Genomic DNA, 112968 nt, shown 5'->3' with positions numbered 1-112968 from the left:
CGATCACCAAGCTGCGCGAGAACGTCGGTCACCTGCACTACTTCTTCAAGGAGACCGCGCTCGCGACCCTGGCGGATTGCGGCTACAAGATCATCGACCACGCCTATACGGCGAGCCGGCTGGAGCTGCCGAACCAGACGCTGAGCAGCCGATTGATGCGCTTGCCGCGCCGATTCTGCTTCTCGCTCAACCCCGATCTGACGGTACGCGTGCTCGGCGGCTATTCGTTGCTGGTATTGGCCGAATGAGCATGGCTGGCGGGCACGACCGGAGCGGAGTTAGGCGGTCGTCACCGCAGCGAAAGGCGCGGGCGCCATGAGCATCGAGCCGATCGGGGCGCTGACCCTCCTCATCGGGCTGATCTGCCTGATGCTGGGCACGGGCGCGCTCGTCTACGGGCTGGCGATCATGGCAGTCCTTGGGGCGGCCGCAGCCATGCTCATCGGCGCTGCCAACATCCAGCCGGGGCATGTGATGCTGGTGTTCCTTGCCTTCGGCGCCCTCAGTCACCGCCGCGAGGCCGCCGCCGCCATCCGTGCGCTGCACCCGAACGAACCCGGCTTCTGGTTCACCTGCCTCGTCGCCTATGGCGTTGCCAGCGCCTTCCTGATGCCGCGCGTCCTCGCCGGCCTGACCGAGATCATCCCGCTCGGCACCACTGCCTTCGACGACACGGGCTCGACCGTGCCGCTGGCGCCGGTTTCCAGCAATGTCACGCAGAGCCTCTACCTCTCCACCACCTTGCTTTGCCTGGTCACGCTGACGGCCGTCGCCGCGACACGCGAGGGCTTCTCGGCCGTCTTCAACGCGCTTCTCGCCTGCTGCGTCGCCAACACCGCCTTCGCCATCCTCGATGTCGCGACCTACGCCACCGGAACGCAAGACCTGCTCGGCTTCATCCGCAATGCCCGCTACACGCTGCACACCGACTCCGAAATCGCCGGCATGAAGCGGATCGTCGGCTCGTATACCGAGGCCTCGGTCTTCGCGCGCTCGACGCTCGGCGTGCTCGGCTTCACCGGAACCTTGTGGCTCTGCGGCGTGCGCCCGCGGCTCACCGGCACGATCGCCGCGTTGTCGTTCGTCTTGATCGTCCTCTCGACCTCCTCGACCGGACTTGCCGGCGCGCCGGTGATGCTGCTCCTGCTCTACGGCTTCGCCTTCGCCCGGCTCGTCCAGGGCAATGCCAGGCGCCAAGCCGCGATGTTCGCCCTCGGGGCGCCGGTCATCGGGCTGGCGGTGGTGCTGCTGCTCCTGCTCGATCCGGAAGCAACGGCGAAAGTCTACGGCTATGTCGATCTCGTCGTGCTGAACAAGGCGAGTTCTGATTCCGGCATTGAGCGCAGCTCCTGGAACGTCATTTCCTTCCAGAACTTCCTCGACAGCTGGGGGCTCGGCGTCGGGCTGGGGACCGCGCGTGCCTCGAGCTTTGCCGTCGCGCTGCTCGCGAGCGTCGGGATTCCCGGCGCGCTCTTCTACGCGGTCTTCGTCTTCGAATGCTTCCTGCGCCCACGTGGCCAACCGGGCAGCCTGGAGGCCGACATCGCGGTTGCCGCGCGCAACGGCTACGCCGGCCTGCTGATTGGCGACCTCCTCGTCGGCCCGATCATCGATCAGGGCTTCTTCTTCTGCATGCTGGCCGCGGTGGCCGCGGCAATCAGGCCGCGAGCCTCGGACGTCCCAAGACCTCTCCCTTTGGTCATCGGAGCAAGGCTATGACGGAGAGCTTCGCGGTGAACGGCCGCTTCCTGTCGCAGGATATGACCGGCGTCCAGCGCTACGCGCGCAACGTCGTGGCAGCGCTCGACGCGAGCCTCGAGACCACCGGGCAGAAGGCGACCCTGATTGCGCCGCGGGGCGCCGACGCCATGGCGCTGCAGGCGATCGACACGATCCAGGGCGGGCGAATGGCGGGACATGCGTGGGAGCAGCTCGAACTGCCGCGGCTCTGGGGAGGGCGGCTCCTCAACCTCTGCAATACGGCACCGATGATGAAGGGCGACCAGATCGTCTGCATCCACGACGCCAACGTCTTCACCGCGCCTGAGAGCTATGGCCGCGGCTTTCGCACAGCATACCGGGCGTTGCAGCCACTGCTGGCGCGCCGCAGCGCCCGGATCGCCACCGTCTCGCAGGCCTCGGCCCGGCAGTTGGCGCGGCATCTGCCGCTTCGCGCCGCCGATATCGCCGTGCTCCCGAACGGCTATGAGCATGCGCTCGCCTGGGACCCGGCCAAGGCGGAGCGGGCTCCGGCGCTGCTGGTGGCGCGACCCGATGCGGAGCGGCCGTTCATCCTCGCTCTGGGCTCGCAGGCGCGCCACAAGAACCTCGCCCTTCTCGTCGCGATCGCGCCGCGGCTGGCAGAACTCGGCATCGACGTCGTCATCGCCGGGGGCGGTAACGGCATCTTCGCACAGGAGCAGCTCGTGCAAGCCGCCAATGTCAGCCTGCTGGGGCGGGTCAGTGACGACGATCTCGCCTTTCTGCTCGAACGCGCGCTCTGCCTCGCCTTCCCGTCCTGGACCGAAGGCTTCGGCCTGCCGATCCTCGAGGCGATGGCGCGGGGCTGCCCGGTCGTCTCTTCCGATCGCGCCAGCATGCCGGAGGTCTGCGGCGACGCCGCGCTGCTCGCATCACCCGCGGACCCGGCCGCGTGGGTCGGGCATGTTCGGACGCTGGCGGAGTCGGCTGCCCTGCGGCAGGAATTGAGCGAGCGCGGCCGCGGGCGCCTGCCACTGTTCTCCTGGCGCAGCACCGCCGAGGGTTATCTGGAGCTGGCGCGGTCGCCCAAAGCACGCCGCGCCCTGCAGACGGCGCCCGCAGTTCAGGTCCCGCGCATCGCGGCTGTCATCGCCACCCGCGGCCGGCCGGAGGTGGTGACGGAGACGGTATTGCACCTCCTCAAGCATCAGACATTGAAGCCCGACAGTGTCATCGTCTCCTGCATCGATCCTGCCGATGCCGGCGGCCTGCAGGGCCGCAACGATGTCGTGGTGCTGACCGGGCCTGCCGGGCTCGCGGCCCAGCGTAATACGGCCCTCGCGCATCTGCCGCCCGGCACCGAGATCGTCGCCTTCTTCGACGACGACTTCGTCGCCCATGAGGACTGGCTGGCCACGGCGGCCCGGACCTTTCGCGATGAATCGAGCATCGTCGCCTTCACCGGCCGGGTCCTGGCCGATGGCGTGACCGGTCCCGGCATCGAGCTTGCAGAGGCGATGAAGCTGGTTGCCGCCCCGCCGCCGAGCGACTGGTCCTGGATCGAACCCTACAGCCCATACGGGTGCAACATGGCCTTTCGCCTCGCCAGCATCGGCGACCTGCGCTTCGACGAGCGGCTGGTACTCTATGGCTGGCTCGAGGACCGCGATTTCGCGGCGGCCCTGGCGCGGAGCGGTGGGCGCCTGGTCAAGTCCGCCGATGCGATCGGCGTCCACATGGGCGTCAAGGGCGGTCGGATGGCCGGTGAACGCTTCGGTTACTCGCAGATCGTCAATCCGCTCTACATGCTGCGCAAGGGCACGATGACGCTCGGCCAGGTCGCCGACCATCTCTTCCGGAACATGTCGAGCAATCTCGGCCGCTCGCTGCGCCCCGAGCCGTTCATCGATCGTCGCGGCCGGCTCAGGGGCAACCTGCTCGGGATTGTCGACATCCTGCGCGGCCGCATGCAGCCCGAGCGCGCCGCTGCCTTGCAGCCGAGGGGGAAATTCAGATGATGCTGGGAAAGCCGGGCGCATCCGGCGCGCCATTCCGGATCCTGCCCCTGCCGGATACCCACCCGCCCCAGATCAGCGACGGCCCGGTTGCCCTGCTTCGCACGATTGGGGCCGCTGGCCTGCGCCATAAGGGCAGGCTGGCGATCTGGGTTGCGCTCTGTCTTGCGGCGGCAGTCGCCTATGTTCGGACAACGCCACCGACCTACACGGCGGCTGCGACCGTACTGCTCGAACCGCGGCGGCAGATTCCAAGTGCGGCGCGCGAGATTGCCGCACCGAGTTCGCTCGACCTGAACGCTGCCGACAGCGAGTTGCAAGTGATCCGCTCGGAGCGCCTGTTGAGCACGGTCTTCGACGCGCTGGCGTTGAGCGACCATCCGGAGCTGGGTCCGCAGCCCCCGGGGCCGCTGCAGATGCTGACCGACCGCGCCCGCGCTGCCCTTCGCAGTGTCTGGACCGTATCGACCGGCGCGGCGGCTCAGCCCGGCGCCGAAGCCTCGCTTCGTGTCGATCCGCGGCGCAACGCTTTCGAGAATTTCGCGCGACACTTCTCGGCGCGGCGCGTCGGCCAGTCCTATGTGCTCGAGATCGCTTACTCCTCGGCCGATCCGGAATTGCCGGCGCGCATCGCCAACGCCGCTGCCTCCGCCTATCTGCTGCAATCGGTCGCCTTCAAGGCCGATGCTGCGCGCAGCGGCGCCGAATTCCTGCAAGGCAGGCTGGATGCGCTCGACTCCCAGGTCCAGGCGGCCAATGCGGCCGTCCGCAGCGGGGCGCTGCCGGCGCGGCCGATCCCGGACGCCGATGCGCGGATCATCGGCGCGGCTCAGGCGCCGCTCGGCCCTTCCGCCCCGCGCGGCAGCCTGATCATGGCGTTCGCCGGCGTTTTCGGATTGCTCGGCGGCGTGTTCGTCGCGGCACTCGCCGCGGTCTTCGATCGCCGCGTCCGCCGTCCCCGTGATCTCGTGCGAGAAACCGGCCTGCCCTGTCTCGCCGTCATCCCCGAGATCAGTGGCTGGCGTGGGCAGGCGCGCGCCTCTGCCTCGGACAGCGCGATGCTGGTGGCGCGCGAGCATGCCGGCTCCTTCGCGGCAGCGATCCGCGATTTGGGAACGGCGATCGAGATCGCCTGGGCCACGAGTCGTTCCGAAGGCAGCCCAGTCGTGGCGATCGGCTCCTGGCGCCCAGGCGCCGGCGCTACGCTGCTGACGATGAACCTGGCGCAACTGCTCAATCATCGCGGCCGGCAGGTCAGCGTCCTCAGCGCCGATGCGTCCTTGGCGCGTGGCGACGACGGTAGCCCCGCCGGCCCATCGCTGACTGACGTAATCGCCACCGGCAGCACGGCGCAGGCGGCCTTCGCCAATGCCGATGGCGTCCGCCTGCTTCCAATCCGCTCGGCGACGCCACAGCTCAATCGCTTCGTCGATTTCCGCGATCCGCGCGCAGGGCTGGTCATTGCGCAGGCAAGACAGCGCGGCGAGGTGCTGATCGACTTGCCGCCGCTCTGCGAATCCTCCGATGCGGTTGCGCTCGCGACCCATGCCGACATCGTCGTCCTCGTCGCCGCCGAGGGCGCGACGACCTATGACGAATTGAACGATGCGCTCGGTGTCCTCCAGCGTGCCGGCATCACCGTCATCGGCGCCGTGATCAATCGCGGCAGGTTGTGATTGTGGCTGCAGGCGGCTGCAGCGCATCACCGTGGTTCTTCGGCCCAGCCTGAGACCGACCTGTCGTGGCGAAGCTCTTCTCAGCCGGCTGCGCCACGGACATCGCGGCGCCCGGTCCTGAATTCCCTCAGCCGTCCACGCAATTGGCTGAGCAAGCCGAGAAACGGTCGCTCGAGCCAGCGCTCGGCGGCATGGGCCACGGCGAACATCAGGAGGAGGCTCCCTGCCAGCAGGCAGGCAAGCGCGAGGACATGCTGGCTCGCGCGCAGATAGCCCTCCGCCACGATCGTGTAGATGAACGGCACGTGGATCAGGTAGAGCGGAAACGAGATCGCGCCGAGATATCGCCCGATCCGGCCCGAGAGAGCCGCGACCAGCCAGCGTGAGCGGAGGCAACCGTAGACGATGAGCATCGCGGCGATCGGATAGAGTAGCCCGCCCTTCCTCTCGGGCTTCAAGGCCTCCGGCAGCCAGTCCAGGCCGAACAGGCGTGCCGCATCGCCGCTCTGCGAGCCGATGACAAGGCCGAGCAGTACGGCGGATACCGGCAGGGCCGATGGTAATCGTCCGGAAGCCCAGGCCTCGCGCAGGATGATGCCGAGCGGAAAGCAGACATAGTCGTAGCGCCGCAGCGCGATGAAGATCAGGGCGCAGCCCAGCGCGATCGCGAGCCGGAACCGTGGTCTGGCAAAAGCGCAGGCGGCGAAGCACAGGATCGAGCCCAGCAGTTCGGGCCGCATCGTCCACAGGACATTGTTGAAGAACGAGCCGCCGCTCATGAAGATCCCGGCCATGCCGTTGTAGATCGCCGCGGCCGGATCGGGGATCGATCCCTGATAGGTCCAACCAAGCCAGCGGCTGCCGGTGAACATGGCCAGTTGCGTAGCGGAGGTCGGGAAAACGCTCAGCAAGAGCCAGGCCGCGAGCGTGCTGGCCGTCGCCGGAATCGCGAGCCGCAGATAGCGGATGGTGACGTCGATCCAGATCGGGTCGGATTTGCGCAGGGTCGCGTTGGTCACGACGAAGCCGCTCAGGACGAAGAACACCGAGACCGCGAAAGTGCCATTCCAGGCAACGGCAAGGGGCGTATAGGCGAGCCAGTGCGCGCCAGGCTGCTGTTCCGGCACCAACCACGGGGTCAGGGCCGACATCAGATGGAAGATTACGACCGCGACTGCCGCAACCCCGCGCAACCCGTCTAGATGGTCAAGCCTCTGGGTCACGAGCTTCTCCAGGCTTGTCGCCCCCAATCCGTGAGCGCCACCAACGGTCAGAGAGCTCCAGGCGCCCGGCGCCGATCGCGAGCCGCATGCCACAGGCGAGCAAGGTCAGCCCGTAGAGCAGAGCGCCGAGGGCCGAGACCAATGCGAGTTCGGCTGGGGCCGGCAAATGCCAGGGGGTGAGGAAGCCGCGCAGGCCGAGCACGCCAGCCGTCATGACGGCCGCCGCAACGGCAATCTTCCAGAGATTGAGGAGCTGCTCGGCGATACCGATAGAGAGCAGGCTGCGGAGCCAGCGCAGAAAGAAGACCGCCATGATCACAGCCGCGGCCAGCCGAGCGGCCGCCATGCCGACGGCGCCCCATTGCAGAAAGCCGATGACGACGGCAGGCGAGCGAATGGCGAGATCGTAGAGATTGAGCCGGAAGATCACCTCAGGACGGCCCAGCGCCAGGCTCAGCGAATACAGCGTCTGGAAATAGGGCGTCGCCATCACCGAGAGCGACAGCAGGCTCAGCAGCCAATCGGCGCCATGCCATTTCGGACCGAGCAGGACCTCGATGATCAGATCCGATGTCAGTGCGATTCCCAGGCTGCAAGGCGCTGAAGCGAGCATGCTGAAGCGAGCTGCCTTGAGGAAGGCGAGCCGCAGGCGCTGATCTTCAGCCTTGATCCGGGAGAAGGCGGCCATGATCGGTTGCAGTGCCGGCCCGATCAGACTCTGGGTCGGCATGACCGAGAGATCCGCCGCGACCGCATAGCGGCCGAGCGTCTCCTTGGCGCCGCCGAGCCCGAGCAGGATGCGATCGAACTGCCAGTTCACCGCTGAGACGAACTGGGCGCAGGTGAACCAGCCAACGAAACTGGCAAAATCCGCCAGTCGGGACAGCGAAAGAGCCGGCCGATAGGGTGCGAGCAGGTAGGAGATTGCGCAGCCGAAGACGGGTGCGGCGACGAAATTGACGACCAGGGCCCAATAGCCGCCGCCGAGCACGAGCGTTGCGATGGCGAGACAGAAGGCTGCGAGCTTGCCGCCTGTCTCAAGGAGGAAATTGCGCAGGAAGCCGAGCTCGCGGATGAACATGACGAGGCCGGGGCTGGCGAGACCGCGCGCGATCGGTGCGAAGGCGAGCGCGAGAATGACCGGGACGAGCTGCTGATCGCCGTTGAGCCATGCAAACGGCCAGGCGACGGCGAGTAGCACCAGGGAAATTGCGAGGCCGCGCAGGGCGCCGAGCGTGAAGCCGGTGTCGAGATGCGCCTTGTCGACATGCGGCAGGCGGACCAGGGCCTGCGTCACCGGAACCTCGAGCACCATATCGACGATCGCGACGCAGGACATGGCGAGCGCCGTCAGGCCAAAATCCGCCGGCGTCAGCATCCGCGCCATGATCAATAGCGTGAAGAAGTCGATGAACCGGCCGAGGAAGCGTGACGCGACCAGCCAGCCAGCGCCCTGGAGCGCCTTCATCGCCAGCATGGCGATCCGTCCTCGAAGCCGCGCGGCACGCGTCGGCACAAATTTCGGCCTGCGGCGACCGCTCTGAAAGTCGCCTTGATCACACGGCCTCCCATCAGCGGTGGTAGCCGGTGGAGAGTCCGCGCAGCGCATGAAAGGCTTCTACTGCCGTCAGCAGCGGCAGGCGCGAGCGTGGAAAGGCTCGCACGATCGCGCCTTCGCGCCAAAGCTGAGTGCGGATCGATGCCAGGCGGGACAGTGCGCTGCCCGGCGGCGCGACGCCATCTCCGACAGCGCCGGCCCGGCCGAAATCGACGGAGCGCTCGCCGATAGCCAGCGCCGCGAGATCGGCCTCGACCGGCCGAGTGACGGCCTGCTTAAGCCGCGGCCAGGCGCGGGCCGCATCGGCCATGATCGCCGCTCCGCCGCCGACGTCGTCGATATAGGCGAGGGCGCCTGACAGAAGAGGATTGCCGGCGGCAGGATCGACGGCCCCGAACGCAATGTCACCAGCGTTGCAGATGATCGCGCCGTCCGCGCCTTCGGCGAAGGATCGTACCGACGGAATCGCCGGCTCGAACAGGCTCTCGATCAACTGCCAATAGCGCAGCACCGTCGAGCGAACGGCGAGGGGGCTGTAGCGGTTGCGCTCGACGGCAAGCCCGACAACGCGCGGGAAATGCTCCTCGCCGAGGCCCTTGTAGTTGCAGCGCGCGAGCTGGATGGTCTCGAAGCTCAAATCCGGCACGCCGGCTGCGAGCAGGCGCTGGGTACTGCCGTAAAGCCCCGTGTCGCACAGGATGATCCGCTTTGCGCCGCAGCTGGCTGCGGAAAGATGGCATCGGAAGAGTGTGTTCTGCCTATCGATGTCGGCGATGACGGCTATACCGGCCGGCCTGTCGAGCATGGCGAAAAAGCGCTCTGGCGCGAATGGTTCGTTCCATGACTCGAACAGCTCATAGCGACCGCCACCCAGCGCGGTGGCGACGTCGGCGAAGCTGCTGCCGCGGAATTCGCGGCCGAGTTCGTCGAGTGCCGCTTGGCTGCGGGTCATGATGGCCGCTCTGGCCGCTACCAGGCGCGAAACCATCAGGTTCTCGCGCGGCATCGCGAGGGGCAGGCTCAGCCGCTCGGCGACGCGCTCGAACGCCGCCCTGATGCCGAGCCCGCCGCGCGCGCAGAACAGCAGGGCCGCGTCGCCGCGCTTGCGGGCCTCGTCGGCGTAGAGCCAGATCGCCAGGCAGAACTCAGCCACGATCGGGCCGAGTGCCTCGCGCCCGAACGCATGGGGATCGCCAGTATATTGCGCCGGAGTGCCGGCATGGGCCCGTCGCCTTCGGAGGATGCGGCCGAGCTCGCTTGCCCCGCCATGAAGCCGCGACAGATGACGCTTCAGCTTCGGGCGCGGGAGGTGGAGCGTGCGCAGGCCAAGTGAAGACGGTACCGCGTGGTCGGCGAGCCAATCGTCGCCGACATGCAAGGTCCGGCTGGCATCGATCCCTTCTGCGGCAAGGACGGCATGGAAGAGCTCGCCGCGCCGCTTGGTCAGGCCGAGATCGGCGCTGGAATAAATCCGATCGAGCAGTTCTGGGCCATGGAGGTGGCTGACCAATGCGCCGAGCACCGATACCGGCAGCCCGATGTCGCTGATCGCGATGACGCGCCGGCCTTCTCCGCGACAGCGGCGCAGCAGTGCCGCGAGTTGCAGGTTTGGCCGTAGCGATGCCTTTTCAATATCAAGCTCGATCGCGAGCCGCGTCTCGCACAGCGCCTCCATTCGCGCCTTGGGCAAGCCGAGAATGGCGAGCTGGCGCCGGATGACGTCGCACAGCATGACCTCACCGTCCTGCTCCGCCATGTCGAGCGCGCGATAGGCCAGCCGCTGCGCCTCCAGGCGGGCTTCGACCAGCCAGCTCTCCGAAACCGGCAGGCCCTGTTCGGCCAGTATGCGAGCGAAGATGCGCTCGCCGCCGACGATACGAGCGCGCTCCGAGCGAAGCGTGCGCAACAGCAAGGTGTCGAACAGGTCGGTCGAGACCAGCTCGATCCCCTCCAACAGCTCCGCCTCGTTCGGATGTGGCCAGCCCGGCATCATACGCTCCGTGCTCAGACGCAATGGTCGACACCGTCGTGACGAAGCGACGGCTGCATGCGAAAACGCACGCCTTACGCAGATGAAGCAGGGACCGTGCCAGTTCAGGATGGTAGCCTTGGCACATCACAAGCGCGGTTGCTCATTCACATCGCATTCGCCGCACGATTGAGCAGGAAAAGGCGCGATGTGCCGGCGAGTTTTGCTTTCGGCTGATCTTGCGGGGGACTAGCCTCTTTTCATGTCCGATCAATGAGGTTCGGCGATGGAAGAGGTGATCCAGCAGATCGACGATGCCGATAGCACGGCCGCCGAGCGCTGCGACGTCATCGTTCTGGGCGCGGGTGTCTCCGGCTTGGTCTCGGCCTCAGTGCTCGCCCAGCAGGGCTGCAGGCGGATCATCGTCGTCGACGAATACCCGCACATCGGCGGCAACCACATCGACTGGTCGTCGGGCGATTACACCTTTGACATCGGTAGCTTGATCTTCCAGGATGACTCGCCGCTACTGCAGCACTTCCCGGAATTGCTGCCGCTTTACGTGCCGATCCGGCCGCGCTGGGCAAGGCTAAATCCGCAACGACTCATCACCGCATATCCGATCTCGGTAAAGGACGATATCCTGCGCGCCGGGTCGCTCGAGGTTGCTCGCATCCTGGCATCGGCGGCCTATGCCCGCCTTTTCAAACGGCGGATGCGCAACGCCCGCGAGTTTGCCCGTCATTGGATTGGGGCCAGGCTGCTGCACCGCTCGGGTCTCGACGCCTACATGACCCGATTCTACGGCATTGCGTCCGATCAGATCGGCATCGAACTGGCGCGCAAGCGCATGCAATGGATCAGCGAGCACGCTTCGCTGCGCGCCATGCTCGGTCGCCTGCGCCGGACGAAGCCGTCGGCGCCGACCAATTGCCAGCTAGCGCGCCCGCGCGAAGGCTTCGCGGCTCTCTACGCCCATGCGGCCGCGACGCTGTCCGCGCGTGGCGTCAGCTTCCTGATGGGGACAAAGCTCGACCGGATCGAGAAACTCGGCAATCGTTTCGTCCTGTTCCGCGAGGGCAGGGCGATCGTCGCCGATCGCGTCGTTTCGACGATTCCGATCCCGCAACTGCAGGCACTCTGCAACCTGCCGGTCTCGCAGGAACTCGAGACGATCACGCTGCTGGCACTCTACTTCAGCTTCGACGGCGCGCGTGGCTTCGATGAGGAAATCATCTACAATTTCTCCTATGACGGTGCCTGGAAGCGCCTGACGATGTATTCCGACTTCTACGGTCGTGCGCACGGGCGCCAGTATTTCGGCGTCGAGGTGATCGCCAACCATATCGGCAAGTCGGTCGCCCAGGCCGAGGCGGATTTCCGCACGCATGTCGCGGTGAACGGGCTCTTTCTTGGCGATCTCAGGCTCGAAGGCAGCCAGTTCCTCGACAACGCCTATCCGGTCTATCGCAATGGAGCGGATGAGAGCGCTGCCGAGGCGGTCAAGGCCCTGAAGGCCTTTGGGATCGAATCCCTCGGCCGCCAGGGCGGTTTCAATTATCAGCCGACAGCACGAGTCTCGACGATAGAGGCCGAGGCGGCTCTGCGAAGCGCACACGCGGTCCCGGCACGGTAAATGCAGGGCCTTCGCGCCCAGCGGCGCGGAGGCGCGAGCGCAGGCGAGTTCGCGGTCCGAGCATCGTGAAGGGCCCATGCGTATCCTCCATTTGCTGAATCACACGACGCAGTCGAACGGTCATGTCCACGCTGCGGTCGACCTTGCCTGCGAGCAGAGCCGGCTCGGCCATATCGTCGCCGTGGCCAGCGGCGGTGGCGATTTCGATGCGCTGCTCGCCCGCAATGGCGTCAAGGTTTTCACGATCGACCATCGGCGCAAGGCGGCGACGCTATTGCGGTCCGCCTGGGCGCTGCGGCGACTGGTCGGCACTTTCAGCGCCGACATCGTCCATGCCCATATGATGACGAGCGCCGTGCTTGCCTGGCCGATCTGCAAGCTCGCCGGTATCCCGCTGGTCGCGACGGTTCACAATGAATTCGAGAAGAGCGCGGTTCTCATGGGGCTCGGGACCCGTGTCATCGCGGTCAGCGCCGCGGTCGGCACATCGATGCGCCGGCGCGGCATCCCGGCCGCCAAGCTGCGCGTCATTCTCAATGGCACCATCGGCTCGGCCCGCCTGGCAAACCGCGAGACCGCGCCGATCGCGCTCGCCTCACCAAGCCTCCTCTTCGTCGGCGGGCTGCACCCGCGCAAGGGCTTGGCCGATCTCTTTGCCGCCTTCGATCTGGTCCATCGCCGACATCCGGAGGCGCGCCTGCACATCGTCGGCGATGGGCCCTTCGCGCAGACCTACCGCGACATGGTCGCCGGTTTGTCCTGCCGCGAGGCCGTGCGCTTCGAAGGCGGCAAGGTCGATCCTTTCCCCTGGATGCGCGGCGCCGATATCTTCGTGTTGCCGTCTCATGCTGATCCCGCGCCGCTTGTCCTGCCGGAGGCGAGGGAGGCGGGCTGCGCCATCGTGGCGACGCATGTCGATGGCATTCCCGAATTGCTGGAGGGTGGCGAGGCGGGCGTGCTGGTTCCGGCCCGCGATCCCGATGCGCTTGCCGCTGCCCTGTCCGAGCTGATCGCAACCCCTGATGCGATCAGTCATTGGCGCGAGCGAAGCCAGTACCGGATCGACCATCTGAGGATCGCCCGCGTCGCCCGCGAGACGCTCGACCTCTACGACGAGGCGATCCTGCAACTCGGCCGGAGGGCCGGCTCGGCGCTGCCCCATACGAATTGAGGACGCTGGAGCTGCTTGCGGCAGTCCAGCCAGCCACACGGAGATGAGCCATGCCGATCATGCCATCCCGCCGGATGTTCCTGCGTGCAGGCGCCGCTTTCGCGGCAGTGGCAGGCGCCCGTCCCATTTCGTCGGACGCGCAGCAGGACGCGCCGGATCCGACGCTCGGCCGCACGCTCGTCTTCGATGAATCCTTCGCCAGCCTTGATCCGGACATCTGGCAGGCCGGCCCCAAGGCGACCACCCATGAGCCTGGATTCTATGGTCGCTCGGCCTTCAGCCGTCGCGGCGGCGAGGAGGGCTTCGACCCCTATGCGATCGTCGCCGATCCGCTGGCCTCCGGAGGTCACGCGCTCGCGATTTCGGCCCGCTATCTCGGGCGGCCGATGAACGTGCCGGCTTATTACGGCAACGCGCTGCCGGAGTTCCAGTGGATCTCCGGCAATCTCCAGACGGCACGCCGGGACGGCACCATCTTGAGAGGCTGGCGCAACGGCTATTTCGAGGCGCGGATGCGGTTCCCGGCGCATCCGCTGAGCTTCCCGGCCTTCTGGCTGATGAACGGCCGCAGCATCCTCTTCCCCAAGACCAGCGTCGAAATCGATATCGTCGAGCACAAGGGCTGGGAGCACAGGCTCTATGGCGCTTATCTGCACGAATGGGGTCAGCCGGGCGAGCGGCACGAGGGGGTCGGCGTCCCCACGGAGGTCGATCTGACCAGCGGCTATTTCCGTTATGGCGGATTGATCGACGGTGATCGTTGCGTGCTCTATTTCGAGCGCAAGCCGATCCGCGATCCGAAGACCGGCGGCGCGCTCGAGTGGCGGATCGGGCGTGCGAGCGAGATCGATGCACAGGGCGATGTCTTCTGGCCCCTGATCACACTGGCATTGCGATCCGACGTCCCGTTTCCTCAGCCACTCAGACCCGAGGACCGAGAAGCGCAGTTGAGAGTCGACTACGTCCGTGTGTACGGCAGCTAGCCGGAGGACTCGGATGATCCGCCGCGCTCCGATGAAGCTTGCCAAATCGGTTGGCAAGCCGGGGCCAGGCTGCTTGGCGCGGCTCGCGTTCAGCCAACGGGCGAAGGCTGCCGATCGCAAAACGGCATACTAGTCTGGATGTCATCCCCGGCATCCCTCACCAGCCGGAACGCGCGGCCTGCCATGTCCGAGATCGCTTCTTCGCGCCGCGCCATCGGCTTGATCGTCCCGTCTTCCAACCGGGTCGTCGAGCGCGTGGCGGGTCAGTTGCTGGCGGGGTATCCGGACATCGATTGTTGCATTGCGCGCGTTCCTTATGGCGGAATCGTCGGGGCCGGCTCGATACCCGCCTACAGACTCGAACCGTTCGACACCGCCGCCACGCTGCTGGCCGATGCCGGCGTCGATGCCATCTGCTGGAACGCGACGCGGGGCGCGGCGCTGGGCTTCGACGCCGATCGCGACCTGTGCCGGCGGATCGAGGACCGTACGGGAATCCCGGCGGTCACGACCTCGCTCGCGGCGGTCGAACTTTTGATTGCGGAACCGTCGAGAAGGATCGGCTTCGTCACGCAGGGCGACGAAGCCGAATCGCTCGATATCCTCCGGCGGTTCCGCTCGCAGGGCATTGATATCGTCGATCACAGCTGGCTCGGTATCGTCAACAATCTCGATGCCGCTCGCGTCGGCTGCCGCACGCTGCTCGCGGAGGTTCAGGATCTGGCCGCCCGGTCGTCGCTCGACACGGTGGTGATCTGGAGCACCAACCTGTCGGGCTATGCCGCCCGCCTGAGCGAACACGACGCCGCTTTCACCATTCTCGATTCAGCAGAGATCGGCATCATTGCCGCGCTAAGCAGCGCAGCCGAACGCACACGATAATATCGCCTATTTCATAGGCATTTTTACGTCATTGCATACAACATGGGATGAAGCGCTCGCCGAAGCGCGCTTTTCCCGAGAGATTTCAATTCACTACCGGCTGGCACGCTACGTGCTTCGGAAGCGCCATGTGCGCCGACGCTGAACCGCATTCACGCCCAAGCCCTGTCCGAGTCGCCATGCGCCGCGACTGCACTCTCGCGGCAGCCGAAAGCGCGGTCTGCGGGCCCGCCTCCGAAGATCCGGCGCGTCACGACATCCGATTGGCAAAACCAGGGGTTTTCGACTGATGATCACACGCCGCGCCGCCATCGCCGCAGGTCTTGCCGCGCCCTTCGTCGCGCGAAGCCAGGCGCAAGCCCAGGCAGTGGGCCGGGCCGAAACCCTGTTGCTGGTTCAGGAGTACGGGCCCAACAGCCTCGACATGCAGGGCATCGGCTCCTCGCAGCCCGTCAATGGCGTCGCATTGAACTGCTATGACCGCCTGCTGCGCTTCAAGCCGGTTCCGATCCCCGGCGGCGGCGGCAACACCATTTCGATGGGCGAACTCGAGGGCGAGCTGGCCGAGAGCTGGCAGATCGCGTCGGACGGCATGAGCTGCACCTTCAAGCTGCGCGATGCCACCTTCCATTCCGGCCGCAAGGTCACTGCGACCGACGTGAAATGGTCGCTCGACCGTGCCTGCACGATCGGCGGCTTCGCCACGACGCAGATGAATGCCGGCTCGCTGGAGAAGCCCGAGCAATTCGTCGTCGTCGACGAGAAGACATTGCGCGTCGATTTCATCCGCAAGGACAAGATGACGCTGCCGAACCTGGCGGTCACGATCCCCTTCGTGTTCGACTCCGAGCTCGCGATCAAGAATGGCGGTGGCGACCCCCATGCCAAGGAATGGCTGAAGAACAACATCGCCGGCTCCGGCGCCTACAAGGTCGAAAGCTGGAAGCCCGGAGTCGAGACGATCTATGTCCGCAATGACGACTGGAAATGCGGAAAGCTGCCGCAGCTGCGCCGGATCATCGCCCGCGACATCGCCTCGCCCTCGACCCGCCGGGCCCTGATGGAGCGCGGCGACGCGGACGTCTCATACGGTTTGCCGCCGAAGGACTTCAAGGACCTGCTCGATGCCGGCAAGGTTAACGTCGTCGGCGTGCCGATCCCCAACGGCGTCTGGGGCTGCTATCTCAACACGCAGGTCGGCCCGTTCAAGGATGTGCGCCTGCGCCAGGCCGTGGCCTGGGTGATGCCCTATGAGAAGATCCTGCAGGCCTCGCTGTTCGGCCGCGGCGTCTCGATGGCCGGCGGCAAGGATCCTAAGGTCGCCTGGCCGCAGCCCTTCCCCTACACCGCCGACGTCGCCAAGGCGAAGGCCCTGGTCGATGCCGCTGGCGGCCCGTTTTCGACGACGCTGTATTTCGACGCCGGCAACGGGACCGTCGCCGAGCCGATGGCGGTGCTGATCAAGGAGGCGCTCGCCGCGATCGGGATTACCGTCGAGATCAACAAGGTGCCTGGCGCCAACTTCCGCACCGAGATCGCCAAGAAGACCAACCCAATGGTGCTGAACCGCTTTGCCGGCTGGCTCGACTATCCCGATTACTACCTGTTCTGGACGATGCACGGCAACAACTCGATCTTCAACATCGCCGCCTACCAGAATCCGGCGCTGGACAAGCTCGTCGATGCCGCCCGCTTCGCGCCGGACAAGGCCTCCTACGACGCCAATGTCATCGACTTCATCAAGCTGGTGAACAACGAAGTGCCGATGGTGCCGATCAACCAGCCGACCCATGACGTCGCGCTGCAGAAGGCGATCGGCGGCTACCAGTTCCAGCCCTGTCGCGAGCCGGACTTCCGCTACCTGACCAAGGGGTAGGGCACAGATGATCGCTCACCGTCATTGCGAGGCGGCGCAGCCGACGAAGCAATCCAGGAGCGGCCGCGCTCGACGTCCCTCTGGATTGCTTCGCTACGCTCGCAATGACGGCTCGCCCAGCACGCGGAGAGGAACACCATGCTGCGCATGATCGGCCAGCGTCTGATGACGACGATTCCGTCGGTCATCGGCGTGATCATCGTCACCTTCCTGCTGACGCGGGTACTGCCGGGCGATACCGCGGCCTATTTCGCCGGCCCGGCCGCCTCGCCCCAGGCGATCATCGAAATCCGCTCCAAGCTTGGGCTCGACCAGCCGCTGCCGGTGCAGTTCGTCTCCTATGTCACGGCGCTGGTGAAGGGCGATCTCGGAACCTCGCTGACGACCGGCCAGGCGGTGACGAAGGATCTCGCCGCGCGCCTGCCTGCCTCTGCGGAGCTGACGCTGGCAGGGCTGATCCTGGCCATGGCGGTGGCTCTGCCTTTGGGTGTGCTGGCGGCGGTGAAGCAGGGCTCCTGGATCGACCATCTCTGCCGCATCGTGGCGACCGCGGGCGTCTCGCTGCCGGTGTTCTTCACCGGGCTCCTGCTGGTCTATGTGTTCTATTTCATCCTCGGCTGGTCGCCGGCGCCGCTCGGCCGGCTCGACGTCTTCGCCTCCGAACCGCCGCGCATCACCGGCCTGTTCCTGGTCGACACCTTGCTGGCACGGGATTTCGAGACCTTCCGGGGGGCTTTCGCCCAACTGATCCTGCCGGCGGTGACGCTCGCCATCTTCTCGCTGGCACCGATTACCCGCATGACCCGTGCCTCGATGCTGGCGGTGCTCGGCGCCGATTTCGTGCGCACCGCACGCGCCAGCGGCCTGACCAACAGCAAGGTCATCGGCACCTATGCCTTCCGCAACGCGATGCTGCCGGTGGTCACGACGCTCGGCATGGTGTTCTCCTTCCTGCTCGGCGCCAATGTGCTGGTCGAGAAGGTCTTCGCCTGGCCCGGCGTCGGTTCCTACGCAGTCGAGGCGCTGATCGCGTCGGACTATGCACCGATCCAGGGCTTCGTCCTGACCATGGCGATCCTCTACGTCGCCCTGAACCTGATGATCGACGTGCTCTACGGCGTCATTGATCCTCGCGTCAGGCTGGAGGGTTGAAGACCGTGAACGACATGGCCAAGGTCGAGCCGGCACCTGCCCAGACAATCTCTGCCGAACCTGTCCCGGCGCTGCGCTTCGAGGCGCCACCGTCCACCAGCCTGTGGGCGCATGCACGTCATATCGTCTCCGAGAATCCGGTGACGGGGCTCGCCTTCGGGCTGTTTGCGCTGATCCTGCTGGCGGCGATCCTCGGCCCCTCGATCGTCCCCTATGACCCGCTCGCAAGCAACACCGACGCCGCCCTGCAGGCGCCGAGCCGGGCGCACTGGTTCGGCACGGACCAGCTCGGCCGCGACATCTTCAGCCGCGTGGTGGCTGCGACGCGGCTCGACTTCTCGATCGCGATCTTCTCGGTGGCGCTGGTCTTCCTGATGGGCGGGCTTGCCGGCGTCATGGCCGGGTTCTACGGCGGCTGGGTCGATAAGGTCGTCGGCCGCGTCGCCGACACGATCATGGCCTTTCCGCTTTTCGTGCTGGCGATGGGCATCGTGGCGGCGCTGGGCAACTCGGTCGGCAACATCGTGCTGGCGACCGCGATCATCAATTTCCCGCTCTATGCCCGCGTCGCGCGCGCCGAGGCGAATGTGCGCCGCGACTCCGGCTTCGTGCAGGCGGCGCGGCTTTCAGGCAATTCCGACTGGCGGCTGCTCCTCACCCAGATCGTGCCCAACATCATGCCGATCATGGCGGTGCAGATGTCGCTGACCATGGGCTACGCGATCCTGAATGCGGCAGGCCTCTCCTTCATCGGGCTTGGCGTGCGCCCACCGACCCCGGAATGGGGGATCATGGTGGCCGAGGGCGCAAGCTTCATCGTCTCCGGCGAGTGGTGGATCGCCTTCTTCCCCGGCCTCGCCCTGATGATCGCCGTGTTCTGCTTCAACCTGCTCGGCGACGGCGTGCGCGATCTCGTCGATCCCCAGCGGAGGAACTGACATGACGGCAGTACCTCTGCTCGAGATCAGGAACCTCACCGTCGAATTCGCCACCCGCCGCGGCACGGTGCAGGCGGTCAAGTCGATCGATATCAGCGTCGCCAAGGGCGAGACGGTCGCGATCGTCGGCGAGTCCGGTTCGGGCAAGTCGGTGACGTCCTATGCCGTGGTGCGCATCCTAGATCGCGCCGGCCGCGTCGCCGAAGGCTCGATCTCGTTCTCGGGCATCGATCTCGTCGCGGCCGACGAGGCCCAGATGCGCGATCTGCGCGGGCGCGAGATCTCGATGATCTTCCAGAACCCGCGTGCGGCGCTCAACCCGATCCGCAAGGTTGGCAAGCAGATCGAGGACGTGCTGCTGCAGCATGTCCAGGCGACGCGTGCGACTGCCAAAGACAAGGCAATCGAGGCGCTGAGCAAGGTCAAGATCGCGCGGCCAGAGGAGCGCTACGACGCCTATCCGTTCGAGCTGTCGGGCGGCATGTGCCAGCGCGTCGTGATCGCGCTTGCGCTGGCTTGCCAGCCGCAATTGCTGATCGCCGATGAGCCGACGACGGGCCTCGACGTCACCACGCAGAAGGCGGTGATGGACCTCATCGTCGAGCTGACCCGCGAGCGCGGCATGTCGACGATCCTGATCACGCATGATCTCGGCCTCGCCGCCGCCTATTGCGACAAGGTCGTCGTGATGGAAAAGGGCAAGGTCGTCGAGACTGCGCTGGCCAGTGAGATCTTCCGCAACCCGCGGCATCCCTACACCCGCAGGCTGATGCAGGCGACGCCGCGACTGGGCACGAGCCTCGCAGATTTGCTGCCCGATGCGCCGCAAACCGTGTCCGCCGAAGCGAGGACGGCCGTGGCTGAGCCGAAACCGGTGGCTAAAGCCGGCCCCCTGATGCAGGTCGAGAATCTGGTCAAGGAATATCCGCGGGCGGCAAGCGGCAGCATCTTCGCCAAACTGCTGGGCAAGGGCCCGACGGAGCGGCCGGCGCCATTCCGCGCCGTCGATGGCATCAGCTTCAGTATCGCCAGGGGCGAGACGCTGGGGCTCGTTGGCGAATCCGGCTGCGGCAAATCGACGACCTCGATGATGGTCACACGGCTGATCGACGTGAGCGGCGGCAAGATCATCTTCGACGGCACCGATATCGGTGCGATTCCCGCCAAGCAGTTCGCCGCGTCGCCGCATCGCCGGCGCATCCAGATGGTGTTCCAGGACCCGACCGACAGCCTCAATCCGCGCTTCACCGCCGAGCGCGCCATCGCCGACCCGATCATGCGGATGGGCGCAGTCAAGGGACGCGATGCCCTGCGGGCCCGCTGCGAGGACCTGGCGCGGCTCGTCGGCCTGCCGGTCGAGCTGATCGACCGCTTTCCTCACCAGCTTTCCGGCGGGCAGAAGGCGCGCGTCGGCATTGCGCGGGCGATCGCGCTCGACCCCGATCTGGTCATTCTCGACGAGCCCACGGCGGCGCTCGACGTTTCCGTCCAGGCGGTGGTGCTGAACCTGCTCGAAGAGCTCAAGGGACGGCTCGGCATGAGCTATCTCTTCGTCTCGCATGATCTCAACGTCGTGCGTCTGCTCTGCGACCGGGTGATCGTGATGAAGACGGGCTCGATTGTCGAAGAAGGCACGGCGGAGGAGGTGCTCGGCGATCCCAAGGCGGAGTATACGAGGGAATTGCTGACTGCGATTCCGCATCCGCCGTTATGAGCGAGTGCTGCCTCGACGGTCATTGGGGGATAGTCCTTGGAGATGCCTGCAGATGAAGATCAACGATCCTGTCGTGCTTGCCGAGGTGGAAGCGGCCTTCGCGGCCTATGAGGCCGCGCTGACCGGCAATGACGTCGCAACGCTGGATGCGATCTTCCGCAAGGCGCCCGAGACCTTGCGCTACGGCGTCGCCGAAAACCTCTACGGCCATGACGAGATCGCCGCCTTCCGCTCGGCGCGCTCGCCGGTCGGGCTCAAACGGATGCTGGAACGCACCGTCATCACAACTTATGGCGACACGACGGCGACCGCGAACACGATGTTCCGGCGCGACAGCATGGTCGGCAAGGTGGGTCGGCAGAGCCAAACCTGGGTCAAGTTTGCGGAAGGCTGGCGCGTCGTCAGCGCCCATGTCAGCATCATTCCCGAATGAGCGGCAGGCGGTCGCGCATTCTTCATGACGCCGTGACCAATATCGCTCTGCCTGCTATGCAGGCATCGGCGATTTCGCCCGCCTTCCGATCCTGATCATGCCTCCACGCCCCGCCACTCACTTGGCGATATCCAAACCCGCAGCGCCACCGCGAACGCGGACGGAAGCCCTTCGCCTGCAGATCGCTGACGAGATCGTATCGGGCGTGCTCGAACCGGGAACGCCCCTCGATGAGCAGGAGCTGGCGGCTCGGTTCGGTGTCTCGCGCACTCCGGTGCGCGAGGCGATCCGCCAGCTCTCGGCCTCGGGGCTCGTCAGCGTCCGGCCGCATCGCGGCGCGGTCGTGGCCCTGCCCACCCCGACACAGCTCGATGACATGTTCGAGGCGATGGCCGAGCTTGAGGCGCTCTGTGCGGGGCTTGCCGCCCGCAACATGACCGTGCCCGAACGGCGCGGCCTGGAGGGGCTGCATCAGGCGCTGCGCGCGCTAGTCCATGAAGGCGATCCCTTGCGCTATCATGAGACCAACGAGGCTTTTCACGCCGCGATCTATGCAGGCTCGCACAATGGCTACCTCGCCGAATTGACCCTGATGACGCGCGCCCGGGTCGCGCCGTTTCGCAGGGCGCAGTTCCGTGCGGCGGGGCGCCTGGGAGGCTCCTATCAGGAGCACGACCTGATCGTTCAGGCGATCCTGCGGGGCGATCAGTCCGGCGCTGCAGAGGCGATGCGCGCCCATATCGGCATCGTGCGCGATGCTTTCAGGAACTATGCGGGAGCGTCCTGAGGCTTGGCCTGAGCCGCGACGAAGGCCCGCCAGCCGCCGAATTCGGTCACGTCGCGTGCATCCTCGGTCGCGATCTGTTCGCAGAGGAAGCCCTTGACCCGCGTGCCGTCGGCCAGCGCGAGCGTGCCGATGCCCAGCGGCGAGGGGATTCCTGCGATGAAGCGGCCAAAGCCGTCGGCAGGCAGCGCCCAGACCTCGAGCGCGATGGCTGCCCCGCCCTCGCGGACGCGGATCAGGCCCGGCCGTGCGGGCGGGCCGCCGGGCAAGGCGAAGAGCCGGTAGTCCGCGGTCGTGGTGGTTGCTCGCAGGAACGTCGCGCCCAGCGCGATCAGCTCGCCGTTGAGCGGCATGCCCGACAGATGCGCTCCGACGACCGCAATCTCGATCGTACCCTGCGGAGCGGCAATTTGAAGATCCGCAAGCGGCGGCATCAATGCGTCCAGTGCCCCGAGCGTCAAGGCGGAGGCGTGGTGAAAGGCGCGGCCGAGAGTGGCCAGCGCTGCGTCACGGCCGGACGGCGCGATGAAGGTGACGCCCGCCGCCGTGTCATCCTTCGCCAAGCTCACCGGCACGGCGAGCGCGCACATGTCGAGCAGGTTGACGAAATTAGTGTAGCGGCCGAGCAGCGAATTCTTGCCGACCGGGTCGGCGGCCATCTCCGCGAGAGTCACCGGTCTCGGCGCCGTCGGCACCATCATCGCATCGATGCCCTTCAGCGCGGCCCTGGCGGCGAGCGCGAGCTCGGCCAGCCGGTATTGCGCCGCGAAGGTATCGGCCGCATCGGGCAATGGCTTGCCGGCGATGACCTGCCTGATGACGGGCAGGATCGCTCCGGGATCACGCATCAGCAGCTCGCGGATCGCAAGGAAGCGCTCGGCCACCCAGGGGCCGTCGTAAAGCAGACGGGCTGTCTCGTAGAATGGCGTCATATCGAGGGGGACGATCGTCGCGCCCAGCGCCTGCGCACGCTCGACCGCCAGCGCAAAGCTCGCGGCTGCAGCCGGATCGCTGTCGAAATCGAGATCGGCGGGTCGCGGGACGGCGATTCTCTGATGCGGCGGCGGCGCGCCGGTCCGCCCGAGCGTCACGGCCCGGGAGAACGGGTCGGCGGCATCGACACCCGAGATCACCTCCAGCACCGCCATCGCGTCGTCGACCGTCAGTGCAAACACCGAAACGCAGTCAAGCGTGCGGCACGCCGGCACGACGCCCGCCGTCGGAATCAGGCCGAGACTCGGCTTGAGCCCGACAAGGTTCTGCAGGCCGGCGGGCACGCGCCCGGAGCCGGCGGTGTCGGTGCCCAGCGCAACCGGAACGATGCCGGAAGCGACCGCGCTGGCGGAGCCGGAGCTGGAGCCGCCGGGCACCAGATCGGCCCGCAGCGCGTTGCGCGGCGTGCCATAGGGCGAGCGCGTGCCGTTCAGCCCGGTGGCGAACTGGTCGAGATTAGTCTTGCCGATCACGATGGCGCCGGCGGCCCTTAGGCGGGCGACCGCGGCGGCATCCTGAGCAGGTGCGTAGGCGAAGGCCGGGCAGGCCGCGGTGGTCGGCAGGCCGGCGACGTCGATATTGTCCTTGACGGCGACCGGCACGCCCCAGAGCGCGCGGCCGCGCTGCCCTTCCGCCTGCAGCCGCTTCGCCTCGGCGAGCGCCTCGGCCTCGGGCCTGAGCGCGATGAACATCGCCGGATCGTCCAGCGTGCGCAGCCGGGCATAGCTCGCGGCAACGGTCTCCGCGAGGCTGCGGCTCCCGTCGAGATGGGCGGAGAGGATATCGCTCAGGGTCTGCACGGGCAGGCTTTCCATTTCGATCGCGTGGGCTGTCTGGCTATTAATTGATCAGTTTTCGCATTGTTGCATGCAAAGATTATGCAATGCGCCTCCGTCTGGTGATCTCTCCGGAAAGGCCGGGGCTGTCTACCGCAGGTCCTGCGGGCGGCAATGATCTTCGGGATCGCGAGTTTCCTTTCCAGATCAGCATCGTGAAGCGGTCCGCCCGTCGCCGTTGCTCCTTCCGATGGCGGCCGCGCATTGCGTGTCGGCGCAGGCACGGCCCTTGCAAAGCCCGTTCCGTTCTCTTTGCGGAAGGAGCGCCTGATGCCAGCCGTCGAGATCGCCGCGAAGCCGACCGCTCTGTCTGTCGACTTCGCTCGCACGGCCCTGGTCATCATCGACATGCAGCGCGACTTCCTGGAGCCGGGCGGCTTCGGCGCGGCGCTGGGCAACGACGTCTCGTTGCTCGTCAAGGCAGTCGCGCCCTGCCGCCGAATCCTGGAGGGCGCGCGTGCCGCCGGCATGCTGGTGATTCATACCCGCGAGGGGCACAGGCCCGATCTCTCGGACGCGCCGCCGGCCAAGGTGCAGCGTGGGCCGGTGGAGAAGCGTATCGGTGCCGACGGGCCGATGGGACGCATCCTGATCCGCGGTGAAGCCGGGCACGATATCGTGCCGGAACTGGCGCCGCTGCCGGGCGAACCCGTGCTCGACAAACCGGGCAAGGGCGCCTTCTACCAGACCGATCTCGATCTGATGCTGCGCAACCGCGGCATCGAGACGCTGCTGGTCTGCGGCGTCACGACCGAGGTCTGCGTCCATACGACCGTGCGCGAGGCGAACGACCGAGGCTATCGCTGCCTCGTGCTGGGCGATGCCTGCGCCTCGTATTTCCCGGAGTTCCACGAGGTGGGCCTGCGCATGATCGCAGCCCAGGGCGGCATCTTCGGCTGGGTCTCGACGACCGGCGAGGTGCTGGCGGCGCTCGCCCGGACGGAAAAGGCGGCGTGAACCGCTGAAACAGGACAGGAGGGTGCGATGGCGGCGACGACTGCGACGACAGGCTCTTCACCGAAGCTCTGGACGCCGGGCGATTGGAACGCCCTGTTCGGCTTCGGCACCAATATCCTCGTCAACCTGCTGGTGCTGACCGGGCTGCTGCAATTCGTCCTGAAGATGCCGTCGGAGATCGTGTTCGGGCGCATCCTGCCGGCGCTCGGGCTGATGATGCTGCTCTCGACCGGTTACTACGCCTATCTCGCCTGGCAGCTGGCTAAGAAGACGGGGCGCGACGATGTCTGCGCACTGCCCTCGGGCATCAGCGTGCCGCATATGTTCGTCGTCACCTTCGTGATCATGCTGCCGATCGCGACGATGACGGGCGATCCGGTCAAGGGTTGGGAGGCGGGTCTCGTCTGGGTCTTCTTCCAGAGCTTCATCCTGATGATCGGCGGCTTCATCGCGCCCTATATCCGCAGGATCACGCCGCGGGCGGCGCTGCTCGGCACGCTGGCCGGCGTCTCGATCGCCTTCATCTCGATGCGCCCGGCGCTGGAGATATTCCTGACGCCCGCGATCGGACTGGTATGTCTCGCGATCATCCTGGTGAGCTGGTTCGGCGGCCTGCGCTATCCGCGCGGCATTCCGGCGGGGCTGGTCGCGATCGCCTTCGGCATGATCATCGCCTGGGGCAGCGCCGCGCTGGGGCTCGATGTCGGCGGCCTGAGCCTGACCAAGCTCGGCGCGGCCTTCGGCAATTTCGGCTTCTCGCTGCCCGTGCCGGCCTTCGACCACGTCTTCTCGGGCTTCCAGTTCCTTGGCATCATCCTGGTGACGGCGATCCCCTTCGGCATCTACGACCTCGTCGAGGCGATGGACAATGTCGAGAGCGCGGAGGCCGCCGGCGACCACTATCCGACGACACGGGTGCTGACGGCCGACGGCGTCGTCTCGCTGATCGGCTGCCTGATGGGCAACCCCTTCATCAACGCGGTCTATATCGGCCATCCCGGCTGGAAGGCGATGGGTGGGCGCATCGGCTATTCGGCCGCGACTGGGCTCATGGTGATCGTGCTGTGCTGGTTCGGCATCGTCGCACTGCTGCTGGCGCTGATCCCGATCGTCGCGATCTCGCCGATCCTGCTCTATATCGGCATGCTGATCGGAGCCCAGGCCTTCCAGACGACGCCGGCGAGCCATGCCCCGGCTATTGTGCTCGCGGTGACGCCGCATCTGGCCGCCTGGGCGAAGGTGCAGATCGACGGCGCGCTCGGCGCAGCCGGCACCAGCGCGGCGGCGGTCGGCATCGACAAAATGGCCAATATGGGCGTGCTCTATCACGGGCTCGAGTTGATGGGCGGCGGCGCCATCCTCTCCGGCCTCGTCCTCGGCGCGATCGCGGTCTTCGTGATCGAGAAGCAGTTCCTGAACGCGGCCGGCTTCGCCGCCGCCGGCGCGGTGCTGACCTATTTCGGCCTGATGCATGGCGAGGCCATCGGCATCGGCAAGGGGCTGGGCGTCACGCCCTCGATCAGCCTGGCTTATGCGATGGTCGCCGGCCTCCTGTATTTCTGCGCGCGTTCGCTGGCCAGCGCGAGCGAGCCCAAGACGATGACCACCGAGCCGCGTGGCAAGCTGGAGCCCGCCGAATGAGCGACGCCAAGCCCGCCTTCGACGCGGCGCGCCATTGCGATGCGATGGCGCCCACGCTCGGTCTGACGGTCACCGAGGATCAGCGCCCGGCGGTGCTGCAATTCCTGGCGATCGCCGAGACCATGGCCGCCATCGTCTTCCTCGCTCCGCTCGACGAGGCGGCCTTCGAGCCAGCCGGCGTGTTCCGTGCGGGAAGTCCCGGCGGCGGAGGACCCGCGTGAGTTTCGACGCCTTCGCACCGGCCCACCGTATCGCCGCCGATATCCTAGAGGGCGCGATCAGCGCGAAGGAGGTCGTCGGCGGCTTTCTCCAGCGCATCCACGAGATCAACCCGGCTATCAACGCCTTCACCGACGTCACCACCGAGCGCGCGCTCGCGCAGGCTTCAGCCATCGACGCCCGCCGCGCTGCGGGCAAGACACTCGGGCCGCTCGCTGGCGTGCCTTTCGCCGCCAAGAACCTGTTCGACATCACAGGCCTGCCGACCCGGGCCGGCTCGAAGATCAACCGCGCACGGTTGCCGTCCGAACGCGATGCGGTGCTGATCGAGCGCCTGACCCAGGCCGACGCGGTGCTGCTCGGCGGTCTCAACATGGGCGAGTATGCCTATGATTTCACCGGCGAGAACGTCCATGACGGTCCCTGCCGCAACCCGCACGACCTCGCCCGCATGGCGGGGGGCTCCTCGTCAGGCTCGGGCGCCGCGACGGCCGCGGGATTGGCGCCCATCTCGCTCGGCTCCGACACCAATGGCTCGATCCGTGTGCCGAGCTCGTTCTGCGGCGTCTTCGGATTGAAGCCAACCTATGGCCGGTTGCCGCGCACACGCAGCTTTCCATTCTGCGACTCGCTCGACCATCTCGGCCCCTTCGCCCGCGACGTGATCGACCTCGCGATGGCCTATGACCTGATGCAAGGCCACGACGCGCATGATCCGGCCTGCGCGGTCCGAGCAATCGAGCCAACGCTGCCCACGCTGAAGAACGGGGTCTCCGGCTTGCGCATCGCGATCGCCGGCGGCTATTTCGCGACGGATGCGATGCCGGAAGCGCAGGCCGCCGTCACCGCGGTCGCTCGGGCGCTCGGCGCAACCCGAGTGATCGATATCGCCGGAGCGGGCATCGCGCGTGCGGCCGCTTTCCTGATCACGAATGGCGAGAGTTCGGCCTTCCATCTCCAGCGGCTGCAGCAGCGCGCCGATGATTTCGACCCAGAGACGCGAGACCGCTTCCTCGCCGGCGCCATGCAGCCGACGGCCTGGTACCTTCAGGCGCAACGGGCGCGGCGCTGGTTCCATGACGAGATGATGCGGCTGTTCGAGACCGTCGACCTGATCATCGCGCCAGCGACCCCTTGCGCCGCGCCGGAACTCGGCCAGAAGACCATGGTGCTGCGGGGCGAGACCGTGCCGCTCAGGCCCAATATCGGATTGTTCACGCAGCCGATCTCCTGCGTCGGGCTGCCGGTGGCGGCCGTGCCGGTCTTCGGGGACGTATTGCCGATCGGCGTTCAGCTCATCGCCGCACCCTGGCGCGAGGATCTTTGCCTGCGCGCAGCCTATGCCGTCGCCCACGCCCAGGTCGCTTGCGCCAAACCTCCACGGCTGGACCATAACTGAATCGCCTGCCGGGGTGATCTGACGGCAAGCGGACTTTCGCAGCGTCCGCAATTCGGCAGCAGACGTTCTTCCTCGATGCTCTCGGTGGTTTCTGGCCCCGCAACCAAGTCTCCGAACGCCGATCCTCGGCATCCGGAACCGTCCTCTCAGGGGCGTTTTTTTTGTTTGTGTTGCCTACCGCGGCATCGACCATGTTCGTGATCTCGCCGACCAGCTCGATCTCGTAGCCGTGCTCGATCGGATGGATAACGACAGCCTCGATCAGCGTTCGAAGCATGCTCAGCGCTTCTATGTGTGTCACCCATGCGCTTCTGAGCCTTCAGCCATGGCCGCCACCGCGACGTCACAGCCGTCCTCAGTGAAACGTGCAGAACCACTCTCCCGCGCGCTGCCTACCGACCGGCACTTTTCGTCTCATCGACGGCTGCTTGAAACCCGGCCCTGATGCCCACTGGAAAGGAACTGTATGAAAGCCGGCGGGATCTCAATGAAGCCGACAGCTTCCTGGCGGATATCGAAGTCCGCAATAGCCTCGGTCAGCATCTCGAATTCCCGCTCACCGTCAGAGCCCCTCGAGGATGAGATTAGCTGTGCAGCTCGCAGTACAGCAGCCTTCCGCTGTTCATAAGACGAGATCACCACGGCGTCGGCGTTGGGCATGACACCACCTCATCGCTACGCAACTCACACCCGCTACGCTAGCGCCCCAACCGCTGGAATACGAGTCGCTGATACAAGATTGCTCGATATCCGGCCTCAGACGCCTAAAATGGAGTTAGCTGACGGCCCGCGTTTGGAGACATGCGCCGTCTGCGCGGCGCAGGAGCGGAACCTGGAGTATTGCCCGCAAGCTGACGTTGGTGGGGCAGCCCTCAGCTTTAATCGGATATCCATTTGCTCCGGGGCTGGTTGAGAGGTTCAGCACGCCATCCTGCCAGTGCACGGCGACAGGTTTGGGAGAGCCCGTAAACGCCGCGCTCGGCGCGTTCGAACCAGCCACAGGGCCGAAGGAAGCTTGAGATGCTGCTTCCTCCTCCGGCCCGTATCGGCCTGTCAGAAAATCGAACCCGTCGGCAGGCCTAGCGCCATTGCACCCGCATAGCGCGCCTGGGGGCCGGCTTGGAGCGGGTGAAAACGTGCGCCTTGGATGTCACGGAAGCGCCGCTCCAATCCCGTCGCCCGGTAGAACGACGCGCCGCCTGCCAGCTCCATCGCCAGATCGACGGCTGCAATTGCGTGACGGGCAACCAGAGTACGCCCGATCATGACCTCGTTGACCGTCTCGGTGCACGGCGCGTTACGCGCCACGGTATCTAGCATCCAACGGTGTGCGAGCTGCGCGGCCCGCAATTCGGTGTCCATGCGTCCGGCCAGCGATGGGTCGGATGCCTGTTTCTTCTTCGCGATCTCGATGGCGATGTCGCGGGCGCTCTCGGCAACTCCGAGATAGACAGCATAGATCAGCGGAAAAGCGATGGTCGCAATTGTCTCGAAAACAGGGTGCCACTCGCCGGCCTTGCGCGAAAACGCGACATTCGCGGCAGGGATAAAGAGATTCTCGATCACGACGTCGTTCGACGCGGTGCCACGCATGCCCAGCGTATGCCAGGTGTCCTCGATGCGGACCGCCGAGGACTTCATCGGCGCACCGAAATGAATGACCGACCGGTTCCCGTCTTCTCCTTCATGGATCGCTCCGGTCATCAGGATATCTCCGGCTTCGGCGCCGGAGGAGAACACCTTCCGCGCGGTGATACGATAGCCGTCGCCGTCCTTCTCGGCTTTTCCCGACCCGCCGATCCAGTCCGAGCCGCCGGACGACAACAAAATGATTCTCTCCGCAGCGATCCGTTTCAGCAGGGGTTCCACAGCCACGACCTTCTGGTGTCGCCAACGCCAAGCGGGGATGGCGACCTGATGGGTGTGCATGGAAAAAGCCAGTGCCGTGGAACCGCATGCCCTTGCTAGCACGCGCAGCATCTCGGCGAGCTCGGATATTTCGGCGCCGCCGCCGCCGAGTTCCCGCGGGACGCCTGCCTCGACGAGGCCCGCCTCCTTCAGCAAGGAATAGTTCTCGCTGACGAAACGGTCATTCTGGTCGATTTCCGCGGCAGCCGCGGCGAGTTTCGGCGCAAGATGACGCGCCGTTTCCACGACGTTGGCGGGAGAGGCGGTGCCTCCGACGAATGACGGGGCCGAGGCTTTCGAAGCAGTGATCGTCGACATGGTGTCCTCCATTCCTGCGAAGCAGAAGGATCGCCGCTGAGGTTCCGAGCTTCTAGTTCAGTAACTGAACTGCCGTCGTTTTCCGTGTGACCCCGATCTGATACCATTCGCCAAAAGAAAAACGGGGTTCGTCATGAACAATCGCGGTGGCTATGGCCAGTTTTGCCCGGTGTCGATGGCCTCGGAGATATTGTGCAGTCGATGGACGACGCTGGTGGTGCGAGAACTGCTCTGCGGCAGCACCCGATTCAATGATTTGCGGCGCGGCCTACCGAAGATGTCGCCTGCCTTGCTCTCGAAACGGCTCAAGGAATTGCAGCAGGCCGGGGTCATCACCGTATCGCGCAAGACGAAGGGCTCGGCTGAATATCACCTTTCCGAGGCGGGCGAGGAACTGAGATCGTTGATCATGGGCCTCGGCAACTGGGCGCAGCGCTGGATGGAATCGCGGCTTTCGCTCAAGAATCTCGACCCTTCGCTGCTGATGTGGGACATGCGCCGGAGTCTCAACGTCAAGCTCTTGCCGGCGCATCGCTGCACGATACAGTTTCTGTACCCCGAACTTCCGGGGTCACAAAAGCGGTGGTGGCTGGTGGCTGCCGACGGTGCCGTCGACCTCTGCAATTTCGATCCCGGCCACCAGCTCGACCTGCTGGTCACGAGTTCCCTGCGCACGATGACGGCGATCTGGATGGGACTGACGACGATCAAGAAGGAGTCGGACACCGGTCAATTCGAGATCGACGGCGATCAAGCCCTGGCTTGCTCCATGCAACAATGGCTGGGGCTCAGCGCCTTCGCTTTCGAACCGCGTCGGGTGCAGTGACGGACGCGACGGTCATGCGCGAGGTTTGGTAAAAGGAAGGCTTGGTCCGCGCCAGGAGCGGACTCTGGTGAGTTGCCCGGAAGCCGACATTGCCAATGATCTCACCGCACCGCGACCATCTGCGCCGCGCGCGCTCGGCCGCGCTGCTTGCCAGCCGGTATTTGCGGACCCGCCTGGCGTCGCAAGTCAACGATCTCGTGCTGGCGCTCTCCCGAATCCATGTCGATCGCGGCCTGCGGTTCGAGATCGCGATACGCCCGGATATCGAGGGCGCTGCGATGTGTACGACGTCAACAAGATGTGTGACCGGCCAATCTGTTCTAAAGGCGCATCGTATCTGCCAGCATCCAGTTGCAGGAGACGACATTCAGGATCTGAACACTGCTGGGCAGTTCGAGAAGATATTCGGGATCCTTTTCAAGGTGCCTGATCCGGGTCGGGTCGGCTCCAGCCCAACGGGTCATCGCTTCCATGCTGTCCCAGAACGAAGTGACCATGAAGAAGCTGGAATCCGCCTGATCCTCGCGGAACATCTGGACGCCGCGCGCCCCAAGCGACTCGAGCTTTTTCACCCCGTGCTCGTAGAGATACTGGGTGTACTCGTTCGCCAGGGCGCTATTGGTCCGACCTCGCCAGATGCGGGCGACGCCGCCAGGGACCGTGCTCGACTGATTCATCGCAATTTTCCTGTTTGGGCTTGGAGTCATCTGATCAGCGCCAGCGTGAACCATGGCCAGATGCTGAGCACGACCAGGACCACGCAGGTTGCCAGGCAGAAGGGGAGGGACATGGCGAAGACGTCGCTCGGCTTGGTATTCGTCAACGATGCGCCGACGAACAGCGCAGCCCCGACCGGCGGCGACACCAGCCCGAGAGTCAGATTGATCGAGACCACCACCCCGAAATGGATCGGATCAATGCCATAGAGGCCGGTCGCGATCGGATAGAGGATCGGCACGATCAGGATCAGCCCCGCGACGCCGTCGATCACCGTGCCGATGACCAGAAGGATGAGGTTGAGCCAGAGCATGAAGCTGACCGGTCCGCTCGCCACCGAGGTCATCCAGTTGGCGACGACCTGCGGCACCTGGCCGTGGATCAGGACCCAGGTGAAGACGTTGGCGGCGGCAACCAGATAAAGAACGATCGCCGTATTGAGCCCGGTCCGCAGGAACATCCGCGGCAGTTCGCGCAGATCGATCTCACGATAGCCCAGGCCGAGACCCAGCGCTGCGACGCAGGCCAGCGCGGCCGATTCCGTCGGGCTCGCCAATCCAGTCATGATGCTGACCAGGATGACGATCGGGATCAGCATGGTCGGCAGACCGCGCATGAAACGGCCGACGCGCTCGCGGACCGAAGCATGGGGCTCGACGGGATAGGCGAGCCAAAAGCCCATCAGCCAGATCACCAGGCAGAAGGCCGCCATGATCAGCAGGCCGGGAATGATCCCCGCGACGAACATGTCGCCGATCGGCGCCTGCACCATCACGCCATAGATCACGAAGATCAGCGAGGGCGGGATGATGGGCCCGAGCAATCCAGCCGAGACGGTGGTCGCGACGGCAAAGTTCTTGTCGTAGCCCTTGCGCACCATTTCCGGCACGAGCGTCTGCGCCATGATTGCGATCTGGGTCGTCGACGATCCCAAGATCGACGAGATCAGCCCGTTGGCGAAGACGTTGACATAGGCGAGGCTGCCGCGGATCCGGCCGGTGATGGCCATGGTCATCCCGAGCAGCCGCGTGGTGATCCCGCCTGCGTTCATGAACTCGCCGACCAGGATGAACAGCGGCAGGGCGAGCAGGCCGTAGGAATCGATGCCGCCGAAGAGCTGGATCAGGTAAGAATCGAAGAGCTGCCAGCTTCGTGTCGCCACGACATAGGACAATGTCGCAAGGCAGAGCACGAGCCCGATCGGCAAGCCGGCCAGCAGGAAGGCGGCGAAGGCTGCACCAGTGGTCATATCAGCCGGCCTCCAGCGTCGCGGCCACGTCGGTGGCGATCCGTTCGCGCTCCGCCCAGCCCAGGTCTTCGACCAGATTAGCGAGGCAGTGAATGCTGACCCCAACGGCGTAGAGCGGCAGCACGAGCAGGACGACCCATTTCGGAATCCCCAGCGTCTGGGTCGGATCGGTGTAGAGGAAGTTCAGCGACGCCGCGGTGTAGGCCGCGATATCGAAGCCCGACCATGCCAGCTGCACCGGGTCGAAGAGCCGCCAGCACAGCACGATCAGGAAAAGCCCATAGGCGAGACCAATCACGGTCAGCGTCGCGTCGACGACCTTGCGCTTGGCTTGTCCGAGCGTGTCGATGACGAGCGTCACGGCGAAGTCGAGCCGCTGGCGCACCGTCAGCGAGGTGCCGACGAAACAGGTCGCGACCATCAGATAGATCGCGAGCTCGTCGACCCAGATCAGCGGCCGGCCGGCAGCCCGGGTTGCGATGTTCAGCAGGATCAGCGCGAAGATCGCGGCGACGAAGGCGGTCACCAGCACCTTTTCACCAGCGGCGACGCCACGGCTGACGGCCTGCATCACCTCCGCGGTAGTCCTGCGACGGCAGCGCAGGACTACCGCGTCTCGCGCGATGAGATCCATTGGGCTTCTCCTGTTGGTGCGGCCGGCCGGCGTCACCGGGTGAAGGCGCGTAGCGCCTGCAGATCGGGCGCCTTGGATGCCCAGCGCGCATCCCAGGCTTTGACGATCTCCGTGAAAGCCTCGCGCGCGATCGGCCGCATCTCGAAACCCGCTTCCGACAGGCGCTTGCGGAAGGCTTCCTCATTGGCGACGAACTCGTTGCGGATGAGCTTCATCTGCTTGGAGACGAGATCGCGGATCAGCTTCTGATCAGCCTCGTTCAGGTCGCGCCAGACCCGTGCCGAGAAGGCCGCCGCCATCGGCGCCATGACGTGATTGGTCACCAGCATGGTTTTGGCGAGCTGGTTGTACTTGTTGTAGAACGTCGCCTCGAAATCCATGTCGATACCATCGACCTGACCATTGGCGAGCGCGTCATAGACACCGGCGAACGCCACCGGCGTCGGCGCCGCACCGAGCAGTTCGTAGAAGTCACGCGCCGGCGCCGACGGTATGACGCGGATCTTCTTGCCCTTGATGTCGGCGATCCCCGTCGATTTGTCGCGGGTCAGGATCTGGCGCAGGCCGGTCATGCCATATCCAAGGCCGATGGCCCCGATGCTGGCCGGGAAGCGCTCGAGAATCTTCTCGGCGAACGGGCTCTCCAGGACGGCCCGGGCCTGATCCATGTCCTTGACGAGAAACGGAGCGTGCAATGCGGCCAGTTCCGGCACGCGGTTCGACAGTTCGGCGGTGGTCAGCCAGCCCATGTCGAGTGCCCCGGTCTGGATCTGCTGGATCATCTGGGCTTCCGAGCCGAGCTGGCTCGACGGAAAGACCACCACCGAAAGCCGTCCATTGGTCGCAGCCTTGAGCTCCTCGCCGAAAGCCTGCGCGCTCAGGGTCCATTGCTGGTTCGGCGGCACGACGAGGCCGATGCGGATCGTGCGTGCGTCCTGGGCCACAGCCGCCGAAGCGGTGAAAAGGCTTGCGAGCAGCAACGCTTTCGACGTCAGTTTCGACAGCATGTTCGGTTCCCCTCCGGGTTTTCCAGGCTCGCCCTCACGATGCCTGATGAAAACAATTGTTTTAATCATCTGTTTGTAAAAAACTGTTGTCAAGCGGCTTCCGCTCGCGATCTGGCCCCGCTAGCGATAGAGCGACAACCCGTCCGCGCAGGCGCCCGGACTCATGGAAGGACGATTCGATGAAGCGAGCAGCGCCGGCGGCGAGCGAACCTGACACGAGGGAGCGGATTCTGGCCGCGGCGCTCACCGTCTTTGCCGAGCGCGGCTTCGAAGCCGGCACCGTGCGCGACATCACCGAGGCGGCCCGCGTCAACACGGCCGCGATCAACTATTATTTTCGCTCCAAGGACGAGCTGATCCGCCAGGTTTTCGAGGCTGGGCTGAAGCCGATCATCCGGGCAAGGAGCGGCGCGCTTGAGGCCTGCATCCGGCAGTCGGCGCCAGCGCTGCCGAAGATAGCGGCCGTCGCTGAAGCCCTTGTCAGGCCCCTCGTGGAGCTCGGAGCCGGCGAATACCGAGACGTCATGACGATTCTGATGCAGGTCCGCACCGGGCAGTTGCCGCTGACAAAACGCATCGTCGAAGAGCAGTTCGGCCCCGTCCACGAACGTTTCGTCGACCTGTTGCAGAAGCTGCTGCCCGACCTGTCACGCACCGAGATCGCGCTGCGCTACGACTGCGCGCGCGGCGCCGTCCTGCAGACGCTCGTGCATCTTGCGCCTGCCGCGGCGCTCGCGGTCGCCGAGACCGACCGTGAACGGACCGATCACGAGAAGACCGTCCGCCGCCTCGTCCGCTTCGTCTCTGCCGGCCTCGAGGCGCCGCCCGGATAAGCCTCGGCGAGGGCTCTTGCCAGCACGGTCGATTCAAATATATGTTTCAAACATGTGTTTTGAAAACGGCGGCACTCGATGACCTATTCCCGTCCTTCGCTCTGGATCGGCGGCGCGGCCTGCCAAGGCACAGGCCCGACCGTCGCCGTGCTCGACCCGGCCACCGGGGGCGCTCTGACCGAGTTCGCCGGAGCTTCTGCCGACGAGATCGCGCAGGCTGAGGCGGCTGCTGCGCACGGCTACCGGATATGGCGCGCGACGCCGGCATCGGAGCGCGAGCGCGTGCTGCGCATGACGGCGCAGGCGATGCGTGCCGACCGTAGCCCGATGGCCGCCCTGATCGTGCATGAAAACGGCAAGCCGATGCGGGAGGCGCTCGCCGAGATCGACGCCGCGGCCGACACCTTCGATTTCTATGCCGCCGAAGCCCGGCGCAGTTATGGGCGGACGATTCCGGCCCGCAACCCCGGCGCCCGCATGGCGACGTCACGCGAGCCCGTCGGTGTCGTCGCGGCGTTCTCGCCCTGGAATTTCCCGGCCATCAACCTGGTGCGCAAGCTGGCGCCGGCTCTTGCCGCCGGCTGCGCGGTCATTGCCAAGCCGGCTGAGGAGACGCCGGCGACCGCGCTCGCAATCGCCAATCATCTCGGGCAGGCCGGACTGCCGCCGGGCGCGCTGAACCTGCTCTTCGGCGATCCGGCCCAGATCTCCTCCGCCCTGATCGCCTCGCCCGTCGTCCGCAAGGTCAGCTTCACGGGTTCGACCGCGGTCGGCCGCCAGCTCGCCCAACAGGCGGGGGCGGCGCTGAAGCGCTGCACGATGGAGCTCGGCGGGCATGCCCCGACGATCATCTGCGCCGACGCCGATCCCGAAGCTGCCGCCGACCTGGTCGCCGCCGCCAAGTTCCGGAATGCCGGACAGAGCTGCAATGTCGCCAGCCGCTTCTATGTCCATCGCTCAGGGTACGATCGCTTCGTGGCTCGGCTGGCCGAGCGGGCGCGCGCCATCGTCGTCGGGCCGGGCTACGACGATGCCACCGGGATGGGACCTCTATCGAACGCTCGTCGCCTCGATGCGATGTCGGTCCTGGTTGCGGATGCCGTCGGAGCGAATGCCAGGGTCGTTGCCGGCGGGCGCCCGCTCGAGCGCCCCGGCTTCTATTTTTCACCGACGGTGCTGGCCGAGGTGCCTGCCTCGGCCGCGGTCATGCGCACCGAACCGTTCGGCCCGATTGCTCCCGTCGCGGTCTTCGACGATCTCGACGAAGCCCTCGCGCTCGCCAATGACAGCGCCTTTGCCCTGGCAGGCTATGTGATGACCGATCATGCCCCGACGGCCCGGCGACTGGCGCAAGGCCTGAATGCCGGCGCGATCGGCGTCAACACCTTCACGGTCGCGTTGCCGGAGGTGCCGTTCGGAGGGTCCGGTGCCAGCGGCTGGGGCCATGAGGGCGGGCCGGAAGGGCTTGAGCCCTACCTCCTGACCCGCTTTGTGCACGAAGCCTGACGGTGGCGGCGATGCAGAAACTGGAAGCCGATTTCATCATCGTCGGCGGCGGTTCCGCCGGCTGCGTCCTGGCGAACCGCCTCTCCGCTTCGGGCCGGCATCGGGTCGTCCTGATCGAGGCCGGCCGCGATCAGCCTCCCGATCGGGAGGAGCCCGCGATCCTCGACAGCTACCCGCGTGTCGCCTACTTCAATCCGGCGAACATCTGGGCGGACCTCAAGGTCTTCCTCGAGCCGGTCTCGCACAATGATCCGGCGGCCCAGCCGAAGGCAAAGCGCTATGAGCAGGCGCGAATCATGGGCGGCGGCTCCAGCCTCAACGACATGCAAGCCAATCGCGGCCTGCCGAGCGACTATGACGACTGGGCCGCGAACGGCGCCGAAGGGTGGGACTGGCAGGGCGTCCTGCCGTTCTTTCGCAAGCTCGAGCGCGACATGGACTTCGCCGGCCCGCTCCACGGTGACACCGGGCCGATCCCGATCCGGCGCATCCAGCCCGAGGTGTGGCCCGGCTTCTCGCGCGCCGCGGCCGCCGCCATGGTCGAGGCGGGCTTCTCCCCGATGCAGGATCAGAACGCCGAGTTCGGCGACGGCTGCTTTCCAATCGCCATCTCCAACGCCTACGACCGGCGTGTCTCGACGGCGATCGCCTATCTCGACAATTCCGCCAGGCGCCGCCGCAACCTGACGATCATCGCCGATTGCCGGGTCGAGGCGTTGACGGTCTCGAACGGGCGGGTCACCGGCGTTTCGGCCCGCGGACCGGACGGCCCCCTCGGCATCTCCGGCACGGAGACGATCATCTCTGCCGGCGCCCTCCATTCGCCGGCCATGCTGCTGCGCAACGGCATCGGTCCGGCGGCGGAGCTGAGAGCGCTCGGCATTCCCGTCCTCGCCGACCGGCGTGGCGTCGGGCGCAATCTGCATGAGCATCCGGCGCTCTCGGTCTCGGCCTATGTTCGCCCCGAGGCCCGGCTCCAGCCTGCGCTCCGCCGCCACACCCATCTCGGCTTGCGCTACTCCTCCGGCCAGGCCGGGGCGCCGCAGGGCGACATGTACATGGTCGCCCTGAGCAAGACCGGGTGGCACCCCGTGGGCTTGCAGCTCGGGTCGCTGGTCACCTGGGTGAACCGGCCGTTCTCGCGGGGCAAGGTTGTCCTGACCTCCGCCTCGGCGGCCGAGGAGCCTCGCGTTGAGTTCGCCCTGTTGTCCGACCGGCGGGATCTCGAGCGCCTGATGTCGGGGCTGCGGCTGGCCGCCGGCATCTTCAGCCAGCCGGCGCTCCGCGCCGTGACGCATGATCCATTCCCGACGAGCTACAGCGAGCGCGTCCGCGACCTCGGCATCGTCTCGACCAAGAACCTGATCCTGACCTCGATCCTCGCCTTCGGTCTGGACGGTCCAGCCTGGCTCAGGCGCAAGCTCCTGCGCCATGTCGTCACCGAAGGTGCCCCGCTGGAGAGGATGCTCGCCGACGACGAGGTCCTGGAGCATTTCGTCCGCAGCTCGGTCCATGGAGTCTGGCACGCCGCCGGCTCCTGCCGCATGGGTGCGCCGGGCGATCCCGATGCCGTGGTGACTTGCGATGGCCGCGTCATCGGCGTCGCCGGCCTGCGCATCGCCGATGCCTCGGTGATGCCGTCCGTGCCGAGCGCCAACACCAACATCCCGACCATCATGATCGCCGAGAAGATCAGCGCGGCAATCCTGTCGGAGCAGCCAGGACCGGCGGCGGCTACGGTTGTTTCGGCGGATGCGAGCTAGGCCATGCCGGTGATCGCCGTTCACACCGCGCAAGACTGGTGCGCTGCGCCGGACGCCGCACTCGAAGGGCTGCGTGACGCCGCGATGGCGGCATGGTCGCTCGGGCCGGCGGCGCTGACCCTGCTCTGGCGGCCTTATGCCGCCGGGCGGATGATCGCCCCGGCAAACCGGGGCGCGCGCTATTGCCTGATCGAGATCGCCATGCTCGCAGGACGTTCCCCGGAGCTGAAGGAACGCCTCGCGCTGGCCTGCATCACGGCCCTGGCGCGCTTCGGCGCGCCGGCGGCAGACATCGACATCTGCTTCAGCGAGAGCCGGCCGGACGACTGGTTCGTCGCGGGACGTCCGCTGCCATGACGCGTGCCAACAGGGAAGACGACAACGACCGCAGGATCATGGCGGTGCTGGCCGCGAATGCGCGCCAGCCGACGGTGGCGATCGCAAAAAAGCTCGGCTTGCCGCGAACGACCGTGCACGAGCGGATCGAGAGGCTGGAGCGCAACGGTACCATCACGGGCTATCGCGCCGTATTCGCCAGCCCTGCAGTCGGACAGCAACTGGAAGCAACGCTTCTGCTCTCGATCAGGCAGCGTCGGCAGTCGGAGGTCGTGCGGCGGCTCGAAAGCCTGCCGGAAGTCCGCAGCTGCGCCTCGGTCAGCGGCGAGTTTGATCTGATGCTGGTCGTGGAAGCTCCTCTCAGCGAGGACCTGGATGCCGTCATAGACGAGATTACAAGCTTGGAAGCGGTCGAACGTTGCATGACGCTGATCGTCTTGGCGAAGAAGTTCACGCGCGGAGATTGAGTTCCGACATTTCGCCAGTCGCCGAGCAATGGCTCCGACACTATGCCGATGCTGTCGACGGTGCCGTGCCATAGGGTGGCGTTTCATTAGGAATCTGTGACATGCGCGGCGCCGACCTTCTCGTTCACATGCTGACAGCCTATGGGGTCGACGTCATCTTCGGCGTGCCCGGCGATACAAACGTCCCGCTATATGACGCCCTGCGCGAGGCGCAGGGACGTTTGCGCCATGTCATGGCCCGTGACGAGCGTTCGGCCGGCTATATGGCGGACGCCTATGCGCGCCTGACCAACCGTCCGGGGGTGGTCGAGGTCCCGAGCGGCGCCGGGGCGACCTATGTCTTGCCCTGTGTCGCCGAGGCCAATGGCTCTTCGGTTCCGCTGATCGTGATCACCAGCGACACGCCGGTCGCCAGTGAGGGGCGCGGCGTCATCACCGAACTTGACTGCGCCCGTCTGTTCGAGCCGGTGGCGAAGGCGTCTTGGCTGGTCAAATCCGCCCAAAGGCTGCCCGATACGGTGCGCCGGGCCTTCCGCGTCGCGACGGGTGGCAAGCCAGGCGTCGTCCATCTCGCCGTCCCCGAGGACGTGCTTCACGAAGAGGTCGAGCTGGCGGCCGTCTCGCTGCATGTCGAGACGCATCACCGCAGTTTCCCGGCCTATCGGCCGTCAGCGACGTCGGCCGAACTCGACAGCCTGATTGCCCTGATCGGCCAGGCGCGGCGCCCGCTTTTCATCTTCGGCGGCGGTGCGAAGCGGTCGCAAGCCGGCGCGGCGCTGCTCGCTCTGGCCGAACGCCTGGGCATGCCGATCGTCAACACGATCACGGGGCAGAGTTCGTTGCCCGACGGTCATCGGCTCGCCATCGGCGTGACCGGCGACAACGGCTTTCATCCGCATGCCAACCGCGCCGTCGCAGAAGCCGACCTCCTCATCTACTGGGGTTGCCGTCTCGGCTCGGTCGTGTCCGTCGGCTGGACATTCCCGCCACCCGATCATGAGCGGCGCATCGTCCAGATCGATATCGATCCCGAGATCATCGGCAACAACTCGGCCAATGCGCTCAGCATAAACGGTGATGTACGCGCGGTCGCCGAGGGCCTGGCTGCGGCCCTGCCGGATATACTCGCGGTGGACCCGCAATGGCTCGAAAGATTGAATGGCTGGAGGGCGCAGTTCTGGCGGGAGGTGCAGGACGAGCTTCTCGACGACAGCTTGCCGCTGAAGCCCCAGCGCGTGGTCCAGGCGCTGAATGAGCGGTTGGACGGCGCCTTCAGCATCCTCTCGGATCCGGGCACGCCGACGCCGCATATGACGCGTCTGCTGCGGCTCGACGATCCCGATACGGACTTCATCATTCCACGCGCCTACGGCGGCCTCGGCTACGCGTTGCCGGCGGCGGTCGGTGCCTGGCTGGCACGCCCGGAGGCGCGCCCCCTTGCGCTGTTCGGGGACGGCTCGTTTGGAATGAACTGCGGCGAGCTCGAGACGCTGGTCCGGCTCGGTGTGCCGGCCGTGCTCATCCATTTCAACAATGGCTGCTTCGGCTGGATCAAGGCGCTGCAGCGACTTCACGGCCACAACGCAACCTACTCGGTCGATTTCCTCTCGCTGGACGCTGCGCGCATCGCCGAAGCGTTCGGCCTGAGGGCTTGGCGGGTGACGGATGCCGCCGAGCTGACGGCGGCACTGGACGAAGCCCTGGCGTTCGACGGCCCGGTTTTCATCGATGTCGTCGTTGAATCGATTGCCGACGTGGCTCCGCCGGTTTTTTCCTGGTTGCGCCGGCTTGGCGAAGACCCCTTGGCGCAACCTCACGCTAGGAATGTGGAGTTGGCGAGGTCGTCGTCCAAATCCGCCCCTTAGGTGCAGTCGCCGTTTTCGAATGGAGGCCGACCGTCGTTTGCATGCCAGTGTTCTCGCATAGGACGAACTGAAACCTTGCGCGAACTGCGGACTCTCGTTTCTTTCCTGGAAGCGGACTCAGCGCCTAGCTGTGCGAATGGTGTGTGGACGCAAGCTTTGCCTAGGCCTCGCGCATCAGCGCGGTGCGTAGCTTGAGCAGTTCATCGCAGATTGATTCCAGCTCCTGGACCGCAAAACCCATGCGAAGGCTGGGAACGTGTTCGCCGAGCCTGGTGCCCAGGATGCCTGTGAACTTGATCCAGCCATCGGGGGAGACGATCAGCCCATTCTGCTCCTCGAAGGAGGCATTCCAGGCAACCGCTTCAGCCTGCGTCAATCCGACGGGCAGCTCGAGCTCGAGCGCGCTTCCGACCAGCTTGACTGGGTAGCCGCCAGGCAGCCCGTTCGGACCGGGCACATGGCCACACCATGACCGGCCGGCCGCCATGGCGAGCAGCATGGGGACACCGCTCGCCCCCGATATCTCGATGACCGGCTCGGGCGTGAGCTGGATATCGGCAAAATGCCCGTAGACATCCTCGACCTCGATGCCGTCCAGCCAGACGCGGGGTGCCCGTCCGCCGCGTTCCTCAGGCCGGCGGCGCCAGGCCGCAAGGTTCTGGTAATGCGCGAGGACCTTGATCTCGGCCCCGGGCGGCGTGGCGGCCGAGCCGGCGAAGACATTCGACAGGATCGCGACATTGCCCATGCCGCACGCGACGTCGTGGCCCATCGCGCGGATCATGCCGTTGACCACGTCGGGGAAGCCGCAATTGACCAGCGTCACGGACTTGCCGCTGCGCGTGATCGCCGCGGCGACCCGCGAACTGATCAGGGCCTGGAAGACGGCGGTCGCGCTCAGGCCGCCCTCGGCGACGAGCTGCGTCCAGGCATTGCCGCTCTGGGCGATGACCTGCGAGGTCTGAATCGAGGCGGCCTGCACCACGATGCGCGGAGCTGTCGCCGCAAGCATCTGGTCCGACGCGTTCGGCGCGAGCAGATCGACTGCCTGTGTCGTGAAGCGCGCCTTCTTGCCGAACAGCGCCGCGCGGGCATTGGCGGCGGTGCGCAGCCAGTTCAGGCGCTCGCGATTGCGCCCGGCGATGATCACCTCGACCGGCTCGTCGGCCGTCGCGGCGATATCGAAAGCGATACGTGCGGCAAAGCCGCCGGTGCCCGAGATCAGGATGTCGCAACCGGCCATGTCAGGGCCTCGTTGCCGCGGCAGCCCGGTCCCAGCAATCATCGAGCCGGGGCGAGAGCTTGTGCTTCATGATGCGCTGGCTCGCCGTGCGCTCGAATTCGTCGACGACGGCGATGTAGCGTGGGTTCTGGTAGGGCGCGAGGCGCAGGCTAAGCCAGCCGGAGAGCGCCTGGGGATCGATGGCGATACCATCGCGCGGCTTGACGAAGAGCTTGATGTCCTGCTCGCCGACATCGGCGGCGACGCCGATCATCGCGCAATCCTCGATCGCCTCATGCTCGGCCGCGACATGCTCGACCTCCCAGGCCGAGACGTTCTCGCCCCGGCAGCGCACGCTGTCGGTCATCCGCCCATGGAAATAGAGATTGCCGTCGGCATCGAAGGAACCGAGGTCGCCGGTGTGGAAGCCATCCTCGCGCAGGGCCTTGGCGGTCGCCTCGGGATTGTCGAGGTAGCCGGGGAAGATCGCGCCGGGGATGCTGGTCTCGATCACGATCTCGCCGCGCTCGCCGGTCGCCGCCAGTCCGCCGGCGGTATCGAGCAGCTTCACCGCGAACCAGGGTAGCGGCCGGCCGACGGAGCCCGGCACGCCGGTCACATTGCACGTCGTGAGGCTGGAGGCTTCGGTCATGCCGTAGCATTCGCGGATATCGATGCCGAAGCGGTCGCGGAACTGCGGCCAGATGTCGGGTGGGCAGCCGCCGCCCCAGGCGATGCGCACGCCATGCTCGCGATCCCGCGGCGACGGCGGTTGCTTCAGCAGGATCTGCAGGATGCCGCCGAGATAGTGGATATGGCTGGCGCCTTCGGCCCTGACCTGATCCCAGAAACGGCTGGCGCTGAAGCGCTCGACCATGGCGAGCGTGATGCCGCTGATCATCGGCAGCGGCAGGAGCTGGGCGCCGCCGATATGGTAGAGCGGCTCCCAGACGAAGAAGACATCTGCCGGCCTTGCATCGGACAGCCGCGCGACGCTCTCCGCCGCGAGCCGGAGCATGCGATGCGAGACGATCACGCCCTTCGGCCGGCCGGTGGTGCCGGAGGTGTACATGATCGCGAAGACCGCGTCGGCAGCCGGTGCCGGCTCGTCGAAGCGCTCGTCGCGTGCCAGAATGGCGTCGAGCTCGCCGCCCGGCGCATGCAGTAGCTGTGGCAGTTCCGGCTCCGAACCCATCACCTCGCTGATCTGCGGCGCGAGTTCGGCATCAGCGACGACGAGGCGCGGCTGCGAGTGCGTCAGCAGGTAGCGCAGCCCCTCGCCGCGCTGCTGCGCATTGACCGGTACCCAGGCGACGCCCGCCCTCGCCAAACCGAACACCACGGCGATCGAGGCGATCGAGTTGCGCATCATCACGGCGACCCGGTCGCCGGGCTTGATGCCGCGCGCCCTCAGATGCGCGGCGAAGGCAGCCGAGCGGCGCTCGAGCCCGGCATAGGTCACGGGGTCGCCGCAGAAGCGCGCATAGACACTGTCCGGCTCAGCGGCAGCACGTGTGGTCAGAAGGCTCACGAAGCCGTCGTCGTTGAAGAAGGTCATGCTCGGTCGTCGGCTCGGTCGATCAGGAAGAGGAGCGGAAGCGTTCCGCGAGCAGCAGCATCACCGTCACCACGACGAAGACGACCACGGAGACCGCAGCCAGCGTCGGGTTCAGCTGCAGGATCATGTCGTCCCACATCTGCTTCGGCAGCGTCGTCTTGATACCGCCCGAGACGAAGATCGCGATGGTCAGCTCGTCGAAGGAGGTGATGAAAGCGAACAGGAAGGCCGCGACGAGGCCGCCCTTCACGAGCGGGATGGTGACGCCGGTCAGGGTACGCAGCCGGTTGGCACCAAGCGTCGCCGCCGCCTGGTCAAGGCGCTGGTCGTAGGTCTTGAGCACGGCGGCGATAGTGACGAGCGTGAAGGGGATCGCCAGCACGGTGTGGCCGATGACAAGGCCAAGATCGGTGGCGATCAGCCCGAGCCGCGCGAAGAGATAGAACAGCCCAACCGCGATGACGATGCGCGGCACGATCATCGGCGCGAGGAAGAAGGCGAAGATCAGCCCGCCCCAGCGCGTGCGGCTGTTCGCCAGCGCCAGAGCCGTGAAGCCGCCGATGGCGGTTGCGGCAATTGCCGTGACGAAGGCGACCGCGAAGGAGCGGATCGTCGCCTGGATCCACAGCGGCGAGCTGAAATAGGCCTGGAACCAGCTCAGGCCATAGCCGGGCGGCGGGAATTCGAGGAATTGCGAGGAGGTGAAGGCGAGCGGAATGACGAGCAGCGTCGGCAGCACCAGGAAGGCGATGACAAGCCAGCAGAAGCCGGGCAGCAACAGCGCAGAGGCGCGCTTTCCGAACAGGGACCGCGCCAGCGTCGCGAGATGGCCGGCAAGGGTCGCGACGGCCGACAGGACCGCCAGGCCGAGGTTGCGGATGCGCCCGGTGCCGACCTGGGCGGAACCGCCGGCGATGGTCGAGAGTCCGAAGAGCCTGTCGTAGATCACGCAGGAGACCAGCGCTGCCGCCAGCATCATCGCGGACAGCGCGCCGGCGAACGACCAGTTCAGCAGCTCCTGCACCTGCGTGATGATGAGCTGGGCGAGCATGGTCTCCTGGCGCCCGCCCAGGAAGGCCGGCACGATGAAGAAGCCGAGCGAGGAGATGAAGACGAGCAGGCCGGCCGCCGCCACGCCCGGCAGCGAGAGCTTGAAATAGACCAACCAGAAGGCCCGCGCCGGTGCAGCCCCGAGCGTCTGCGCCGCCTGGACCAGCCGCCGGTCGATGCCGGTCATCACCGGGAGCATGGTCATCACGGCCAGCGGCACCATGGCGTGTACCATGCCGACCATGACGCCGAACTGGTTGTGCAGCAGCGGCAGGGGTTCGTCGGCGATGCCGGAGCCGGTCGCCAGCGAGTTGATGATGCCGCTGCGCCCGAGCACGATCATCCAGGCGAAGGTCTTGACGAGATAGCTCGTCCAGAACGGCACCATGACGAAGAGCAGCATGCGGCCGCGAAACAGGTCGGGCAGGCGCGCGATCCAGTAGGCGAGCGGGTAACCGATCAGGAGCGACCAGATTGCCGTCCAGCCAGCGATGCGGAAGGTGATGCCGAGCACGCGCAGATAGACGTCGGTCGCGGCGATGCGCTGGTAGGCGCTGGCCGAGAAGGCCCCGCTCTCCGGGTCGACGACGCTCAGGCCGAGCAGCTGCGCGACCGGGTAGACGAAGAAGACCGCCAGGAACAGGAGGCCGGGCACGGCCAGCCAAAGGGCGCCGAACCGCAGCTTGGGGCGCGCCGGCGCGCTGCTGAGGCTTACCGCGCTCATGCGACCAGCACCGCCTTGTCGCGCGACCAGCCGGCGACGATCCGCTCGTCGATCGCGGGCACCAGATCGTCGGGGCCCAGCCGCAGCACGAGTGGGCTGCCGTCGTCGAGCGCGGCGATGACGCGCGTCTCGGAGCCGGCATAGACGACCTCGCTGACACGTCCGCTCACGGCGTTGCCGTCCCGGGCGCCGAGACGCAGGTTCTCCGGCCGAATGACGAGGGTGGCATCCTTGCTCTGGCAGCGCGCGCCGCTCGGCAGGGCAAAGCGCCCATGCGCCGTGTCGATCGTGCCGTTGCCGTCCCAGTGGCCGCGGAAAATGTTGGAGATGCCGATGAAGTCGGCCGCGAAGGCCGTGCGCGGGCGCTCGTAGATCTCGCGCGGCGTGCCGAGCTGCTCGATCCTGGCATGGTTCATCAGGCAGATGCGGTCGGACATTGCGAGCGCCTCTTCCTGATCATGCGTGACATAGACGATCGTGGCGCCGCTCTCGCGATGCAGCCGCTTGATCTCGATCTGCATGTGCTCGCGCAGCTTCTTGTCTAGCGCGCCGAGCGGTTCGTCCATCAGGATGATCGAGGGCTGGTAGACGAAGCAGCGTGCCAAGGCGACGCGCTGCTGCTGGCCGCCCGACAATTCGCGCGGGAACCGCCCGGCGAGATGACCGAGATGGACCATCTCCAGCGTCGCCGAGACGCGGCTTGCGACCTCCACGCCGGGGCGCCCGCGCATCTTGAGCGGGAAGGCGATGTTCTCGGCCACAGTCAGGTGCGGGAACAGCGCATAATGCTGGAAGACGAGCCCGATATCGCGCTGGTGAACCGGCGTGTTCGACTGGTCGCGGCCGTCGATTACGACGCGCCCCTCGCTCGCCTCGACCAGCCCGCAGATCAGCTGCAGCAGCGTGGTCTTGCCGGAGCCCGAAGGCCCCAGCAAGGTGAGGAACTCGCCCTCGGCGACGCTGAGCGAGCTCGGCTCGAGGGCCGTGGTCGCGCCATAGCGCTTGCACAGGCCCTCGACGACGAGCTTGGCCGCCTTCGGTTCGGTTCCGGTCATCTCGGCGCTCGTCGCCATCGGCATCAGGTCAGGAGCCAGGAGTTGAAGCGCTCGGTGACCTTCGAGCGATTGGCGCTCCACCAATCCTCGTTGGCGATCGCCATCTGCTTCAGGTTCTCCGGCGAGGTCGGGAGCAACTTGGCGCGCTCGGCCGGAATGGTCTGATAGGCATCGAGATTGGTCGGGCCATAGGCGAGGACTTCGGTGAAGGCGGCCTGCGCCTTCGGGTCCGAGCAGAAACGGATGAACTGGCGAGCGACATCCGCTTTCGGTCCGCCCTTTGGCAGCCCCCAGCCCTCGATCGAGTAGAGTCCCTGGCTCCAGACGATCTTGGCAGGCGTGCCGCCGTCGATCGCCGCCTGCAGGCGTGCGTTCCAGCCCGGCAGCATGTCGACTTCGCCGCTCTGCAAAAGCTGGGTCGACTGCGCGCCGCCGGTCCACCAGACCGCGACATGCGGCTTGAGCTTGTCGAGAACCTTGAAGGCGCGGTCGATGTCGAGCGGGTAGAGCTTGTCGAGCGGCACGCCGTCGGCGAGCAATGCCTGCTCGATCGTGTCGATCGGGTTCTTGCGCAGCGCTCGCCGGCCTGGGAACTTGTCGACATTGAAGAAATCGGCCCAGCTCGCCGGGGCGTTCTTCACCCGGTCGGTCCGATAGGCGAAGATCGTCGAATAGACGTCCGTGCCCATGAATTCGGGCGAGATCGCCTGCGGCATCAGCTTGGGCACATCGGCATGCGCGAAGCCGATCGGATCGAGCAGCCCCTGCGTCTTCAGGATGTCGCGGGCCGAGAGCGTCAGCGTGCAGACGTCCCAGGTGTAGGACTTGGTCTCGACCATCGCCTTGAACTGGGCGGTCGGCTCCGCTTCGCGGGCGACGTTGACGACCTTGTTGCCGGTCGCCTTCTCGAAGGGGTCGTAGAACGCTTTGCGGAAGGCCGGCCCGAACGGCCCGCCGGGATCGGCGACCGTAATCTGGGTCGCTGCCCGTGCGGCCCCGGCGAGATAGGGCGCTGCGAGGGTGCCGGCGGCCGCGCCGCCCGCCAGTTGCAGCAAGGTGCGTCGCGTCGGCTTCGTCGTTCCAGTCGTCATCGTCATCTCCCCTTTCAAGCGGTTTTCCGCATTTCCCCGTGGGTGATCAGATCGTCAGGCGCGTGGTCCCATCAGGCGCATGGCTCGTCAGGCGCTTTTGCGCGCGGCGCGAACGGCCAGGAACTGCTCCATCATCCGCGCCGGCTCGCCGGTGCCGTAGGCCTCGCGCTGATTGCGGATGCCGGCCTTGAGACACTCGCGGAAGCTCTCCTCCGTGACCTCGCGGAAGCGGGCCTTGTTGAGGCGCATGGCGACGGGCGGCTTTCCAGCCAGTTCCCCGGCCAGTGCGAGAGCCGCCTCCATCACCTTCTGCTGCGGCACGATCCGGTTGATCAGGCCGATCCGGAAGCATTCGTCGGCATCCATCATCCGCCCGGTCAGGGTCAGGTCGATGGTGCGGGCGATCCCGATCATCTCGCGCATGATCCAGGGGCCGGTCACCGAGGCGATGCCGGAGTTGATCTCGGGCTGGCCCATGGTGACGCCGTCATGGCCGATGCGCAGGTCGCAGAGCAGCGCGACCTGGAAGGCCGAGCCGGCGGCGACCCCGTTCAAGGCGGCGATGATCGGCTTCGAGAGCGAGCGGAGCCGGTCATAGAGCCGCTCCCATTCGCCCATCCACAATTCGGCGCGGTCGGGATCGAAGGTCTTGGTCTCGTTGAGGTCCTGGCCGGCTCCGAAGGCGCGATCGCCTGCGCCGGTGAGGATGATCGCCCGCACGGCCTCGTTCGCCTCGAGCTCGTCGAGGCCTTCGACGAGCCGGGACCGCATCGGCGCATTCCAGGCATTGAGGATCTGCGGCCGATTGAGGGTGAGGATGCCGATAGCGCCGCGCACCTCGACCAGAACAGAGTCCTTCATACCGCTCTCCGATGGGTGTTTATTGTTATGCAATAACTCTTATTGAATAATCTGCGCGAAAGGCTCACCTTGTCAAGGGCGTTGGCCGCAGCCATTGATCGAGCCAGGAGAACAGGCCCCGATGACGATGCCCGAAGCGACACAGAACGGCCGCAGGAACCCAGCGGCGCCGGCCGATCCGGCCGGGCGCAAGGACGACGCGTTGATGGTCAACTCGGTCGAGAAGGCCTTCCGGGTGCTCTCCGCCTTCGGCCGCCAGCACCAGACGCTCAACCTGTCGCAGGTCGCCTCGGAGACGGGGATGGATGTCAGCGCCGCGCAGCGCTTCACCCACACGCTCACCAAGCTCGGCTATCTGCGCAAGGACGCGCAGACCAAGCGCTTCGAGCTGACCGCGAAGACGCTCGATCTCGGCTACCACTTCGTGCGCAGCAGCCGCCTGCTCGACCGGGCGATGCCCTATCTCATGCATCTCAGCAAGGAGACCGAGGAGACGGTCAATCTCACCGTGCGCGATGGCACGGAGATCATCTTCGTCTCGCGCTTCCTCAGCCGCCATGTGCTGAACACTGACGTCATCATCGGCACGCGGATGCCGGCCTATTGCACCGCGCCCGGCATCGCCATGCTCTCGCGCCTGCCCGAGGAGGAGGCGATGGCGATCATCGACGTTTCCGACCTCAAGGCGCACACGCCCTCGACGACCTGGCAGCGCGATGCCCTGCGGGAGAAGCTGCGCCAGTCCGCGGCGCAGGGTTATGCCACCGCCTTCGAGGAGGTCTATCTCGGCGACGCCTCGATCGCCGCCGTGATCGTCGATCATCACGGCCGTCCCGAAGCCGCCGTGAACATCGCGGCCTCGACTTCGCGCTTTAGCCACGCCGAGGTCGTCTCGCGGTTTTCCTCTCTCGTTATCGCCACCGCGCACGCAATCTCGCGGGTCTGAGCCGCAAGCAGGAGGCGCTTGACAGCGCCGACTGCTGTTTTATCAATATTCGAGAACTATTATCGCATTGAAATAACTTCGAGATCCACATGGACGCTCCGAGGGCCCAGTTCCGCCGCGTGGCCGTCCGCGCAGGACAGCCGGCGACGCTCAGCTTCGAAGGCACGACCATCCAGGCGACGACCGGCGACAGCGTCCTTGCCGCGCTGCTCGAAAACGGCGCCCTGATCCGCCGCCTTGAGTTCGGGGCTGAGCCGCGCGCCGGCTTCTGCCTGATGGGCGCCTGCCAGGATTGCTGGGTCTGGAGCGCCGAAGGCGGCCGGATCAGGGCCTGCACCACAGAGGTCGCCGACGGGATGGTCCTGTCTGCCGAGCCGCAGCCACTGGTCAGGGCAGATGGCTGACATCGTCATAGTCGGAGCCGGGCCAGCCGGCATCAGCGCCGCCGAGGTGCTGTGCGCGAAAGGGCTGAGGCCCGTCGTGATCGATGAAGGCGCGCGAGCAGGCGGCCAGGGCTATCGCCGGCCGGCCGACGATCTCGCGCTCGACATGAACAGGCTGATGGGCTCGGAGGCCGGGAAATATGCGGCGCTGCATCGCCGCTTCGAGACGCTGCGGCCGAAGATCGACTATCGTCCGCGGACATTGGTCTGGGCCATCGACGGCAACCAGTTGCATCTGCTGCAGGACGGTCGGGCCGAGACGCTCGCCTTCGACAGGCTGTTGCTCGCCAGCGGCGCGATGGACCGGGTGGCGCCCTTGCCCGGCTGGACCTTGCCCGGCGTGTTCACCCTCGGTGGCGCGCAGGTCGCGCTGAAGGATCAGGGCTGCCTGATCGGAAGCCGCGTCGCCTTTCTGGGCTCGTCGCCCTTGCTGGCGCTGGCAGCGAAGCAATATCGCGACATGGGTGCGGAGATCGCGGTGATCGCCGATACGACGCCGTTCGCCGCCAAGGCCGCCACGCTGCCGGCGCTGCTGCAGGCCCCGCGGACGCTGCTGCGCGGCATCTGGTATATGGGCGCGTCGCTGCGCGTCGGGACGCAGATGCTGCATGGCGTGACGCCGGTCGCCGTCGAGGGAGCGGGCCGCGTCGAAGCCCTGCTGCTGCGCGATGCGCAGGGCCGCGAACGCCGTTTCGCCTGCGATGCGGTCGCGCTCGGTTACGGCCTGAAGCCGGAGACGCAGCTCGCCGACCTGGCGCAGGCCGAGTTCGCCTATGATCCGGATTTCAGGCTGCATCTGCCGAAGATCGACGGCCTGGGACGGGCCCGGCCCGGCCTCTATCTCGCCGGGGATGGCGTGCGGATAGGCGGCGCCGACGCGGCCGAGGCGAGCGGCACGCTCGCCGCCCACGCGATCCTCACTGATCTGGGCCAGCCGCAGGATATCGCGCTCGTGAGGCGGCTGGCACGGCAGGTCGAGCGCCTGCGCGCTTTCCAGCGTGGTCTGGCGCGTGCTTTCGCCTGGCCGACGGCGCAGATCGCTGCCCTGTCCGATTCCGTCACGCTGTGCCGCTGCGAGAACGTGACGGTCGGCGACGTCCGCACGGCGATGGCTAAGGAGCTCGGCCCGATCGAGGTCAACCGGGTCAAGGCGATGACGCGCTGCGGGATGGGACGCTGCCAGGGCCGCGTCTGCGGCCCTGCCTTGCAGGAGATCGTTGCGGCCGGGCGGGGCGGAGCCACCGCGGGGCGGCTGCGCGGCCAGGCCCCGGTCAAGCCGATCGCGCTCGCGGCAGCCGGGGACCCGGCATGAGCGGCCGCACCAACGATGTCGCGATCGTCGGCGGGGGGCTGATCGGCGCCTGGACCGCCTTGTTCCTCGCACGGCGCGGGCAGCGCGTGACCTTGATCGAGAAGGGCGTGGTCGGCGCGCAGTCAAGCGGCGTCAACTTCGGGAACCTGCGTCTCCAGGGCCGCTTTCCCGGCCAGTATCCGCTGTCCCTGCGCTCCCAGGCGCTCTGGGAGGATTTCGATGCGCTGGTCGGCGAGGATTGCGAGTTCGAGCAGACCGGCCATCTCTATCTCGCCTATGACGAGGAGGAGCACGCCAGGCTCGAGGGCTACGCCAAGGTCTCCGAATCCTACGGGCTCGCCATCGAGCGGCTCGGATTGGCCGAGCTCAAGCGGCGCTGGCCCTGGCTCGGCGATCGCGCCGTCGCAGCGACCTTCTCGGCACGCGACGCCACCGCCAATCCCCGTCTCGCCACCCCCGCCATTGCGCGGGCCGCCGCAAGGCACGGAGCCGTCATCCGCGAGAACACGCGCGTTACCGCCGTCGATCGCTCGGGCGACGGGTTTGCGCTGACGCTGGCCGACGGAGAAACGTTGAGCTGCGGCGCGCTCGTCAACTGCGCCGGTGCCTGGGCGCTCGAGATCGCGGAGCGGTTCGGCGAAACGGCGCCGGTCTTTCCGGCCGGCCCGCCCCAGTTCGTCACGGAGCCGTCCCCCTATCTGATCGGCCCGTCGGTTCAGGCGATTGATGGTTCGGTGATCTTCCGGCAGATCCCGCGCGGCAACATCATCCTGGCCGGCTATCCGCGTACGGCGGCCGATCCGGCGAACAACCGAGCGCCGGTCCCTCCCGCCAAGACGCTCGCGGCGATGCGGGCGCTGGCGCGTGTCGCGCCAATGCTCGCGCAGTGCCATGTCATCCGCGTCTGGTCTGGTATCGAGGCCTATCTGCCGGACATGATCCCGGTGATCGGCCCAAGCGAGACGACGCCGGGCCTGTTCCATGCCTTCGGCTTCTGCGGCCACGGCTTCCAGGTCGGCCCCGGCGTCGGGCTCTGTCTCAGCGAGATGATCACCGACGGCGCAACGCAGACGCCGCTGCAGCCGTTCTCGATCGGGCGCTTTCGTTCGACTGCGACCATCAGCGAGAAATTCCGCAAGGAGTTCGACTGATGGAGCGACAGATCAACGCTGATCATTCGATGGAGCGCCAGCTGCTAGCGTTGGAGCCGTGCCGCAGATCGTGTCATCAGTGAGTAGCAGAACATCAAGCCCTTCCGTCCGTAGGTGGAGCGCATAGTTGATCAGGGCCTGATCAGCGTGATCGAGTCTCAGTGCGCCATGGAGCACTGTTGACGCGCCAGCTCGCATCGAGCTCGACGCCATAGCTCTGCGTATCGAGATTGAGCGAGCGGGTGGCGAAATTCTGCAGGCCGTAAGTGAGAATCTGCTCCTTGCTGACGTCGTTGTAGAACAGCGCGGGGCGCGCACCATGCTCGCAGGGACCGTCGCTCCGGCCCGAGCCTCGACATCCGCCACCGCCTCGACCTGGTGCATCGCTCGCGGAGATTGTCGCGTGAGGCGGTGGAGGTCGTGATCATGCACGACCTCGACCTGGCCGCGCGCTTTTGCGACCGCATCATCGTCATGAACAGCGGGACCGTCGCCGCAGACGGGGAGGCGCTGGCCGTCATCGCTGGAGCTGCGCTCGGAGAGACCTTTCGCGTACGATTCCAGCAGACCGTTCTCGCTTCCGATGCTGATTGGGTGATCAGCTCCAGACAGGGCGGTTCGTGAATCCGCGGCAGGGCCCGGGCGAGGTTCTGGAAGGGACGAATGCTCACGCGAGCTGCTCTCGACGCGCCGTGGCGGACCATGCGAAACTTGCCGCAGGAGGCGCGGCTGGGGTGTCGCCTCCTGGACCCGGCTCACATGATGCATCGTCGTTTCTTTCTGATCGCCTTGGGAGCATCGGGGCTCGCGATCCCTGATCGGCGGGCTCTGGCGGCGGAGCCCGTGAGGCGGATCATGCTGATGGTCGGCGTGCCGTTCGACCATCCTCTCCTGCGCGCCCGGATGGCGGAGCTGAGCAGGCTCCTGGCCGAGAAGGGCTGGGTCGAAGGCCGGAATCTGCGTATGGTCTGGCGGTTCTCGGGTGTGAACGAGGATGATCTGGCGCGGGTCGCCGCCGAGGTGGTCCGCGAGAAGCCCGAGGTCATCGTCGTCGGCTCCAGCGCAGAGACCGCGGCTGTCCTGGAGCAAACCCGGCAGATTCCGGTCTTGTTCTCGACCGCGTCCGATCCCGTCGGTAGCGGTTTCGTGCGCTCGCTGGAGCGTCCCGATGGCAACGCCACGGGATTCAGCAACAACGACCCCGCCATGTCGGAGAAATGGGTCGAGCTCTTGACCGAGATCGCGCCGGCGACCCGCCGCATCGGCGTGGTCTTCAACCCCTATACGACGCCGGCTGCGGGCAAGAGCTATCTCGCACGCTTGCATAGCAGCATTTCGGGTGCGGAGCTTGCTCTCGAAACCATCCACGTGACCGAGGCATCGGAGATCTCGCGCGAGATCGCGACATTTGCTGCCAAGGGCGGCGGGCACGGTTTGGTGTTCCTGCCGGACAGCTTCACCTTCCGCAATGCCGCCGCCTGCGCGGCTGCCGCGGCGCAGCAACGATTGCCGGCGATCTACCCGTTCGACACCTTCACGCTGCAGGGTGGCCTGATCTCTTATACCGGCGCGCGAGAGGAGACGGCCGAGTTGATCGCCTCCTATATCGATCTCATCTTGCGAGGGGCGAATGTCGCCGAACTGCCGGTGCAGTTCTCGCGCAGTTTCGAGCTGGTCATCAATCGAACCGCGGCCGCGGCCCTGGGATTGGACCTGCCGCCATCCCTGCGAATCCGCGCGACCCGGATCGTGTCGTGACACTGCACGGCGCTGCGGAACAGGACAGCGTATCGCAGCCGCGTGTCGGCCTCACCCGCAAGTATACGGTTTTCGTCGTCGTCGCGATCTGCCTGGCTCTCGGGCTCAATACAGCGATTGCAGCTCTGTTCGCCTTTTCGGATCAGCGGGCCCTTCTCGTACGCGTCCAGCAGGAGCAGGCCCGGGCGGCGGCGCAGAGGATCGGCGCCTTCGTCGCCGACATCATGAGCGACCTTGAGTTGGCTTCTGAGAACGGCACCGGCAATAACTCGCCCGAGGAGCGTCATCTCGATGGCTTGAGGCTGCTGCGGCAGGTTCCCGCGATCCTCGACCTACGCCAGATCGATCAGGAGGGGCGCGAACAGCTCTTCCTCTCGCGTTTCGCGCGCGACCGGGCTGGCAGCGATATGGACTGGTCCGCCGACCGGGGCTTCCAGATCGCGCTCTCACAGGGCAGGTTTTATGGCGAGGTCGAGTTCCGGCGCGGCTCGGAGCCGCATATGGTGCTGCTCCGGCGTTCGGCCTTCGCTCCGCACCGGGTTGTGCGGGCGACCGTCAATCTCGTCTTCATCCGAGATGTCGTGTCCCGGCTCAAGGTCGGCGAAGCCGGCCGCGCCTACATCGCCACGCGTTCCGGCCGGCTGATCGCCCATCCCGACCTGCGTTTCGTTCTCCGGAACACCAATCTCGCCGATCTGGTGAGCGCGCATACGGCGGCTGGCGGCTCGGGCGCCGGGCTTTCTATGACGGATGTCGAGGGCCGGCGCGTCCTCTCGGTCATGGCCGCCGTGCCGGATCTCGATTGGAACGTCGTGGTCGATCTGCCAGTGAGAGAGGCCTTCGCGCCGATCTATGCCTCGATCCTGCGCTCACTGACTCTATTGGCTGTTGCACTTTTCGTCGCCGTGCTGGTCGGCATTGCTCTTAGCCGAAAACTCGTCGCTCCGATCAAGGCGCTCGGCGCTGGTGCCGCGCGGATCGGCCAGGGCGAGTTGGACGAACGGATCGACATCCACACCGGCGACGAGTTGCAGGAGCTCGGCGAGCAGTTCAACCTCATGGCAGAACGCCTCGCAGAAAGCCGCGCCGTCCTGGAAGACAAGGTCGCGGAGCGCACCGTGGCCCTGAAGACGGCGCTCGCGCTTGCCTCGGCAGGGCAGAAGGCGGCGGAAGAGGCGACGCGTGCCAAGTCTCGGTTCCTGGCCGTGGTCGGGCACGATATCCGCACGCCGCTATCCGGTGTGCTCGGGGTTCTGGAACTGATCGATCGTGGACGCTTGAGCCAGCGCGACCGCCGTCTCATCACCATGGCCGCGACATCCGGCGAGGCGCTGGTCGATCTTGCCAACGCGACGCTCGACCTGTCCCGGCTGGAGGCCGGAACCGAAAGCCTGGATCTGCGCGATTTCGATCTTGGCGCCCTCATGACCGCAACCGCAGCGCTGATGCATCCCCTGGCAGAGCAGAAGGGGTTGGTCCTGAGGTTGCAGCCCCCGCCCGAGGGCCTGCGCCTGCACGGCGATTCCGGCAAGATTCACCGCGTTATCGTCAATCTGTTGCGCAATGCGATCAGCTTCACCGAGCAGGGCGAGGTCGAGTTCGGTGCCGCTTTCCAGCCCGCATCAGCCTCGCAGCGCGCCAGGCTGACACTCACGGTGCGCGACACCGGCATAGGCATCGACCCCGCTATACAGGACCATATTTTCCGCGATTTCGTTCAGGTCGACCCGGAAACGGGACGCCGCAACGGTGGGGCCGGTCTCGGATTGGCGATCTGCAGGAAGCTCGTCGAGTTGATGGGTGGCTCGATCTCCGTCGCCAGCGCCAGCGGGCAAGGCAGCACCTTTTCCGTCAGCTTGCCACTGACTGCGGCCAAGGCCGCGGCCCGGCCCGGCGAGGCGCCTCCGGAGCAATTGCAGCGCATTCTCGTGGTCGACGACGACCCCGTGACGCGCGAGGTCGCTCGGCTGATGGTCGGCAAGGCCGGTCACAAGGTGCAGGCCGTGGCCTCGGGCGAGGCGGCTGTGAAAACCCTGCGCAAGCGCACATTCGACCTTGTTCTGCTCGATATGCACATGGGCGGAATGGACGGTATCGAAACCACACGGGCGATCCGTGCCTTGCCGGCCATCGCGCAGCCCCGGATCGTCGCGCTGACGGCGGATGTCTCTCCGGAGACGATGCGGCGGATGCGTGCAGCGGGACTAGCAACGATCCTGTCCAAGCCGATCACCTCCGCCGCACTCCTGCAGATGATCGGCCGCAGGGGAGGCCGCAGTGGTCGAGGTCTTGTCGTCGCCCTGTCGCCGGATCAGCCCGTCGACGTCACCTTCTTCCGGACCCAGCGCGGGTTGATCGGCGAGGCACGGACGCGGCAACTCGTGGCGCTCTTCGCGACGGTGTCCGCGACCATTCTAAGGGGCATGGGGGAGGCCGCTGAACGCCTTGACCGTGTCGAGCTGGGCCGGCTGGCCCATCAGTTGGCGAGCTCGGCAGGGGCTGTTGGTCTTGGGCGTGTCTTCGCCCTGGCGACTGCGCTCGAGCGCGAGGCGACGGGTGCAAGCGCCGAGGCGTTGACGCGCGCGACCGAGACGCTAGACCGGGCCCGCACCGAAGCCCTCGACGCCCTCGCCAGGCTGGAAGGGCAGGTGCCCGCCGAGACGGCTGTCGCCTAGAGCCCGTTCCGATCAACTTGCATCGCAAGTTGATCGGAACGGGCTCTAACTCAAAGTGAGAGCCGGATCCGATCAGGCTGATTCAGCCTGATCGGATCCGGCTCTAGACATCGCGCTCCACGGCAACGCCGAGCTTGTAGCCGGTTCCGCTGACGGTCCTGATCATGCCCGCCTTGCCCGTATCCCCCAATTTCTTCCGCAGGCGCGCCACCAATGCGTCGACGCTGCGTGCATCGACGGAGGTATCGCGGTTGCTGACGACCTCGATCAGATAATCGCGGGTGAGGGGGTGGCCATCGCTTTCGACAAGGGCGGCGAGCAGGTCGAATTCGCCGCGTGTCAGGCGGATCGGATCGCCGTTGATCGTCGCAAGCTCGCGGCGCCGCAAATCCATGTTGAAAGGACCGAAGGTGACCGTGATGTTGCGGCGCGCCATGTCGCGCTCGATTTTTCGCCGGCGCAGCAGCGAACGGGCCCGGGCGAGCAGGTCGCGCAGGTCGACGGGCTTGCCGACATAGTGGTCGCCGGCGAGCTCCAGTCCGACGATACGGTCGACGTCGGCATCGCGCTGCGTCACGAAGATGATACCGGCGTCAGACACCGATTGAAGCTCTCTGGCGAGTTCGAAGCCGTCTCCGTCCGGCAAGACGACGTCGATGAAAATCAGATCCGGCTTGAAGCGCCGGACCGTCTGCCTGGCCTGGGCCATGGTTTCGGTCTCCTCGACCAGAAACCCCTGATCGACGAAATACCCCGAAATGACCGTGCGGGTGACGGGATCGTCCTCGACGATGACGAGCCGTTCACGAGATGTCGCATCCATCGGTTCTGATGTCCCGGTCAGCCGGGTCGCCCCTCGATGGAGGGCCTGACGATCCGGCTGAACCGACGATTCAACAGAGATTGATGCACTGCAAGCGCCGGCCGGCGAAATTGTTGACAGCCGTTCACCGAATGACCGGCGGCGATAAGGGATTTGTTAACGACCCGCGCCGCGCCGCGTGCGGGTTCGCCGTACGAGCAACTCTCCTCGCGGCGGTGGGCTGGATTACAGCTTGAACACCTCCCGCGCGGTCTCATGGGCGCGGATATAGTCCCAGTCATAGCTCACGCCGAGGCCGGGCCCGGTCGGCACCGGGAAGCAGCCATCCTTGTCGACGCCATCAAGCTGGTCGCTGTAGCCGCAAGTATAGACCGGCGGCACCGCGTTCGGGCAATCGGGCCCGACGAGAGCGAGCTCGTAGAAATTGGTGTTGCGGGTCGCCGCCATGCAGTGGCGATGGGCCGGACCGCAGGCGTGGATCTCGACGTCGACGCCGAAGGCCTCGGCGAGATGGGCGATCTTCATCGCGCCGGTGATGCCGAGATCGTATTCGGGGTCGGAGCGCAGTGCGTCGGTGCCGCCATTAATCAGGAAATCGGCCTTCGGCTCGAAGCCGCGCAGATACTCGGTCTGCAGGATCGGCGTCTTCAGCGCCTCGCGCAGCTTCTTGTGGGCGAAGGCCGAGACGCCGCAATCGCGCATCGGGTCCTCGTACCAGAAGTAATTGCCCTCGTCGCAGGCGCGCCCGACATAGAGCGCGTCGGCGAAGGTCCGCAGTTCGTTGGCCGGATCGAGCATCAGGGTCATGCGGTCACCGACCGCCTTGGCGACATGCAGGACGTTGGCGGCCTCCTTGCGGGCATCGCCGTCGTGCCAGCCATGGACCTTGAAGGCGCGGTAGCCGAGGTCGTAACAGTGCTCGGCAAAGTCGACGAAGGCCTGCGGGGAATCGAGCCCGCCATTGCGGTCGCCGTGATAGGTCGAGGCATAGGTCTTGAGCTTGCTGCGGAAGCCGCCGAGCAATTGCGAGACCGAGGCGCCGAAGCGCTTGCCGGCGAGGTCCCACAGCGCGATGTCGATCGGCCCGATGCCCATGCCGTCGTGCTGGCGGAGTTCCCGCTTCATGTCGTTCCAGATCTCCTCGCGGTGATCGGGATTGCGACCGAGGATGTTGGGCGCGAGCGAGAGCGTCTGGGCCATGGTGGCGCGGGTGCCGCCCCAGTGCATGACGTACTGCCCCTCGGCGCCGTCCTCGCTGCGGATGATGACGGCGAACTTGGTCAGCTCCAGCTCGGAGTTCGGCTTGTAGCCAATGTTGTAGATGGCGCGGGCATTCTCGGCCGATGGCCCGAGATTTTTGGCCTTGAACGAGAACTCGACGATCTCGACTTCGCTGATCCTGGTCATGGAGAATCCCTCAGAAACCGGCCACTTGCGGCAGCCACAGGCTGAGCGCTGGCACGTAGGTGATGATGGCGAGCGCGACGATAAGCGCGATCAGGAAAGGCCAGAGCTCGCGGAAGAGCGGCCCGAGCTTTACGCGCGTGATCGCCATGGCGACGAAGCAGAGCACGCCGACCGGCGGCGTCACCTGGCCGATGACGAGGTTGACCAGCAGCACGATGCCGAAATGCACGAGGTCGATCTGCAGCGCGGTGAGCAGCGGCAGCAGGATCGGCACCAGGATGATCATGATCGCGATCGTCTCCATGAACATGCCGGCAATCAGCAGGGCGATGTTCAGGATCAGCAGCACGACCAGCGGGTCGGTCGAGATCGACTTCATGAACTCAGTGACGAGCTGCGGTGCCTGGTCGACGGCGAGGATCCAGCTGAAGGGCGAGGCTGCCGCGACGATGGCGAGGATCACCGCCGTCTCGCGCGCCGTGCCGATCAGGATCGCCGGCAGGTCGGCGAGGCGGATCGTGCGGTAGACCAGCATGCCGACGACGAGCGAATAGGCAGCGGCGACGCCGGCGATCTCTGTGGCGGTGAACAGGCCGGCCCGGAAGCCGACGATGATCAGCACCGGCATCAGCAGTGCCAGCGAAGCGTATTTGAACTCCTTCCAGAGATTGCCGAGCGAGAAGGCGCCGGCCGGCCGGAAGTCGCGCTTCAACGCCATGATGGCGATGGTCGCCATGATGCAGCCGGCCATGACGAGGCCGGGGATGATGCCGGCGACGAACAGGCTACCCAGCGAGATGTTGGCCTGCCAGGCGTAGACCACCATCAGGATCGAGGGCGGGATGATCGGCCCGAGCGTGCCGGCGACCGCCGAGAGCGCCGCACCGAAGGCGCGCGGATAGCCCATCTTCTCGAGCTGCGGCACGAACACCCGCGCGGCGGCGGCAGTGTCGGCGACCGAGGAGCCTGAGATGCCGGAGAGGAAGACCTCGCCGACGACGAGCGTGTGGGCCGGGCCGCCGCGGATATGGCCGACCAGCGCCTTGGTGAAACTGAACAGCCGCTCGGAGATTCCGGACGCATTCATCAGTGACCCCGCGAGCGTGAACAGCGGAATCGCCAGCAGCGGGAAAGACTGCACACCGGCGACGATGCGCTGCGCCGCCACGGTGAGCGGGATGCCCTCCATGAAAATCGCGAGCAGGGCCGAGCCGGCCATGGCGATCCAGATCGGCGTGCCGACCACGAGCATGACGGCGAAAGAGACAAGGAGGATGGTCACCATGGCCGCTAATCCCGCGTCGTGATGTCGGACCAGAGCACGCCGGTGACGCCCTCATCGATCAGGTTGCGCAGGAGATGGAGCAGCGAGAGCACGCTGCCGAGAAAGAGCGGTGCGATCGCCCAGCCGGCGGAGATGCCGAGCATCGGCGTCAGGTTCGGCAGCTCGCGCTGGAGATAGCGCCAGGAGAAGAAGGTCAGCGTGCCGAGGACCACGGCCGTGGCTGTGAAGGCGAGCAGGCCGAAGGCAAAGCAGAGCCAGCGCGGCGCGAACAGCACGACGACGTCGATGATGATGTGCGTGCGGGCGTGGAAGGCGTTGGCGATGCCGAGGAAGATCATCCAACCGAACAGGATGAGGATGAGCTCTTCGGACCAGGTCAGCGGGTCGCTCAGCACGTAGCGGAAGACCACGGCGGCGCAGACCAGCGTCGCGATCGCGCCGTGCAGCGCAGCGAGAAAGGCGCTCTCGACGCGGCTCGACCAATCGTCGAGCCGCCGGATCAGGGTGAGGCCGGTCATCGTCGCGGGCTAGCGCTTGCGCTGCGTTTCGATCGCCGCGAGCACGCGGTCGAGATGGGCTTTGCCCCAGCGGCCTTCCATCGCGGTCGCGACGACCTTGGACTTGGCGGCGAAGGCGTCGCGATCAACGTCCTCGATGATCTTGGAGCGGCCGGACTTGCGGATTTCCTCCAGCATCGAGGCCTCGCGTTTCTGCTGGAGATAGGTGTTCATTGCCGAGGCACGGGCGGCTTCGGCGAACAGGACCTCGCGATGCTCGGGTTTCAGGCGCGCCAGGCTGTCCTTGTTGATAACGATCATGTTGTTCTGGAGCATGTGCCGGGTCATCGCGACATAGCCCTGCACCTCGTAGAACTTGCGCGAGAAGATCGTCGGGATCGGGTTCTCCTGGCCGTCGACCGTCTTCTGCTGGAGCGCGGTATAGACCTCGCCGAATGGCACGGGCGTCGGCGCGGCACTGTAGGCCTTGATCATCTCGACCCAGACCGGGCTCTCCGGCACGCGGATCTTCAGGCCTTGCATGTCCTCCGGCTTCTTCACGACCCGGTCGAGCGTCGTCATGTTGCGCCAGCCCCAGTACCAGACGCGGGTGATCGGCACGATGTTGTGCTTGTCGCGCAGCTCGTCAAAGATCGGATCGAAGGCGTCGGAGCGGATCATCGCCTCGGCTTCGGCCCAGTCTTTCCAGAGGAACGGCGCACTCGGGATCTCGAGAGCCGGCACCAGCGATGACGCTGCCGCCATTGACGGGGCAGACAGGTCGAGCGCGCCTTCCTTGACCTGCTTGAAGAGGTCGACCTCCTTGCCGAGCTGCTCGGCCGGGAAGACGCGGATGGTGACCGCGCCGCCCGTGCCCTTGTTCACCCGCTCGGCGAACTCCTGGAAGAGCTCGCCGGCGATCTCGGCGGTGGTGTTGGCGTGGCCGAAGCGCAGCGTCTGCGCCTGTGCCGTGCCGGCGATGAAGCTGCCGGCGATCAAGGCCGCGGCGGCGATGCGTCTGAGGATCATGCGTTTCTCCCTGATGCTGAACCGGGCCGTTTTCGGCCTCGGGGGCGTTTCGGCTATTTGATCAGCCGCTCGTAGGAACCTTCGAGATGCAGGCGCATGGCCTCACGCGCTGCATCGGGATCGCCCGCTTCGAGCGCGTCGACGATGCGGAAATGTTCCTGGTGGGTCAGACCGACATCCTGCTCGCGGCTCAGGTAGAGCCGCGAGATGTGCAGGTGAAAGCGCAGGTCGTCATAGCTCTTGAGGGCGACCTGGTTGCCGGCAGCCTGCAGGATGATGCGATGGAAGCGGTCGTCGCCCTCGGTGAAGGCGCGATGGCTGCGATACTCACGCGAGGGTGCGCCCGCCTTCATGATCGCGACCTCGTCGCGCAGCGCCTTGATGATGTCCGGTCCGGGCCTGCGCCGTGCCGCCTCTGCCGCTGCCCAGGGCTCGATCACGCCGCGGAAGCTGTAGACGTCTTCGTAATAGCGCTGGTCCGGCAGGGGCGCGGTGGCGAAGCCGATGAAGGGCTCGGCCTTGACCAGTCCCTCGGCGACGAGCCTCGCCAGCGCCTCGCGGATCGGCGTCGATGAGACCCCCAGCTCGCGCACCAGCCCGTCGACGACGAGCTTCTCACCCGGCGCGTAGGCCTGGTCGAGGATGCGCTCCTTGATCGCCTCGTAGACCTGGTCGCCGAGCACGACCCGCTCGATCTTGCGTGCACCGTTCAAGATTTTGCATCCTGCATCTTGGATCGTGCATGATTTAGAAGAATGCAAATCTCCCTGTCAATGTCGCCATCACCCAGTTGTGCAAAAGTGGAGCTGGCTCGAATCCTGCTTTCTCCCGAGGAGCAATGCGCATTCACACAGCATGACGTCAGACATCAAGATCCTGGTTGTCGATGCGAACCCGATCCGGGCCGCCATCATCGAAGAGGGGCTGTGCGAGGCCGGCTTCAGCGCCATCGTTCGGGTCAGCGAGACGAACGGGCTGGTCGCTGCCATCGTGCAGCACGACCCGGACGTCGTCGTGATCGACTTGGAGAATCCAAGTCGCGACGCGCTCGCCGACATGTTCCAGGTCAGCCGCCATGTCAGGCGGCCGATCACGATGTTCGTCGACCAGTCGGACGCGACCCAGATCGAGGCCGCGGTCGAGGCGGGTGTCTCGGCCTATATCGTCGACGGCCTCAGGAAGGAGCGGATGAAGCCGATCCTGCAGACCTGCATCAGCCGCTTCAACGCCTTCAGCAAGCTGCGCGAGGAGCTCGACGAGGTCCGCTCGCAACTCGACGATCGCAAGCTCATCGACCGCGCCAAAGGCATCATCATGCGCCTGAAGGGGCTGGGCGAGGACGAGGCCTACGCCCTGATGCGCCGCGCTGCGATGAACGAGAAGCGCAAGCTCGCCGACATCGCCCGTTCGATCATCACAGCCGCCGAGGTGCTGAAATGACCTTGCGCCTGCGGATCGGCTTCATGCCACTCGTCGATGCGGCCCTGCTGGTCGCTGCCGCCGACACTGGAATCGCCGACGCTCACGGGCTCGCGCTCGAGCTCGTGCGCGACGTCTCGTGGTCGAACCTGCGTGACCGCCTGCATGTACGCCTGCTCGACGCCGCGCACATGCTGGCGCCGGCGGCGATCGCCTCGACGCTTGGTATCGGCGGCGTCACTGCGCCGATGGCAGCCCCGATCCTGCTGAACCTGAACGGCAATGCGCTCACCCTTTCGCTGCGCCGCTTCGAGGAAATGGCGCGTGTTGCGACAGGCGATCTGGCGGATTCGGCGGTCTCGGCGCAGGCACTCGCGACGCTCATCTCCGCCCGCAAGGCGTCCGGCCTGCCGCCGCTCGCCTTCGCCGCGGTCTTCGGCTTCTCCTGCCATACCTATCTGCTGCGCGACTGGATGGCGCTCGGCGGCGTCCGTCTTGGCGAAGACGTTCGGCTCGAGATCGTGCCACCGGTCCGCACGGTCGAGGCGCTGGCCAGCGGCGAGGTCGATGGCTTCTGTGCCGGCGCGCCCTGGAACACTCTCGCGGTCGAGGCCGGCGTCGGCGCGATCCTGCATTGTGGCGTCGATCTCATGCCGGATCTGCCGGAAAAGGTGCTGGCCTGGCGTGCCGACGACGTCGAGCGCCGCAGCGAGGCAGTCTCCCGCCTGAACGCGGCGCTGATAGAAGCGAGCCGCTGGGCTTCGGACGAAGCGAATTGGCCGAGCCTTGCCCGACTGCTCGCGGCGCCGGATCGCCTTGCGGCTCCGGCAGCCTTGATCGAGGCGATCCTGCGCGGCGACATCATCCAGGGCGGCGGGCGCCCGGTTCGGCAGGTGCCGTCCTATATCCGCTTCGATGCCGCTGCGATCCATCCCGACCCGGCTCATGCCGACCGTCTGCTCGCCGCGATGGCGCGGGCGGGGCAGGTCGTGGTCACATCGGATTTGACCGAGCGGGCGCGGGCAGTCTTCGGACCGCTTGTCACGGAATCGGCCGAAAGGTGAAATTCTAGGCGTGATTATAAATTGTGCAGTTGCGCTCGAATTGTGCGGCGCACAAAATTAAATCAAAGGCACCGCGTACCTCGGCCTATCAACGCTACTTGAAACAATTCAAATGCTTGCTGCCGACCGTTGAGTTGGCACGGTCCTTGTATCGACCGTCTCAACCGCGGCCAAAGCTGCCCGCGAGCAAGTTCGAAATCGGAACGCACAGCAACGCCGCTGTCGAAGGGAGCCCGGCAGGGCACTTTCGCGCGGCGTTTTCGTTTTCGCGGACACCAAACCGTTCACGAGGGAAAGCGATCGATGACCAAGACCGTCAAGACCAAGGCCGCCGCTCTCCAGGCCGGGCCGAGCCGTCGCGAATTCCTGAACCTGACGGGCGCAGCGGCCGTGGCTGCCGCCGCCAAGCTGGCGCTTCCGAACGGAGCCTTCGCGCAGAGCGCCGGCCCCGAGCTCAAGGGCACGCGTCTCGGCTACATCGCCCTGACCGATGCAGCGCCGCTGGTCATCGCCAAGGAGAAGGGCCTCTTCGCCAAATACGGCCTGCCCGACATGGACATCGCCAAGCAGGCCTCCTGGGGCGCGACGCGCGACAACATGGCGCTCGGCTTCAAGAGCAACGGCATCGATGGCGGCCACATCCTGAGGCCCAAGACGCATCTCTATTCCACCGGCAAGGTCATGCAGAACGGCCAGCCGTTGCCGATGTACACGCTGCTCAACCTGAACCAGGACGGGCAGGCGATCTCGGTCTCGAACGAATACAAGGACCTCAACGTCCAGAAGGACTCTTCGCCGCTGAAGCAGGCTTTCGAGCGCAAGAAGGCAGCGGGCAAGGAACTGACCGCCGCGATGACCTTCCCGGGCGGCACCCACGATCTCTGGATCCGCTACTGGCTCGCCGCCGGCGGCATCGACCCCGACAGCGACATCAAGGTGATCACCGTGCCGCCGCCGCAGATGGTGGCGAACATGAAGGTCGGTGCGATGGACTGCTTCTGCGTCGGCGAGCCCTGGAACGAGCAGCTCGTCAACCAGAATATCGGCTACACCGCGCTCACCACCGGCGAGCTCTGGTTCAGGCACCCCGAGAAGATCCTCGGCATGCGTGCCGATTTCGTTGACGCCAATCCCAAGGCGACGCAGGCCATTCTGATGGCGGTGATGGAGGCCCAGATGTGGGCCGACAAGATGGAGAACCGCCAGGAGCTCGCCGAGATCGTCGGCAAGCGGCAATGGTTCAACGTCCCGGTCGGCGACATCAACAAGCGCCTGCAGGGTGACATCAACTACGGCAATGGCCGCGAGGCCAAAGGCACCAACCTCTACATGAAGTTCTGGGGTGAGGGCGGCACCGTCTCGTACCCCTGGAAAAGCCACGACGCCTGGTTCATCACCGAGAACATCCGCTGGGGCAAGTTCGACACCAACATCGACATCAAGGCGCTGGTCGACAAGACCAATCGCTCCGACCTTTGGTCGGAAGCCGCCAAGACCCTCGGTGTCGCCAATGCGGCCAGCGGCGACTCACGCGGCGTCGAGACCTTCTTCGACGGCATGAAGTTCGATCCGGCGGCGCCGATGGACTATCTCAAGGCGCTCAAGATCAAGCGGGTGGCCTGACGCCATGGCCGAGCCGCTCGTCATCGTCGGCAAGGGCATGGCGGCGACCAGGCTGGTCGACGAGCTCAGCCAGCGCGCGCTCGGCCGCTACTCGATCGCGGTGATCGGCGCCGAGCCGCGGCTCGCCTACAACCGGGTGCTGCTCTCGCCTTTGCTCGCCGGCGAGATCGGCGAGCCCGAGATCGAGCTGAAGCCTGCCACCTGGTGGCAGGCGCGCGGCGTCTCGATGCTCTACGGCAAGCCGGTCACCGGCATCGACCGGGCGGCGAAGAGCGTCACTCTGGCCGATGGCTTGACCCTGCCATACGGCAAGCTCGTCCTCGCCACCGGCTCGAAGCCGCTCAGGCCGCCTTTCCCCGGCGGCGACCTGCCGGGCGTCGCGACCTTCCGCGACACCGCCGATGTCGGCCTGATGCGAACCTACGCCGAGCGGGGCGCCCGCATCGTCGTCATCGGCGGCGGCCTGCTTGGGTTGGAAGCCGCCTATGGTCTGGCGCGCGCCGGCGGCCAGGTCACGCTGCTTCATTTGGTCGATCGCCTCATGGAGCGCCAGCTTGATGCGGAAGGCGCCGGCCTGCTCGCGGCGGCGATGGCGCAGCGCGGCATCGCCGTGCGGCTGAACGCCTCGACGAAAGGCTTCGTCGGCAAGGACAAGGTCGAGGCGGTCGAGCTTGCCGATGGCACGCTGATCCCGGCCGATCTCGTCGTCATTGCCATCGGGGTGAGGCCCAACATCGACCTCGCCGCTGCCGCCGGGCTCAAGAGCAATCGCGGCATCGTTGTCGACGACCATCTGGCGAGTGAGGATCCCACGATCTTCGCCATCGGCGAATGCGCCGAGCATCGCGGCCAGGTCTACGGCCTGGTCGAGCCGGCCTATGAGCAGGCCCGCGTGCTGGCGACGCGGCTTGCCGGCAGGGAGGCGAGCTACCCGGGCTCGCTGCTCTCGACCAATCTCAAGGTCTCCGGCGTCGGCGTCTTCTCCGCTGGCGAGTTCGAGGTCGGGGAGGGCGCGCAGGTCATGGTGCTGCGTGATCCCGGCGCCGGCATCTATCGCAAATTCGTGCTGCGCGAGGGGCGGCTCGCCGGCTGCGTCCTCGTCGGCGACACCACCGGCGCGCTGTTCTATCTCGGCCTGATCCGCTCGCAGCAGGATATCTCGCCGATCCGTGCCGACCTGCCCTTCGGCGAGGCCTATTGCACCCCGAGGGCGGCCTGAGCATGCGCCACGACGCCCCGCTAGCCGCTGTCGCAGCGACCCGCACGACCTGCCCCTATTGCGGGGTCGGCTGCGGCGTGCTCGCGACGCCGGACGGCAAGGGCGGTGCGGCGATCGCCGGCGACCCGGATCATCCGGCCAATCGCGGCCGGCTCTGCTCGAAAGGTTCGGCGCTCGGCGAAACGCTCGGCCTCGGCACTCGCGTGATGCATCCGCTGAAACGAAATGCGCGCGGCGCCTATACCCAAGTCTCCTGGGACGAGGCGCTGGACGCGGTTGCGAACGGCCTCTGGCGCGTCATCGACCGGCACGGTCCGGAGGCGGTGGCCTTCTACCTCTCCGGCCAGCTCCTGACCGAGGACTATTACGTCGCCAACAAGCTGATGAAAGGCTTCATCGGCTCGCCGCATGTCGACACCAATTCGCGGCTCTGCATGGCCTCGACCGTCGCTGGCCATCGCCGTGTCCTCGGCTCGGATACCGTGCCGGGTAACTATGAGGACCTCGACAGCGCCGACCTGATCGTGCTGGTCGGCTCCAACACCGCCTGGTGCCACCCGGTCCTGTTCCGGCGTATCCAGCAGAACCGGACCGAGCGCGGCGCCAAGGTCGTCGTGATCGACCCGCGCGTCACGGCGACAGCCGAGGATGCCGACCTCGTCCTGCCGTTGAAGCCGGGTTCGGACAGCGTCCTCTTCGCCGGATTGCTGGTGCATCTGGCTGACGCTGGCCTGCTCGACCGCACGTATATCGAGTGCCACGTCGCCGGCTTCGACACGGCGCTCGCCAATGCCCGTGAGATCGCGCCCGACCTGGCCACAGCCGCTGCCCTGACTGGCCTTCCGCAGGCTGATATCGCCAGCTTCTACGCGCTCTGGGCCGACACGCCCGCCGTCGTCACCGCCTGGAGCCAGGGCGTCAACCAGTCAGCGCAGGGCACCGACAAGGTCGCCGCGATCCTGCACTGCCATCTCGCCACCGGCCGTATCGGCCGGCCCGGCAGTGGCCCGTTCTCGCTGACTGGCCAGCCCAATGCCATGGGCGGGCGCGAAGTCGGCGGGCTCGCGAACATGCTCGCCGCCCATATGGGTTATTCGTCGGCCGAGATCGCCCGCGTCCGCCGCTTCTGGGGCGCTCCCCGCATGGCGCAAGCTGAAGGCCTCAAGGCGGTCGCCATGATGGATGCCGTCGCCGATGGCCGCATCAAGGCGATGTGGGTGATGGCGACCAACCCCGCCGTCTCGCTGCCGCGCGCGGATGCCGTCAAGGCGGCGTTGCGCGGGCTCGAGCTCTTCATCGTCTCCGAGAACGTGCTGTCGAATGACACGCTCGCCGCTGGGCCGGATTTCATCTTGCCGGCCGCCGCCTGGGGCGAGAAGGACGGCACCGTCACCAACTCCGAGCGCCGGATCTCGCGCCAGCGCGGCTTCCTGCCGCTGCCGGGCGAGGTCAGGCCGGATTGGCGGATCGTCTGCGAAGTCGCCAAGCGCCTCGGCTTCGGCGATGCCTTCACCTATGCCGGCCCGCACGAGATCTATGCCGAGCACGCCGCGCTCTCGGCTTTCGAGAACGAGGGCAGCCGCGATTTCGACATCGGCGCCCATGCCGCCCTGACGCGCCGCGTCTACGACACGCTGGCCCCGGTGCAATGGCCGGTTCCGGCAGACCGGCCCGAAGGCACGGCCCGGCTCTTCGCCGAAGGCGGTTTCTTCACCGCCGACCGCAAGGCGACGATGCAGCCGCTCGCCATGCCGGCGCTCGCAGTCTCGACCAGCGAGGCTTTCCCGCTGCTGCTCAATACCGGCCGCGTCCGCGATCACTGGCATACGATGACGCGCACGGGTCTGAGCCCGCGGCTCTCGGCCCATATCGCCGAGCCGACCGTGCTGGTGCATCCCGAGGATGCGGCCTGCTACGGCCTGGCCGACAAGGGCTTCGCCCGCATTGCGACCGCCCACGGCGCAGTCGTGCTCAAGGTCGCGCTGGATGCCGGTGCGCAGAAGGGCTCGATCTTCGCGCCGATCCACTGGTCGGCCGAGACCGCCTCCGACGCTCGTGTCGGCGATGCCGTCCAGCCGCTGGTCGACCCGTTCTCCGGCCAGCCGGAGATGAAGGCGACGCCGGCTGCGATCGCGCCGATTTCCTTCCACTCGCGCGGCTTCCTGCTCGGTGCCGAAGATTTCGCGTTGCCGGAGGGAAGCTGGTGGACCCGCGTCGCGGTCGAGAGCGGGCAGGGCCGGCTCTTCGCAACGCAGGCCGATGCCAACGAGATCATGCGGCTCGCCCACGCCGCTTTCGGAGCCGACGGGCTGATCGAGATGGTCGATGCCGAGCGCGGACTCTACCGCTGCGCCCTGATCCGCGACGGCCGGCTCGCTGCGGCGCTCTTCCTTGGGCCGGACCATGACGCGCCGGTCTGGGATGCGGTCAAGCTCGCCTTCGCCGGCGATGCGCTCGATCCGCGCCAGCGCCTGGCTCTGCTCTCCGGCCGCAGCCTCGATGGCGCCGCCGACCAGGGCCCGACGGTCTGCGCCTGCTTCGGCGTCGGGCTGAACGCGATCCGGGCCGCCTTCGCCGAGGGCGCCGCCATCACGGTCGAAGATATCGGCCGCAAGCTGAAAGCCGGCACGAATTGCGGTTCGTGCCTCCCTGAAATCCGCCGCATCGGCGCGCAGCAGCGCGTTGAGGTGCCGGCATGAACGCACCGATCGATCACAGGAGTGACAGAATGGCTCAGGCTGCCTTGAAGGACGTCGGCGCGGGCGCAAAGGTCGTCGCTTTGCCGGCCGCGAGTGCGGGCGTGGTGGCGTTGCCTCAGGCGACTGGAAAGCCGCTGCGCGAGAGACTGGCGCCGCTGGTGAAATCGGTGCTGGTCAACCTCGTGCCACCACTGATCACGGTCGCGCTGATCCTGCTGTTCTGGCAGATCGCCGCCTCGGGCCCGCAATCCTCGCTGCCACCGCCGACGAAGATCTGGGCTGAAGCGAAGGACCTGATCACCGAGCCGTTCTTCTGGGCCGGTTCGCAGGATATCGGCCTCGGCTGGCGCATCCTGGTCTCGCTCCAGCGCGTCGCCATCGGCTTTGGCCTCGCCGCGATCGTCGGCATCCTCCTCGGCGCACTCGTCGGCCAGTCGGTCTGGGCGATGCGGGGGCTCGATCCGGTCTTCCAGGTGCTGAGGACCGTGCCGCCGCTCGCCTGGCTGCCGCTTTCGCTCGCCGCTTTCCGCGACAGCCAGCCCTCGGCGATCTTCGTGATCTTCATCACCGCGATCTGGCCGGTGATCATCAACACCGCGGTCGGCATCCGCAACATCCCGCAGGACTACCGCAACGTCGCCAAGGTGCTGCGGCTGAACCAGGTCGAGTTCTTCTTCAAGGTCATGGTGCCCTCGGCCGCGCCTTACATCTTCACCGGCCTCAGGATCGGCGTCGGCCTGTCCTGGCTCGCCATCGTCGCGGCCGAGATGCTGACCGGCGGCGTCGGCATCGGCTTCTTCATCTGGGACGCGTGGAACTCCTCGCGCCTGTCCGACATCATCGTGGCGCTCGTCTACATCGGCGTGGTCGGCTTCGTGCTCGACCGGCTGGTCGCCTTCGTCGGCACGATCGTCACCCGCGGCACGGTCGTGAACTGAGGAGCCGGACCATGAGCACCCCCTATCTCAAGATCGACCATGTCGAGAAGACGTTCCAGCGCGGTGCGGCTTCGACCAACGTGCTGAAGGACATCAACCTCGTCATCGACAAGGGCGAATACGTCTCTGTCATCGGCCATTCCGGCTGCGGCAAGTCGACCCTGCTCAACATCATCGCTGGGCTGACACCGGTGAGCGCCGGCGCCGTGCTGCTCGAAGGCAAGGAGGTCAACTCGCCTGGGCCGGAGCGGGCGGTGGTCTTCCAGAACCATTCGCTGCTGCCCTGGCTTTCCGTCTACGACAATGTCGCGCTCGCCGTGAACAAGGTCTTCCGCGGCGTGAAGAGCAAGGCGCAGCGGCATGACTGGATCATGCACAATCTCGACCTCGTCCAGATGGCCCATGCCAGGGACAAGCGCCCCGCCGAGATCTCCGGCGGCATGAAGCAGCGCGTCGGCATTGCCCGCGGCCTGTCGATGGAGCCGAAGATCCTGCTGCTCGACGAGCCCTTCGGCGCCCTCGACGCGCTGACCCGCGCCCATCTGCAGGACTCGATCATGCAGATCCATGCCGCGCTCGGGAACACGATGATCATGATCACCCATGACGTCGACGAGGCCGTGCTGCTTTCGGACCGGATCGTGATGATGACCAACGGCCCCTCCGCCCGCATCGGCGAGGTGCTCGATGTCCGGCTGGAGCGTCCGCGCAAGCGTCTCGATCTGGTCTCCGACCGCACCTACATCGCCGCGCGCGAGGCGGTGCTGAAATTCCTCTACGAGCGCCACAGGTTTGTGGAAGCGGCGTGATGGAGAGGCTGATGGAGAGCGCAGCGCTGGGCCCTTCCTTCTCCCCTCGGGGGAGAAGGTGGCCCGGCGAAGCCGGGTCGGATGAGGGACGGAACCGCGACGGGGCAAGACTTCCCTCATCCGTCAGCGCTTCGCGTTGCCACCTTCTCCCCCGGGGGGAGAAGGGAGGGGGGCTTCCATGAGCAACGACTTCTCTCCTGACCAGAAGCGCTATCTCGAAGGCTTCATGAGCGGCATGCAGTCTGCTCGCGCCGCGCGTGGCCTTGGGCCGCTCGGCGGTGCGGGTGGGCAGGGCAACGCCATGCCGTCGGGACCCGACAGGGAGCATGCCGAGGCGCAGGCGAAGACCGTTGCCGGAGGCGGCAAGCTGGTCGATCAGGAGAAGTGGAAGGCGGCCGAGCATCCCTTCGACGCCTATGCCCGCTTCAAGGACCAGGCTTCGTCGGGCACCTATCCCAAGACGGAGGATAATTTCCGCTGGCGCTATCACGGCCTGTTCTATGTCGCCCCGGCACAGGACAGCTATATGTGCCGCCTGCGCATCCCGAACGGCATCCTCAAGGCCTGGCAGTTCGAGGGCGTCGCCGATCTCGCCGAGCGGCTTTGCGGTCCCTACAGCCACGTCACCACCCGCGCCAACCTGCAGGTCCGCGAGATCAGCGCCGAGAACGCGCCGCTGCTGCTGGAAGGCCTCGCCGATCTCGGCCTCACCGCCAAGGGCTCGGGCGCCGACAATATCCGCAACGTCACGGGATCGGCGACCGCCGGCATCGACCCGCTCGAACTGCTCGATACGCGGCCCCATGCCCGCGCCTGGCACCATCACATCCTCAATGACCGCTCGCTCTATGGGCTGCCGCGCAAGTTCAACGTCGCCTTCGACGGCGCCGGCTCGATTGCGACGCTGGAGGACACCAACGATATCGGCTTCCAGGCGATCGAGGTTGGGGAGGGCGCGTCCTTCGAAGGCCAGCCGGTCGAGTCCGGCATCTGGTATCGGCTCGCGCTCGGCGGCATCACCGGCCATCACGATCTCGCCCGCGACACCGGCATCGTCGTCGCTCCCTCGGATACGGTTGCGGTGGCCGATGCGATCGTTCGCGTCTTCGTCGCCAATGGCGACCGCACCAACCGTAACAAGGCGCGCCTGAAATACGTGCTCGACGCCTGGGGCTTCGACAAGTTCCTGGCGGCAGTGGAGGAGAAGCTCGGCCGCCGGCTGATCCACGTCGACGGCGCTTTCGTGAAGCCGCGCCCGGTCTACGACCGGCTCGCCCATATCGGCGTGCACGCCCAAGCCCAGCCCGGCCTCAGCTGGGTCGGCGTTGCGCTACCGGTCGGCAAGCTCACCACCGCACAAATGCGGACGATCGCAGCCATTTCGCAGCAATGCGGCGACGGCGATATCCGTCTCACCGTCTGGCAGAACCTGCTGATCTCCGGAGTGCCCGATGCAAAAGTCGACGATGTCGTCGCCAACCTGAACGCGTGCGGCCTTTCCGCCGAGACCTCCGTGCTGCGCGCCGGACTGATCGCCTGCACTGGCGCCACCGGCTGCAAGTTCGCCGCCGCCCACACCAAGGAGGACGCGCTCGCCATCGCCGCCCATTGCGAACCGCGCATCACGCTGGATCAACCGGTCAACATCCATCTGACCGGCTGCCATCATTCCTGCGCCCAGCACTATATCGGCGATCTCGGCCTGATCGGCGCCAAGGTCCCGGTGAACGAGGAGGGCGACACCGTGCCGGGCTACGACCTCCTGGTCGGCGGCGGCTATGGCGTCGATGGCGGCATGGCCCGCCCGTTCCGCGAGAAGGTCAAGGCTGAGGAGGCGCCGGCGCTGGTCGAGGCGATCCTGCGCACCTGGCAGGTCCATCGCGCGGCGCCGGACGAGAGCTTCGTCGCCTTCGCCCGCCGCCATGAGATCGCAGCGCTGCAGGCGCTGGTCGCGCAGACGGGAGAGGCGGCATGACCGTCCAGGCGCCGAATCCGCTCGTCCAGGTCCTGCCGGAGACCGCGCCCTTCAGCGAGGAGCAGCGCTCCTGGCTCAACGGCTTCTTCGCCGGCCTGCTCTCGCTCGACAATGCCGGCGTCACCGCCCTGTCGCCGGCCGAGAACGCCGCTGTCATGGGCGAGGCCGACGACGGCGCGCCCTGGCACGATCCGGCCATGGTGATCGCAGACCGGATGCAGCTCGCCGACGGCAAGCCGCTGCCGCGCCGGCTCTTCGCCGCCATGGCGCAGCAGGATTGCGGCCAGTGCGGCTATGTCTGCGAGACCTATTCGGCCGCGATCGCCGAGGGCAAGGAAGGCCGCCTCAACCTCTGCGCGCCGGGCGGCAAGGAGACGCTGCGCCAGCTCAAGGCATTGATGGAAGAGGGCGGGGCGCCTGCTGCCGAAGCTTCGGCCGAGCCCGCTTCAGCGACGCCTGCCGGTCCGCTCGGCCGCAGCCGCGAGAACCCGGCGCTCGCCACCTTCCTCTCGCGTCGCAAGCTCAATGGCGAGGGCTCGGAGAAGGAGACCTGGCATGTCGAGTTCGATCTCTCCGAAAGCGGTCTCGACTACATCGTCGGCGATGCCTTTGGCATCGTCGCGCAGAACGATCCGCGCCTGGTCGATGCTGTCATCGCGCTGCTTGGCGCGCGGCCCGATGCCGATATCGGCGGCAAGCCCCTGCGTGAGCGGCTGCTGGCCGATTGCGGGCTTGGGCCGGCGCCCGATGCGCTGTTCCAGCTGATTTCTTATGTCACCGGCGGCGAGACCCGCCAGAAGGCGAAGCGGCTCGCGGCCGGCGAAGATCCGGATGGCGATCTCGACCGGCTCGACGTGCTTGGCACCTTGCACAAATTCTCTGCCGCGCGGCTCTCGCCCGAGGCCTTCGTCGAGGCGCTCGATCCGCTGCAGCCGCGGCTCTACTCGATCTCGTCATCCTTCAACGCTGCGCCCGGCCTGATATCGCTGACGGTCGATACGGTCCGCTACAAGGTCGGCTCACGGCCGCGCTGGGGTGTCGCCTCGACCTATCTGGGCGAGCGTGTCCAGCCCGGCGACAAGGTGCCGGTCTATGTCCAGCGCGCCCATGGCTTCGGCCTGCCGGCGAACCCGGAGACGCCGGTAATCATGTGCGGGCCCGGAACCGGCGTCGCGCCGTTCCGCGCCTTCCTGCACGACCGCAAGGCGACCGGAGCGACGGGCCGGAACTGGCTGTTCTTCGGCCACCAGCGCCGGGCCTCCGACTTCTTCTACGAGGATGAGCTCAACGCGATGAAGGCGGAGGGCGTGCTGACTGGCTTGACGCTGGCCTGGTCGCGCGACGGCAAGGACAAGATCTACGTCCAGGATCGCATGCGCGAGCGCGGCGCCGAGCTCTTCGCCTGGCTGGATCAGGGCGCGCATTTCTATGTCTGCGGCGATGCCAAGCGCATGGCCAAGGATGTCGAGCGCGCCATGGTCGATGTCGTCGCCGAGCATGGAGGGCGCTCGGTCGATGAAGCGGTCGCCTATGTCGCGGCTTTGAAGAAGGCCGGGCGCTATCAGGCCGACGTCTACTGAAAGCCGCTATGCGGCGATCAACGCAGGCCTGTTCGCCTGGCGCAGGACAGTCCGCTTGCCCGGCGTCGATGCGGCCCTAGACTGACCGCATGGCACACTCCCTCAAGGCTGGCGCGGCGCCGGCAATCTCCGCCGGCATGAACCAGCCGAACCTCGATTCCGATGCGGTCTGGGAGGCGCGGCGTGATCTCGCCGCCTGCTTCCGCATGGCGGCGCGCTATGGCTTCGAGGAGGGCATCTGCAACCATTTCTCGGCGCTGGTGCCGGGCTATGACGACCTCTTTATCGTCAATCCCTATGGCTGGGCTTTTCGCGAGCTCACCGCCTCGAAGCTGCTGATCTGCGACTTCCACGGCAATGTCGTCGCCGGTGAGGGCCAGCCCGAGGCGACCGCCTTCTACATCCACGCCCGCGTTCACAAGAACCTGCCGCGCGCCCGCGTCGCCTTCCACACCCACATGCCCTATGCGACGGCGCTCTCGATGACCGAGGGCGAGCCCCTGATCTTTGCCGGCCAGACGGCGCTGAAGTTCTATGGCCGCACCGCGTTCGACCGCGACTATAACGGCCTCGCGCTCGACGAGCGCGAGGGCGACCGCATCGCCGGCGCGGTCGGCGAGGCCGACATCGTCTTCATGAAGCATCATGGCGTCATGGTCCTCGGCCCGACCATCGCCGAGGCCTGGGACGATCTCTATTATCTCGAGCGCGCCTGCGAGGTGCAGACGCTGGCGCTCTCGACCGGCCGCAAGGTGCTGCCGGTGAAGCCGGAGATCGCCGAGGCGGCCTATCGGCAGATGCGCGAGGGCGACCCGGAATCGGCGAGCCTGCATATGGCCTCGATCCGCCGTCAGCTCGACGCCGAGGAGCCGGTCTACAGAGACTAACGGCTACTACTAGGGGCTGTCGTTCGCCGCTTGCTCATTGCCCGCCAAGTATAAACAGAACAATTAAAGCTAAAGCAAAGCTGCCCACCACGGCAATGCGGCCTTCACCTTCGAGTTCGATAAGCCAAGGGATACGGAATCGAAGGCGATCGCTTCCGGGGCGTCTAGAACGGAATGTCATCAGATGCTCCGGAGTTTCCCATCGCGTGGGCTGGAGTAGGCTCTTCCCACTCATCCTGAACCTTCACGACGACGCGGGAGAGACCAACGCGATCAACAACGATACGGCAAACTGTAACGGGCTGCGGGCGTTGCCTGCCGCTCACGTACATTTCCCCTGTGTCCATATCGAAGTTTGGTATCTGTGCGCTTGCAGTATAGGTTCCCGCGTAGATGGCGATTCCTAGCCGCTCTAGATTACTTATTTCCTCGGAAATATTGACCGCCAAGCGCAGCCTTTGTGCTAAGGACAGCCGAATGTCTTCCATAGGAGTGGTCCAAGGGTTCGGAATCAGATTTTCTAGCTGTTCCACCATGCCGCTCAGAGAATCTATGTTGTGGGCGGTCGGTTCGGCGTTGCAGTAGAGCGTTCCGGAAAAAGATCCCAGTATTATATCAAGAAGAGCCTTGCCCGAGCTGATGTGTCTTAGGGCGACTGCATTGCGCTCTTCTTTTGGGTCGCTCCCGTTGTCCAAAATCGCGTTGGCCTCAAGAATGTCTCCAACGGTGACCCGCAGAGCGGCAGCAATGCCAGCCAGGGTGTCCAGCTGAAGTACAACTCCCCTCTCAGCTCGCTGTATCGTTCGGATATTGACGCCGCTCATAATCGCGAGCTTGTCCTGCGTGATGCTGAGTTGCTTCCTCAGCTCGCGAAGTCGTTGCCCGTTGGAGCGGCTCTGATTTGGTTCATTGAGCATTTAACAACGATACCCAATCGAGCCCGCAATGCATACGATTCCTATCCGACAGAAATCCGACTCCTTGCCGATCGTACGGGCGATATTGCCGCCAACGCTCTGTCGGGTTAGGCGCCGAGCTCCCGCAGCAGCGCGTCCAAGCGCTCGACACCGGCGATGATCTGCGCCTCGTCGAGCGCGGCATAGCCGATGACGAGGCCGGCGCGGCGGTCGCGATTGTCCGGCTGGTCATAAAGCCCGCTCACGCCATAGAGGCCGAGCGAGGCAGCCGCGGCCCGTTCCGTCAGCTCGGCTTCGCGCGATTGCGGTAGTCCGTTGATCCAGACAAGCACGTGCAGGCCGGCATCGGTGCCGGAGATCGTGACGCGCTCGCCCAAATGCAGGCGCAGTGCCTGCAGAAGGGCGACGCGCCGCTCGCCATTCCGGCGCCGGACGCGGCGCACATGCCGCTCATAGGTGCCGTTCGCGATCAGCTCGGTCAGGGCCGCTTGTTCAAGTTCCGGAGCGTGCCGATCGGTCACGCGCTTGGCCCGGGCGAAGACCTCGCGCAGGCCCTGCGGCAGGACGAGATAGCCGAGCCGCAAGGTCGGCGAGAGCGTCTTCGAGACGGTGCCGAGATAGATCACGCTGCCGGCCTGGTCGAGCGAGCGTAGCGGCGGCACCGGACCGACATCATGACGATACTCGGCGTCGTAATCGTCCTCGATGATCGCGGCGCCGTTGCGGGCCGCCCAGGCGAGCAATTCCTGCCGGCGCGTGGCCGAGAGAATGCTGCCGAGCGGCATCTGATGCGACGGGGTCACGAAGGCGAGTCGCGCTGGCGGCAGCGCGTTGGTGCGCATGCCGCCGCGGTCGACGAGCTGTGGCGCGAGCTCGGCGCCGGCGGCCAGAAAAACCTGGCGCGCCAGATGATAGGCCGGGTCCTCGATCACGACGCGGTCGCCGGGATCGATCAGTAGCCTGGCGCAGAGATCGAGCCCCTGCTGGGAGCCGTTGACCACGACGATGTCGTCAGCCTCGCAGTGCAGGCCGCGGGAACGCCAGAGATAGCCTTGCAGAGCAGCGCGCAGCTCAGGCAAGCCGCGCGGATCGCCATAGCGCAGGCGCGCTGGCCGCCGTGTCGCGGCGTTCGCCAGTGCCCGCCGCCAGGCGAGCGTCGGGAAATCACCACCGGCGAGCTCGCCATAGCGGAAATCGAGTGCGAAGGGCTGCGCATTCCACGGAATGGGCGAGGCGGACGCCAGCCTCCGGCCATAGGCGGAGATCTCGGTAGGGCGCGCTGCGGGCGCCGTTTCTGGCGCCGGCTTCGGCTGCGCCAGCCCGGCGGCAACCCGGGCACGGGCGCCGGCTCGGGTTTCGAGATAGCCCTCGGCCGCCAATTGCTCGAAGGCGGCCGTGACGGTGGCGCGCGACAGGCCCCATTCGGCTGCAAGCGCCCGCGTCGATGGCAGGCGGCTGCCGGGCGCGTGGACACCGGCAGCGATCTCGCGCTTGATCGCCACGACGACCCGGCGCTGGGCGCCGACATCGCGCTCAACTGGTCCAGTCGTATTGCCAGAAACTGGCTGTTCCATGCAGGCCAGATTAGCGGCATGACGGCGGCGACCGCAAGGAGACCCTGACGATGTATACGCCGCCGGCCTTTCGCATCGACGACCGCGCCGAGATCCACGCGATGATGCGTGCCTGTCGGCTCGCCACCCTCGTCACCGCCACAGCCGAGGGCCTGTTCGCGACGCCGCTGCCGCTGATCCTCGCGGCGGAGGAGGGCGAGTTCGGCGTGCTGCATGGCCATCTCGCCCGCGCCAATCCGCAATGGCAGAAGGCGGCGATCGGCGAGGCCATGGTCCTGTTCAACGGGCCCGACGCCTACATCACGCCGTCCTGGTACGAGACCAAGCGCGAGACCGGCAAGGTCGTGCCGACCTGGAACTATCAGGCGGTGCACGCCTACGGCCCGGCCGAGTTCTTCGACGATCCCGAGCGCTTGCTCGATGCGGTGACGCGCCTCACCAATCTGCATGAGGGCACGCGGGCCGAGCCTTGGGCCGTAAATGATGCGCCGCCTGCCTTCGTGCAGGCGCAGCTGCGCGGCATCGTCGGCCTGCGTATCCCGATCACCCGGCTCGAAGGCAAGCGCAAGATGAGCCAGAACCGCCCGGCTGCCGACCGCCGCGGCGTCGCCGACGGCCTGGCCGCGAGCGAACGCGCCAGCGACCTCGCCGTTGCCGCGATGGTGCCGACCGAGGGCTGAGGGCGCCTTAGTCCTGCGTCTCGCCCTCATAGGGCGTGGCGCGCATCGACGGGCGCTGGTTGAAGCGATCGTACCAGCCGGCGAGTCGCGGTGCTCGCGCGCGGAAATCCGGCAGACGCCGGAAGCTGAGCCAGGCGAGGGCAGTCGCCAGCCCGATCTGGCCGACCGTGACCGGCCCGTCGAGATCGGCCTGCGCTTCGAGATAGTCATAGGCTTCGACGAGCTTAGTCGTCTGGCCTTCGGCGAGCAGCGGGTAACGCAAAACCTCGGGCCGACGCTCCGTTTCCCAGCGCACGGCGATGCCGGCGTCGCACAGCCCTTGAGCCAGCGCCTGGAGCCGCAAGGCTTCGTAGCGTGCCGGCCCCCCGCGCGCGATGAGCGAACCTTCTCCGGCGAGCCGGTCAAGATAATCGCAGATCACCACGGAATCGAAGAGCGCACCGGCATCGGGCGTCAGCAGCACCGGCACCTTGCCGAGCGGGTTCCGGGCGAAGACCGCGTCGTTGCGATTGGTCGGGCTGGTCTCGTGATGGATCACGTCGAGGCGGTCGGTCAGCCCGAGCTCATGGGCGCAGACCAGCACCTTACGGGCATAGGGCGAATGGCTCTGGTAGAGCAGGGTCAGCTTCTCGGCCATCACGCAGCGGTCCCGGCGACCTCGGCCGGCGTCAGCCCGACCAGCTCGGCATAGCGCTCCGGATCGGTCGCGCCCTCGGTGACGACGGCGAAGACGCGCGAGGAGGCGTCGAGCTTCAGCGCCGCGCGCGCCTGCGGATCGCGCAGTGCCGCGAGCAGCCCGGCGAAGCCGGCCGCGCCGCTTTCGCCGGCGACGATCGCCGGGTCGTTGCCGGCCGGGCGCGCCAGCCGGTTCATCGCCTCGACCGCGACCGCATCCTCGACCGTCATGAAGGCATCGGCGCTGCGAGACAAAACGCGCCAGGCGAGCGGCGAGGGATCGTAGCATTCCAGCATCGCCATCACCGTCGGCGCGCCATGGGCGATCTTGGTCGGCCGCCCGGCGCGGGCACTCTCGAACAGGCAGGCGGCGCGGGCCGGATCGACCACGGTGAAGATCGGCCGGTTCTCGCCGAGCAGCAGCGACAGATGCGCCGCGATCGCCGCGGCGATGCCGCCGACGCCGGCCTGGACGAAGACATGGGTCGGCGCCTCCGGCAATTGCCGCAGGGCCTCGCGGATGATCGCGGTGTAGCCCTGCATGACGAGACCGGGAATGCGCTCATAGCCGTCCCAGGAGGTGTCGGAGACGGTCGTCCAGCCGCGCTCATTGGCGACACGGGCGGCTTCGACGATAGAATCGTCATAGGTGCCGTCGACGCGCACGATCTCGGCGCCGAAGCGGGCGATCGCCGCGGCGCGCGGTTCGCTGACGCCGCCATGCATGAAGATCACCGAGCGCGCGCCGACCAGCTGCGCACCCTGCGCGACCGAGCGGCCGTGATTGCCGTCGGTTGCGCAGGCGAAGGTCATCTCGGATGCCACGGCGCGAACCTCAGGCGAGGTCATGTCGGCCTCGTCGAGCGTGCGTCCGAGCCGGTCGCTCGCGGCTTCCAGCACCAGACGCGCGACAGCGTAGGCGCCGCCCAGCGCCTTGAAGCTGCCGAGGCCGAGCCGCTGGCCCTCATCCTTGAGGTGCAGCGCGCCAATGCCGAGCTCCGCGGCGAGACTGGGCAGGGCCCGCAGCGGCGTCGGCACATGCTCGGCGCGTTCGGCGAGGTGCCGCTCGATCGCGTCGGCTCCGGCAGGGCCGAGCGTTTCCGCATCGGTCGGATGGAGCGGCTGGCGGAAGTCCGGGAGCTGGTTGAGCAGGAACATGCTTGCCTCGTCGGGGGTGTCGAAGTGAAGAGATATTGCAAGGGCTGCGAAAAAGGCGCTGCAATCGCCCTTGGAGCTTGCAAGTTTGTTTCATGGAGCCGTGCTTGAGCGAACCGACCGCTGCCGCCCTCGACGCGTTCGACCGGGCCATCCTCGCCATCCTGCAGCAGGACAACACCACGCCGCAGCGGGTGATCGGCGAGAAGGTCAACCTGTCGGCGCCAGCCGTGCAGCGCCGCATCCGCCGGATGGAGAAGGACGGCGTCATCACCGCCAATGTCGCGGTCGTCGAGCCGGCGGCGCTCGGCCACCCGATCACAATCTTCGTCGAGATCGAACTCGTCAGCGAGACGGCGAAGGACATCGACGCCGCCAAGCGCGCCTTCCTCGCCGCGCCCGAGGTGCAGCAGTGCTATTACGTCACCGGCGAGGTCGATTTCATGCTGGTCGTGCTGGTGCCGAGCATGGCCGCCTATGAGGCGCTGACACGCCGCCTCTTCTTCGCCGACGCCAATATCCGCAAGTTCCGCACCTTCGTGGCGATGGACCGGGTCAAGACGGGGCTGACGGTGCCGGTGGGCTAAATTCACATCGCTCCGGCTCAGATATGCGCCAGACGAGATTGGCGAGGGTCGTCGTCGGGTGGGTACACATCTCCAATATTAGTGTTGCCAATGCCCGTGCCCGGCCATCCAATACCGGACTATTCTAAATCTGCGCCATATCTCTGTTGCGAGAAACGAGCTCAACGAGTGCGCAAAAGAAATCGGGATCGCTAGCGTAGTTCCCACTTTCTCAATCCCTGACTAAATGACGATTCCGCATGTACAAAGGCGTTGGTACTTGGGATGGCAGCGCGTAGAGCGATCACAGCCGGACGCTCACCGGCCTTCAGAGCGGGAATCCTGCTTTGAATTTCTATGGTCACCGGCACGCCCGACAACCTGACGAGATTGAGCGGCCAGATTCCGGCAGGCACCATCTCCAGCGTGATGTGTTCCAGCCGGTAGTCAGCGCCTAACACCGAAGCGACGCCGGCTTGGGTCGGCTCGACGACACGCGCCGAAGCCGGATCCTTCAGGTCGGCAAAACTGATCAATGTCGGGATGTTGTTGCCGCTGAGCCTGCGACTGCCCTGCCAGTGCGGAGCGTAGGAATACCAGGAGAAGCGCGGGATGCCGTCCTTGTTCCTCGGCACATCCGCATAATCGAAGGCGCGCGCCGCCAGATCATAGACATTGACCCGCTCGCCACGCGGGCCGAGCGCCATCAATCCGACCAGATTGCGGCCTTGGCCGAGATCGACGAACACCGCTTCGCCGACCGTCGAGCACCCACCCGTCATTGTGCTGAGGCCGCCCGGCAGTGGCTCGGAGCAGGTGACCGACCAGACGGACGAACCTTCTTTCACCCCATCCGGCGTCGCGACCGCCAATGTGATCCTGAAGCGATGCTCGTAGCTCGGCTGCACGAAGACATTCCAGCCAACGATCAGCAGTGCGGGCACGCCGACGAGCAAAATCAGAAGTCTCACATCCAACCCCGCTACAACCGTCGCGGGAGTTAGGGAGATTCTCTGACCAAGCGCAATTTGCCCCACCGACCTTGCCGCTTCGGCCCAAGCCGCCTCACGAGGTCAGCGCCCCGGCAGTCATGCCCTGGACCATGAATTTCTGCAGGAAGATGAAGGCCACCACCAGAGGCAGGCTCGCCAGCACCGAGAAGGCCATCATCGTGTTCCAGTCGGTGACGAACTCCGCCATCAGGCTGTAGATCGCCATGGTCAGCACCCGGTTCTCCCAGGATTCGATCAGCACCACCGCGAACAGGAACTCGTTCCAGGCGAGCAGGAAGGTGTAGAGCCCCGCGCCGATGAAGGCGGGATAGGACATCGGCACCAGCGTCCTGAAGATCGCGCCGACCCGCGAGCAGCCGTCGACCATCGCGGCCTCCTCGATATCGCGCGGGATGTTGATGAAGTAGCTGCGCAGCATCAGGATGCAGAAGGGCAAGGTGAAGGTCAGGTAGACCACGATCAGCGAGGTGCGGGTATCGTAGAGCCCGAGCGTGATGAAGATGCGGAAATAGGGGATGCAGAGCAGCACCAGCGGGAACATCTGCGTGGTGATCAGAAACATCAGCACCGCCCGCTGCCCGGCGAACTTGAAGCGCGCCAGGGCATAGGCCGCCATCGCCCCGAGGATCAACGAGAGCGCCGTCACGACCAGCGAGATCAGCATCGTGTTCGCGAAGACGACGAGATAGCGCGGGCTCGCGAAGATCTTGCGATAGCCTTCCATGGTGAAGACCTGCGGCAGCCATTCCGGCGGCATCCGCATCACCTCGATGTTCGGACGCACCGAGACCGTCAGCATCCAGGCGAGCGGGAAGAAGACGATCGCGATCGCAACCAGCAGCATGAGGTAGGCGGCAAGATTGATCAGGCGCTCACGACCGCGCGTACCGATCCGGCCGAGATAGGGGCGTGGATGCGCTGCGGCGCTGGGCAGGGCGACAGTCATTGCTGATTGCTCATGGTTCGGCGGACATAGATGGCGCTGACGATGAAGAGCACGATGAACATGACCACGGCCTCGGCCGAGGCGTAGCCGAATTTCAGCTTCTGGAAGCCGTCGAAATAGATCGCCGTCGCCAGGACTTCCGAGCCATGCGCCGGCCCGCCGCCGGTCATCACATAGACCGGGTCGAAGGCACGGAATGTCCAGATCGAGTCGAGCAGCACGATCGTGGTGATGACGCTGCGCAGCTGCGGCAAAGTGATGTGCCAGAACTGCCGGAACAGCGAGGCGCCGTCGATCTCGGCGGCTTCGTAGAGCTGCTTCGGGATCGCCTGCAGGCCGGCGAGCAGCATCACCATGAAGAACGGGAAGGCGCGCCAGACGTTCATCGCCGTCACCGAGCCTAGCGCCGTCGATGGGTCGCCGAGCCAGGAGATGGTGAAGTTGGTGTCGATGATCCCGAGCGAGGCGAGCAGGCCGTTGAGCACGCCGAAGGGCTGCAGCATCAGCACCCAGATCATGCCGGCGACGGTCGGCGCCAGCAGCCAGGGCACGATCAGCAGGCCGCGCGCGACGGTGCGGAAGGCCGGGTCGAGATTCATGTTGAGCAGCAGCGCGAGGCCGAGCCCGATCACCAGATGCAGCAGGACGCTGAAGAAGGTGAAGACGACGGTCTGCCAGAAGGCGCGCCAGAACAGCGGGTCGTTGGCGAGCGCGATGTAGTTGCCGAAGCCGACCCAGACCTCGCGCTGAAGGTTGCTGTCGTGGAAGCTCAGGCGGACCACGTCGATCAGCGGGTAGATCAACAGCGCGACGAGGATCAGCAGCGACGGCCACAGGAAGGACGCAGCCAGTAGCTCCTCGCGGTATTTGCGTTTGAGCGTAAGCAGCATGTCTCGCCGATCGTTGCGAACCGGCCGCGCCGTCTTGCGGTGGCCGGTCCTGCGCGAGGGGGAGGAGCCGGCCGGATCAGAATCCGGCCGGGAACGGTCACGTCAGGCGATCACATCCGCCGGTCACTTGGCCGCGGCGAGGACCTTGTTCCACTCGGCGGCAGCGTCATCGAGCGCCTGCTTGGCGGTCTTCTTGCCTTGCACAGCGTTCTGGATCTCGGTGCTCATCACCTTGTTCATCTGCACGGCGTTGGGCATCGACAGGAACGGCGACTGCGCGTTGGGCTGCGCCATTTGCGTCACGAAAGCCTGGAAGAGCTTGCGCTCCTTGAACCAGTCCTGGTTGGAGACGTCGATGCGCGCCGGGAAGCCGCCGGTGCCCTTCGCCCACATCTCGATGCCCTTCGGCCCCGAGAGCCAGCGCATGAAGGTCCAGGCAGCGTCCTTGTCCTGCGCCTGGCTGCTGATGGTGTTGAGCGAGCCGCGCACCATGGTGCCGGTGCTCTTGCCCTTCGGCAGCGGCGCGATGTCGTAGTTGAGATTCGGGTTGAGCTGCTTCTGGATGGCGACGCCCCACGGCCCCTCGAACATCATCGCGACATTGCCGGTGGCGAAGTTGGCGCGCTTCTCCTTCTCGCCATTGCTCAGCACGCCCGGCACCGAGACTTTGTCCTTGTTCACGCGCTCGATGTACCACTCGATCGCGGCGACGCCCTCGGGGCTGTTGAACACGGCCTTGTTGGTCGCTGGGTCCATGAGCGTCGCTCCGCCCTGCAACAGCAGCGGGTAGATGTCGTAGGTCATGTTGGTCGGCGGCTCGGCCTGGAGCGTGCCGGTGACCGCGAACTGGCGCTTGTCGGGAATGGTCAGCTTGCGCGAATATTCGGCGAACTCGTCCCAGGTCTTGGGCGGGCCGGAGAGGCCGGCGGCCTTGAACAGGTCGGTGTTCCAGAACAGCGCCACCGCGCCGCTCTCGATCGGCAGGTAGTACTGCTTGCCCTTCCACTTCGCATGGAAGGTCACCGGGATGTTCGCGAAGAATTCCTTCGGCTCCTTGGCGATGCGGGTGTCGAGCGGCTCGATCATGCCGAGATCGGCGAACTCGGCGACCCAGTCGACCTGGACCAGCAGCACGTCTGGCAGCTTCTTGGCCTGGTGCAGCACGATGGCCCGGTCGTGGAAGCCGGTGAACGGCGAGTCGACCGGCGTCAGCTTGATATCGGGATGGTCCTTCTCGAAGGCGGCCTTGAGCTCGCCCATGAACTTCTCGCCGACCTCGGTGCCCTTCCACTGGCCCCAGCGAACTTCTTTCTGCTGGGCGAGTGCGAGCGTCGGCAGGCTGGTCATCGCGGCGAGCGTCATCGCGGCGAGTTTCAGCAAGGAAGACCTGCGATGCTGATCCATATGCGTTTCCTCCCGTTGGTTGTCCCTTTGGCAGTCTTCTTGGTCAGCGGCGCATCCGTCGTTGCGGGCGCCGGAACAGGCGTTTAGGCGGCGCGGGCTTTTCGCAGGGCCTCGGGCACCGGTGGTGCGACCTTGACCAGCGTGGTGTTCTCGTCGACCAATCTGCTCGTCCCGCCGACATTCATCCAGGTGAACATGTTGCGGAACATCTCCTGGAGCGAGGCCATGATCGCGGTCTCGGCCTCCTTCGGCATCTCCCAGAACGGCTTCTTCATCACCTTCCAGGATTTCTTGCGGGTATTGTAGAAGAACTGCGCATCGGTCTCGCCCGCCCCCTTCTCTGAAAGGTGATTGGCGAAGGTGTACTCCCGGATCTGGTCCCTCAGTGCCTGCGGCAGGGCAGGGTGGTCGAAGATCAGGTTGTTGAAGCCTAGCGCGAGATGGACCTCGACCGCTTCCGCCACCGGGAGCTTGGCAAGCTGCGTGCCGGGCAGGGTCGAGGCGCCGTGCTGAACCGCACCGGCCATGTTGTAGTCCTTGCGGCAGATCGTCGAGATCGTCTTCAGGAGGTCGTAGTCGACATTGACCTGCGCCAGCGTGCCGTCCGGCAGCACCTTGCCGCCATGGTAGGTGCCGGAGTTGATCGAGATCTTGCTGACGATCGGAAGCTTGGCGCTGCGCTTGGCCATCTCCGCCAGATAGACCTTCATGAAGGCGCGCAGTTCTTCCGGCGTGGTGTTCTCGTGGCCGACTTCGCCGATCTCGGCGCCGAGCGAGATCGAGACGCCCTTGGGCTCGATGCCGCGGACGAACTCGGTGAAATGTGCGGTGAGCTCGGCGTTGACGCGCTGCTGGTCCTCGACCGTCGCTAATGACAGGTCGACCACCGTCGAGGCGTCGATGTCGATGCTGTACATGCCGGCCGCGACCTGCTCGCGCATGATGGTCTCGAGCTTGCGGACCTCCGCCTTCGGGTCGGCGAGATAGGCCTTGGCATTGATCTGGTCGTGGTCGGCCTGCAGGAAGACCGGGCCAGTATAGCCCTCGCGCAGCGCCGCGGCGAGCACCGCGGCGGCGTATTCGAGCGGCGGCTGCTGGGCGTAGAGCGCCTCGCCCACCGCCTGCTCGAAGATGAAGAGCTTGGAATCGAGTTCCTTGCCGGCGCGGAAGACGGCGCGGCAGGTGTGGTAGCTCCAGCCGCGCAGGTTCATCGCCGGCACCGTCTTGCCGGACCATTTGCCAGCGGCACAGGCGAGATAGAGTTCCTGGATCGAGGCCGGCACGATGCCGGCGGCATGGGCGGCCTCGCGGATCGCCCAGATTGCCACAGCGCGGGTTTCCGGCTCGGCCAGTGCCGCCGTCTCAGCCCAGCGGTCAATCATCGCGTCGGAGGGCCGCTTGCTTTTGCTGAAGTCGGGTGAGGGGCCGGAAAGATCGACACCGATCGTCTTGAGGTCGTCGGTAAGCTCAGCGAGCGAGGAGCATGCCATGGATAACACCTTCGGAAACGGCTTCGAGACGGATGGTGTCGGCGGGCTTCCGGCCGGGCGGGCCGGGCCCACCGCATCACGTTCGCAATGAATGCATGCTGTTTTCGTTATCGCAAGTCATATTATCGTTTTCGCGCATTGCAACATAAGCCATGTTGCAATGCGCAATCGATCCGGACTTCAATTCGGGTGCGTTTCGCCGCTCGCCAGCAAGGCCTGGACAGCGGCGCGATCGGGCATGCCGTCCCAGCCATTGCCGCGCTCGGCCTTGAGCGCGGCGACGGCAGCCGCCAGGCGCGCCGCCTCGACCGGGCTCTGCCCTTCGCAAAGCCCGAGTGCATAGGCGCCATGGAAGACGTCGCCGCAGCCGGTGGTATCCTTCGCCGCGATCTTGAAGGCAGGGACGCTGACAAGTTCGCCAGCGATCAGCCAGAGGCTGCCGGCGGTGCCGCGTGTTACGGCAAAGACCTTGTTTGAGCCGTTGGCGCAGTGCCGCAGCAGTTCCTCGGCTGGGCCGTCGCCGGCAAAATCGCGCAGACCTTCAGCCGAAAACACGATGTGGTCTGCCTTAGCGATCAGGCGGCGATTATCCTCCGGCGTGCCGCCGTCGACATCGAGAACGGTGGGGATGCCGGCGGCCCGAGCGCGCTCGAGCACGACCCCGGCGGCGGCCGGCCAGCGCGTATCCGCAAGTACCGCGCCTGCCTGCGCAAGACCGTCCTGCGGCAGCACGCTCGCATCCTGCGACAGACTGCGCCGGTTCGAGACGATGCTACGCTCACCGCGCTTGTCGACGAGGACGATCGCCCTGAGCGTGCGCCCCTCTGGCAGGATGGCGACGTCGTCGCAGTCGACGCCATGCCCACGCAGCAGCCGCAGTGCCGTCTCGCCGGCGGCGTCGGCGCCGACCCGGCCCCAATAGGCGGCCTCGCCACCAAGACGGCAGATCGCCACCGCCGCGGTCGCAGCCGGTCCGCCGAAGCGCTCGGCATAATCGAGCACGCCGGTCTTGATGCCGGCCGAGGGCAGGGCCTCGACCTGGAAAACCTCGTCCTGGACGAGATTGCCGACGCAGAGGATTCGGTAGCCGCTCATGCCCATTGTCCCCAGTCCGGAAGGATGGCTCGTTGGGGGAAGCGCACATGACGGCGTATCCGCCGGCTCCCTGGCCGCGTGATGAGCATTTTCCGTCCCGTCGGACCTCGTTGTCGATGTCGCCGGCAGGATCCGATTGCGCGGCGCGGGCGATGATGCCCTACGCTTTCACTTTCGCAACACCATTTTCGCAAACGCGCATTGCGTGTAAGGGACGGGTGGTCGTAGAGACGGGTTCACCGATAGATTGATGCAACCCACCCGGGTTCGGCTCTGAAGCAGGCCTGCAATGGAACCGCTGAGCAAACGTCACGCCGACATCCTCGATATCCTCGGCAAGCGCGGCTATGTCGCGATCGAGGAGATGGTCTCCGCCTTCAACGTCACGCCGCAGACCGTGCGGCGCGACCTGCAGGATCTCGCCGATCGCGGGCTGCTGCGCCGCCATCACGGCGGAGCGAGCGCCAACCTCTCGACCGTGAACACAGATTACGGCCTCCGGGTCGTCGAGACGGCGGTCGAGAAAGCCGCGATGGCGCAGGCCGCCGCCGAACTGGTGACGCCGGGTACATCGCTGTTCATCACGCCGGGCACGACCATGGACGCGCTCGCCAAGGCGATCGCCGAACGCCGTCCGCGCGGCCTGCGTGTCGTCACCAATAGTACCGCTGCGGCGGCGATCCTCGACAAATGCCCGGAGATCTCGATCCTGATCACCGGCGGGCACTGGCTCGGGCCGAACCGCGCCTGCGGCGGCATGCACGCGGCTGCCTTCATCGAGAATTATCGCTGCGACCTGCACATGACCAGCATCGGCGGCATCGACGCGGCCGGGAACCTGCTCGAATACCGTGACGACGAGGCGGTGGTCGGGCGCACCATGCTGCGCAACGCCCGCCGCTCGGTGCTGCTCGCCGACCACACCAAGTTCAGCCGCGTCGCCATGGCGCGCCTCGCCCATCTCAGCGAGATCTCGACCTTGGTGACCGACCGCCAGCCGCCGGCCGCGACCGCCCAGATGATCCGCGACGCGCGCTGCGAGCTGATCGTAGCCGGCTGATCACGCAACGGTGAGCGCGGACGCGTTGCGCGCCAGCCGCTGCGGCCTATCTTGATGAGAGGTCGCCGGCGCCACCCAGGCGCATTCCCTCGCGGCCTCATCAGTCAAAATTCCCATCGTTGAAAGAGACACGTCATGCGCTATCAAACGCTTGGCCAGACCGGCCTGCTCGTCTCCGAATTGTGCCTTGGCACCATGACCTTCGGAGGCGGCGACAACGGCATCTGGGGCAATATCGGCCGGCTCGACCAGCAGGAGGCCGATGCGCTGGTGAAGACCGCGCTCGATGCCGGCATCAATTTCATCGACACCGCCAATGTCTATGCGGAGGGCAATTCCGAGCAGATCACCGGCCAGGCCCTGCGCAATCTCGGCATCAAGCGCGACGAGGTCGTCGTCGCCACCAAGGTCTATGGCCGGATGGGGCAGGGGCCGAACGGCTCCGGCGCCAGCCGCTACCACATCCTCGAACAGGCCAAGGCCAGCCTGAAGCGGCTCCAGCTCGACCATATCGACCTCTACCAGATCCATGCCTTCGACACCGTCACGCCGATGGAGGAGACGCTCGAGGCACTGGATGCGCTCGTGCGGCAGGGGCTGGTGCGCTACGTCGGCGTCTCGAACTGGGCGGCCTGGCAGGTCGCCAAGGCGCTCGGCATCTCCGAGCGCCGGCACCTGGCGCGCATCGCCTCGCTGCAGGCCTATTACACCATCGCCGGTCGCGATCTCGAACGCGAGATCGCGCCGATGCTGCTCTCCGAGAAGGTCGGATTGATGGTCTGGAGCCCGCTCGCCGGTGGCCTGCTCTCCGGCAAATACGACCGCCGCAATGAGCAGGGTGGCGAGGGTCGGCGGGCCAGCTTCGACTTCCCGCCGGTCGATCGCGAGCGCGGCTATGACGTCATCGACGCGATGCGGCCGATCGCCGAGGCGCACAAGGCCTCGGTCGCGCAGGTGGCGCTCGCCTGGCTGTTGCACCAGCCGGCGGTGACAAGCGCGATCGTCGGCGCCAAGCGGATCGAGCAATTGAACGAGAACATCGCAGCGATCGAGATCACGTTCACTGCCGATGAATTGGCGACGCTCGACGTCGTCAGTGCCCTGCCGAAGGAGTATCCAGGCTGGATGCTGGAACGCCAGGGCGCCAATCGCGCCAAGCCCGATCCGCGCCGGGTCGGATAAAACAGGCTGAGCGACGAGGTAGAGCCTCTCCGTCTTTCCGGGGCTTCGCGTAGCGAAGAGCCCGGAACCCATGAACACTGCTGGAGCCGGATCGAGTTACGCACGGTTCTCAAGCTTTCCGGAACCGTCGTGTTCATGGGTTCCGGGCTCAGGCCTACGGCCTGCCCCGGAATGACGGAGGAGTTTGTCAGAAGCGGTCGCTGGCTTCCAGATAGAGGCTGGCGACCGCCTCGATGCCATGCTGGTCATCGGCATCGAAACGGCCCGGCTCCGGGCTGTCGAGATCGATCACGCCGATGACCTCGCCGTCGCGGATCAGCGGCACCACCAACTCGGAGCGCGAGGCGGCGTCGCAGGCGATATGGCCGGGGAAGGCGTGCACGTCCTCGACCAGCATCGTTTCGCGCCGGGCGACGGCCGTGCCGCAGACGCCGCGCCCGACCGGGATGCGCACGCAGGCCGGCTTGCCCTGGAAGGGGCCGAGCACGAGCTCGCCGCCACGCATCAGGTAGAACCCGGCCCAGTTGAGGGTCGGCATCGCGTCGTACAGGAGCGCCGAAAGGTTGGCGGCGTTGGCGATCGCATCGCGCTCACCATGCAGCAGGCCTTCGAGCTGCTGAACGAGCTCCCTGTAGAAGCCCGGCTTGTCGCTGGCCGAGATCGTCGCCGCCTGGAACATCGTCGCCTCCGTAAAGTCGAGGCTGGATATGCGCCGCCTGAGCGGATTTTGCGAGGGTTATGGCCGGTCGGAGGGCGGGGGGCAGCTGCGCGTCCAGAGCAGGAAGGCAGAGAGCCGCCGCAGTTGCCGTGTGGCGAAATAGAGCACGTAGACCATCATGCGTCTCCAGTTTGGAGCCCACGACAGCATCGTGGCGCTTTTAGCTTTGGTGACGCGGTGCAAGCTGCTCCGACAAATCCCGCGACCGGCCCGCATCGCTGCGGTTCGATCCTCAAATCATTCGCAATCGCCGCTGCGGGGTCAATGAAACGGCTGTTCAAAGATTTGATGACAGATGGCGAAATCGTCCCCGGCGGCGGCTCGCCGGGGAATGTTCAGGTGAAGTGTCGGTTGGCCGGCCGCGGCAGGCCGAGATGGTCGCGCAATGTCGGCCCCTGATACTCCCGGCGGAACAGGCCGCGCCGCTGCAACTCCGGCACGACCTTGTCGACGAAGTCGTCGAGTCCCTCCGGCAGATAGGGGAACATCACGTTGAAGCCGTCGCTGCCGCGCTCGATAAGCCATTGCTCCATCTCGTCGGCGATGGTCTTCGTCGTCCCGACGAAAGCAAGTCCGCCATAGCCGCCGAGGCGCTGGGCGAGCTGGCGGACGGTCAGGTTCTCGCGGCGGGCGAGCGCGATCGTGCGTTCGCGTCCGCTCTTGCTCTGGTTGGTGTCCGGGATATCGGGCAGCGGCGCATCCGGATCGAAACCTGTGGCATCATGGCCGAGCGCGATCGAGAGCGAGGCGATGGCGCTGTCGTAGTGGACGAAGGAGTCGAGCAGAGCCCGCTTCTCGCGGGCTTCCTCGACCGTCTCGCCGACGACAGTCAGCACGCCAGGCAGGATCTTGAGATGGTCGGGGTTGCGGCCGATCGCCTCCATTCGTCCCTTCACATCGGCGTAGAAGGCCTGGCCGGCCGCGAGCGTGCCATGCGCCGCGAACACGACCTCCGCCGTCTCCGCCGCGAGCTGACGGCCGGGCTCGGAGGCACCAGCCTGGACGATCACCGGCCAGCCCTGCGGTGGCCTTGCGATGTTGAGCGGGCCGCGCACCGAGAGATGTTCGCCCTTGTGATCAAGGCGCCGCATTTTATCCGGGTCGAAATAAATGCCGCTGTCGCGGTCGCGAATGAAGGCGTCGTCGGCGAAGGAATCCCACAGGCCGGTGACGACATCGTAGAACTCGCGCGCCCGGTCATAGCGCTCGCCATGGTCGACATGGGTGTCGAGACCGAAATTCAGAGCGGCATCGGGGTTCGAGGTGGTGACGATGTTCCAGCCGGCGCGGCCGCCGCTGATATGGTCGAGCGAGGCGAAGCGCCGGGCGATGTGATAGGGCGCGTCGAAGGTGGTCGAGGCGGTGGCGACGAGGCCGATGCGCTCGGTCGCGCCGGCGAGCGCCGAGAGCAGGGTGAACGGCTCGAACGAGGTCACCGTATGGCTGCGTTTCAGCGCCTCGACCGGCATGTTCAGCACGGCGAGATGGTCGGCCATGAAGAAGGCGTCGAACTTGCCGGCCTCCAGCTTCTGCGCGAAGCGCTTCAGATGGCCAAAGTTGAAGTTGGCATCGGGATAGGCGCCGGGATAGCGCCAGGCGCCGGTATGGATGCTGACGGGGCGCATGAAGGCCCCGAGGTGAAGCTGGCGCGCGGTCGTCATGGCTGGCCTCGGCAGGCGGTTGCTCAGAGCATGCTGAGCTATGTCCGCGCCCGCCGTTGCGCCATGGCGCCGCGAAAAAAGCCTGGAACCATCTATAGATAGAGGTCAGCGTAGAGGGTTCGTCTCAGCAAGCAAAGAACCGGAGAAGTTCGGTTCCGGGGGACGGCGCTTCCGTCATGGTCGGGCCCGTCCCGACCATCCACGCCTTCGCCTGCGGATAGAGAGCGCGGGAACCCTTCTCCCATGTGGGAGAAGGGCAGGGATGAGGGCCCGCCCTATCCGTAGAAGGCACGACGGTACCGTTGCGCCTCAGCAATCAGCGGCAGTCCCTCACCCCTACCCCTCTCCCATCCGGGAGAGGGGATCCCGCGCATGTCCCCGCCGCTTTCGCCTTGCGGCAGGTCTCCTTAGACCGCCGCCTTCTTGATCGCCTCCAGCGTCTCACTGCCATATTTGCCGACGAACTCCTTCTCGACCTCGGCGGTGACGATCTTGGCGAAGGAGTCGCGGTCGGGGGTCTCGACCGCCTGCATGCCGGCCTTCTTCAGTTCGGCGAGGCTCGACCCTTCCGTGTCCTCGTTCATCTGGCGCTGGATGCCGGCGATCTCCACTGCGATGGTGGGCAGCATCTGCTGGATGTCGGCCGGCATTGCGTCGAACTTGGTCTTGTTCATCACCAGCGGGCCGGTGGTGAAGGCGTGGCGCGTCAGCGAGAGATGCTTCTGCACCTCGTTGAACTTGGCGTTGAGGATCAGCGTCACCGGGTTCTCCTGGCCGTCGACCGTGCCGGTCTCCAGCGCGGTGAAGAGCTCGGTGAAGGCCATCGGGGTGGGGATCGCGCCGAGCAGCTGGAAGGCCTTGATATGGGCCGGGTTCGGCGTGGTGCGAATTTTCAGGCCCTTGAGGTCGGCAGCGGTCGCGACGGGGCGGCGGTTGTTGGTCAGGTTGCGCCAGCCGATCTCCCAGGTCGCGAGCGCCTTCAGGTTCGAGCCTTCGAGTTCCTTGCGCAGGCCGTCGCCGATCGGCCCGTCCATCACGGCGGCTGCATGCTTGCGGCTCTGGATCAGGAAAGGCAGGTCGAGCACGTTGAGCTTGGGCGCCAGCCCCGTGAAGAACGGGTTGCCGGTCAGGCAGACGTCGAGCGAGCCGCCGCGCACTGCGCTGATCGTCTGGGCGTCAGAGCCGAGTGCGCCATTCGCGAAGACCTGGACCTCGTAGCGGCCCTGGCTCTTGGCCTTGACCTGCTCGGCGAAGAGCAGCGCTGCCTTGTGCCAGCTATCGGCTTCCGGATGCGGATGGGCGAAGCGCAGCTTTACCGCCTGCGCCAGGGCCGGGCGGCCGATGGCGAAGAGGGCGATGCCGGCGCTCGCGCCGGTGAGGGCGGTCCTGCGGGTGATGGTCATGAGCGTGTCCTCCCTTTTGCTTGTTCGTTGTCTGTCAGTCGGTTGCGGCGCGTCAGCGCCCGTAGAACCAGCGCGCCGGCACGGTGACGATCTCCGGCACGAGGATCAGCAGCAGAAGCACGGCGACTTGCGCCAGCAGGAAGGGCATGACGCCGCGGACGACCTTGTCCATCGGGATGCGGCCGACGGCGCAGACGACGTTCAGCACGACGCCAACCGGCGGGGTCAGCAGGCCGATGGCGTTGTTGATGATGAACATCACGCCGAAATAGACCGGGTCGATGCCCGCCTGCTTGACGATCGGCATCAGCACCGGTGTCAGGATCAGCACGGTCGGGATGAAGTCGAGTGCCGTGCCGACGACGATGACGAGGAACATCATCGCGAACATCAGCAGCGTCTTCGATTCGATCAGCGGGCCGAGCAGGCTCGCGACCTGGCTCGGGATGTCGGCGATGGTGATCAGCCAGGCCGAGACCATCGCCGCCGCGACCAGGAACATCACCGCGGCCGAGGTCTTGAGTGCGCTGAGCAGGGCCGGGCGCAGATGCTCGAATTTCAGCTCGCGATAGACAAAGCCGCCGACAAACCCGGCATAGACCGCGGCGACGACCGCAGCCTCGGTCGGTGTGAAGGCGCCTCCCTTCATGCCGCCGATGATCAGGAAAGGCAGGCCGAGTGCCCAGAGACCGTCGAGCGCCGATCGCCCGACCTCGCGCAGGCTGGCGCGCCGGGGACGGGCTGCCGGCTCGTCGCGCGCGACGACGTACCAGGTGATCACCAGCGCCAGCCCCATCAGCAGGCCCGGCACGATTCCGGCGAGGAAGAGGCGGGTGATCGAGACGCCGGCGGCGACGCCGAAGACGACGAAGCCGATCGAGGGCGGGATCACCGGCGCGATGATGCCGCCGGCCGAGATCAGCCCGGCGGCGCGCGGCAGGTTGTAGCCGGCCTGCTTCATCATCGGCAGCAGGATGGCGGCGAGCGCGGCGGTATCCGCGACAGCCGAGCCGGAGATGCTCGCCATTACCAGCGCCGCCAGCACCGCCACATAACCGAGCCCGCCGCGGACATGGCCGACCATCGTCACCGCCAGCGCGATGATCCGGCGCGAGAGGCCGCCGGCATTCATCAGTTCGCCGGCGAGCATGAAGAAGGGCACCGCCATCAGCGGGAAGGAATCGGCCCCGCCGATCAGGTTCTGCGCCAGGATTTGCGAGTCGAAGGTGTCGAGCTGCAGCATCAGCGCGACGCCGCAGACGAGCAGCGCCATCGCGATCGGCATGCCGAGCGCCATCGCGCCGATCAGCGAGCCCAGGAAGATGAAGACGGTCACGGCCGCTTCTCCGCGGCCTGCTGGTTCTCGAAGGCGGTGAGCTCCTCCGATTCCGCCCCGACGACGAGTTCGTCATCCGGCATGCGGCCGGTCAGGAGCCGCGCCAATGCGATCAGGTTGAGCGCACCGATGCCGATGCCGCCTGCGAGGCCGGCGAGATAGGTCACGGCGACGGGCACGCCGGTGACCGGCTGGTGGTTCTCTATGTTGATCGAGGCCTGCTGCCAGCAGCCGACCACCAGCATTCCCATGCAGAGCAGCGACAGCGCCTCGACCGCGAGCCGGCACCACCGGCGGCCATTGCGGCCGAGCATGGTGACGACGGTGGTCATGCCGAGATGCTGACCGTCCTTCGCCACCAGAAAGGCGCCGCCGAAGGTCAGCCAGACGAAAATCAGCCGCGACAGCTCCTCCGAAGAGATGATGCCGGAACTGAAGCCGTAGCGCAGCACGACATTGCCGAAGACCATGGCGATCATCACGACGAAACCGGCGATCAGCAGGTCCTCGGTCAGTCGCAGGAACAGGCCGCGTAGTCTCATGAGGCGGTTTCCTCGGCGCGCTTTCCGTTCAGCCGGGTCCGGTTGAACGAAAGGAATTCGTGCAAAATCAATAATTTGGAGGATGTTCTCATCGCAAAAGTGGTTCCCACTTTTGCGGAACATCCTCTGCGAGCCCGTACCAGCGCGCGGCGTTGTCATGGAACAGAGCGAGGCGCTCGGCCGCCAGCCGCTCGTGGACCGCGGCCTTGAACACGTCGAAGATCGTGGCGAACGAGGCGCAGATGCTGTCGACCGGGAAATTGCTGGCGAAGGCGCAGCGTTCGACGCCGAAGGCCGCGATCACGCCCTCGATCACCGGCGCCTGCAATGGAAGCGTCCACGCCTGCCCGGGCACGCCGATGCCGGAGATCTTGGCGACGACATTGGGTTCGCGCGCCAGCCGGCCGAGTGCCGCGCGCCAGGCGGCGAGCCCCTTGGCGCTGCGGTCGGCCGGCAGCCCGGCATGGTTCAGGATGATGGTGGTCGCCGGGAAATCGCGGGCGAGTTCGGCCGCCTCGCCCAGGTGCCACCACGGGGTCTGGAGATCGAAGCTGAGCCCGGCTCCCGCCAGCAGGGCATAGCCGTCGCGCCACTTTGCATCGCGCATCGAGCCGGGCGCGGCGAAATCCGGTTGGTGGTCCTCGCGGGCAACCGCCTTGGGCTTGTGTCGGACACTGCGCACCAAAGGCAGGTCGCGATAGGCCGCGACGACCTCGCCGGCATCCTCGCGGTCGAGCCAGATCTGGCCGATCGCGGCGCTCGGCAGGCCGTGCTCGCGAGCGACATTGCTGGCCCAGCGCATCTCGCCGATTGGATCGCGCGGATCCCATTCGCCTTCCATCAGCACGCTGCCGACGACGAGATGCCCGGCTGTGGCGCGGCGATAATCGGCCGGCATGAAGTCGCGCTTGATCGCGCTGTAGTCGCCATAGCGGAAGGCGACCGGCTGATCGCTCAGCCAGGGGTGATAATTGCGCGCAAGGTCGAAGAAATGGTGGTGGGCGTCGATGATCGGCAGGTCGTCATCGGCGTCGGTGGCGAGGAAGCGGGCGCGCTGGTCGGGGCTCGCGACCATGACTAACCCCGCGCCGCCTGAAGGCGGGCGTGCATCAGGCTATGTTCGGCCGGTCCGGTGCTGGTGCCCGTCATCCCTGCCTCCCGATCGTTTCCTCGGCGGTCGCCCGCTCGCGATTGGTCATTGCCAATTATTGTATGCTGCATACAGAATGTTGCCGTAGAGTCAAAGCGCGCTCGGGTTGAACAGCGCATCCTGCTCGCGGCGCAGGCGAACCAGTGTGGTGCTCTCGTCGAGCGCAACGTCGGCGCAGGTCACGACAGCGCCGCGCGCCACCTTGCGCACCACGGGCCGGCCTGCGGTGAGGTAGTAGGGAACCGGCTCGTTCGGTCCGAGCGGCCGGGCAGGGGTCAATTGCGGCTCCAGCCCTTCGATGACGTGGCGATAGCCCATGGTCAGCGTCTCGCCGGGCTCGAGATCGCGGCTCGCCCGTGCCGTCAGGTCGACGCGCGGCAGGACCTCGGCGCCGCCGGTCGACTGGCCGAGCAGCGCGGCCGACAGCGCCGACATCGGCGCCTCGGCGCCGAGCAGGTGCACGGGATTGTGCAGCAGGACATAGCGGCCGTCCGGCGAGCAGGGGATACCTTTGCCGGCAAATAGCTTGCCGGTAGCGGTATCAGGCGTCTCGGCGATGACGAAGACGCCGCCGGCGAAGGAGAGCTCGTCCGGCCGCCTGAGGCAGTTGAACATGTCGACGCGGCCGGTGCCGGAGAGCAGGCCGCCCTCGGCCGCCGGGCGGAACAGGCTCGGCAATTCGGTGGTGCGCGCGATCGGTGCATGCATCGCCGCGATGTCCGGCATGAGCCCGGTATGGTTGGCGACGATACCCATCTCGCAGAGATCGGGCACGGTGGCGCGCGGGAATGGCAATTTGGCGCGGGCGTCGAGCAAAGCGAGCGGGTCGCTGCCGAGCTTGCCGAATGCTGCGGCGAAATCGGCGGCCGGCACCGACTTCTCCCAGGCCGTGACGGTGCCGGCCTCGGCATCCCAGACGAAGTCGGATTCAGATGACTTGCCGGCGGCGACGATCGGCAGGCCGAGCACGCGAGCCCAGCCGATCAGCCCGATCAGCAGGCTCGGCTGGTCGCCGTCGACCGGCGTATGCACGACGCCGTTCTGCCTGGCGCGGTGAGCCAGGATCGGGCCGATGATGCACTCGGCCTCCTTGGTCACCATGACGAGATGGCGGCCAGCTTCGATCGCCGCGAGCGCGGTCATAGCCGCGCCTTCCGGATCGCCGGTCGCCTCGACGACGACGTCGACGGGGAGCCCTTCGAGATGAGCGGCGTCGCCGATCAGCGCGACCAGCCCGCGTTCGAGCGCTGCCTTGGCCTCGGCGGCGCTATGGCAGGCGATGATCTCGCCCTCGGTCAGGCCGCCGGCGAGCGCCGCCTTGCGGGCCCGCCCAATGTCGAGATCGCAGACCACGCGCGGTTCGATATGGGGCGCACGCCGGGCCTGGCCGATGAAGCTCGCGCCGAATTCGCCGGCGCCGACCAGCGCTGCAGAGATCACGCGGTCGGGAGCGCTGGGCTTCAGCGCGAACAGGTTCTCGATATTCACCAGGGAAGCTTTCGTTCGGGTGGGGCAGAGGCGGTGGCCGTCAGACGGCCAGGCCCTCGATGGCGTAGATGCGGGCGGGGGCGCCGTCGGCGTTCGGGATCAGCAGCGGCGCCGCCGAGAACAGGTTGCGCGGGGCCTTCAGCTTGCTGGTGTTGACGACGTATTCGATCAGCGTGACGCCATGACTGAGCAGGACGTGATGCGTCACATGCTCGGGCTTGGGCACCTCCTTGCCTTCGAGCAGCAACCGGATCGGGTAGTCCTGCGGAAAGTCGAAGGCGACGGCGGTCGGCTTGCGCTCAGCCAGCCATTGCGCGGCTTCGAGTGTCAGCCAGGGCGCCTCGGTCCAGAAGCTCTTGTCCTGGTAGTCGCGCCGGTCGTTCCATTGGGTTGCGAGCAGCAGGATCTCGCCATCGGCGCCCCCGCGATCGGCTGCGGCGAGATGCTCGGGGCCGATCGGCTCATTGGCCGGCCGCTGGCTCAGGTCGAGCACGCGGCAGGGGCCGACCACTTGGCTGAGCGGCGTCGTCTCGATCGTCGGGGCGCCGGCGACGAAATGCGCGGCGGCATCGACATGCGAGAAGCCATGGCAGGGGCCGTTGATCTTCGACACCCGGAACTGGTCGCCCGCGGCGATGTCGCCCTTGATCGAAAGCTCCACCGGCCAGCGGAAATGCGGCGCGATCGGCATGGAGAGGTCGACGATGTTCATGGCGCTGTCCGGAAATCGGAAAGGGATCACCGGTTGCCCGGCCGCTCCGTTCTAGGTGCGTGAATTCTTGCATGCAAGAATTTTTCGACACCGACCCGGCGGCGCGATATACAGGACGTTATGGATAGTCCTGCCGACACGACCCCACTCGCAGCGCTTCTCGCCCAGCTGCCGCAGCCCGAACCAGGCCGGCGCAAGGGCGCTCTGCACGGCAGCACGGTGGCGCAACTGCGCAACCTGATCGTCACGGGTGCTCTGGCGCCGGGCTCCAAACTCAACGAGCGCGAGCTCTGCCTGCAGCTCGGCGTTTCGCGCACGCCGGTCCGCGAGGCGATCAAGACACTGACCCAGGACGGCCTGCTGCGCGCCTTGCCGAACCACTCATCCGTGGTCTCGGAACTCGATGTCGGCGAGATCGAGGCGCTGATCGACGTCGTCTCGACGATCGAAGGGCTGGCTGGGGAACTCGCCGCGGCGCGCGTGACCGACGAGGCCGTCGCCGAGATCGGCATGCTGCATTACCGGATGCTGCTGCATCACACCCGCGACGAGCTGCCGGGCTATTTCGAGGCCAACAAGGCCTTCCACCGCCGCATCGTCGAGCTATCCGGCAATCCGGTCCTGCTCTGGATCTGGGAGCTGCTGGCGCTCAGGGTCGACCGTGCCCGCTATTCGTCGAACCTCTGGCCGAAGCGCTGGAAAATGGCGATCCAGGAGCACGAGCAGATCCTCGCGGCGCTGACCGCCGGCGACGCCGCCTTGGCGAGCCAGCGCTTGGGCGAGCATGTCCGCAACGGGCTGTCAGGTCTGGTCGCGGCACTGAAGGACAAGGGCACGGCTGGGGAGGGGCGCTGAAACCATCGCACCGTCGTCATTCCGGGGCAGGCCGCAGGCCTAAGCCCGGAACCCAGAACCGATGTGCTTGCGAGTTGAAGCGCGGCGGTCGGTCTGCATTTCCGGATATGGCATCGGTTCTGGGTTCCGGGCTCGCTGCTGCGCAGCGCCCCGGAAAGACGGTGTGAGCTGTCGCGCGCCGATCAATCAGTGCGCCCGCTCGGCCTCAGGTAGAACCTTGAGCACCGCGATCGCGTCGAGTTCGCTATGCCCCTGCGCGACGAGCATCCGGTAGAGCATCAATGCCTGCGCCACCATCGGCATGGCAAGATGGTGCTCGCGCCCGGCCTCCATCAGCATTTCGAGGTCCTTCAGAACCTGCCTTGCGTAGCCCTTTGGTGCGAAGTCGCGGGCGACCATGCGCGGCATCATCGCCTGCAGCACCGCCGAATTGCCGAGGCCGGGCGCCAGCGCCGCAGGGATCTTGTCGGCATCGACGCCATAGGCCTCGGCAAGCCGCAGTGATTCCGCCACGACGACGTAATTGGTCAGGCATAGCACCTGGTTGACCAGTTTGGTCGCCTGGCCGGCGCCGACCGCGCCCATATGGGTGAAGAGGCCAAGACTCTCGGCCAGTGGCCGCACCGCTGCGATCGCCTCCGGCGCGCCTCCGGCCATGATCGCGAGCTTGCCGGCTTCCGCCGCCGGCGGGCCGCCCGAGACGGGCGCGTCGATGAAGCCGATGCCGGCCTCCGACAGCGCCGCTGCGATCGCCTTGGTCACGTCGATCTCGGTCGTCGAGAAATCGATGACGATCGCGCCGGATTGCGACTTGGCCGAGAGGATGCCGCCTTCGCCGCTCACCACAGCCTGCACCGCCTTGGTGGTGGTCACTGCGATACAGACGGGATTGGCGCGCTCGGCGACCTCGGCCGGGGAAGCGGCGAGGATGACGCCGAGCGCTTCGGCTTCCGCCCGCCTGACCGGGTCGAGATCGAAGCCGACGACGGTGCGGCCGGTCGCGATCAGGCGCTTGCAGAAGCCCGCGCCCATCAGCCCGAGGCCGATGAAGCCGATGGTTTCGCTCATTTGCCCTGCCAGTTTGGCGTGCGCTTGCCGAGGAAGGCTTCCATGCCCTCGCGGAAATCGGCGCTGGTGTAGCAGAGGGTGACGAGGTCATCGCCGTCGACATCGGCGCTCGCCGCCTGGGTTAGCCGGCGCAGCGCCTCCTTGGTCGCGCGCATCGTCAGCGGCGCATGGCCGCGGATCGTCTCGGCAAGCTCCTTCACCCGCGCCATCAGCGCGGCATGGTCGGCGACAAGCTCGTTGTAGAGCCCGACACGATGGCCTTCCTCGGCCTCGACCAGGCGGGCGGTGAAGATGATGTCCTTGACGCGGGCCGAGCCGAGCAGGCTGGCGAGGCGCGCGTAGTTCGCCATCGACAGGCAGTTGCCGAGCGTGCGCGCCACCGGGAAACCGAAGCGGGCCGATTGCGTCGCGATCCGAAGGTCGCAGGCGCAGGCGATCGCCGCGCCGCCGCCGGTGACCGCGCCGGCGATCGCCGCGATCGTCGGCACCGGGCAGCTTTCGATCGAGGTGATCACCCGCTCGATCCGGTTCTCGTAGGCGAGCGCGTCTTCCGCCGTCTTGAACTCACGGAACTGGGCGATGTCGGTGCCGGCGGCGAAGGCCTTGTCGCCGGCACCGGTGACGACGAACACCTTCGGCGCGCCATGCTTCTCGGGATTGCCGAGGATTTCGGCCAGCCCTTCGTACATGGCGAAGGTCAGCGCATTGCGCGCCTGCGGCCGGTTCAGCGTGACCGTGCCGACCCCGTCGGCGATGTCGTAGAGGATCTCGTCAGTCATCCAAATACCTTTCAGATCGCGCCTTCGGCCTTGAGGCCGGCAATGGCCGCCTCATCGAAACCGAGCTCGGCGAGGATTTCGTGATTGTGGTCGCCGGCGTCCGGCGTCGGTGTTGCGATGCTGGCCGGCGTGCGCGACAGGCTGACCGGCTCGCCGACGACACGGATGTCGCCGAGCTTGGGATGGTGGACCGGCTGCGCGATGCCGAGATGCTGCACCTGCGGGTCGTCGAAGACGGCATCGACCGCATAGATCGGGCCGGCCGGCACGGACGCCTTCTCGCAAGCGTCGAGCCAGTAGGCGCTGTCCTGCGCGGTCATGATCTCCTCGAGCAGCACGCGCAATTCCGGCCGCGCCGCAAAACGCTTCTCCATGTTGTCATAGCGCGGGTCGGTCGCGAGCTCCGGCCGGCCGAGCACACCGCAGAAGGAGCGCCAGTGCCCCTCGGCGCCGACGCCGAGGTTGATATGGCCGTCGCGCGTCGCATAGACGCCCATCGGCGTCGCATAGGGGTGGTCGTTGCCGGCCTGCGGCGGCACCTTGCCCTCGACCAGATAGCGCGCGACCTGGAAATCCATCATGCCGATCTGGGCCTCGAGCAGCGAGGTCTGCACCCATTGCCCCTTGCCCGAGACGGCGCGCTCCTGCAGCGCCACAAGCGCGCCGATCGCGCCATAGAGCCCGGCGGCGGAATCGGCGACGGCGATGCCGGCGCGCACCGGTCCCTGGCCGGGGAGGCCGGTCACCGACATCATCCCGCCCATGCCCTGGGCGATCTGGTCGAAGCCGGCGCGCAGGCGATAGGGCCCGCTCTGGCCGAAGCCCGAGATCGAGACCAGGATCAGGCGCGGATTGAGCGCATGCAGCGTCTCGAAATCGAGGCCGAGCCGCTCCTTCACATCGGGCCGGAAGTTCTCGACCAGCAGGTCGGCGTCGGCGATCAGCTTGCGCAGGATCGCTTTGGCCGGCTCCTTCTTCAGGTTGAGCGTCAGCGAGCGCTTGTTCCGGTGCAGGTTCTGCATGTCGTAGCCATGCCGCGGCCCGCTCATGTTCTCGTTCGGATCGACGCCAGGCGGGCTTTCGATCTTGATCACGTCCGCGCCGAAATCGGCGAAGATGCGGGCGCAGGTCGGTCCGGCACGCACGCGCGTCAGGTCGAGCACGCGCAAGCGTTCGAGGGCGGTGGACGGCGTCGGGCGGGGCATGGTGATCCGGAGGGCGTGACAAGGGCGCCGACTATCCTGTCATCGTTGGAGGGCGTCAATCTTCGCACCATCTTGCATGCAAGATGGGCAGGCGAGCCATGCGCCAGCCGGACAACGGGCGCCCGCAACTGGGGCAACAGCGGCGTTGACGATTGACGGAAAGCCCTGCGAGCTTGCCGGACAGCGTCGGCAACGGACGCGTGAACCCGGAGGAAGACGATGACGGTGGTCGCACTGTTCGGTGCCGGCGGCAAGATGGGCATGCGGCTCGGCCGCAATCTCGCCCGCTCGCGCTTCGAGACCCGTCATGTCGAGGTCAGTCCGGCGGGCCGCGAGCGCGTTCGCGAGGTCTTCGGTACCGCTTGCATCGAGCCGGATGCCGCGATCGCGGGCGCGGAGGTCGTGATCCTGGCGGTGCCGGATACCGCTGTCGGTGCGGTGGCTCGTGATCTCGTGCCGAAGCTCGCCGCCGGGACGATCGTCGTCATCCTCGACGCTGCCGCGCCTTATGCCGGCCATCTGCCGGGGCGTGCCGACATCACCTATTTCGTCACCCATCCCTGCCATCCGCCGATCTTCAACGACGAGACGGCCCCCGATGCGCGGGCCGACCATTTTGGCGGCATCGCCGCCAAGCAGCACATCGTGAATGCGCTGATGCAGGGGCCGGAAGCGCATTACGTGCTTGGCGAGGAGGTGGCGCGGGCGATCTGGGCGCCGGTGATGCGCTCGCATCGCGTCACCGTCGAGCAGATGGCGATCCTCGAGCCCGGCCTTTCGGAAACCGTCTGCGCCACGCTGCTCGACGCGATGCGCGAGGCGATGGAGGAGGCGATCTCGCGCGGCGTGCCGCGCGAGGCAGCGCGCGACTTCCTGCTCGGCCACATGAACATCCTGGCGGCGGTGACCTTCGGCGAGGTCCAGGGCGTGTTCTCCGACGCCTGCAACAAGGCGATCGTCTTCGGCAAGGAGACGATCCTCCGGCCGGACTGGAAACGCTTGTTCGAGCCGGACGAGATCGCCGACAGCGTGCGCCGCATCACCTGAGTGTCGCCAGCACGGCTTCGACCGACCTCGAAGCCGTGATATGCCTGCTTCGCCGGTGAGCCGGCATGCCTTCGGAGAGATGAGATGAGTGCGATCAGCGAGAAGCCGAGCCTGACTGTCGATGATCCGGCGCAACTGCGCTCGCTCGTCGGTGAGGTGCATCCGCTCGCGCAGAAGAAGGTGCTCGACCGGCTCGACCAGTTCTGCCGCGATTTCATCGCGCTCTCGCCTTTCCTCGTGCTGGCCAGCGCCGATGACGAGGGCAGGGCGGATGCCAGCCCGCGCGGCGACGGCCCGGGCTTCGTCCAGGTGCTCGACGATCGGACGCTGCTGATTCCGGATCGGCGTGGCAATAACCGGGTCGATTCCTTCGCCAATGTGCTGAGTGCGCCGGGTGTCGGCCTCGTCTTCTTCGTGCCGGGCATCAACGAGACCTTGCGCGTCAATGGCCGGGCGCGGATGACCACAGACGCCGCGCTGCTGCAGCCTCTGGCCATGCAGGAGAAGGCGCCGAAGCTCGGCCTGATCGTCGAGGTCGACGAAGCCTATTTCCATTGCGGCAAGGCGCTGATTCGCTCGAAGCTCTGGGCTCAGGAATCGCAGGTCGAGCGCGGGAGCTTCCCGACGCTGGGGCGTATCGTCGCCGAGCAGACCAAGGCGATCGACGCCGCCGAAGCCGACGCCAATATGGAAGAGGGCTACCGCACGCGGCTCTACTGAGCGCGCGCGGCGGCGGAGGGCTGGGCATGTCTAAGGCTGATCGGCCCTTGCCTGCCACGCGCTTCAGCTTCCGGCTCGACTTCACGCCGGGCGGACGCCTCGGCCCTGGCAAGGTGCAGTTGCTGGAGGCGATCGGCGAGACCGGCTCGATTTCTGCCGCCGGCCGCTCGATGAAGATGTCCTATCGCCGCGCCTGGCTGCTGGTCGACGATCTCAACCGCATCTTCCGCGCGCCGCTCGTCGAGGCGCAGCCCGGTGGCGCCAAGGGCGGGGGAGCTCATCTGACGCCGCTCGGCCGTGAGATCGTCGCGAATTATCGCGCCATCGAGGCGAAGACGATGCAGGCGGGCGCGGCCGAGATCGCGGCGCTGCGGGAGGCTGTGGCGTTACGGGACTCGTGATGACGCCAGCGACTATGAAGATGGCCATTGGTCCTGCCGGATAGAAAAAGCGCAGGTCGTCCCGGTTGCCTTGCGGGCGCCCGGGACGGTCCTAAATGGCGGCAGAGCTCAGTTTGGACAATTATTCCCGATGACCATCGGCATCAGTCTCTGAAAATAGTCGTCGCGGTCGGAACCGTCGAAGCGGCCGCTTCGCATGCAGCAGCGTTTGAAATCTCAGCCCTGATCCACAGACGCATAGATCGTTGCGGCCGAGCTTCTCTTGCAGTTCGACATCGCTATGGACGATGCGAACGCCGCGCTTGACCTTGGTCTCGGACGGATAGGATTTACGGCGCTTGCTCGTAACTTCAAAAGGACGACTGGTCGTCGAAATGGCGAACTTTGTTGGTCATGGCACCCTCCTGCGGGTTGTGGTGGGGCGCTCTCGTAATGGTAGCGCCAAAGCAAGACAAGAGCGTGCTACGGCGTATCGATCGAGACGCTCTTGATCACGGCATAGACCGGGCTGCCGGGGGCGAGTTCCAACTGTTCGGCCGATTTCGCGGTGAGGCGCGCGAGCAGGCCGGCGCCATTGCAGTCGAGTTTCACTTCCAGTGCTGCGCCGTCGCCATGCCGCGCGCCGATGGCAGCGACCGTTCCGGGCAAGACATTCAAGGCGCTGATTCCGTCAAGCGGCTTGAGGCTGAGCATCACGTCGCTGGCGAGGATGCGCACGCGCAGCGCCGTCCCTTCCGGCACTTTGCGCCTACCGATCTGCAGCAGCCCGGCTTGCGTCTCCAGGATCGTCAGACCGTGCTCGGGTTCGTGGCGCAGGACGCGCGCCTCGAGGATCGCGCCCGCTTCCGGCGCGGCCGAAAGGATCGGCACATCGGGGCGGGACATCAATTCCGCGGTCGGCCCGCTCATCGAGACCTTGCCCTGGTCGAGGATGACGAGATGGGTGGCGAGCCGCGCCACCTCGGCGATCGAGTGTGAGACATAGACGATCGGAATGCCGAAGCTGTCGCGCAGGCGCTCGATGTAAGGCAGGATCTCGGCCTTGCGCTCCTCGTCCAGCGAGGCGAGCGGCTCGTCCATCAGGAGGAGACGCGGTTTGGCTAGGAGGGCGCGGCCGATCGCGACGCGCTGCTTCTCGCCGCCGGAGAGCGCGCCCGGCTGCCGTCGCAGCAGGTGGCCGATGCCCAGAAGGTCGAGCACGTCGTCGAGCTTGCTGCCGCCATCTTCCGCCTTCGGCGCGAACCAGCGGCCATAGAGCAGGTTCTGGCGCACCGAGAGATGCGGGAAGAGCCGCGCCTCCTGGAAGACATAGCCGATGCGGCGCCGGTGCTTCGGCACGAAGCTACCGGCCGCGCTGTCGAGCATCACCCGGCCGTCGATGACGATGCGGCCGGCTTGCGGCCGGATCAGGCCGGAGATCACGTTGACGAGCGAGGTCTTGCCCGAGCCCGAGCGGCCGAACAGCGCCGTCAGGCGCCCGTCGGATACAAAAGCTGCATCGAGCGCGAAGGCGCCCAATCGATGCGAAACGGAAACCTCGACGACCGCGCTCATTCGACGGCGATCCGCCGGCCGACCAATCGCGCCAGGAACTCCGAGGCAAATAGCGCCGCGACCGAGATCGCGATCGAGATCAGCGTCAGCCGCATCGCGCCGGCATCGCCGTTCGGCACCTGGGTGAAGGTGTAGATCGCCGAGGGCAGGGTCTGCGTCTCGCCGGGGATGTTGGAGACGAAGGTGATGGTTGCGCCGAACTCGCCCATCGCCTTGGCGAAGCACAGGATCATGCCGGCGAGGATGCCGGGCAGAGCGAGCGGCAGCGTAACGGTCAGGAACACCCAGAACGGGCCGGCGCCGAGCGTGCCCGCCGCATCCTCGAGCTTGCGGTCGATCGCCTCGATCGAGAGCCGGATCGCCCGGACCATCAGCGGGAAGCCCATCACGGCGCAGGCGAGCGCCGCACCCGTCCAGCGGAACGACAGGACGATGCCGAACCAGTCATAGAGGAATTGGCCGATCGGCCCGCGCCGGCCGAAGCCGATCAGCAGGAGATAGCCGGTGACGACCGGCGGCAGGATCAGCGGCAGGTGGATGACGGCGTCGAGCAGCGATTTGCCCCAGAAGCGCCCGCGCGCCAGCAGCCAGGCGACGGCGAGCCCCAGAGGCAGGCTCGCCAGCATGGCGGTGGTCGCGACGATCAGGCTGAGGCGGACGGCCGTCCATTCCTCCGGCGTCAGCCAGTCGCTCACGAGCAACCCCTTACGAGCAATGCCTTACGAGGAAGAGGCGGGCTTGTTCAGCACCGTGAAGCCCTGCTTCTCGAAGCTGGCCTTGGCGCCGTTGCCGCGCAGATAGGTGAGGAAGCCCTGCGCATCGGCATTGGCCGAATCCTTGGTGATCGCGACGGGATAGATGATCGGCGGGTGGGTGTCTTCCGGGAAGGTAGCGATCACCTTGACCTTCGGATCGGCGGCGGCGTCGGTGGTGTAGACGATGCCGAGCGGCGCCTCGCCGCGCGAGACCAGCAGCAGCGCAGCGCGCACATTGTCGCTCTGCGCGATCTTGTCCTTGACCTTGTCCCAGCCGCCGAGCTTCTCCAGCGCCGCCTTGCCGTATTTGCCGGCCGGCACCGAATCGACATTGCCCATGGCGAGCCGGCTCGAGCCGAGTGCGGCGGAGAGATCGACGCCCGGCGCCAGCGTTACCGTGGTCGCGGCATCGGCGGGCGCGATCAGCGCGATCCGGTTGGCGAGCAGGCTGACGCGGCTCTCCTTGATGATCAGGTTCTTCTGCTGGGCGTAGTCCATCCAGTCGAGATCGGCCGAGAGGAAGAGATCGGCCGGCGCGCCCTGTTCGAGCTGCTTCGCCAATGCGTTGCTGGCGGCATAGGAGATTTTCGGCGCCGGCTTGCCGCTTTCCTTGACCCAATTGGCCGTGGCCTCGTCGAGCGCGTTCTTTAGGCTCGCGGCGGCGAAGATCACCAGTTCCTTGCTCTGCGCGAGGGCCGGGCCAGTGAAGGAGGCGACGCCGATCAGCAGCGCGGCGGTGAAACCGAGAACATGGCGGCGGTTCGATGGCATGTTGGTCCTCGCTCCGGTTGCTGTCGCTATGTGCGGCTGAATATAACGGTGAGCGACCAAAGGTCGAGTCCGGCAGAGACCGGCTCGCAAGCTTGTCAGATCGAGGAGACCAGCATGAAGATTTCCGCCCGCAACCAGCTCAAGGGCACCATCACCGAGATCGTCAAGGGCGCGACCACCGCCCATGTGAAGCTCGATGTCGGCGGCACCATCGTCACCTCGGCGATCACCAATGCCGCGGTCGACGAGCTTAAGCTCGCAGTCGGGCAGAAGGCCTACGCCGTGGTGAAGGCCTCCGACGTGATGATCGCGATCGACTGAGCGCAGTGCGCCTGGTTGCGCGGCTGATGCCGGCTGCGTAGCCTTCGCCGCAAAGAAAAAGGCCCACGCCGAAGCGCAGGCCCAAGTCTAGGGAGGAAACGCCCAAGGAGGGCGCCGCAACATCGCTGCTGCGGTGCACATGAAATAGGGCGGCCCGGATCGGCTCGCAAGAGGGAAGGGACAGCAAAGCTGACCCTATTTTGAGCAAGTTGCGGTTTTTCGCGCCTATTGCGCTGAAATGGCGGATGAAAGCGAATGCGTGAGGCGAAACGACGCGGGGCTAACGTTTGCCGAAACGGGTTTCGGAGTCTCCTCATCGTCGGGAGCCTCAGCCTGTGTCCCGCTGCGGAAGCCCAGATTCCACCATCGCCGGCAGAGATCGCAGCCTATGATGCGCTGCATCTTGCGGCTCATCGCGGCAACCTGGCAGCCCTTCGGGAGGCAGTCGCAGCCGGCAGCCGACTCGAAACCCGTGACGGCCAGGGCCGCACCGCGCTGCATGTCGCGACCCATGCCCGCCAGCGCGAGGCGATGCAGGTGCTGGTGAAAGCGGGAGCCGATCCGCGCGCGCTCGATGCCCAGTCCTATGACGCGATCACCATCGCGGCGGTCGCCGACGATCTCGAAACGATGCGGACTGCGCTCGCCATTGGCGGCGACGCGCGCGCCATCACCAGCCCCTATCGCGGCACGGCGCTGATCGCAGCGGCCCATCTCGGTCATGACGGCGTGGTCCGCGAGCTGATCGCCGCCGGCGCCCCGCTCGACCATGTCAACAATCTCCGCTGGACTGCCCTGATCGAGGCGGTGATCCTCGGCGATGGCGGGCCGCGCCATGTCGAGACGGTGAGGGCGCTGGTGACCGCCGGGGCGCGGCGCGATCTCGCCGACCGCGACGGCGTCACGCCGCTCGAGCACGCCCGCCGCCGTGGCTATGCGGCGATGGTCACGCTGCTGCAGTAGTCAGGCTGGGAAGTCCGGCGCGGGCAGGCTCGCGACCAGCGCCGTCAGCCCGTCGCTATAGCGCTGGCGCATGTCGGCCCAATAGGGATGGTGGCTGTCGTATTTGGCCAGATGCCGGGTCGAGAAGCTGTCGGCCTCGTAGCGCAGCAGATCGATCGGCGGCGCGACCGAGAGGTTTGAGCGGACCGTGGCGTCGAAGGAGAGCAAAGCGAGCTTGGCTGCCTCGTCGAGCCCGCTCGCCTCCTGCAGCGCCCGGTCGAGGATCGGCTTGCCGTATTTGGTCTCGCCGAGCTGGAGGAACTGGGTACGTCCGGAGGCTTCGACGAAGTTGCCGGCCGAATAGACCTGAAACAGGCGATGCGGCTCACCGGCGATCTGGCCGGCGACAATGAAAGAGCCGTTCGGGTCGCCATAGGGTTCAACGAAGGCGCGGTTGGCGCGCAGCACCTCGCGCAGCACACCGCCGACGATCTGCGCCACGTCGAACATGGTACGCGCCGCCAGGATGTCGCGGTTCTCGCTGCCCGCGGCGCTGTCTTGCTTATGCTTGGTGTATTGCCGGATCATTGTGATCACGGCCTGCGTCGTCGCCAGGTTCCCGGCCGAGAGAATCGCGATCACCCGCTCGCCCGGTACCTCGAACAGAGCGAGCTTCTTCACCACGGCGATCTGGTCGACGCCAGCGCTGGAGCGGGAGTCGGAAGCGAGGATCAGGCCCGACGGCAGCAGGATCCCGAGGCAATAGGTCATGGTCGGTTCCCCAGCGCGGGCGCAGCATGCGCAGGGGGGACCGAGTTTGCCAAGCTCCCGCCGGCGTGATTGCGGCACGGATGGGCGGATGCCAAGGTCGGCTGCTTATTGGCTAGGCAGCGGCGGAGTTCGGACATTGCGCAACCTGTCGGACATCGTCGCAGCCGTTCATGCCGACATCGCCGAGCATATCGGCGGCGGCAAGGTGGCCGATTACATTCCGGCGCTGTCGCGGGTCGATCCACGCCATTTCGGCCTCGCCGTCGTCACCTGTACCGGCGAGCGGGCCGAGGCCGGTGACGCCGCCGTCCCGTTCTCGATCCAGAGCATCTCCAAGGTCTTCACGCTGACGCTGGCGCTGGAGCGGGTCGGCGCCCGGCTCTGGCAGCGCGTCGGGCGCGAGCCGTCGGGCTCAGCGTTCAATTCGATCGTCCAGCTCGAGCAGGAGCGCGGCGTACCACGCAACCCGTTCATCAATGCCGGCGCGCTCGTCGTCACCGATGCGTTGCTGACTGGCCGGACGCCGAAAAAGACTGCGGCGGAGATCCTCGCCTTCCTGCGCGAGCGCTCGGGCGACCCTTCAGTCTCGATCGACGATGAGGTCGCAGGCTCGGAGGCGCAGACCGGTTTCCGCAATGCCAGCCTCGCCAACTTCATCCGCGCCTTCGGCAATCTGAAGAACCCGGTCGCCGAGGTGCTCGACGTCTATTTCCACCAATGCGCGCTCAAGCTGAGCTGTGCCCAACTCGCCCGCGCCGGCCTGTTCCTCGCCGGCGACGGTGTCGATCCGTTGACTGGCAATGTGGTCTGCCGGCCGGCGCGGGCGCGTCGCGTCAAGGCGCTGATGATGACCTGCGGCCATTACGACGCCTCGGGCGAGTTCGCCTTCAAGGTCGGCCTGCCCGGCAAGAGCGGCGTCGGCGGCGGCATCCTCGCCATTGTGCCGAAGCAGGCGGCGATCGCGGTCTGGTCGCCCGGACTCAACGCGGCCGGTACCTCGCATGTCGGCGCAATGGCGCTCGAACGCCTGGTCGAGCGCACCGGCTGGTCGGTTTTCTAGCGCGCTTTCCGTTCGACCGGCGCGGTCGAACGATCAGAATTCGCGTAAAACAAATAACTGCTCAGGTCTTCGCCGGCCCGGTCGCGACCGGGCGCTCGCTCGCGCCCCATTCGGCCCAGGAGCCGTCGTAGACGGAGCGCGCCGGCTTGCCGAGCAGCTCCAGTGCCGTCGACAGGATCACCGCCGAGACGCCGGAGCCGCAGCTTGTCAGCAGCGGCTTGTCGATGTCGACGCCGGCCTCGCGGAACGCCGCGGCGAGCGCTTCGGGCTCCTTGAGCTTGCCATCGGCCACCAGTGCCGAGGAGGGCAGGCTGAGCGAGCCCGGCATGTGACCGGAGCGCAGCCCAGGGCGCGGCTCGGGCGCCTCGCCGCGGAAGCGATCTGCCGGGCGGGCATCGACGACCTGAATCGCGCCGCTCTCCAGCGCGCGCGCCACGTCATTGATGTCGGCGACGGCGGAATGGTCGAGCCTGGCGGTAAAGCTGCGCGGCTTGCGCGGTTTCGGCGTGCCGTCCTCGACCGGGCGTCCCTCGGCCAGCCATTGCGGCAAGCCACCTCCGAGGATGACCACGTCCTTGGCGCCGAAGGTCTGGAAGGTCCAGCGCACCCGCGGCGCCGAGAACAGGCCAAGCCCGTCATAGACGACGATGCGCATGCCGTCGCCGATGCCCATGGCGCCGACGGCGGCGGCAAAGGCGTCCGGCCGCGGCAGCATGTGCGGCAGGTTCGAGCTCTTGTCCTTGACCGCGTCGATGTCGAAACGCACCGCGCCCGGGA

The 112968-nt window shown here is 66.3% G+C and carries 102 protein-coding genes (2 of these 102 running past the window's edge); 53 read left to right on the top strand and 49 right to left on the bottom strand.

All coding sequences use genetic code 11. The features are described from left to right. From ACSQ3M_RS06310 to ACSQ3M_RS06295, 4 genes are all read left to right on the top strand, one after another. Window positions 1-248: the final stretch of a class I SAM-dependent methyltransferase gene (locus tag ACSQ3M_RS06310; protein ID WP_436149194.1), read on the top strand. The gene continues 445 nt to the left of window position 1, outside the view; 248 of the gene's 693 nt are visible here — the last part of the coding sequence; its start codon lies beyond the left edge, outside the window; its stop codon occupies window positions 246-248. A gap of 67 nt (window positions 249-315) precedes the next feature. After that, window positions 316-1719: a hypothetical protein gene (locus tag ACSQ3M_RS06305; protein ID WP_436149193.1), complete on the top strand. Its 1404-nt coding sequence runs from the start codon at window positions 316-318 to the stop codon at window positions 1717-1719. Beyond that, a complete protein-coding gene (locus ACSQ3M_RS06300) occupies window positions 1716-3719 on the top strand; it encodes a glycosyltransferase (RefSeq protein ID WP_436149192.1) in 2004 nt (667 codons plus the stop codon). Before ACSQ3M_RS06305 ends, ACSQ3M_RS06300 begins: the two co-directional genes overlap by 4 nt. Further along, window positions 3716-5392 carry a Wzz/FepE/Etk N-terminal domain-containing protein gene (locus tag ACSQ3M_RS06295; RefSeq protein ID WP_436149191.1) on the top strand — a complete coding sequence of 559 codons (1677 nt, stop codon included), beginning with the start codon at window positions 3716-3718 and terminating at the stop codon, window positions 5390-5392. Before ACSQ3M_RS06300 ends, ACSQ3M_RS06295 begins: the two co-directional genes overlap by 4 nt. An 80-nt stretch (window positions 5393-5472) precedes the next feature. Here ACSQ3M_RS06295 and ACSQ3M_RS06290 read toward each other — a convergent pair whose 3' ends face one another. The 3 genes from ACSQ3M_RS06290 to ACSQ3M_RS06280 form a co-directional block, all read right to left on the bottom strand. After that, window positions 5473-6615, bottom strand: coding sequence for an acyltransferase family protein (locus ACSQ3M_RS06290; RefSeq protein WP_436149190.1), 1143 nt, complete (start codon window positions 6613-6615; stop codon window positions 5473-5475). Continuing rightward, entirely contained in the window at window positions 6599-8092 is a 1494-nt protein-coding gene (locus ACSQ3M_RS06285) for a lipopolysaccharide biosynthesis protein (protein ID WP_436149189.1), read from the bottom strand. The genes ACSQ3M_RS06290 and ACSQ3M_RS06285 overlap by 17 nt, the downstream gene beginning before the upstream one ends. Window positions 8093-8186: 94 nt before the next feature. Further along, the gene (locus ACSQ3M_RS06280) at window positions 8187-10163 is read right to left on the bottom strand and encodes a hydrolase (RefSeq protein ID WP_436149188.1); all 1977 of its coding nucleotides are present in this window, start codon (window positions 10161-10163) and stop codon (window positions 8187-8189) included. 265 nt (window positions 10164-10428) lie between these two features. Between ACSQ3M_RS06280 and ACSQ3M_RS06275 the strand changes: the two genes are divergently transcribed. The 10 genes from ACSQ3M_RS06275 (at window position 10429) to ACSQ3M_RS06230 (ending at window position 21714) form a co-directional block, all read left to right on the top strand. Then, complete coding sequence (locus ACSQ3M_RS06275; RefSeq protein ID WP_436149187.1) at window positions 10429-11778, top strand: FAD-dependent oxidoreductase; 1350 nt, start codon at window positions 10429-10431, stop codon at window positions 11776-11778. A gap of 76 nt (window positions 11779-11854) precedes the next feature. After that, the gene (locus tag ACSQ3M_RS06270; RefSeq protein ID WP_436149186.1) at window positions 11855-12949 is read left to right on the top strand and encodes a glycosyltransferase family 4 protein; all 1095 of its coding nucleotides are present in this window, start codon (window positions 11855-11857) and stop codon (window positions 12947-12949) included. Between the two features lie 50 nt (window positions 12950-12999). Beyond that, window positions 13000-13932 carry a 1,3-beta-glucanase gene (locus ACSQ3M_RS06265; RefSeq protein WP_436149185.1) on the top strand — a complete coding sequence of 311 codons (933 nt, stop codon included), beginning with the start codon at window positions 13000-13002 and terminating at the stop codon, window positions 13930-13932. Between the two features lie 183 nt (window positions 13933-14115). Continuing rightward, window positions 14116-14814: a hypothetical protein gene (locus ACSQ3M_RS06260; RefSeq protein WP_436149184.1), complete on the top strand. Its 699-nt coding sequence runs from the start codon at window positions 14116-14118 to the stop codon at window positions 14812-14814. A 289-nt stretch (window positions 14815-15103) separates the two neighbouring features. Then, window positions 15104-16690, top strand: coding sequence for an ABC transporter substrate-binding protein (locus tag ACSQ3M_RS06255; protein WP_436149183.1), 1587 nt, complete (start codon window positions 15104-15106; stop codon window positions 16688-16690). A gap of 138 nt (window positions 16691-16828) precedes the next feature. Next, on the top strand, window positions 16829-17842 hold the full coding sequence (locus ACSQ3M_RS06250) for an ABC transporter permease (RefSeq protein WP_436149182.1): 1014 nt from the start codon (window positions 16829-16831) through the stop codon (window positions 17840-17842). Between the two features lie 14 nt (window positions 17843-17856). Then, window positions 17857-18780 carry an ABC transporter permease gene (locus tag ACSQ3M_RS06245; RefSeq protein WP_436149300.1) on the top strand — a complete coding sequence of 308 codons (924 nt, stop codon included), beginning with the start codon at window positions 17857-17859 and terminating at the stop codon, window positions 18778-18780. A gap of 1 nt (window position 18781) precedes the next feature. Then, window positions 18782-20494, top strand: coding sequence for a dipeptide ABC transporter ATP-binding protein (locus tag ACSQ3M_RS06240; protein WP_436149181.1), 1713 nt, complete (start codon window positions 18782-18784; stop codon window positions 20492-20494). 52 nt (window positions 20495-20546) lie between these two features. After that, entirely contained in the window at window positions 20547-20927 is a 381-nt protein-coding gene (gene hpxZ / locus ACSQ3M_RS06235; protein ID WP_436149180.1) for an oxalurate catabolism protein HpxZ, read from the top strand. Window positions 20928-21024: 97 nt separating this feature from the next. Further along, the gene (locus ACSQ3M_RS06230; RefSeq protein WP_436149179.1) at window positions 21025-21714 is read left to right on the top strand and encodes a GntR family transcriptional regulator; all 690 of its coding nucleotides are present in this window, start codon (window positions 21025-21027) and stop codon (window positions 21712-21714) included. On the opposite strand, the gene atzF is transcribed toward ACSQ3M_RS06230, so the two are convergent. Beyond that, a complete protein-coding gene (atzF, locus tag ACSQ3M_RS06225; protein WP_436149178.1) occupies window positions 21696-23504 on the bottom strand; it encodes an allophanate hydrolase in 1809 nt (602 codons plus the stop codon). The genes ACSQ3M_RS06230 and atzF overlap by 19 nt on opposite strands. A 306-nt stretch (window positions 23505-23810) precedes the next feature. Here atzF and ACSQ3M_RS06220 point away from each other — a divergent pair, with 306 nt between their 5' ends. Genes ACSQ3M_RS06220 through ACSQ3M_RS06205 form a run of 4 tightly spaced genes read left to right on the top strand, consistent with a single transcriptional unit; the run spans window position 23811 to window position 27756 of the window. Further along, complete coding sequence (locus ACSQ3M_RS06220) at window positions 23811-24497, top strand: cysteine hydrolase family protein (RefSeq protein WP_436149177.1); 687 nt, start codon at window positions 23811-23813, stop codon at window positions 24495-24497. Window positions 24498-24524: 27 nt separating this feature from the next. Further along, a complete protein-coding gene (locus ACSQ3M_RS06215; protein WP_436149176.1) occupies window positions 24525-26138 on the top strand; it encodes a regulator in 1614 nt (537 codons plus the stop codon). After that, complete coding sequence (locus ACSQ3M_RS06210; RefSeq protein WP_436149175.1) at window positions 26135-26359, top strand: DUF4089 domain-containing protein; 225 nt, start codon at window positions 26135-26137, stop codon at window positions 26357-26359. Before ACSQ3M_RS06215 ends, ACSQ3M_RS06210 begins: the two co-directional genes overlap by 4 nt. After that, window positions 26356-27756: an AtzE family amidohydrolase gene (locus ACSQ3M_RS06205; RefSeq protein WP_436149174.1), complete on the top strand. Its 1401-nt coding sequence runs from the start codon at window positions 26356-26358 to the stop codon at window positions 27754-27756. Before ACSQ3M_RS06210 ends, ACSQ3M_RS06205 begins: the two co-directional genes overlap by 4 nt. A 414-nt stretch (window positions 27757-28170) precedes the next feature. Here the strand turns inward: ACSQ3M_RS06205 and ACSQ3M_RS06200 are convergent, their stop codons facing one another. Together ACSQ3M_RS06200 and ACSQ3M_RS06195 are read right to left on the bottom strand one after the other, a co-directional pair. Further along, window positions 28171-28416: a hypothetical protein gene (locus ACSQ3M_RS06200; RefSeq protein WP_436149173.1), complete on the bottom strand. Its 246-nt coding sequence runs from the start codon at window positions 28414-28416 to the stop codon at window positions 28171-28173. A 393-nt stretch (window positions 28417-28809) separates the two neighbouring features. Continuing rightward, window positions 28810-29982: an acyl-CoA dehydrogenase family protein gene (locus tag ACSQ3M_RS06195; RefSeq protein ID WP_436149172.1), complete on the bottom strand. Its 1173-nt coding sequence runs from the start codon at window positions 29980-29982 to the stop codon at window positions 28810-28812. A 133-nt stretch (window positions 29983-30115) separates the two neighbouring features. Here ACSQ3M_RS06195 and ACSQ3M_RS06190 point away from each other — a divergent pair, with 133 nt between their 5' ends. Continuing rightward, window positions 30116-30808 carry a winged helix-turn-helix transcriptional regulator gene (locus ACSQ3M_RS06190; RefSeq protein WP_436149171.1) on the top strand — a complete coding sequence of 231 codons (693 nt, stop codon included), beginning with the start codon at window positions 30116-30118 and terminating at the stop codon, window positions 30806-30808. A gap of 320 nt (window positions 30809-31128) precedes the next feature. Here ACSQ3M_RS06190 and ACSQ3M_RS06185 read toward each other — a convergent pair whose 3' ends face one another. The 4 genes from ACSQ3M_RS06185 to ACSQ3M_RS06170 are packed head-to-tail and all read right to left on the bottom strand — an operon-like array spanning window position 31129 to window position 34415. Beyond that, window positions 31129-31485 carry a hypothetical protein gene (locus ACSQ3M_RS06185; protein WP_436149170.1) on the bottom strand — a complete coding sequence of 119 codons (357 nt, stop codon included), beginning with the start codon at window positions 31483-31485 and terminating at the stop codon, window positions 31129-31131. A 26-nt stretch (window positions 31486-31511) separates the two neighbouring features. After that, window positions 31512-32774 (bottom strand): TRAP transporter large permease, encoded by a 1263-nt coding sequence (locus ACSQ3M_RS06180; protein ID WP_436149169.1) that lies wholly within the window; start codon window positions 32772-32774, stop codon window positions 31512-31514. 1 nt (window position 32775) lies between these two features. Continuing rightward, entirely contained in the window at window positions 32776-33408 is a 633-nt protein-coding gene (locus ACSQ3M_RS06175; RefSeq protein WP_436149168.1) for a TRAP transporter small permease, read from the bottom strand. A 32-nt stretch (window positions 33409-33440) separates the two neighbouring features. After that, window positions 33441-34415, bottom strand: a complete 975-nt coding sequence (locus tag ACSQ3M_RS06170; protein ID WP_436149167.1) for a TRAP transporter substrate-binding protein — start codon at window positions 34413-34415, stop codon at window positions 33441-33443. A gap of 179 nt (window positions 34416-34594) precedes the next feature. Between ACSQ3M_RS06170 and ACSQ3M_RS06165 the strand changes: the two genes are divergently transcribed. The 6 genes from ACSQ3M_RS06165 (at window position 34595) to ACSQ3M_RS06140 (ending at window position 41185) form a co-directional block, all read left to right on the top strand. Beyond that, window positions 34595-35248 carry a TetR/AcrR family transcriptional regulator gene (locus ACSQ3M_RS06165; RefSeq protein WP_436149166.1) on the top strand — a complete coding sequence of 218 codons (654 nt, stop codon included), beginning with the start codon at window positions 34595-34597 and terminating at the stop codon, window positions 35246-35248. A 78-nt stretch (window positions 35249-35326) separates the two neighbouring features. Beyond that, complete coding sequence (locus tag ACSQ3M_RS06160) at window positions 35327-36754, top strand: NAD-dependent succinate-semialdehyde dehydrogenase (RefSeq protein ID WP_436149165.1); 1428 nt, start codon at window positions 35327-35329, stop codon at window positions 36752-36754. An 11-nt stretch (window positions 36755-36765) separates the two neighbouring features. Then, on the top strand, window positions 36766-38517 hold the full coding sequence (locus ACSQ3M_RS06155) for a GMC family oxidoreductase (protein ID WP_436149164.1): 1752 nt from the start codon (window positions 36766-36768) through the stop codon (window positions 38515-38517). Window positions 38518-38520: 3 nt separating this feature from the next. Further along, window positions 38521-38874 carry a tautomerase family protein gene (locus ACSQ3M_RS06150; protein WP_436149163.1) on the top strand — a complete coding sequence of 118 codons (354 nt, stop codon included), beginning with the start codon at window positions 38521-38523 and terminating at the stop codon, window positions 38872-38874. Then, the gene (locus ACSQ3M_RS06145) at window positions 38871-39320 is read left to right on the top strand and encodes an Lrp/AsnC family transcriptional regulator (protein ID WP_436149162.1); all 450 of its coding nucleotides are present in this window, start codon (window positions 38871-38873) and stop codon (window positions 39318-39320) included. Before ACSQ3M_RS06150 ends, ACSQ3M_RS06145 begins: the two co-directional genes overlap by 4 nt. Before the next feature lie 101 nt (window positions 39321-39421). After that, window positions 39422-41185: a thiamine pyrophosphate-binding protein gene (locus tag ACSQ3M_RS06140; RefSeq protein ID WP_436149161.1), complete on the top strand. Its 1764-nt coding sequence runs from the start codon at window positions 39422-39424 to the stop codon at window positions 41183-41185. A 160-nt stretch (window positions 41186-41345) separates the two neighbouring features. On the opposite strand, the gene ACSQ3M_RS06135 is transcribed toward ACSQ3M_RS06140, so the two are convergent. The 6 genes from ACSQ3M_RS06135 to ACSQ3M_RS06110 all read right to left on the bottom strand — a co-directional run bounded on the left by ACSQ3M_RS06135 (window position 41346) and on the right by ACSQ3M_RS06110 (window position 48746). Beyond that, on the bottom strand, window positions 41346-42428 hold the full coding sequence (locus ACSQ3M_RS06135; protein ID WP_436149160.1) for a hypothetical protein: 1083 nt from the start codon (window positions 42426-42428) through the stop codon (window positions 41346-41348). A 1-nt stretch (window position 42429) separates the two neighbouring features. Continuing rightward, window positions 42430-43965: an AMP-binding protein gene (locus ACSQ3M_RS06130; protein ID WP_436149159.1), complete on the bottom strand. Its 1536-nt coding sequence runs from the start codon at window positions 43963-43965 to the stop codon at window positions 42430-42432. Window positions 43966-43987: 22 nt separating this feature from the next. After that, window positions 43988-45739 (bottom strand): ABC transporter permease subunit, encoded by a 1752-nt coding sequence (locus tag ACSQ3M_RS06125; protein WP_436149158.1) that lies wholly within the window; start codon window positions 45737-45739, stop codon window positions 43988-43990. Continuing rightward, window positions 45736-46794, bottom strand: coding sequence for an ABC transporter ATP-binding protein (locus ACSQ3M_RS06120; RefSeq protein WP_436149157.1), 1059 nt, complete (start codon window positions 46792-46794; stop codon window positions 45736-45738). The genes ACSQ3M_RS06125 and ACSQ3M_RS06120 overlap by 4 nt, the downstream gene beginning before the upstream one ends. 23 nt (window positions 46795-46817) lie before the next feature. Then, complete coding sequence (locus ACSQ3M_RS06115; protein WP_436149156.1) at window positions 46818-47885, bottom strand: ABC transporter substrate-binding protein; 1068 nt, start codon at window positions 47883-47885, stop codon at window positions 46818-46820. 87 nt (window positions 47886-47972) lie between these two features. After that, window positions 47973-48746, bottom strand: coding sequence for an enoyl-CoA hydratase/isomerase family protein (locus ACSQ3M_RS06110; RefSeq protein WP_436149155.1), 774 nt, complete (start codon window positions 48744-48746; stop codon window positions 47973-47975). A 121-nt stretch (window positions 48747-48867) separates the two neighbouring features. Here ACSQ3M_RS06110 and ACSQ3M_RS06105 point away from each other — a divergent pair, with 121 nt between their 5' ends. The 7 genes from ACSQ3M_RS06105 to ACSQ3M_RS06075 all read left to right on the top strand — a co-directional run bounded on the left by ACSQ3M_RS06105 (window position 48868) and on the right by ACSQ3M_RS06075 (window position 57031). Continuing rightward, a complete protein-coding gene (locus ACSQ3M_RS06105; RefSeq protein ID WP_436149154.1) occupies window positions 48868-49692 on the top strand; it encodes an IclR family transcriptional regulator in 825 nt (274 codons plus the stop codon). A gap of 89 nt (window positions 49693-49781) precedes the next feature. Further along, window positions 49782-50096 carry a (2Fe-2S)-binding protein gene (locus ACSQ3M_RS06100; RefSeq protein ID WP_436149153.1) on the top strand — a complete coding sequence of 105 codons (315 nt, stop codon included), beginning with the start codon at window positions 49782-49784 and terminating at the stop codon, window positions 50094-50096. Continuing rightward, on the top strand, window positions 50089-51447 hold the full coding sequence (locus ACSQ3M_RS06095; RefSeq protein WP_436149152.1) for an FAD-dependent oxidoreductase: 1359 nt from the start codon (window positions 50089-50091) through the stop codon (window positions 51445-51447). The genes ACSQ3M_RS06100 and ACSQ3M_RS06095 overlap by 8 nt, the downstream gene beginning before the upstream one ends. After that, complete coding sequence (locus ACSQ3M_RS06090) at window positions 51444-52598, top strand: NAD(P)/FAD-dependent oxidoreductase (protein WP_436149151.1); 1155 nt, start codon at window positions 51444-51446, stop codon at window positions 52596-52598. The genes ACSQ3M_RS06095 and ACSQ3M_RS06090 overlap by 4 nt, the downstream gene beginning before the upstream one ends. Window positions 52599-53024: 426 nt before the next feature. Next, window positions 53025-53222, top strand: coding sequence for a hypothetical protein (locus ACSQ3M_RS06085; protein ID WP_436149150.1), 198 nt, complete (start codon window positions 53025-53027; stop codon window positions 53220-53222). 87 nt (window positions 53223-53309) lie between these two features. After that, window positions 53310-54356, top strand: coding sequence for an ABC transporter substrate-binding protein (locus ACSQ3M_RS06080; protein ID WP_436149149.1), 1047 nt, complete (start codon window positions 53310-53312; stop codon window positions 54354-54356). Then, the gene (locus tag ACSQ3M_RS06075) at window positions 54353-57031 is read left to right on the top strand and encodes an ATP-binding protein (RefSeq protein WP_436149148.1); all 2679 of its coding nucleotides are present in this window, start codon (window positions 54353-54355) and stop codon (window positions 57029-57031) included. Before ACSQ3M_RS06080 ends, ACSQ3M_RS06075 begins: the two co-directional genes overlap by 4 nt. Window positions 57032-57134: 103 nt before the next feature. Here ACSQ3M_RS06075 and ACSQ3M_RS06070 read toward each other — a convergent pair whose 3' ends face one another. The 6 genes from ACSQ3M_RS06070 to ACSQ3M_RS06045 form a co-directional block, all read right to left on the bottom strand. Beyond that, window positions 57135-57854, bottom strand: a complete 720-nt coding sequence (locus ACSQ3M_RS06070; protein ID WP_436149147.1) for a response regulator — start codon at window positions 57852-57854, stop codon at window positions 57135-57137. A 225-nt stretch (window positions 57855-58079) separates the two neighbouring features. Beyond that, window positions 58080-59261 (bottom strand): enolase C-terminal domain-like protein, encoded by a 1182-nt coding sequence (locus ACSQ3M_RS06065; RefSeq protein WP_436149146.1) that lies wholly within the window; start codon window positions 59259-59261, stop codon window positions 58080-58082. 10 nt (window positions 59262-59271) lie between these two features. Continuing rightward, on the bottom strand, window positions 59272-60546 hold the full coding sequence (locus tag ACSQ3M_RS06060) for a TRAP transporter large permease (RefSeq protein WP_436149145.1): 1275 nt from the start codon (window positions 60544-60546) through the stop codon (window positions 59272-59274). A 5-nt stretch (window positions 60547-60551) separates the two neighbouring features. Then, entirely contained in the window at window positions 60552-61064 is a 513-nt protein-coding gene (locus tag ACSQ3M_RS06055; protein WP_436149144.1) for a TRAP transporter small permease, read from the bottom strand. 9 nt (window positions 61065-61073) lie between these two features. Next, a complete protein-coding gene (locus tag ACSQ3M_RS06050) occupies window positions 61074-62072 on the bottom strand; it encodes a TRAP transporter substrate-binding protein (protein ID WP_436149143.1) in 999 nt (332 codons plus the stop codon). A gap of 53 nt (window positions 62073-62125) precedes the next feature. Continuing rightward, on the bottom strand, window positions 62126-62785 hold the full coding sequence (locus ACSQ3M_RS06045) for a GntR family transcriptional regulator (RefSeq protein WP_436149142.1): 660 nt from the start codon (window positions 62783-62785) through the stop codon (window positions 62126-62128). Window positions 62786-62927: 142 nt separating this feature from the next. Between ACSQ3M_RS06045 and ACSQ3M_RS06040 the strand changes: the two genes are divergently transcribed. The 10 genes from ACSQ3M_RS06040 to ACSQ3M_RS05995 all read left to right on the top strand — a co-directional run bounded on the left by ACSQ3M_RS06040 (window position 62928) and on the right by ACSQ3M_RS05995 (window position 76285). Then, window positions 62928-63512, top strand: coding sequence for an ANTAR domain-containing response regulator (locus ACSQ3M_RS06040; protein ID WP_436149141.1), 585 nt, complete (start codon window positions 62928-62930; stop codon window positions 63510-63512). Beyond that, the gene (locus tag ACSQ3M_RS06035; RefSeq protein WP_436149140.1) at window positions 63509-64555 is read left to right on the top strand and encodes a CmpA/NrtA family ABC transporter substrate-binding protein; all 1047 of its coding nucleotides are present in this window, start codon (window positions 63509-63511) and stop codon (window positions 64553-64555) included. The genes ACSQ3M_RS06040 and ACSQ3M_RS06035 overlap by 4 nt, the downstream gene beginning before the upstream one ends. A 303-nt stretch (window positions 64556-64858) precedes the next feature. Further along, a complete protein-coding gene (locus tag ACSQ3M_RS06030) occupies window positions 64859-66178 on the top strand; it encodes a CmpA/NrtA family ABC transporter substrate-binding protein (RefSeq protein ID WP_436149139.1) in 1320 nt (439 codons plus the stop codon). A 4-nt stretch (window positions 66179-66182) separates the two neighbouring features. After that, window positions 66183-67397 carry an NAD(P)/FAD-dependent oxidoreductase gene (locus ACSQ3M_RS06025; protein WP_436149138.1) on the top strand — a complete coding sequence of 405 codons (1215 nt, stop codon included), beginning with the start codon at window positions 66183-66185 and terminating at the stop codon, window positions 67395-67397. Window positions 67398-67399: 2 nt separating this feature from the next. After that, on the top strand, window positions 67400-70096 hold the full coding sequence (locus tag ACSQ3M_RS06020) for a molybdopterin-dependent oxidoreductase (protein ID WP_436149137.1): 2697 nt from the start codon (window positions 67400-67402) through the stop codon (window positions 70094-70096). Between the two features lie 29 nt (window positions 70097-70125). Beyond that, complete coding sequence (ntrB, locus tag ACSQ3M_RS06015; RefSeq protein ID WP_436149136.1) at window positions 70126-71034, top strand: nitrate ABC transporter permease; 909 nt, start codon at window positions 70126-70128, stop codon at window positions 71032-71034. 11 nt (window positions 71035-71045) lie between these two features. After that, entirely contained in the window at window positions 71046-71843 is a 798-nt protein-coding gene (locus tag ACSQ3M_RS06010; protein WP_436149135.1) for an ABC transporter ATP-binding protein, read from the top strand. Between the two features lie 178 nt (window positions 71844-72021). Next, entirely contained in the window at window positions 72022-73818 is a 1797-nt protein-coding gene (locus ACSQ3M_RS06005; protein WP_436149134.1) for a NirA family protein, read from the top strand. Further along, a complete protein-coding gene (locus ACSQ3M_RS06000) occupies window positions 73815-75398 on the top strand; it encodes a sulfite reductase subunit alpha (RefSeq protein WP_436149133.1) in 1584 nt (527 codons plus the stop codon). Before ACSQ3M_RS06005 ends, ACSQ3M_RS06000 begins: the two co-directional genes overlap by 4 nt. Before the next feature lie 89 nt (window positions 75399-75487). Then, on the top strand, window positions 75488-76285 hold the full coding sequence (locus ACSQ3M_RS05995) for an aldolase (RefSeq protein ID WP_436149132.1): 798 nt from the start codon (window positions 75488-75490) through the stop codon (window positions 76283-76285). 164 nt (window positions 76286-76449) lie between these two features. Here the strand turns inward: ACSQ3M_RS05995 and ACSQ3M_RS05990 are convergent, their stop codons facing one another. Further along, complete coding sequence (locus ACSQ3M_RS05990; RefSeq protein ID WP_436149131.1) at window positions 76450-77202, bottom strand: helix-turn-helix domain-containing protein; 753 nt, start codon at window positions 77200-77202, stop codon at window positions 76450-76452. Window positions 77203-77309: 107 nt separating this feature from the next. Continuing rightward, complete coding sequence (locus tag ACSQ3M_RS05985; RefSeq protein WP_436149130.1) at window positions 77310-78776, bottom strand: PLP-dependent aminotransferase family protein; 1467 nt, start codon at window positions 78774-78776, stop codon at window positions 77310-77312. A 50-nt stretch (window positions 78777-78826) separates the two neighbouring features. Here ACSQ3M_RS05985 and ACSQ3M_RS05980 point away from each other — a divergent pair, with 50 nt between their 5' ends. Next, window positions 78827-79456, top strand: a complete 630-nt coding sequence (locus tag ACSQ3M_RS05980; protein WP_436149129.1) for an FMN-binding negative transcriptional regulator — start codon at window positions 78827-78829, stop codon at window positions 79454-79456. Between the two features lie 7 nt (window positions 79457-79463). Here the strand turns inward: ACSQ3M_RS05980 and ACSQ3M_RS05975 are convergent, their stop codons facing one another. Together ACSQ3M_RS05975 and ACSQ3M_RS05970 are read right to left on the bottom strand one after the other, a co-directional pair. Further along, complete coding sequence (locus ACSQ3M_RS05975; RefSeq protein WP_436149299.1) at window positions 79464-80081, bottom strand: glutathione S-transferase family protein; 618 nt, start codon at window positions 80079-80081, stop codon at window positions 79464-79466. Window positions 80082-80092: 11 nt separating this feature from the next. Further along, window positions 80093-81289, bottom strand: a complete 1197-nt coding sequence (locus tag ACSQ3M_RS05970) for a diaminopropionate ammonia-lyase (protein ID WP_436149128.1) — start codon at window positions 81287-81289, stop codon at window positions 80093-80095. 104 nt (window positions 81290-81393) lie between these two features. On the opposite strand from ACSQ3M_RS05970, the gene ACSQ3M_RS05965 reads away from it, so the two are divergent. After that, on the top strand, window positions 81394-81873 hold the full coding sequence (locus tag ACSQ3M_RS05965) for an Lrp/AsnC family transcriptional regulator (protein WP_436149127.1): 480 nt from the start codon (window positions 81394-81396) through the stop codon (window positions 81871-81873). Between the two features lie 191 nt (window positions 81874-82064). On the opposite strand, the gene ACSQ3M_RS05960 is transcribed toward ACSQ3M_RS05965, so the two are convergent. The 6 genes from ACSQ3M_RS05960 to ACSQ3M_RS05935 all read right to left on the bottom strand — a co-directional run bounded on the left by ACSQ3M_RS05960 (window position 82065) and on the right by ACSQ3M_RS05935 (window position 88690). Continuing rightward, window positions 82065-82823 carry a hypothetical protein gene (locus ACSQ3M_RS05960; protein ID WP_436149126.1) on the bottom strand — a complete coding sequence of 253 codons (759 nt, stop codon included), beginning with the start codon at window positions 82821-82823 and terminating at the stop codon, window positions 82065-82067. Window positions 82824-82917: 94 nt separating this feature from the next. Further along, window positions 82918-83811, bottom strand: a complete 894-nt coding sequence (locus ACSQ3M_RS05955; RefSeq protein WP_436149125.1) for a carbohydrate ABC transporter permease — start codon at window positions 83809-83811, stop codon at window positions 82918-82920. After that, window positions 83808-84701 carry a carbohydrate ABC transporter permease gene (locus ACSQ3M_RS05950; protein ID WP_436149124.1) on the bottom strand — a complete coding sequence of 298 codons (894 nt, stop codon included), beginning with the start codon at window positions 84699-84701 and terminating at the stop codon, window positions 83808-83810. Before ACSQ3M_RS05950 ends, ACSQ3M_RS05955 begins: the two co-directional genes overlap by 4 nt. Before the next feature lie 123 nt (window positions 84702-84824). Further along, on the bottom strand, window positions 84825-86105 hold the full coding sequence (locus tag ACSQ3M_RS05945) for an ABC transporter substrate-binding protein (RefSeq protein ID WP_436149123.1): 1281 nt from the start codon (window positions 86103-86105) through the stop codon (window positions 84825-84827). 83 nt (window positions 86106-86188) lie between these two features. Further along, complete coding sequence (locus ACSQ3M_RS05940; protein ID WP_436149122.1) at window positions 86189-87595, bottom strand: hypothetical protein; 1407 nt, start codon at window positions 87593-87595, stop codon at window positions 86189-86191. 180 nt (window positions 87596-87775) lie between these two features. After that, window positions 87776-88690: a PfkB family carbohydrate kinase gene (locus ACSQ3M_RS05935; RefSeq protein WP_436149121.1), complete on the bottom strand. Its 915-nt coding sequence runs from the start codon at window positions 88688-88690 to the stop codon at window positions 87776-87778. Between the two features lie 289 nt (window positions 88691-88979). Here ACSQ3M_RS05935 and ACSQ3M_RS05930 point away from each other — a divergent pair, with 289 nt between their 5' ends. Both ACSQ3M_RS05930 and ACSQ3M_RS05925 read left to right on the top strand, forming a co-directional pair. Continuing rightward, on the top strand, window positions 88980-89750 hold the full coding sequence (locus ACSQ3M_RS05930; protein ID WP_436149120.1) for a DeoR/GlpR family DNA-binding transcription regulator: 771 nt from the start codon (window positions 88980-88982) through the stop codon (window positions 89748-89750). 135 nt (window positions 89751-89885) lie between these two features. Beyond that, a complete protein-coding gene (locus ACSQ3M_RS05925; RefSeq protein WP_436149119.1) occupies window positions 89886-90932 on the top strand; it encodes an aldo/keto reductase in 1047 nt (348 codons plus the stop codon). Window positions 90933-91119: 187 nt separating this feature from the next. Here the strand turns inward: ACSQ3M_RS05925 and ACSQ3M_RS05920 are convergent, their stop codons facing one another. The 8 genes from ACSQ3M_RS05920 to ACSQ3M_RS05885 form a co-directional block, all read right to left on the bottom strand. Next, window positions 91120-91611 carry a GAF domain-containing protein gene (locus tag ACSQ3M_RS05920; RefSeq protein WP_436149118.1) on the bottom strand — a complete coding sequence of 164 codons (492 nt, stop codon included), beginning with the start codon at window positions 91609-91611 and terminating at the stop codon, window positions 91120-91122. A 374-nt stretch (window positions 91612-91985) separates the two neighbouring features. Beyond that, complete coding sequence (locus ACSQ3M_RS05915; protein WP_436149117.1) at window positions 91986-93311, bottom strand: LLM class flavin-dependent oxidoreductase; 1326 nt, start codon at window positions 93309-93311, stop codon at window positions 91986-91988. 407 nt (window positions 93312-93718) lie between these two features. Then, window positions 93719-94714 (bottom strand): TRAP transporter substrate-binding protein, encoded by a 996-nt coding sequence (locus ACSQ3M_RS05910; RefSeq protein WP_436149116.1) that lies wholly within the window; start codon window positions 94712-94714, stop codon window positions 93719-93721. Window positions 94715-94766: 52 nt separating this feature from the next. Continuing rightward, window positions 94767-96050 (bottom strand): TRAP transporter large permease subunit, encoded by a 1284-nt coding sequence (locus ACSQ3M_RS05905; protein WP_436149115.1) that lies wholly within the window; start codon window positions 96048-96050, stop codon window positions 94767-94769. Continuing rightward, entirely contained in the window at window positions 96047-96592 is a 546-nt protein-coding gene (locus ACSQ3M_RS05900; RefSeq protein ID WP_436149114.1) for a TRAP transporter small permease, read from the bottom strand. Before ACSQ3M_RS05900 ends, ACSQ3M_RS05905 begins: the two co-directional genes overlap by 4 nt. A gap of 88 nt (window positions 96593-96680) precedes the next feature. Continuing rightward, on the bottom strand, window positions 96681-97667 hold the full coding sequence (locus tag ACSQ3M_RS05895) for an amidohydrolase family protein (protein WP_436149113.1): 987 nt from the start codon (window positions 97665-97667) through the stop codon (window positions 96681-96683). Window positions 97668-97832: 165 nt separating this feature from the next. Further along, window positions 97833-99230, bottom strand: coding sequence for an NAD(P)H-dependent oxidoreductase (locus tag ACSQ3M_RS05890; protein WP_436149112.1), 1398 nt, complete (start codon window positions 99228-99230; stop codon window positions 97833-97835). Window positions 99231-99270: 40 nt separating this feature from the next. Further along, entirely contained in the window at window positions 99271-99942 is a 672-nt protein-coding gene (locus tag ACSQ3M_RS05885) for a cyclase family protein (RefSeq protein WP_436149111.1), read from the bottom strand. Between the two features lie 120 nt (window positions 99943-100062). Here ACSQ3M_RS05885 and ACSQ3M_RS05880 point away from each other — a divergent pair, with 120 nt between their 5' ends. After that, a complete protein-coding gene (locus tag ACSQ3M_RS05880) occupies window positions 100063-100797 on the top strand; it encodes a GntR family transcriptional regulator (RefSeq protein WP_436149110.1) in 735 nt (244 codons plus the stop codon). A gap of 186 nt (window positions 100798-100983) precedes the next feature. On the opposite strand, the gene ACSQ3M_RS05875 is transcribed toward ACSQ3M_RS05880, so the two are convergent. Genes ACSQ3M_RS05875 through ACSQ3M_RS05865 form a run of 3 tightly spaced genes read right to left on the bottom strand, consistent with a single transcriptional unit; the run spans window position 100984 to window position 103849 of the window. Continuing rightward, the gene (locus tag ACSQ3M_RS05875) at window positions 100984-101865 is read right to left on the bottom strand and encodes an NAD(P)-dependent oxidoreductase (RefSeq protein WP_436149109.1); all 882 of its coding nucleotides are present in this window, start codon (window positions 101863-101865) and stop codon (window positions 100984-100986) included. Then, window positions 101862-102644: an enoyl-CoA hydratase/isomerase family protein gene (locus ACSQ3M_RS05870; RefSeq protein WP_436149108.1), complete on the bottom strand. Its 783-nt coding sequence runs from the start codon at window positions 102642-102644 to the stop codon at window positions 101862-101864. Before ACSQ3M_RS05870 ends, ACSQ3M_RS05875 begins: the two co-directional genes overlap by 4 nt. Before the next feature lie 11 nt (window positions 102645-102655). After that, a complete protein-coding gene (locus tag ACSQ3M_RS05865; RefSeq protein ID WP_436149107.1) occupies window positions 102656-103849 on the bottom strand; it encodes a CaiB/BaiF CoA transferase family protein in 1194 nt (397 codons plus the stop codon). Between the two features lie 219 nt (window positions 103850-104068). Here ACSQ3M_RS05865 and ACSQ3M_RS05860 point away from each other — a divergent pair, with 219 nt between their 5' ends. From ACSQ3M_RS05860 to ACSQ3M_RS05850, 3 genes are all read left to right on the top strand, one after another. Beyond that, the gene (locus ACSQ3M_RS05860) at window positions 104069-104896 is read left to right on the top strand and encodes a phosphogluconate dehydrogenase C-terminal domain-containing protein (protein ID WP_436149106.1); all 828 of its coding nucleotides are present in this window, start codon (window positions 104069-104071) and stop codon (window positions 104894-104896) included. Between the two features lie 84 nt (window positions 104897-104980). Beyond that, complete coding sequence (locus ACSQ3M_RS05855) at window positions 104981-105616, top strand: pyridoxamine 5'-phosphate oxidase family protein (protein ID WP_436149105.1); 636 nt, start codon at window positions 104981-104983, stop codon at window positions 105614-105616. Between the two features lie 26 nt (window positions 105617-105642). Next, a complete protein-coding gene (locus tag ACSQ3M_RS05850) occupies window positions 105643-106017 on the top strand; it encodes a winged helix-turn-helix domain-containing protein (protein ID WP_436149104.1) in 375 nt (124 codons plus the stop codon). Between the two features lie 121 nt (window positions 106018-106138). Here the strand turns inward: ACSQ3M_RS05850 and ACSQ3M_RS05845 are convergent, their stop codons facing one another. From ACSQ3M_RS05845 to modA, 4 genes are all read right to left on the bottom strand, one after another. Continuing rightward, a complete protein-coding gene (locus tag ACSQ3M_RS05845) occupies window positions 106139-106285 on the bottom strand; it encodes an SEC-C metal-binding domain-containing protein (protein ID WP_436149298.1) in 147 nt (48 codons plus the stop codon). 194 nt (window positions 106286-106479) lie between these two features. After that, the gene (gene modC / locus ACSQ3M_RS05840; protein WP_436149103.1) at window positions 106480-107571 is read right to left on the bottom strand and encodes a molybdenum ABC transporter ATP-binding protein; all 1092 of its coding nucleotides are present in this window, start codon (window positions 107569-107571) and stop codon (window positions 106480-106482) included. After that, a complete protein-coding gene (gene modB, locus ACSQ3M_RS05835; protein WP_436149102.1) occupies window positions 107568-108266 on the bottom strand; it encodes a molybdate ABC transporter permease subunit in 699 nt (232 codons plus the stop codon). The genes modC and modB overlap by 4 nt, the downstream gene beginning before the upstream one ends. A gap of 24 nt (window positions 108267-108290) precedes the next feature. Continuing rightward, on the bottom strand, window positions 108291-109097 hold the full coding sequence (gene modA / locus ACSQ3M_RS05830; RefSeq protein ID WP_436149101.1) for a molybdate ABC transporter substrate-binding protein: 807 nt from the start codon (window positions 109095-109097) through the stop codon (window positions 108291-108293). Between the two features lie 114 nt (window positions 109098-109211). Between modA and ACSQ3M_RS05825 the strand changes: the two genes are divergently transcribed. Next, window positions 109212-109418, top strand: coding sequence for a TOBE domain-containing protein (locus ACSQ3M_RS05825; RefSeq protein ID WP_436149100.1), 207 nt, complete (start codon window positions 109212-109214; stop codon window positions 109416-109418). Between the two features lie 255 nt (window positions 109419-109673). Continuing rightward, a complete protein-coding gene (locus tag ACSQ3M_RS05820) occupies window positions 109674-110381 on the top strand; it encodes an ankyrin repeat domain-containing protein (RefSeq protein ID WP_436149099.1) in 708 nt (235 codons plus the stop codon). Here ACSQ3M_RS05820 and ACSQ3M_RS05815 read toward each other — a convergent pair whose 3' ends face one another. After that, window positions 110382-111131 (bottom strand): peptidase, encoded by a 750-nt coding sequence (locus tag ACSQ3M_RS05815; RefSeq protein WP_436149098.1) that lies wholly within the window; start codon window positions 111129-111131, stop codon window positions 110382-110384. A gap of 136 nt (window positions 111132-111267) precedes the next feature. On the opposite strand from ACSQ3M_RS05815, the gene ACSQ3M_RS05810 reads away from it, so the two are divergent. Further along, window positions 111268-112191 (top strand): glutaminase, encoded by a 924-nt coding sequence (locus tag ACSQ3M_RS05810; RefSeq protein ID WP_436149097.1) that lies wholly within the window; start codon window positions 111268-111270, stop codon window positions 112189-112191. A 61-nt stretch (window positions 112192-112252) separates the two neighbouring features. Here ACSQ3M_RS05810 and sseA read toward each other — a convergent pair whose 3' ends face one another. Continuing rightward, a protein-coding gene (gene sseA, locus ACSQ3M_RS05805) for a 3-mercaptopyruvate sulfurtransferase (RefSeq protein ID WP_436149096.1) crosses the window boundary here: on the bottom strand, window positions 112253-112968 show its 3' portion. Its footprint extends 139 nt past the window's final position; only the last 716 of its 855 coding nucleotides appear in the window; its start codon lies off the right edge, out of view; it ends in the stop codon at window positions 112253-112255.

It is taken from the genome of Allobosea sp. LjRoot90 (assembly GCF_964254315.1).
Lineage (GTDB): Bacteria > Pseudomonadota > Alphaproteobacteria > Rhizobiales > Beijerinckiaceae > Allobosea.
The sequence above is the reverse complement of the archived record's forward strand: the minus strand, read 5'-3'. Positions and strand labels throughout refer to the sequence as shown.

What these genes read in the sequence shown, in the direction of transcription:
- ACSQ3M_RS05875 (WP_436149109.1), bottom strand. Translation starts at nt 101,865, where the DNA reads ATGAGCGAAACCATCGGCTTCATCGGCCTCGGGCTGATGGGCGCGGGC.
- ACSQ3M_RS06150 (WP_436149163.1), top strand. Translation starts at nt 38,521, where the DNA reads ATGCCGGTGATCGCCGTTCACACCGCGCAAGACTGGTGCGCTGCGCCG.
- ACSQ3M_RS06130 (WP_436149159.1), bottom strand. Translation starts at nt 43,965, where the DNA reads ATGACCTTCTTCAACGACGACGGCTTCGTGAGCCTTCTGACCACACGT.
- ACSQ3M_RS05990 (WP_436149131.1), bottom strand. Translation starts at nt 77,202, where the DNA reads ATGCTCAATGAACCAAATCAGAGCCGCTCCAACGGGCAACGACTTCGC.
- ACSQ3M_RS05820 (WP_436149099.1), top strand. Translation starts at nt 109,674, where the DNA reads ATGCGTGAGGCGAAACGACGCGGGGCTAACGTTTGCCGAAACGGGTTT.
- ACSQ3M_RS06295 (WP_436149191.1), top strand. Translation starts at nt 3,716, where the DNA reads ATGATGCTGGGAAAGCCGGGCGCATCCGGCGCGCCATTCCGGATCCTG.
- ACSQ3M_RS06180 (WP_436149169.1), bottom strand. Translation starts at nt 32,774, where the DNA reads ATGACCACTGGTGCAGCCTTCGCCGCCTTCCTGCTGGCCGGCTTGCCG.
- ntrB (WP_436149136.1), top strand. Translation starts at nt 70,126, where the DNA reads ATGGCTCAGGCTGCCTTGAAGGACGTCGGCGCGGGCGCAAAGGTCGTC.
- ACSQ3M_RS06210 (WP_436149175.1), top strand. Translation starts at nt 26,135, where the DNA reads ATGAGCGACGCCAAGCCCGCCTTCGACGCGGCGCGCCATTGCGATGCG.
- ACSQ3M_RS06060 (WP_436149145.1), bottom strand. Translation starts at nt 60,546, where the DNA reads ATGGTGACCATCCTCCTTGTCTCTTTCGCCGTCATGCTCGTGGTCGGC.
- ACSQ3M_RS06300 (WP_436149192.1), top strand. Translation starts at nt 1,716, where the DNA reads ATGACGGAGAGCTTCGCGGTGAACGGCCGCTTCCTGTCGCAGGATATG.
- ACSQ3M_RS06000 (WP_436149133.1), top strand. Translation starts at nt 73,815, where the DNA reads ATGACCGTCCAGGCGCCGAATCCGCTCGTCCAGGTCCTGCCGGAGACC.
- ACSQ3M_RS06025 (WP_436149138.1), top strand. Translation starts at nt 66,183, where the DNA reads ATGGCCGAGCCGCTCGTCATCGTCGGCAAGGGCATGGCGGCGACCAGG.
- ACSQ3M_RS06105 (WP_436149154.1), top strand. Translation starts at nt 48,868, where the DNA reads ATGACGATGCCCGAAGCGACACAGAACGGCCGCAGGAACCCAGCGGCG.
- ACSQ3M_RS06245 (WP_436149300.1), top strand. Translation starts at nt 17,857, where the DNA reads ATGGCCAAGGTCGAGCCGGCACCTGCCCAGACAATCTCTGCCGAACCT.
- ACSQ3M_RS06275 (WP_436149187.1), top strand. Translation starts at nt 10,429, where the DNA reads ATGGAAGAGGTGATCCAGCAGATCGACGATGCCGATAGCACGGCCGCC.
- ACSQ3M_RS06120 (WP_436149157.1), bottom strand. Translation starts at nt 46,794, where the DNA reads ATGACCGGAACCGAACCGAAGGCGGCCAAGCTCGTCGTCGAGGGCCTG.
- ACSQ3M_RS06005 (WP_436149134.1), top strand. Translation starts at nt 72,022, where the DNA reads ATGAGCAACGACTTCTCTCCTGACCAGAAGCGCTATCTCGAAGGCTTC.
- ACSQ3M_RS05865 (WP_436149107.1), bottom strand. Translation starts at nt 103,849, where the DNA reads ATGCCCCGCCCGACGCCGTCCACCGCCCTCGAACGCTTGCGCGTGCTC.
- ACSQ3M_RS06155 (WP_436149164.1), top strand. Translation starts at nt 36,766, where the DNA reads ATGCAGAAACTGGAAGCCGATTTCATCATCGTCGGCGGCGGTTCCGCC.
- modC (WP_436149103.1), bottom strand. Translation starts at nt 107,571, where the DNA reads ATGAGCGCGGTCGTCGAGGTTTCCGTTTCGCATCGATTGGGCGCCTTC.
- ACSQ3M_RS06030 (WP_436149139.1), top strand. Translation starts at nt 64,859, where the DNA reads ATGACCAAGACCGTCAAGACCAAGGCCGCCGCTCTCCAGGCCGGGCCG.
- ACSQ3M_RS05910 (WP_436149116.1), bottom strand. Translation starts at nt 94,714, where the DNA reads ATGACCATCACCCGCAGGACCGCCCTCACCGGCGCGAGCGCCGGCATC.
- ACSQ3M_RS06140 (WP_436149161.1), top strand. Translation starts at nt 39,422, where the DNA reads ATGCGCGGCGCCGACCTTCTCGTTCACATGCTGACAGCCTATGGGGTC.
- ACSQ3M_RS06170 (WP_436149167.1), bottom strand. Translation starts at nt 34,415, where the DNA reads ATGCTGTCGAAACTGACGTCGAAAGCGTTGCTGCTCGCAAGCCTTTTC.
- ACSQ3M_RS05920 (WP_436149118.1), bottom strand. Translation starts at nt 91,611, where the DNA reads ATGTTCCAGGCGGCGACGATCTCGGCCAGCGACAAGCCGGGCTTCTAC.
- ACSQ3M_RS06200 (WP_436149173.1), bottom strand. Translation starts at nt 28,416, where the DNA reads ATGCCCAACGCCGACGCCGTGGTGATCTCGTCTTATGAACAGCGGAAG.
- ACSQ3M_RS06195 (WP_436149172.1), bottom strand. Translation starts at nt 29,982, where the DNA reads ATGTCGACGATCACTGCTTCGAAAGCCTCGGCCCCGTCATTCGTCGGA.
- ACSQ3M_RS06250 (WP_436149182.1), top strand. Translation starts at nt 16,829, where the DNA reads ATGCTGCGCATGATCGGCCAGCGTCTGATGACGACGATTCCGTCGGTC.
- ACSQ3M_RS06285 (WP_436149189.1), bottom strand. Translation starts at nt 8,092, where the DNA reads ATGCTGGCGATGAAGGCGCTCCAGGGCGCTGGCTGGCTGGTCGCGTCA.
- ACSQ3M_RS05850 (WP_436149104.1), top strand. Translation starts at nt 105,643, where the DNA reads ATGTCTAAGGCTGATCGGCCCTTGCCTGCCACGCGCTTCAGCTTCCGG.
- ACSQ3M_RS05885 (WP_436149111.1), bottom strand. Translation starts at nt 99,942, where the DNA reads ATGAACATCGTCGACCTCTCCATGCCGATCGCGCCGCATTTCCGCTGG.
- ACSQ3M_RS06085 (WP_436149150.1), top strand. Translation starts at nt 53,025, where the DNA reads ATGCACGACCTCGACCTGGCCGCGCGCTTTTGCGACCGCATCATCGTC.
- ACSQ3M_RS05995 (WP_436149132.1), top strand. Translation starts at nt 75,488, where the DNA reads ATGGCACACTCCCTCAAGGCTGGCGCGGCGCCGGCAATCTCCGCCGGC.
- ACSQ3M_RS06135 (WP_436149160.1), bottom strand. Translation starts at nt 42,428, where the DNA reads ATGGCCGGTTGCGACATCCTGATCTCGGGCACCGGCGGCTTTGCCGCA.
- ACSQ3M_RS05915 (WP_436149117.1), bottom strand. Translation starts at nt 93,311, where the DNA reads ATGACGACCGCGCGCCAGCTTCACCTCGGGGCCTTCATGCGCCCCGTC.
- ACSQ3M_RS06020 (WP_436149137.1), top strand. Translation starts at nt 67,400, where the DNA reads ATGCGCCACGACGCCCCGCTAGCCGCTGTCGCAGCGACCCGCACGACC.
- ACSQ3M_RS05970 (WP_436149128.1), bottom strand. Translation starts at nt 81,289, where the DNA reads ATGTTCCTGCTCAACCAGCTCCCGGACTTCCGCCAGCCGCTCCATCCG.
- ACSQ3M_RS06270 (WP_436149186.1), top strand. Translation starts at nt 11,855, where the DNA reads ATGCGTATCCTCCATTTGCTGAATCACACGACGCAGTCGAACGGTCAT.
- ACSQ3M_RS06070 (WP_436149147.1), bottom strand. Translation starts at nt 57,854, where the DNA reads ATGGATGCGACATCTCGTGAACGGCTCGTCATCGTCGAGGACGATCCC.
- ACSQ3M_RS06280 (WP_436149188.1), bottom strand. Translation starts at nt 10,163, where the DNA reads ATGCCGGGCTGGCCACATCCGAACGAGGCGGAGCTGTTGGAGGGGATC.
- ACSQ3M_RS05860 (WP_436149106.1), top strand. Translation starts at nt 104,069, where the DNA reads ATGACGGTGGTCGCACTGTTCGGTGCCGGCGGCAAGATGGGCATGCGG.
- ACSQ3M_RS05855 (WP_436149105.1), top strand. Translation starts at nt 104,981, where the DNA reads ATGAGTGCGATCAGCGAGAAGCCGAGCCTGACTGTCGATGATCCGGCG.
- ACSQ3M_RS06160 (WP_436149165.1), top strand. Translation starts at nt 35,327, where the DNA reads ATGACCTATTCCCGTCCTTCGCTCTGGATCGGCGGCGCGGCCTGCCAA.
- ACSQ3M_RS05985 (WP_436149130.1), bottom strand. Translation starts at nt 78,776, where the DNA reads ATGGAACAGCCAGTTTCTGGCAATACGACTGGACCAGTTGAGCGCGAT.
- ACSQ3M_RS06230 (WP_436149179.1), top strand. Translation starts at nt 21,025, where the DNA reads ATGCCTCCACGCCCCGCCACTCACTTGGCGATATCCAAACCCGCAGCG.
- ACSQ3M_RS06255 (WP_436149183.1), top strand. Translation starts at nt 15,104, where the DNA reads ATGATCACACGCCGCGCCGCCATCGCCGCAGGTCTTGCCGCGCCCTTC.
- ACSQ3M_RS05930 (WP_436149120.1), top strand. Translation starts at nt 88,980, where the DNA reads ATGGAACCGCTGAGCAAACGTCACGCCGACATCCTCGATATCCTCGGC.
- ACSQ3M_RS06010 (WP_436149135.1), top strand. Translation starts at nt 71,046, where the DNA reads ATGAGCACCCCCTATCTCAAGATCGACCATGTCGAGAAGACGTTCCAG.
- ACSQ3M_RS06240 (WP_436149181.1), top strand. Translation starts at nt 18,782, where the DNA reads ATGACGGCAGTACCTCTGCTCGAGATCAGGAACCTCACCGTCGAATTC.
- ACSQ3M_RS05900 (WP_436149114.1), bottom strand. Translation starts at nt 96,592, where the DNA reads ATGAGACTACGCGGCCTGTTCCTGCGACTGACCGAGGACCTGCTGATC.
- ACSQ3M_RS06035 (WP_436149140.1), top strand. Translation starts at nt 63,509, where the DNA reads ATGACCTTGCGCCTGCGGATCGGCTTCATGCCACTCGTCGATGCGGCC.
- ACSQ3M_RS06040 (WP_436149141.1), top strand. Translation starts at nt 62,928, where the DNA reads ATGACGTCAGACATCAAGATCCTGGTTGTCGATGCGAACCCGATCCGG.
- ACSQ3M_RS06065 (WP_436149146.1), bottom strand. Translation starts at nt 59,261, where the DNA reads ATGACCAGGATCAGCGAAGTCGAGATCGTCGAGTTCTCGTTCAAGGCC.
- ACSQ3M_RS05815 (WP_436149098.1), bottom strand. Translation starts at nt 111,131, where the DNA reads ATGACCTATTGCCTCGGGATCCTGCTGCCGTCGGGCCTGATCCTCGCT.
- ACSQ3M_RS05955 (WP_436149125.1), bottom strand. Translation starts at nt 83,811, where the DNA reads ATGACTGTCGCCCTGCCCAGCGCCGCAGCGCATCCACGCCCCTATCTC.
- ACSQ3M_RS06305 (WP_436149193.1), top strand. Translation starts at nt 316, where the DNA reads ATGAGCATCGAGCCGATCGGGGCGCTGACCCTCCTCATCGGGCTGATC.
- ACSQ3M_RS05935 (WP_436149121.1), bottom strand. Translation starts at nt 88,690, where the DNA reads ATGAGCGGCTACCGAATCCTCTGCGTCGGCAATCTCGTCCAGGACGAG.
- ACSQ3M_RS06100 (WP_436149153.1), top strand. Translation starts at nt 49,782, where the DNA reads ATGGACGCTCCGAGGGCCCAGTTCCGCCGCGTGGCCGTCCGCGCAGGA.
- ACSQ3M_RS06110 (WP_436149155.1), bottom strand. Translation starts at nt 48,746, where the DNA reads ATGAAGGACTCTGTTCTGGTCGAGGTGCGCGGCGCTATCGGCATCCTC.
- ACSQ3M_RS06165 (WP_436149166.1), top strand. Translation starts at nt 34,595, where the DNA reads ATGAAGCGAGCAGCGCCGGCGGCGAGCGAACCTGACACGAGGGAGCGG.
- ACSQ3M_RS06055 (WP_436149144.1), bottom strand. Translation starts at nt 61,064, where the DNA reads ATGACCGGCCTCACCCTGATCCGGCGGCTCGACGATTGGTCGAGCCGC.
- ACSQ3M_RS05945 (WP_436149123.1), bottom strand. Translation starts at nt 86,105, where the DNA reads ATGGATCAGCATCGCAGGTCTTCCTTGCTGAAACTCGCCGCGATGACG.
- ACSQ3M_RS06115 (WP_436149156.1), bottom strand. Translation starts at nt 47,885, where the DNA reads ATGACGACTGGAACGACGAAGCCGACGCGACGCACCTTGCTGCAACTG.
- ACSQ3M_RS05950 (WP_436149124.1), bottom strand. Translation starts at nt 84,701, where the DNA reads ATGCTGCTTACGCTCAAACGCAAATACCGCGAGGAGCTACTGGCTGCG.
- ACSQ3M_RS06175 (WP_436149168.1), bottom strand. Translation starts at nt 33,408, where the DNA reads ATGGATCTCATCGCGCGAGACGCGGTAGTCCTGCGCTGCCGTCGCAGG.
- ACSQ3M_RS06215 (WP_436149176.1), top strand. Translation starts at nt 24,525, where the DNA reads ATGGCGGCGACGACTGCGACGACAGGCTCTTCACCGAAGCTCTGGACG.
- ACSQ3M_RS06095 (WP_436149152.1), top strand. Translation starts at nt 50,089, where the DNA reads ATGGCTGACATCGTCATAGTCGGAGCCGGGCCAGCCGGCATCAGCGCC.
- ACSQ3M_RS05980 (WP_436149129.1), top strand. Translation starts at nt 78,827, where the DNA reads ATGTATACGCCGCCGGCCTTTCGCATCGACGACCGCGCCGAGATCCAC.
- ACSQ3M_RS05880 (WP_436149110.1), top strand. Translation starts at nt 100,063, where the DNA reads ATGGATAGTCCTGCCGACACGACCCCACTCGCAGCGCTTCTCGCCCAG.
- ACSQ3M_RS06190 (WP_436149171.1), top strand. Translation starts at nt 30,116, where the DNA reads ATGAACAATCGCGGTGGCTATGGCCAGTTTTGCCCGGTGTCGATGGCC.
- ACSQ3M_RS06265 (WP_436149185.1), top strand. Translation starts at nt 13,000, where the DNA reads ATGCCGATCATGCCATCCCGCCGGATGTTCCTGCGTGCAGGCGCCGCT.
- ACSQ3M_RS05825 (WP_436149100.1), top strand. Translation starts at nt 109,212, where the DNA reads ATGAAGATTTCCGCCCGCAACCAGCTCAAGGGCACCATCACCGAGATC.
- modA (WP_436149101.1), bottom strand. Translation starts at nt 109,097, where the DNA reads ATGCCATCGAACCGCCGCCATGTTCTCGGTTTCACCGCCGCGCTGCTG.
- ACSQ3M_RS05925 (WP_436149119.1), top strand. Translation starts at nt 89,886, where the DNA reads ATGCGCTATCAAACGCTTGGCCAGACCGGCCTGCTCGTCTCCGAATTG.
- ACSQ3M_RS06050 (WP_436149143.1), bottom strand. Translation starts at nt 62,072, where the DNA reads ATGATCCTCAGACGCATCGCCGCCGCGGCCTTGATCGCCGGCAGCTTC.
- ACSQ3M_RS06090 (WP_436149151.1), top strand. Translation starts at nt 51,444, where the DNA reads ATGAGCGGCCGCACCAACGATGTCGCGATCGTCGGCGGGGGGCTGATC.
- ACSQ3M_RS05895 (WP_436149113.1), bottom strand. Translation starts at nt 97,667, where the DNA reads ATGGTCGCGAGCCCCGACCAGCGCGCCCGCTTCCTCGCCACCGACGCC.
- ACSQ3M_RS05940 (WP_436149122.1), bottom strand. Translation starts at nt 87,595, where the DNA reads ATGGCATGCTCCTCGCTCGCTGAGCTTACCGACGACCTCAAGACGATC.
- ACSQ3M_RS06145 (WP_436149162.1), top strand. Translation starts at nt 38,871, where the DNA reads ATGACGCGTGCCAACAGGGAAGACGACAACGACCGCAGGATCATGGCG.
- ACSQ3M_RS05870 (WP_436149108.1), bottom strand. Translation starts at nt 102,644, where the DNA reads ATGACTGACGAGATCCTCTACGACATCGCCGACGGGGTCGGCACGGTC.
- ACSQ3M_RS06125 (WP_436149158.1), bottom strand. Translation starts at nt 45,739, where the DNA reads ATGAGCGCGGTAAGCCTCAGCAGCGCGCCGGCGCGCCCCAAGCTGCGG.
- ACSQ3M_RS06260 (WP_436149184.1), top strand. Translation starts at nt 14,116, where the DNA reads ATGTCCGAGATCGCTTCTTCGCGCCGCGCCATCGGCTTGATCGTCCCG.
- ACSQ3M_RS06220 (WP_436149177.1), top strand. Translation starts at nt 23,811, where the DNA reads ATGCCAGCCGTCGAGATCGCCGCGAAGCCGACCGCTCTGTCTGTCGAC.
- ACSQ3M_RS06185 (WP_436149170.1), bottom strand. Translation starts at nt 31,485, where the DNA reads ATGAATCAGTCGAGCACGGTCCCTGGCGGCGTCGCCCGCATCTGGCGA.
- hpxZ (WP_436149180.1), top strand. Translation starts at nt 20,547, where the DNA reads ATGAAGATCAACGATCCTGTCGTGCTTGCCGAGGTGGAAGCGGCCTTC.